This is a genomic window from Gimesia sp. (assembly GCF_040219335.1).
In the GTDB taxonomy this organism is placed as follows: Bacteria; Planctomycetota; Planctomycetia; order Planctomycetales; family Planctomycetaceae; genus Gimesia.
Map to the genome: position 1 here is coordinate 346,028 of NZ_JAVJSQ010000004.1, position 115,343 is coordinate 461,370.

The following is a 115,343-nucleotide window of genomic DNA, read 5'->3' on the forward strand; positions in this document are numbered from 1 at the left end:
CTGCAATTCCCATGACTCCTGAGTGGGTGAAATTCACGTATTGTGCGACTCCTCCGACATCAATTTTGATCGGTGAAGCGTATCCAGCCTGTGGATTGGAGGGCACTGCCGATTTCCAGATCAAACTGCCATCCTGCTTCTTCAGTGCAACCATGGTCGCGCCCTGTCCTCCCGGTGTGCAGATCAGCTTATCGCCATCGATGAGAGGGGATTCACTGATCCCCCAGACGATATTTCTGGCTGAAAACTCCTGCAGAATATTCTTTGACCACTCGAGGTTTCCATCCCGTACGGAGAGGCAGGCAAGATTCCCATTCGCTCCCAGGGCGTAAACCAGGTTGCCATCAATAGTCGGAGTGGAGCGTGGTCCATTCCCCTGATTATTCTGAAAGATCGGTCCATTGGGCTGCGACCAGACAATTTCCCCCGTATTCAGATCGATAGCAAACACTGTCTCTTCGTTGGCTTTGGTTCCCATGGTAAAAACCAGATTGCCACTGAGTGAGACGGAAGAATATCCTTCGCCCAGCCCGCGAGCAGTCCATAGAAGTTTGGGTGGGTTTTGGCTCCAATCCTTCATCAGCCCAGTCTCTGTGGAAATATTAGCTCGGTTCGGACCTCGAAACTGCGTCCATCCCTGATTTCCTGCAGGACTGGCGTCAGAAGCAGCTGCCTTCTGACTGGTTTTCATTTCTTTACGGGGACGTTCCACCGGGGGTTTTGTTTTGGGTTCCAGAGACTCTCGAACTGAAAAACGAGTAATCTTGCCAGAACTGTCAGTAAAAACGGTGGCTCGCTGTCCTGTTTTGAACTGATCAAAGGCGGCATTTTTCCCGTTGAAAGTAATCGGAATCGAAGCAGGGACGGTAAAACTTTTTTCTTTTCCACCCGAAGTTTTGATTACCACCTGTTGTTGATCAGCAGAGATCGACTGGATTTCCCCACTGAAAATCGCTGCAGCAACCCGAGATTCCAGCAACATCAAATTGAACAGACAACACACCAGACTAAACAGACAGATCGATCGCATGAGAAACCTCTTTGAATCGGGAGAAAGCGTCTGACTTCCGTTTGCACTGCTGACCAGCAGGCAGGATCTTGTATCGATTGTACTGAAATTAATTCTCGGTATGAAGCAGGAAAGCAGATTTGTCCATGAATGGCAGCCTTTTCTGACGGCCCTGTAGGGCACAGAACAAATGGTCCCTTTCAGTCAGCAGGTTTACCCGAAGCAGGCGCTATCTGCAGTAAAAGATCAGCAACAACAGGGCGATGATCCGAGTACCAGGTCCAGCGATTTTCAGAAGAACTTACCTGGAAAAACGAATTGACCCAGATCCCATCCAGATCCAGTACAGGCAAGGGCAGAGGCCAGGTCGCATTATAACCCTCACCGGCATCTTCGAATGAGTTTCGACAGAGTTTCCGCAGTGGATTGAAATGGACGGAGTCTGCGGGAGTATTGAAATCTCCCAGTATTAAAACAGGATTTTCTTTCTGCTGGGCAACTTCCTCTGCGAGCTTCTGCAGTGCCTCTTTGCGGGATCTGAGAATATCGCTGTTGATATCCACCAAGTAAACCACAAAAGCTTCTGAAACCGGGGAAGCCCCAGACTGCGACACATCAGCCTTAAGATTAATTTTGAGATAACGCCCCATCCAGCCGAAGTTCCCGGATTCGCTCGCGGTCGTGGGGAGGCGAGACAAGAGCATAAAACCATTTTTTCCAGCTTGAAAACGGTACCCCGGAAATGTGTTTTTCCAGAACTCCTGATCCGTGGATGAATAAGATTCTGCTTCCACTAATGCCACCAGATCTGCATCAATCCGTTTGATCTCCTGAACCATATTTTCAATGCTCCAGAGCTGATCTCCAACATTCCAGAACAGTACACGCAAAGGCATTGAATCCGCTTCCAGCACATGCTTCGGAGTGTGATGCTTCTGAAACTGTTTCTGATAGCACCACGCGCCGGTTAGTGCACCCATCAAGAGCCAGATCAGAGCCAGACGGTACCAACGAATCCAGAGAGTCAGTAGAGAAAGAAAGACCGCCCCTGTGCTTATCAGAATCAGGGGAGAGATATAGAAAATCAGAGTAGAAATCGTCCCCCCCGAGTCCCGGACTGTCAGGCGTACGATCAAGGCTAAAACCCAACAGACTGACATGACAACAGCCAGAGGTTTCATCAGCCATATTCCCCTGCGGGCTGGTCTCCCAGGCTCTGACTGACCTTCACCATCTTGCTCAACGAGCTTTTCTGAGTTCATGTTTACCTGTTATTCCTGACAACACCAATAGATCGGAAAACAAATTCAACTGATTCTGTAATTCTGATTCTGGATGAATTCCCTGGAAATATGTTATTATCACGCAACAGATGACATCATGTAACGTGTCAACTTCGACCTTTTTGTACCAGAGGGATTATTACAAGATGAGCCAAACCCCCGAAGAGCGAATTCAGGAACTGGGCCAGACTCTGCCAACTCCGCCAAAGGCTGTAGGATCATACATTCCCGCCACCCAGTTTGGAAATGTGATTGTCACCAGCGGTCAGCTTCCTTTTATTGGTTCAGATCTGATGTTCAAAGGGAAAATCGGTGGGGACCATCTACATGAAGATGACGGGGCCAATGCTGCCTGCCTGTGCCTGATGAACGCCCTGGCGCAGGTTAAAGCCGTGGCGGGAGAACTCTCCCGAGTCAAACGAATCATTCGCCTGGAAGGCTATGTCCATTCTGCACCGGGTTTTGATCGTCAGCCTTATGTTTTGAATGCCGCCTCTCAGCTTCTGACCGATATTTTCGGTGATCAAGGCAAGCACACACGTGTCGCTCTGGGGATTGCGGAGATGCCCCTGGAAGCTGCGGTGCAACTGGCGCTCTGGGTTGAAATCGAATAATCCCCTCAATCTTTTGACCGCCTGCCCGAATGAAGTTCAGTGCGATTGCTAAATGGAGTGAGCACAATGCCACGAACTGATATCGATTTTTCTTTCCGAAAGTCTGTTCCCACTTACTGGTTCCTGAAGTGGGGAGGGTTGCTGCTGCTCTGGACACTATCTTTGCCGGGGCCCTTGTCTGCACAGTTACCCAAAATCTCGCCAGGCACAGCCAAAAAACAGGATAGTCAGTCTCGAGAGGAGCCAGACAGCCGCGATTCTGCAACTACAGAGCAGGGGAGTTGGACCTCGTTTCTGGGAAATCAGCGAAATGGGATATCCGACGAAACCGGACTGAATGTGAACTGGAATGCGCACAAACCGTCTGTCCTGTGGCGGGAACCGCTGGGAGGTGGATACTCATCCATAGTGATCGCCGACGGGAAACTCTGGACGATGGCGACCCACCTCAATCATGATTACATCATTTGTCTCGATGCCCTGTCTGGTAAGAAGCTCTGGTCAACTCGAGGTGCCCCCACCTACCTGGATCATCAGCGTCAGGCCCGAGGACCGCGGTCTACACCTACCTGGCATGCAGGAAAACTCTACTGCCTGCTGCCTGCCGGTGATCTTCTCTGCCTGACCGCAGACACAGGGCGCATTCTCTGGAAAATCAATATATTTGATATCAGTGGTGCGCCGCGACAGGAGCAGAAAACCATCTATTACTGGGGGATGTCTGCTTCACCTCTGATAGAGGGGGATCTGGTCATCCTTCAGCCGGGCGGATCTGCCAATAATTCGGTGATCGCCGTCCACAAGGACACAGGCAAGCTGGTCTGGTCTGCTGGAACTGACCCGCCGGGCTATGCTTCCCCCATCGTGATTGAAGCCGAAAACCAGCGACAGATTATCGTTCCCACTGGACAATCCATTCTCTCCCTAAATCCGAAAGAAGGTAGCCTGCTGTGGCGGGTTGTTTGGGGAAACAAATACAACTGCAACTGTGCCACTCCCGTCTGGAATGAAGATTCCCTGTTTATCTCTTCCGCGTATGGGACAGGCAGTATGCGGTTTGCTCTGATTCTACAGAACGAGGAACTCCGCCCCATCTCGCGGTGGAAGAACCTGTCCATGCAGAATCAGTTTGCCACCAGCATTATCAAAGATGGGTATATCTATGGTCCCCACGGAGATCTGGCGACAGTCACGTATCGCTGCCTGGATCTGCAGCGAGGGGAGGTGCAGTGGAAATCACGGCGAGTGGGAAAATGCACCCAGATCGCAGCTCAGGGTCATTTAATCTGTCTGACAGAGCAGGGAACCCTGGTGCTGATCGAAGCGAATCCCACCGAATATCGGGAAAAAGGGAAATTGACCGGCTTACTGGAATTCAAAGCCTGGGCTCATCCGGCACTCGCAAATCACAGACTCTATCTGCGTGATGAAAAACGAATTCTATGCCTGGATCTGAAAGAAAAATAGCCGCGAGGAATCAGGCATCCTTCACGGCAATGTAATGTCACGCGGTAAATTTAACTTACTTTTCAGCAGTCTGTGTCTCCAGAGATTTTTGCAGCTGCTGCAGTTTTAACTGCTCCTGAGCTACTCGTTTTTTCTGAGCTTCCACCCGCTGCTTGATGTTGGCGTCATTACGAACACTGTTCTCCTTCGGCAAGGGGCGTTGTTGCCTGGGCAGAACTCTCTGTGGCGGATGTCGTAGTTTTTCCAGCGCCACTCTGTTCTCCGCTTTGACTCGAGACAGGATTTGATCTGCTTCAAAAATCGTTCTGCGGGCTTCCTGGAATACGGCTCGTCTGTCGCCGTCTTTACCGAACAGCGCCTCCTGATCGCGGAGCTCTGCATTGTCCGAGTTATCGATATCGTTTTTGGCGCTCATTAATGCATCGTAAAATGCACGCGTGAGTCCTTCTTTCAGATCGTCCCGATCCAGGTCTGAGTAATCGGTACCCTTTGAATCAGGCGGATTTAACTGAGCATTCCTGTTTTGTACATCAACTTTAGGCTTTTGTTCTGCAGAGCTGAATCCCACCATCGTGACATAAAACAAGCCCATCACAACAGTCAGTATTGCAAGTCGTTTCATCGGTCTGCCTCATCTCTGGTTAAAGTCACAAAACAGCCACAGGCTGTTTATTCATCAAATTTATTATATTCAAACTATTCACTTTATTTCAATCTTTTTACCAATTAAAGCAAATCAATTGAAAAACATGACGTAAAAAAAGCCTGTGTCGGAAACACAGGCTTACTGATATCTCAAAGATCGACTGGATCAGGAGTTAATCGCATTGATCGCATTTGCCAGATCCATCAGCTCATTGATCAGGGCACTTCGTAAAGTTGTCAGGCCAGCAATTGCCCCGATCCCGATGATCGTGAGGAGCAACAGGTATTCAATGAAGATAGAACCACGGACTTTACGTTTCCATCGCTTTGTTTGTGTCCGGATTATTTTTAACACAGGATGCCCTTTCATGAAGTTCAGATAGAAATTCCTCTACCCGTACAAGAGCATACTTTGTACCAAATATCCTAATTTTTACACCTTACCCGGATCACACTTGAAAACGCCTTAAATGGCCCTAAATCAAACAATTTCAGGTGTTTGAATCTGTGAGTTCAAAGCGGTTTTCCCATCAGAGCGTTGAATCGCATTAACAATGATTAGCAATGCAAACCAGAAATGTTAACGTTCAGATACAAAAAGTGCCGGTGAGCAACCAAAGAGGCGTATAGAAGCCTGGTGTAAAGCAGGCGCGGCGAGCACTGACTCAGGAATTTAAGGCACTGAGAGCGGAAGCACGATCAGGGAATGTTTCCCAGAGCTGATCCAGATGAGTGACTTCCAGAACCTCTGTACAGTATTCACTCAGACCGCAGATACAGAATTTGCCGCCCTCTCGATGATTGAGACGATTCCACATCCGGAAGATGACTTCAATGAAAGCGGAACCGAAGAAGGACGTATGAGAGAGGTCGAGAACAACCACTGGAGGGGACGCTGTTTCAGCAACCTGCAATAACACATCGGTTAAGGCATCCAGTCTTGGCTCATCCAGATTTTCGTACTCTGGACCCAAAGCCACAACTGTGACCTGACCTTCTTTGACTATTTCCGGTGGGTAATCTGCAGGCATAATTCAGCTGTCAACAAGATCATCGTTGGAGAAAGCCCGGATTGAGAAACCAATCGAGCATCAAAGTAACCTACACATAGTAATCCAAATCAGTAACGTGTCAACCAAGAAATCCGATTCCGGGAGTAAGAACTATTGACGCAAGTCCATTCCGAGTGAATATTTACCAACACTCCTCGACCATCGCAGCTCTCCCAGTCTCATAGAAGGGAATCGACGGAGTCCTCGCGACCGTTATTGATCATTTTTCCATTCCTGAAGCCGAGCCTTCAGTTTGATTTTTTTATTGTTTCGCAAGACCACTAATTCAACCTCGTCTCCGACTTTATGCATCTCCAGGGCATCCAGCAGGGAATTGGCATCCGTAATCGGAATTTCATCCAGTTGCATGATCAGGTCGCCCAGATGCAGATTACCTGAATCATCGATCCTGATTTCTTTAAGACCAGCTAAGTCTGCAGCGCCCCCCTCCATAATACTCTGAACCATAACACCCGAGACATCTTTGGGCAGAATCTGATTGATTTTGAGTTTACGAATCACGAAGTCATCAACCCCTAGGAAATTTAAACTGGGAGTCTGAATGAAGCCAAAGCGGATCAATTGGGGGACAAAGCGACTGATCAGATCGACGGGGACAGCATATCCAATGCCCGCATAGACATGAGACGAGCTGTAGATCGCGGTATTAACGCCAATCAGCCGTCCTGAACTGTCCAGCAGAGGACCTCCTGAATTACCAGGATTAATGGCTGCGTCTGTCTGGATCACATTGCGGATCGATCTGCCTGTCACTGAGATGATCTCTCGGCCCAGGCCACTGATTATTCCCGTCGTCAGAGTCTGATCCAGACCAAAAGGATTCCCGATGGCAAGCACTGTCTGTCCAACCTGCAAATCGCCGGAATAGCCTATTTTAATCGGTTTGAGCTGATCGCGTGGCGCGTCGATTTTCAGAACAGCCAGATCTTTGGATGGGGCGATGCCGACAAGTTTCGCATTCCAGGTTGTATTATCTGCCAGTGTGACCGAGTACTCATCTGCCTTCTGAATCACATGAAAGTTCGTGACGACATGTCCCTTACGATCCCAGATGAACCCGCTCCCCGACCCCTGCGACGGGGTTTGAGGATTCATACTGAACTGGTCCATCGGCGATGCAAGACCGACAGTGCGAATATGCACTACTGAAGGAGATGACTCCTTAAACAGTTCGATCGTTCTCAACTCAGACTGCGTCAGATCTGTCCGTTCCCGGACTCGAAAATCCGGCTGACCATAATACCGCTTCAGCAATTTGAAGGTCATAAAGACAATCAAAATGGTGAGGATCAGGATCAACCATTTCTGAATCAGCGAAGATTTACCGGAAGACCCCGAGTAGGCAGACGGATGTTCTGAAGGCATGACCTGTTTTTTCAAATGAAAATTAGCAGCAGGATTCCAGGTACAGATAACACATTATATCTATATCCGGATAAAACCTTACAGTGAATTCTGTTCCCGGTTTTCGTTACTGGAGTCGGGCAGCGGCCGAATTGAGTTCACTGATCGCTTTAATAAAACGCTTCTTCAACTTGGGAGACAACTCTGCAAACGAGGATTGTACTTCCGGAGTCAGCATTTTATGACAACGTTCCACCGCAGAACAGATGCGTTTTACGGCTTGTTCCGGAGTAATTTCCGGTTTGGCAACAACTGCAGTCTCTGATCCAGATCCCTTGGGAGCAGGGGAGGCCGCCCCTGAACGGAAGGGGCTGTATTCACCGCCGGAGCCTGAAACATCTCTGGCATGCCCTGCGACTGTCGCTGCTGCATCGGATGGTTCGCGCGATCCCGGTTCCATCCCGGCCCGCTCCATCTGCTCGTATTCGGAGGGATCTCTGACAGAAATTGGCTCATCTGAAACGAAGGTGACTTCTGCGTCTGAGGGATACTCTTCGAACGGCTCTGAAATGGAGAGATCTTCACCGTTCACTGCCCGTCGCCAGGCTTTCAGTTCTGCAACAGTCGCCTGGTTTTCTTCGGCCCACTGGAGACACTCAGGAGCATCATCCCAAGTCAGAGCAACATAGTAATGGGACCATTTCAGATTCGAATACTGATCTTTCACATCGCCGAAGGTCTCCCAGACACGTCGACGCTGATAGATCTGATCGCCACTCAGCCCAACCATTGCTCCAAAATCGGCATCGGTTCTGCCTTTGGCATACTTTTCCGTCCACTGGGCGGCGCATTCGCCAATGACCCAGCTGCTGTCGCTCAATGCCTCACGAGCACGGTCAATCAGTTGTTCTTCTGTCAGTTTTTCGGTGGATTCAGTATGTTCGGTCATTTTACTTCGCTGATTTCTGTGTAGAACTATGATTCGCATCCCGGAAAAAAGTGATCAGATCCTGAACCATTTCCGGCTGAACTGTTTCAAAATGATGAAGCGTTCAAACGCAATCCTGATGCTACACGGAATCTATTGAGAATACCACCAAGCAGACTCACTTCGTTTTCCAGAAGCAATGATCGTCAGGCGGAAATTCCCTAAAGTTTATCAGCTGCTATCTCAACTCCCTGCAATCGAGGAAGTTAATCTGGGTGAGATATAAAAAAAATTCCGATCAGCCCCCGAATGCTTGACCTAACTGCGATTGGTTATTAGGATTCGGTCAAATTCGTCTGAGAAATCGTCGAATAATGATTCTATCGCTTCTGTTGATTAAATCATTAAGACTCTGTAAGCTCCCTTCTGACAAGAGCTTATTGGTCTGAAACAGAACAATAAATAAGGCGCCGTAGCCAAGTGGTCTAAGGCGGCGGATTGCAAATCCGTTATTCCCCGGTTCGAATCCGGGCGGCGCCTCTTGAAAGAGCCTCTCCCTCAATGAGAGGCTCTTTTTTTATGCCTCAAGGCTGATTCGTAGAACCATTTGATCCCGGACACAAAAAAACCTGACAGACGGCGGCCTGTCAGGTTTTAAAAGAGTTCAGTTTCTCTGCTTCAAGCTATTCCGACTTCTGCTTAAGCTGGGCCAGTAATTCTGCATCTTTCAGACAATAGACCAGTGAAATGTCGCTGGCCATGCGACCTCTACGATCCTGGATCTGTCCGGTCAGATTCAACATTTGGTCCAGTCCAGCCTGTAATTCTCGATCAGTCTCACTCGATTTTGATTTCTCAGACTGTTTCAGTTCTGCATCTGCAGAGCGCCACATGATCCAGGCAGATGTCAGTTCATGCAAATCGGAAGTACCTCGGGGGTAGTAATCATTCATTCTTACTTCCCAGGCCTCTTGTGCATGCTTCCGACTCTGTTCGAACTTCATGCGGCTCATCCGCTCATCCTTCTGGTGACGATAGGAATTCCCCTGGACATACGCAAGCTGAGCCTGCGACAGTTCAACAAGGTCTTTTCGTCCCAGACCTGCGCCGCGTTCTGAAAGGAGATTTACATTTTCCTGGATTCTCTCCAGACGACGAATATAATCTGCCAGATTAGAAACGTTGTCTTCCTCACGATTATCAAATGAGTTCGTTTCGAGGTTCGCAACAAAAACGGCCCGGGACGCACGGCGGTATTCATTAAGGTCTGCAGCCCCTACCAAGAGTTCCTGTTTTCGCACTGAATAATACTGGTCAGAAAGACGATTGATCTCCCGCAAGGTAAAACCCATCTGGTCTTTATTTTCAGCCGCGGCTGCAATTTCGTATTGATTTTGAGCCAGAATCAAGCGGGCATGTACCACATCGCCAAACCAGCCCTGGGCCGCGGGCTGATTCATCATCTTCAGTTGTTCCACGGCTTTCTCAAGCAAGGCCTGTTTTTCTGTGAGTATTCTGACCCTGACATTCTTAGCGTCACGAAGATCAGCCACATTAATTCTCGTCTGATAGGCCACATTTAGTGCCAGTTGATAATCCGAAAGTGTCATCAACCCGCGGGAAAAAGTATCGTAACTCTGATCAATCAGATCACTGGCATTGGACTCGAACTGTCGCAGTTGTCGATTTTCCTGAGAGGAGATCCGTTTAACGACAGGAGCGGAGATTTGCGGCTTTTGGGCTGGAACCGCTGCTGGAGTAGGAGTGGGACCAGGATTCTGCTTTTCCTGCAGGGGGACCACATTCATGGGAATGAATTCCCGCCGGTTCGGCTTAGATGGAAGTCTGACTGTTTTCACTTCTGCCAAATCCAGCTCAGCTGGAGACAGTGATACTGTTGCCAGTCCTTCTTCTATCTCCAGAAAGCGATGAATACTTTCCAGAGATGTCTCCTGTTGGATGGTTGAGTTCTGTGCCGTGACGGGGGATAGAAATTCTGAAGGCTGGGGACGAAGCGCCAGACTGACGACCAGAACCAGGATGCCACAGCTCAGAAAAAAATGAGTTCGATCATTCATCAGTAAAAGAATCGCCAGAAAAGAAGTAAGCAGATCAAATCGATCTACTGTATTTGTTCAGAGCGATCCGTGCTGTAACCGACAAGCTTCTCCTTAATCCTGTCTATCGACCGAACCCAGCCTTTAAGATTCCGAATTCCTCATCCGGTGCTGTAATGAGCATGAGATGTATTTCTGACAGTTACCTGCAAAATGGTACGACTGGAGTAACTGGACCGGTGATGCTCTCAAGACGGTCTCATCACATTGAATTATTTCTTATGAATCCGACCTGATCAAATCATTTTTAGCAGACAGCAGAATAGGCAACATTTCCAAACAACATACCCTTAACACTATAAACACCTACTAAATAACACCTTATGCCACAGGAAGTATAACAACTCTGACATGGCTTTTAATCGATCTCCCACAACCTGAAATAACTCCTATTTCCTCAAGATTACATATTTGATTTTGGTGATAACGTTTGTTATCGTAATCCCAATATCGCAATCACTACATTCCACCCAAACACCGCAAGCCATTCCATCTTAACTATAGAATTGCTTCGTCATATTTTTGATTGCAAATAAAAATTGATTCCGGGCCATCCTCAAACTCACAGCCTGGGTCTATTTCCAAGAGAACAAAGGAGCTGTGATGCCATCTCTGGGGATTATTTATACTTTCGACTCCAAATTAGAAGCCATCCTCAAACCAGGCTTACTGCAGCAAATCCATAGCCAGGTTAGTCTGGCGAAGTCGTTGCCTGAACTAATGGAGCGAATCCAGAATGCTTCGCCGGCAACTGTTTATCTGGATTTGAGACCTCACGACTTACCCTCTGAATCCGATGATCGCAGTTCCGTATTATCGTATCTGAGAGAAATCTGTGAATTCCCAGTCAAGGTCGTGACCATTCTTGATCAGTTTCTACCCGTCGAATACGTAGAAACTGCGAATTTCATCACGGATGCTTTTCTGGAATTTCCTCCAGTGCCTGAAGAGTTAAATCTGCTGGCAGAAGAGCTCTCACAGCTTGAGCCTAAAATCATTCCAGAGAGCCTTCCTGAATCACGCCAAATCTTCGATCATCAGAAGCAGGTGACTACATATACCCCGGAAATGATCCCGATCATCGATCAAATTTCGAAGATCGCCAGACACAACGTAACTTTGCTGCTAATTGGCGAGACCGGTACCGGAAAAACAACACTGGCCTCCATGATCCATGAACTATCGCCCAGAAAGGATGAGCCCTTTCAGAACATTGCCTGCGGTGCGCTTCCTTCTGATCTGATCGAAAGCGAACTGTTTGGTCATTTGCGTGGTTCATTCACAGGTGCAGAGCGATCAAAAATAGGTCGCTTTGAAGCCGCAGGGAAGGGCACACTACTGCTGGATGAAATCGACATCCTGTCTCCCAAGGACCAGGCTAAGCTATTGAAGGTAATAGAAACCGGCCAGTTCGAGCCTGTAGGTTCAACCGAGTCCCGTATTTCTGAAGCGCGATTGATTGTCGCCGCGAATGTGGAGCTTGATGAACTGACCAGAAATAACAAGTTCCGCTCTGACCTGTACTATCGCTTGAATGTTCTTCAATTCCGCTTACCTGCACTGAGAGAACGTCCAAATGATATCATTCCCCTCTCTTTGCTCTTTATCAAGGAATGCTGTCAGCAACATGCGATTTCGGTCACGAAAATCCATCGCAAGGTCCTGGACCTTCTCAAGCAATATAGTTGGCCCGGCAACTTAAGAGAGCTCAAAAATCAGATTCAACGGGCCGTCCTGTTTTCAAGTAACGAAGAGCTGACCACACACGAATTTTCACCAAATCTGTTTCAGGAAGTCCAGCGCGATCCTCAGATTCAGTCAGTCGCTGAAGAGAATCAGACCCTGGCTGATCAGGTTGCACACAATGAGAAGCACCTGCTGCTCAAATCGCTTTCTGAGAACGGATATCGCAAAACAGCGACTGCGAAAGCCCTGGGAATCAGTCGTGTCGGGCTTTATAAGAAGATGCGTAAATATGGGATGCTTGATTCTGGCAAAACCAAGCTTCAAACGGAAAGCTAGATCAGTAACTTGATTTCTCGTGCTTCACCACGGGTAGATTTTACAGCGAGAAGTCTGGTGCAATTTCAGTTCACTCAATCAGACGACTCTACTGATTACCGCCAGTTGAATTCTGTTCCAGAACGCTCTCTGAAGTAGCACTGATGGTCTCACCGTAGGTAGAAGGTTCCAGAATCCCGCCAGGACGATGCTCGCGAATCAGAAAGTTTCGTAATTCAAGCACGGCAGGGGCAAAGAACAGGATATAAATCGGTGGTGCCATGCAGAAGATAACCGGAAACAACAGCTTGATACTTGTCTTGCTGGAATGTTCTTCCGCCCGTTGACGATACTTTCGGCGAATCCCGTCAGCAAAATCAATCAATGCAGTAGATACATTGGTCCCCAGTCTTTCTGTCTGAGAAATCATCAGAGAGAGCGTGTTGACATCAGGTGCATCGATTCGTCGGGCGAACTGCTTCAAAGCATCGGCCATGGAATTGGCATCAGCGTGTCGCCGGATGATGTCAAACTCAACAGCGATATCAGGGTGTGAAAATCGAACTTCCTCGGTAACTCGTTTCAATGCAGTACGCAAGGGCACACCACCGGTCAGACACATCATGACCAGGTCAAGTGCATCCGGAAGACCTTTTTGAATCCGGTTTACTCTACGGCTGGCCTGGTTGTGCAATACCATTCGAGGCAAACCATATCCACTGCCTGCTACCAGTAAGCCTGCTACCAGAATAATCTCGGGGTAATTAGTTCCCGGATCTGCAAGTACACATCCAATACCAGTGCCGATCAATACCATTACGATCAAAATATTTCGGGTCGCCAGATATTCAACCAAGGCGGTCGACCTGTAATAACCGGCCCGTTTCAGGTCGAGTTCAATCTTTTTGATTTCCTGATCCGACTGAGGAATTACCCCAGCCATGGCACGTTTAAACGCACCAACATGCGAGGCTGAATACGTCGAACCTCCAGAACCTTCTCCACGATTTAATTCTTTTTTTCTACCAGCACGATTTCCGGCTGCAATCGCATCCCCTACCAGGAAGAATACAAAGCAGACCAGCAAAAATGTGGCGATTGTGATGAGATCTAAAAACATGTGAGGCTCTTTAATATTTGGATCAGCTTTTCAGCAGATTGAAGTCGTAGTTTAATAGTCCGTTCTCAACAGGGCGGAGACCCAGAAAATACCGATTACTTCCAGCACAAAGGCGATCATCAGCAAAATATTACCGATCGGATCCGTATACAGATTAGAAACATGTTCAGGAAAAGCGACCAGCAGAACGACAAACGCGACTGGAGCAACAACGGTCATTAGAACGGCCGAAGCACGTCCTGCTCCCGTAGAAGCCCGCATCTGACGGCGGTAATTGATACGATCCCGGATGACATCGGCCATTCGCTCCAGGTTAGCGGGTAAATTCCCACCCGTCTTGCGATAAAGCATTAATGTGGATGTCAGAATTTTCAGATCAATGAGTTGAATTCGACTGGAGAGAGATTTCATGACTGCAGGAATCGACATATTCATGTCAAGTTGACGGGCACATCGTCTGAACTCATAGCTGAGAGGACCCCTGGTCTCTTCTCCAACAATAGCGATCGCCTGCTCCAGACTGGCACCAGCGTGCGTTGACCGAGCCAGCAGGTCGATCATTTCAGGTAGTTCTTCCTGAATTCTCTGCATCCGTTTTTTCCGGCGATGATGCAGAACAATCAGGACTGCAACCATGCCTGCACACATCCCGGCAATTCCTGCCAGTGGCAGATCGGTATAAACGAAGATCGTACCACCAATGGCCAGTCCACAGGCGACAATCATCAGGAAGGCAGAGAAGGGGGTAAACTCAGATCCATTTTCCAGAATGAGTCGATCAAAACTCTGGTCGATCTTTCCCAGCAGACTGCGGGCAGGTTCCTGGTCAAAAACGTTCGGAATTCTTCGCAGGCGGGGACGTCCCCCAAATCTACCGGAACCGGACTTGTTGACTCCAGATAAATCCCGGACGATAAGATAGACAGCCAGAACAGCTACTGTCACTGCAACAAAGCATAATAATGCTACCGATGAACTGTTCACTTCCCACTTTCTCCACTACCAGTAAAACTCAAACTCTTGTGTCAGAAACCAGGACAATCAGGCTTTGAACGTTTTTTGCTCAAAAATCTGATCGCTCAGCCTGATCCCGGATGCTTCCATTCGCTTCAGACATGCAGGTCGGTAACCTGTGGAATAAAAATGACCGATAGCGTTCCCCTGATCATCCAGGCCCGTTTGTTCGAAACCAAAGATATCCTCGACCTGGTAATCTCCCCGCTCATTCAATGCGATAATCTCAGAAACACGGGTGATACTGCGTTGCCCCCCTTTCAGGCGGGCCCCATGCAGAACGATGCCGATACCATTTGCGATATACTGGCGGATAACAGGAAGTGGCAAGTCGAAACCACTCATGGCAACCATCATTTCCAGACGAGCCAGGGCATCCCGGGTGTCATTGGCATGGATGGTCGTCATCGAGCCTTCGTGCCCGGTATTCATGGCTTGCAGCATATCCAAGGCTTCCGCGCCACGAACCTCACCGATGATGATCCGGTCTGGACGCATGCGCAGACTGTTTTTGACAAGTTGTCGCTGAGAAATTTCACCGACACCTTCGGTGTTTTCCGTTTTGGTTTCCAGACGAACCACATGCTTGTGCTGCAGCAGTAATTCCGCTGAATCCTCGATGGTAACCAAACGTTCTTCCCGAGGAATGAAGTTGGATAACGCATTCAAGAGAGTGGTTTTACCACTACCCGTTCCCCCCGAAATCAGCATGCTGATCCTGGAATCCACGACAGCTGCCAGAAAATCTACAATCTCTGGAGTTAGAGACTTTTTCTCGATCAGGTCATCAATTTCCAATGGAACAGTACCAAAGCGGCGAATGGACAGTGAAGGACCATTCAGTGCCAGCGGAGGAATGATTGCATTGATACGGGATCCATCAGGCAGACGTGCATCTACCATGGGATTCACTTCATCGATACGTCTGCCAACACGTGAGACAATTCTCTGGATAATCCGCATCAGATGCTGATTGTCAGCAAAGATGACATCTGATTCTTCGAGTTGACCATTCCGTTCGATATGAATTTCGTAGGCGTGATTCACCAGAATATCACTGATGGTCGTATCTGCCATCAGTTGATCAAGTGGTCCCAGCCCGAAGACTTCGCTCAACAGTTCGTCGAGCAACCGTTCCCGGTCGATACCTTCCAGAACAGATGCATGCTCATCACAGATTTCAGTGGCAACGGCTCGCACTTCCCCGGAAAGTTCTTTTTCCGAGATTTGAGCCAGCATTGACAGATCGAGGGAATCTACCAGCTCCTGATGAATCAGAACTTTCTGTTTCTGAAAGTTCAATTCTGCCTCTCTGTTTTCTGGAAGGTAGCTTTCGGGTTCCAGAAAAAGTTTTTTTGTGCGAAGTGATTCCATGTCGTAACCTACAGATATAGTTTCCCAGCACGATCAGTCTGGAGCAGAAACTCCTTCCTGAACGGACTTCAATAACAAACAGACTTCAAAACTGCGCCAATCACCCAGGAATTCTGAGAAATCAGACTATCATCAACTTATCGGTCGACGCTCTGATTCTTTTCTGGGTTTAAAGTCCACTGGCGGGAACAGAAATCTCCGAAGTCTTATTCTCGTCCTGCTTCATCGTTGTTGTTGCTTTGCTTGAGGGAATCACTTCTGAAGCAACAGGAGTTTCGATTGCGTCGATCCAGTTCTGGCTCTTGTAGGCACGGTTGCCTTTAAAGTGCACTGTATTCAATGAGCCCCCCCGATAGATATCCATACTGGAAACTCGCTGATTGGGGATGAATCCCAGAATGTTTGACAATGTCAGGCGATCGCTCGAACGTCCAGCAGAAACCACTTCAGTGTTTTCATTGGGGTTCCGCAGCGCCAGGCTCAGGACGCCATGATCCTCAACGACTTTGAGGACTTTGCCCTGTTCCGGTGAAACCTCAAGTGTCACAGGGTAATCTGCAGATTCTTTACTTCCCATGCCAACTTTATGTCCGGGAACAGAGGTCTGATCTACAGCCAGAACGCGTACTTTTTCGAGCAGGGTAATGGTAGTCTCGGGAATCCCATCTGTTTCGTGTGAGCGGAACAGAACATCAACAATTGCTCCAGGACGTGAGAAACCGGCCACATTCCCAATTTTGTGGATGGAAACAGTGACAGCGCGATTACCAGGCTCAAGAGTATCGGACAGTCCCGGGCCCATTCCTGTTGCATACAGATCAACTGTATGGAACGGCTCTCCGGCTTTGATTTCCGATTTCAGCACCCGGCCCTGAATAAATTCAGTCGCCATGATCCGTTGCAGCCCATTTGGTTTGAATCGCTTATCAACCTGATCGGGAAGCATCTTCAAAATGGAGATATCATCCAGAGACAATGTCTGCCCTGGCACGAGGTCTCGTGAAGCGATGGGAATGAAGACCTGCCGTGGTTTCGCTGGTGGATCTTCTGCTAACACGACAGGGCCCGGTTGCTTATGCAGGAACTGCCTCACTGTATAAGCTGCGCCTAAGCCTAAAAGAATTGCGAAAATCGCTGCCGTCATTGTTCCTGGACTAATTTTTGCCACGTTAACTTCCCTGAAATCTTCGATTTAAAAAAATTTCACTTCATCCGCTGAAGCTGTTATCTCACAGCAGATGACACATTGTTTCGATTAATTTACTGATCGTTCCAGATCAGTTTCTATTTTATTCTCCGGCAGGAGCAATTGTCAGATCCAGATCGGCAGGAGCACCGTTCAGGGGATCCGTTAACGTCCCCGTATCCGAGTCGTGATACTGACTTGTTACACCGTTGACCGTATAACTGTAAGACTGATCGATGCTCTCCAGAGCCACCGCTGTATCACCAAACTTCTGGACGATATGATCGCGTAATGTGGCAACTCCGGGAATGATGCCGATGATGAGAATCGTCAACATCAGAACTGTTGTGAATGCGGAGACATTACCTCCTTCATCCGACCAAAATTGACTTAACAGTTTCATTCCTGCTGCTATCCTGACTTTGAGAGAATGCTGACTCGTGTTTTACAAACACTGCACATATATGTGCATCTTATATGCCAATCCAGTACCAACTTCTCAAATACTGTTTATCAGGGTGTTCCCGAGTGGGCGTCCTCGGGAACCAGCCTGAAAACTCAAACTGTATCAGTACTACTCACCAACGGGAGCAGCGATTGCGACGTTGATACAAGCAGGTTCTAAGCCTGCCGTATCGACGTTGGTATCACAGAAGTCAGTCTGGTCAACGAACTGAGATCCAGATACGCTGGAAGTGTGTCCCGTTACACCAGAAAAACTGTAACTTTGATTAATGTTTGAGATAGCTAAAGCGAGGTCACCCAGTTCCTGTACGACCTGATCACGAACGGTGGCCAATCCAACAACAACCCCTAATACCAGGATCGTACCGATCAACACGAGTTCAGATGAGACAACAAAACCTGCCTCATCATTCCAGAACTTATTAAGCATGTTCATTCTAACTCCTTAAGTATCATCTAAACTGACATTGTCAGTTCTTTTGAACATTGTGATAAAAAATTGAAACAGAATTATCATGAGTCCTCCCTAAATAAACAACGGGAGAACCCTTGGCTGCTGAGCCACATGGGCTCAGATTAACAACTAAGGTGTTTCACCGGTTGTAGCTGCAATCACTGTGATGCAGTGAGCAAAGGTACCTGCGCCACCGTTGTCATCCTGGTCACAGAAATCTGTGTTGTCATCGAACAGCGACCCTGAAGTGCTGGAAGAGTGACCTGTAATACCAGAGTAGGAATAGCTCTGGTTGCTGTTGGACATTGCATTGGCAACGTCTGCGAGTTCTGCGATTACCTGATCACGCAGCGTGGTCAAACCGACAATCATGCCGAGAACCAACACGGTAGCGATCAGCACAAGTTCTGTTGAAACGACGAAACCAGCTTCATCATTCCAAAACTGCTGAAACATCTTCATTCGTACTCCTCACATTAATCAGATGGTTAATGCATACTGAATGCGTCACAAGATCATGTGACTGTAAACAATCCAGTAAATTAACTTGTCTGCATACGCCCGGCGCAGACGTTGCGAAGATACAGCAGACCATGTGCCACTTTTACCACACATGCATATTTTTCTTATTTTCACACCAGGTCGTAATCCGTGCATTTTTCCAATGACCGGTTTTTGAATCACTCCTGCGCAATCCGTTAGTTTCAGCACAATTCTCTTTTCTGTTAGTTTTCCTGATATTTACAGGCAAACGTCACTTGGCAGGTGATACAGCAAATGAAAGTGTTTCCGCTGGTTAACACTTTAAACAGCGATGTAACCAGAGGTGCACAGCACGTGTTAACCATGTTTCTAGCGAAGATTGGGCTAGAGCCTGTGGGAAAGAACAGCGCAGAATGCAATACAGAGATTTGGATGGCCTACCAAAGCGACAAGATTCGTCAATCTTTGGTTAGCGGAGGCAGTGCGACCTGAGCCGGGAATTTACCTCTCCACAAAGCCAGCGCTCTACCAGCATGGGACAGGAAGGTGAAGCTGTTCTTAATCTCGGTTTCCGGCATCTTTTCGATGGTTTCTACCAGCCATTTTCCTGCCTTTTCCAGCGTTTCAGCAGGAGGAAGCACCTCGGCAGGAGCCAGTGCCCACCATTCCATGGCATGACCAGTCGCCAGCACCCGCCGCGCTCGTGGTGTGAATTTCTGCTCCGTCGAGAGATCCAGCTTGGTTCCATCCCAGTTTTTATCCCAGAAGCCTTCTGGTGACTGCGATTTCACCAATCGATCCGTGATACTCTTCAGATAATCTATGATCTTCATTCGTCCTGCGTCTGACAGAATCGGAGTCTGCTCATCCACGCGCAAAATCATAACCAGTGCATGTAGTCTATGATTTCCATAGCAGACTCCCTGAGTCGGCTTTTGCCGCATGATTCGGTCGCTGATTACGTCGAAATTGATCCGCTGACCTTCGCTGGTCACCCAGCTTTGAGGGTGATCCAGAAATAGAGCAAACACCAGTGCCGACCACTCGTATTCCACCTGATTCAGACTGAAGGACTTCAGAGATTCCTGAATCATTTCTGCCAGCGTTGTCTCTCCCTGGGCGAGGACAATTGGATAATCGACGGGGGTCCCCACTTCAGCCAGCGTGGCCAGCGTATGGTCCTCATGGCTTGAGGTTTCCAACCCTTCCTGGACGCGCGCCCGCAAACCATTCTCGTTTCGGACCAGTAGAGGCCTGGTTTTGCCCCCCCAAACCTGACCAAACTGTCGATGATCCAGGAGGATATCGCGCATCTCAATTCCTGACAGGGATTTGGGATCATCAAACACCGCTTCCAGTCCCCAGAATCGCAGCGCATGATCCACATAGTTAATGCGGGGCTGTTTACCGCGAAACTGAGGCCGCAGACGGGAAAGGACCTTCCCGAGGTCTTCATCTGAAACGATTTCGGGACGATCATATTCCGGTTTGACCGTCAAAGGATTAAGTCTTAATGCCGGCAGCTCCTTGGCCCGCTCCCAGTCCTGATAGCGTACGGCTGCCCAGCCAATCACGGCTCCCACGATCAGGATATGCAGACATAAAAATGCTGCGACTTTCAGTTTTTTATTTATTGTTGCTCGCTGTGAACTCATGGCTGATCCTCTTCTTTCGCAGCGGATTTCTGCTCAGATTCATTCTCTTTATCTATAGGTTCTGATGTTTTTGCTGCCTCAATCAGAGCCGGTTCACGCGACATGACTAATGCCAGATCATCCTCATAGACAGGACGAAAACCGTCCAGACGCCGCACCTGTTTTTCCAATGCAACCTGCTTTTCTTTGTGCACGATAAAGGTTGATACGTTGTATCTCTCTGCAACTGATTGCCAACCTCGATTCGCACGCGCTATTCCCAGATAATCTCGCCAGACGCGTGGCGGAGCCAGATGCACAGCGTTGGTTGTCATGAAGACCTTGAGATCTCTGGGGCCATCCCAAACCAGCCAGTCCCCCCACCACTGGGGGTTCCAGACCTGTTCCTGAGGTGGATGAGCCCTGAGAAACTCCGTCAGTTTGCGCGGCGTACCTTCACTGTAGACCTTGTTGATATCGCGTGGTTTTCCACCAAACAGGGGAGTCGCTATATTTGAAAAAGCGAAGCCAAACCAGAGGATCAAGACACACACCGAGGTCATAACCAGTGATCTGCGTGCCCAGAAGGAACCTGTTTTTTTCTCTTTGGAACCGGACTTCAAATACACTGGAGTCGTCCGGGGAATCACGGTTGCCAGATGATTCACCATGGCGTAGACAAAAATGACCGAAAACCAGCCAATCATCCGCACGCCCATAATCACAGACAGTGAGAGCAGACCAATCCTCAGCACATCTGCCGTCCTGACCCGTTCCCGACTATGGCGGTAGAGCCCCAGCATGAGCACCCAGGCCATACAGAACCAGATTCCCTCTGCATCCCGAAACTCCAGTGGCTCCCATTCCAGTACATCTTTGAGGTTGGGATTCCGCGGAAAGAGCAGGGAATTGAGAAACAGATCCATATGGTAAGGATTGAGTAAGGCAGTACAGACTGAAAGCTCAGTCACAATCAGCCAGCGACGAACCCACGGATCCGTGCAGACCTGAATCAGACTCTTCGTCCTCCAAAGTACTTCCAGTGCCCGTCCCAGGAACTGTAGCGCCAGTATGGCCAGACCTACGACAAAGGAACCATGCAAATTTGCCCAGCCCAGGAAAATCAGAGGAATCCCCAGATAGAGACTGCAAAGCAGGGGAGTGGGAGTTTTTCTTGCAGAGACGTCCTCGTCACCGTCAGGGGAAGGAAGCCAGCGGTCATATTTCTCAGCCCAGGCCATGACCACCAGCAGCAACGCCACGCAGAATGTTCCGAAAATTTCTGGTCGGATGATGGCAATCCGACTGGAGGAAATCAGGATCAGCAGGAATGATCCGAGCGTGCTCACCCCGACGCGTCCCGTTTTGATATAGAATGCACACCAGAACAACACGTGTGTCGCAAACACTGTCAAAGCAAAGACATGTGAAAGCCCCCGTACCCCCCAGAATTCGTAGACTTTCGCAAACAGAACCTGAGATAACCATGCCGCGTCAATACTTTTCACGCCCTCTGCCAGCGACAGGAAGGGATCATATTGAGGCAGACCTCGATGGGACAGGATCCAGTCACCGTACGAAACATGTCCCCAGATATCTGAGTAAAAGATGTGTACGTTACCGAAATAGAAGAATAACCATGCAAACCAGAGGCAGGTAATCAGATGCGACCAGCCCATGGAAAAAGTTTCTCGATAGAACTGACCTTTATCGAGTGCCGTTTCAGGCTCCAGAGTGCCAGGGGGAGAGTCGATCGACATATTTGCGTCCACTGATTTAAACAAACTCAACTGCTGAATTGATCGTTCAATTACCGGAACTTCAGAGTACAGTTCCGCAGAAACCAGGTTTATTACGCAAACAATGTTCCAAAGCAGTTAAGAGAAGTGGATCGCGCGTAGCCAGGCTGTCTGTTCACGTCAAATTGATGAACAATCTGTAAAGCCGCTGTATGAGATCAGATACGCGAGAAGTCTCTCACTCCCAGGCAGTCTTTCAGACTTGGATATCCCGGGCCACGAGATGCTGGATCAGAGTCGGTGTGTCTGTAAATACCTCCGCCTGGATCCCCAACTCCCGTGCTACATTGACATAATCTGCGATGTCATCAGTATAAAAGGCTTCTTCAGGAGCACACTGGATCTTTGAGAGTGCTAAATCAAAAATCGGCCGTTCCGGCTTGATGGCGCCCGCCTTGTAGGACGTTGCGAAATCATCAAAACGTTGCAGGACCTCGTATTCATTCCAGATGAATTCAAAATGAGAAATACAGGTATTCGACAGAAGTACCAGCCGATGCCCGCGGTCTTTCAGAGTATCCAGGACGGGAACGATGGACGCATTCAGCTCAAAAATATCTGATGCAGCCCGGACCAGATCGAGATAGGAGACGGATTGGCCTGCGGCCTCTTCAAACCACTGATGAAATTCCTCTGCCGACAACTGCCCCCGTTCAAACTCCCACTGTTTTCCCGAATCGATCAGCAGAGCTTGAATCTCCTCGCGGGTACGCCCACAAAGCGCCCCCATCTGTTCACACATTCGATCATGTGAAAAAAAGGCGAGAACATTTCCCATATCAAACAGAAAGGTACGAATCACGTTTTGACTCCGGATTTCTGGTCAGAATTCAGTTAAACGTGGCAGTTGTATGATCTCAGCCCCAGATGTACAAGACGCAAATCAGCTGCTTTTTCACCTCTGTGCTGGTCGATCTGCTTTCCTGGCACTGAAGCGGGCACCTCTTATTGACGACATCGCATAATTTGCTTAAATTGCCTGAAGATAAGAACTTGATGAGAACGTAACACGACCTGGTTCCTGTCTGTACACAAACTCTGGTTCGAACGCTGTTTCTATGCCGGCATTCGAACTGGCTTTGCAATACGTGGAGAAAATCAGATGGATTATGAAAATCAATCCTCTTACCCTTCGGGGGAACCAGGCAAAGAGTGGCCCTGCCTGCGTCAATTCTGTGTGTTTATGGAAAACCGAGTGGGGTATCTCCATCAGTTGCTGAAGCTTCTGGAAAAATTTGATCTGAGAATCATAGCTTTGAGCACCGTCGATTCGGTAGACGTCGCGATGAGTCGTATCGTTCTCGATAACTACGAGCACGCCAGGGAAATCTTCGAGCTCTCCGGTTATACCTTCTTTGAAAAAGATCTCATCGGTGTCGAATTGCCGGATGACACACAGCCTTACATGCGAATCTGTATCTCATTGCTCCAGGCAGAAGTCAACATCGACTACACTTATCCGCTGCTCTATCGCAGACATGGTAGAGGGGCGATCGCTCTGTGCGTTGATGATATCGATCTGGGAATCAGAACACTGACAGAACAGGGGCATCGCATCATCACCGAAAAAGACCTCAAAGATGATGACGAATACCTGCTCTGATACAGGCAGCATCTGACTTACAAACCGGGTATGCTTTGCCTCTTACCAGTACTGGCTGCCTCGTAACATGCGTAGATCGTCTGAATAATTCGCAAGCTCTCGCGGCTGGTGAGCAGCGGTTCTGATTCACCTGCCGCTGCCAGGACAGCCTTACGCACTGCGGGTGTATAGCCGCGCGGATCCAATGACTTCTCAAAACGATAACGCTTCCCGTTATGATTGACACTCCAATCTAACGGGCGATCGGCAAAGGGGAGCATCTCCAGCCAGCCTTTGCTTCCCCAGATTTTGATCATGGACTGATATCCCTGCTTCAGATAGAAGCCCGCGGTCAACGTCCCGAGAAATCCCGCATCATAACGCAAGGCGAATGCTGCCGAGTCTTCAACATCAAGCGGTTGACCACCGGCATTCGCCGTAAACCCGCTCACCTCGTTAATCGACGCACCTGTCAGATACATCGAAAGGTCCAGCCAGTGAATGGCAAGCCAGGACAGAAAGCCCCCACCGGCCTGATCCTTGTGCGCGTACCAGCTTCCATGATAGGCGGGTCTGGTTAAGCGGGTCTGATCCGCCAGCAGTTGCAGTTCTACACCGTAGATCTTTCCCAGCGTGCCCTCCTGGATCAGTGTGCGTGCATACTGGATCTCCGGGTTCGTCCGATTGGCCAGGGCCAGTGATAAGTTCAGATGCTTACTTTCCGCCTTCTGAACCAGTGGCTCGAACTGAGACACATTCAGACATGCGGGTTTCTCTGAAAGCACATGAGATCCCTGTTCCAGCGCCAGGTCAATCGCAGCAGGCGCCTGTCGGGCCTCCATGGTGACCAAAGCCAGTTCTGGTTTATGATTCTGAAAAAGTACTTCTGCCTGAGCATAGACTTCACTTAACTTGGCCCCCAGTTCCTTTCGCGCCAGATCAACCTGTTTTCCACTCGGGTCCGCCAAATAGACGGACTTGACGGCTTCGGTCGATTTCAACGCAGAGTAATACGCACTCAGGTGTGCCCCGGTCTCATTGGTCAACACGGCCACATCAATCTGTTTACTCATCGCAGAATTCCCTCAGATTCCCCAAGGTTAAGCGGTCCACCTGGGGGCATGACTTTGCATTTGAATCGACATCGTATATTTTATATGAATATATCCTTTCCGCTTTGTTCCTGCCAGAAGCAACTTTGATTCTGGAACAGGAAGCTGTCACATATTTCAGGACCAGTTCTTTGTTAGCAAGTCATCTCGTAGCGCCCGGTCAACTTGAACTCATTGACGTTCCCGAACCCGAATTGCCAGCCTCTCCACCTGCAGACTGTGCGGGGCAGATTATCTTTCAACCTGAGACCACCTGTCTATGTGGTTCCGATCTCCCTTATTTCAATGGCACCGACGAATGGGAAATTGAAATCGGTCACTCTCTACATGAGATGATTGGCACGGTTACCGCGACTAATGGAAACCGCTGGAAAGCAGGGGACCGCGTATTGGCTGTTCCCGTGATGCAACAGGGACTGCAGGAGCGATTTCTGCTGGATGAATCCCGCACCATTTCCATCGCAACCAACATTCCTGAGGAACATGCATTGATGGCCCAACCCCTGGGGACGGCCCTCTTCGCACTCAAAAAACTTCCCAATCTGCTGGACAAGACCGTCGCTGTAGTGGGACAGGGACCGATGGGACAACTTATGAATGCCGCCCTGAACAACATGGGTGCGCGCCAGATCATCGGCATTGATCTACTCGAATCCCGGCTGGAAGTCAGTCCCCGCATGGGCGCCACCGCCACAATTTGTAACAGGAACAACAATCCAGTCACTGCCGTCCGGGAAATATTAAAGGGAGAATTGCCCGACATCGTGATTGAGGCCGTTGGTCACGCCGATCAGCAAATAAATCTCTGCGTTGAACTCTGTCGCCAGGCTGGTCAGATTCTGGTCTTCGGGGTTCCCCCTGAGACGATCGACAATTTTCGAGTACGGGATCTGGTATTTAAAAACATTACCGTTCATTCCAGCATCAATCCGGATTTCAACCGTGACTTTCCGCTAGCGATGCAATGGCTCTCTGAAGGCCGAATTGATGTCGGTCCGATTATCACACATCGCTTCCCTCTCGCTGAAATTCAGCAGGCATTCGAACTTTTCCGCGATCGACGCGAGGGGGCTATCAAAGTCATCGTTGATTTCCCTGCGAAACAACAGGCATAATCGAACTATTCCATCACTGAATCCCCCTGACTCTGAGTTTCATAATAATGATTTCTGACAAGACCTGTCGTGTTCTTTTTTCATTGATCTTCTGTCTGCTCTTTACAACTTCCGATCTATGAGCGGAGGACCGCCCCAACATCATTTATGTGATGGCAGATGACATGGGCTACGGCGACCTGGGCTGCTACGGTCAGAAAATCATCAAGACCCCCAATATCGACCAGCTTGCTCAGCAGGGGATGCGGTTCACCAATCACTATGCGGGGCACACCGTCTGTCGTCCTTCGCGGCTGGTCCTACTCACCGGACAGCATTCGGGACACACTCCGATCAGTCAGAATGAACAGTATTATTTCCCGGAAAACACAACGACCGTCACCTCACTGTTCAAAGAACAGGGTTATGCGACGGGCGGCGTAGGAAAATGGGCCCTGGGTATTCCGGAATCAACGGGTGTTCCCAGCAAGCAGGGCTTTGATTTCTGGTTCGGCTACCTGGACCAGGGCAACGCGCATAACTTTTATCCTGAATTCCTCTGGAGCAACGAACAGGAAGTTTCATTACCGGGAAACAAGGTGGGGCCTCACAAACGGGTCTCGATCTCGCGTGAAACCTACTCGCATGATCTGCTGACCCGCGAAGCATTCAACTTTATCCGGGCGAATGCAGATAAACCTTTCTTCCTGCAGGCACATTACACAATTCCACACGCGAACAATGAAGGGGGCCGCGCTACCGGAGACGGCATGGAAGTCCCTGAATATGGCGACTACCAGGATCGCGAGTGGCCTCAGCCCGAAAAAGGCTTCGCCGCGATGGTAACCCGCCTCGACCGGGACCTGGGCCGGATGGTCGAACTGCTGAAAGAACTCAAACTGGAAAACAAGACCATCATCTTTTTCACTTCGGACAATGGTCCTCATCAGGAGGGCATGCATCAGGTGGAATTCTTCAACTCTAACGGACCGCTGAAAGGATACAAACGTGATCTGTATGAGGGAGGCATCCGGGTGCCGCTAATTGTCAAGTGGCCGGGAAAAATCAAACCGGGTACCACTTCCGATCACATCAGTGCTTTCTGGGACTTCCTGCCGACTGCCTGTGAACTGGCGGGGATCCAGCCACCGAAAAACATTGATGGCATTTCTTACCTGCCGGAACTACTGGGCCAGTCGCAACAGGCGCATGAGACGATGTTCTGGAAATATCGGGGCAAAGTGGCTCTGCGGGCTGGTAAATGGAAAGCCGTCCAGACTGGCCCCGGTAAACCGCTAGAGTTGTATAATCTCGATACGGATATCGGAGAGACTCACAATCTCGCTAAAGAACATCCCGAAATCGCCACACGCATGAAGCGACAGATCACCGCCAGTCAGTCTGCGGACTAGATGATTTCTGAAATCGGCTCGGTATGTTCAACGCCGACCAGTTTCTGATCCAGTCCGCCGTAAAAGTAAGACAGGCGATTCGGATCAAGGCCCATCTGATGCAGGATCGTCGCGTGCAGTCGTTTGACATGGAATGGTTTCTCCACGGCGGCAGCGCCGAGTTCATCGGTTGCCCCCACGGAAGTTCCGCCTTTGATTCCACCGCCCGCAGTCCACATGGTGAATCCGAAGGAGTTATGATCGCGGCCGGTTCCTTTCGCGTATTCTGCAGTGGGCTGACGTCCGAATTCGCCCCCCCATACAATCATAGTCTCATCGAACAGGCCCCGTGCTTTGAGATCCTTGATCAGCGCTGCGATCGGCTGATCGGTATTCCCGGCATGATAGCTGTGATTCTTGACCAGATCCCCATGGGCATCCCAGTTAGCATCATTATGATTTCCGCCTGAGTAGAGCTGAATAAAACGTACTCCGCGTTCGACCAGACGCCGGGCCAGGAGGCAGCGTCTGCCAAAATCAGCAGTCCGGGGATTGTTCAGCCCGTACATATCCTGAGTCTGTTGGGTCTCTGAAGCCAGATCTGCTGCTTCTGGTGCGTGTTGTTGCATCTTGAAAGCCAGTTCATAGCTGGCGATCCGGGCCGCCAGTTCCGAATTCCCGGCCCGGGTTGCTTCATGCTTTTCATTGGCCGTTTTCAGCGCATCCAGCAGTTCTCGCTGAACGGCTCTGCTCATGCCTGCGGGTCGTCGCAGGTCTACCAGTGGTGCTCCCTTGGAACGCATTGTCGTCCCCTGATAAGTGGCCGGCATAAAACCGCTGGACCAGTTCTTGGCGCCGCTGATCGGTCCACCTGTCGGATCGAGCATCACCACGTAGCCGGGCAGATTTTCATTCTCGCTTCCCAGACCATAGTTCAGCCAGGAGCCGAGGCTGGGGAACCCGCTCAAAATGCGTCCTGAATTCATCATCAACATGGCTGAGCCATGGATTGGAGAATCCGCGGTCATTGACTTGAGAAATGCAATATCGTCGACGCAGGTCGCCAGATGCGGAAACAGATCCGAAACCCATTGCCCCGATTGGCCATACTGTTTGAACTTCCATTTGGGACCGACGACGCGTCCTTCGTTCTTTTCGCCGCCGCGTCCCTTGGTTTTGACGGGTATCGTCTTCCCGTCCAAACCATACAACTTAGGCTTATGATCGAACGTATCGACATGGCTCGGGCCACCGTACATGAACAGGAAGATTACGCTCTTCGCTTTGGGTTTGAAGTGGGGATCTTTGGGTGCCAGAGGATTCCGGAACTGACTTACTCCGTCAGCGGCGACCGCCTGAGAATTCAGAAACCCATCCGCGGACAACATCCCGGTTAAGGCGACTGATCCAAATCCGCCTCCCGCTTCCCACAGGAATTCCCGCCGTGTTCGTCGGCAAAACTGGGCATGTCCGGCTGGCTGTTGGGGTTGCTGTTCTAAGCTCATATCCTGATCCTTTATACGCTCTCAGGCTCTCTCAAACCCGTTATATCAATATCGTAATATCAAAATCTTAATCGAGATAAACAAACTCATTACGGTTTAAGATCGTCAGGCAGAAATAGTCCCGGGCCTGTCTCTCTGATAACTGGTGTTTGTCAATCAGGCTCTTAATAAGATGAACTCCCCGATCCACCTCACCGGGCTGGGGTTGACGACCATAGGCGAGGCGAATTGCCCGTGCTACGAATGCCGGGTATTCCGGTCCCGCCTCCTTGAGCAGTCGTTCGGTCAGGTGTTCTGCCTGACTGTTGACAAAGGCACCGTTAATCATCCCCAGTGCCTGTGCCGGCTGGGTCGTCACAAAGCGCACAGCACAGCTGCTGTCGGTATCGGCAAAGTCAAAATTGAAGAGCAGGGGAGTCAGCAGCGAACGTTTGACGAAAATATAGATACTTCGCCGCGCCCGTTCTTCTTCCGACGAATCTCCCCAACCCTGTCCCGGTTTCGACTGCCCCTGCATGACCTCTTTAGAAATCTGTGGATAAAAGCCCGGTCCGTACATTTTTGAATTCAAGCGTCCATTGACCGCCAGGATACTGTCGCGGACTTCCTCAGCACTCAATCGTCGCATATTGAACCGCCAGAACAGATCATTAGCCGGGTCGACGGCAGCCGCTTCTTCCGAGAATTGAGAGGACATCTGATAGGTATTCGACAGCATGATCAGCTTGTGCAAGGCTTTGAACCGCTGTCCCTCATCATTAAATTTCAGCGAGAGCCAGTCCAGCAGCTCCGGATGAGTCGGTGGGACCCCCAGCTGTCCGAAGTTATTGGGTGACTGCACGATTCCCCGACCAAAGTGATGCTGCCAGATCCGGTTCACGATGACCCGCGAAGTCAGCAGATTATCCTGATCGGCGATCCAATCAGCCAGTACGCGTCTGCGACCGGAGGTTTTCTGCTCCGCAGAGGGTTTGGGAATCGTCGCCTGCTCACCCCCGAAGATCTCGGGAAACCCGGGCTGGACCGGATCCCCTTTCACATGCGGATTTCCCCGCAGTAGAACGAACGTTTCTCGGGGTTCTTTGAGGCTGCGACTGACACTCAGCGCCATCTTGCGGGGAGGCAGTTTTTTCCGCTCCGCATTCAGTTCCTGCATTTCGGACTGCATCTTCTGATAGTCCTGCATCTGAGCAGGCTCCAGAAACTGTGCCAGTTTTTCTTCCAGTAACTTTTTGCGTTCCCTGGTCTCAGAACGCCGCTGATCGACGCCCGACATTTTTTTGATGCCTGTCTCTTCAATCGCACGCATTTTCTGCTTCAGCTCGCCCTGTTTTTCGTCCAACTCTGCATAGCGGGTGACCAGCTTCGTCCCCGTGATGTCAGTCTGGTTGTAAGAGAGTTGATCAGAGCGGATCCCGTATGAGTTCAGACCATGAAAAAACGCCATAAAGCGGTAATAGTCTTCATGGGGAATCGGGTCGATTTTATGTTCGTGACAGCGGGCACAGTTCAGTGTCAGTCCCAGAAACACTTGACTCGTCGTGGTGACGATATCATCCAGCTCATTGTAGTAACTCAAGAGTGGGTCAGCCGGCTCATCGTCCCAGAGCCCCAGTCGATAATAGCCGGTGGCGATAATAGAATCATTAGTCACTTGATCCAGTTCGTCCCCTGCCAGTTGTTCTTTAATGAACTGGTCGTAGGGTTTGTCTTCGTTCAGGGAGCGGATGACATAATCCCGGAAACGCCAGGCATTGGGTTTGTTACCATCCCGTTCATAACTGTTGGTATCAGCATAGCGGACCAGGTCCAGCCAGTGCCGCGCCCAGCGTTCTCCATAGTGAGGCGAATCCAGCAGGCGGTCAATTATTTTTTCGTAGGCATCAGGAGCAGGATTGTTGACAAACTGATCGACTTCCTCGGGAGTGGGAGGCAGCCCGGTCAGATCAAAATATGCCCGACGAATCAGTGCGACCCGGTCTGCAGGTGGTGCAGGGGAGAGCCCCTTCTGTTCCAGTTTTCTCAGGATGAACGCATCAATTGGATTTTGAACCCATTCCTGGTTCTGGGTGGCGGGTGGTGCCTGCTTTCGGGGAGGCTCAAAGGCCCAGTGTTTTTTCCATTCTGCGCCCTGGGAGATCCAGTTTTTCAGCAGTTCCACCTGGGCCGGCTTGAGCTGCTCTCCTTCCGGGGGCATCTGCAGTCCATCATCCCGGGGGGAAATCCGGGCAATCAATTCACTCTGTTCCGGATGCCGGGGAACAATCGCCGTTGCTTCCGACTCAAGTTTTTTGAACGCTTCATCGCTTTGATCCAGCCGCAGCCCCCCTTCCTGTACATCAGGACCATGGCAGGAATAACAGTGCTTTGCTAATAGCGGTTGGATCTCCTGGGTAAAATCCACGGGAGGCTGTGAAGAAGACTTTGCAGGGGTGGTCTTCGTCTCTGCATCGACTTCTGCAGTGAACCCCAAAGTGAGACTGAGGAGAATCCCCCAGCAGAGCATCTGAATTAAACATGGTCTGTTTCTCAAGCGACTGGATTCCGGCATTTAGATTTCTCTCTCCCGACATTGTCGTGATCATGGAATGATCTCAGCATTTTCCAGATGTCATAGTAATTCTCAGTTCAATTTATTCTATTCTCAATCATTCCATAAATGAATGTCAATTCAACAATAAACTAACCTAAGTTATTTCCCTCGCAGTGATTTGTGTTCATTTTCTTCCGCAATCTGAGGCGACACCCTTGAAAGTAGTCTGTCTGTAACTCGACGGATTGTGCTATAATGGTGACATCTGTAATCACAGACGCGCTTTGACACTGGCATCTGTTTTTGCCCCCGAGGAGAATTTGCAGGATGAAACGAATCAATCCTCCATTCTCAGGGCGTTCTCCCCTGAAGAGTGTCACTGCCAGACTGCTTCCAGCAGTCGCCCTCCTGTTGATCGGGCCTTGTACGTATCTTCTCTCACAAGATGAACCAGCCCGGCAGCTCCTGCTGGCGTTTCTGGATCCTCCTGAACAGGCCGTTCCTGAACAAAGTGAACCTGATCCCGACGCGATTTCTGAAGATCGGGAAGCCTTGATTCACCGGATCTACCGAAATCGAAGTCTGCGGACACAGTTCGAACGTGCAGAACAGAAATTCAACGAACGGGAATTCACCGAGGGCGCCCTGCAGTTGGAAAAGCTGCTCGACCATCAGGAAGACTATTTTTTCTGGCCCGATAATGCGAAACAGCCATTCAATTTTCGCAAACGGACTCGGGAACTCCTTTCCACTGCCAATCCCCGGGACCTCGCCGATTATGAACGTATCTCAGGTCCTCAGGCTAATGGAATGCTGGAGCAGGCACGAGAGTCAGAGGACCTGCGCCTCTTTGAGCAGGTCATCTTACGCTTTTATCCCCTCCGGGCCGGATTTGAAGCCATCGATTATCTGGGGACCCGGCATCTGGAGCAGGGGAATTTCGAGTTTGCTTCACGCTATTGGGATCTGCTTCTTGAGAGCCGCATCCATCAGTCCCGCATGAAACCAGTTCACTTTCTCAAAGCAGCAGTCGCTTATCAGCAATCTGACCAACAGGAAAAGGTCACTCGGATCCTGTCCCGTAAAAGTAAAGCTGAGGTTACTCTGGGCGGCGTGACATACCGATTACCGCAGGCGATGGAACGACTCGCTCTGAACCTGCAAAACAGCCCACGTAGACCCGCCGATCGTGGCTGGTTGATCTCCCAGGGTAACTCGCAACGAAACCAGTCTGTTGAATCGAGCGTTCCTTACTTTAAGGCCGACTGGAGCCAGCCGATTGCGCGTACTGAAAAATATCGTGCCCTCGAGTATCTGATTAATTGGGAGCGAAAGCAGCAGCGCGAGAATCAGTCGACTGCTGTCGCGAATGTTCCGATTGCAGTCGATAATCTGATTATCTATCGTGATTTTAAAGGGGTTAGAGCCGTTGATATCGATTCGGGTGAGACTGCCTGGTTGTTTCAGAGTGCCGGCAGCCTCAATCAGTTGATCGATCAGGTCGACGAACGCACTCCCGGTCATGCCGCCTATTCCCAGAACCTGTCACTGGAGAAATTCTACACCTGTAACTCGATTTACGGCACGCTTTCCAGTAACGGCCACGCAGTTTTTGCCGTGGACTACATTCCCGATCAGCTCCCCCCAGCCGAGAGAAACATCGGCCTGCGTCGCAATACAACTCATTTCCCTCTAGTCTCACAAAAAGGCAACCGGCTGGTAGCGCTTCCCGTCAAACGAAAGCCAACTGCAGCCGACGGGTTAACCGCGATTCGAGCTCCTTCACAGGATCCTCAACCAGAAACCACGTTTCCGGTGAAACCACTGTGGAGTATTTCCGGCTATTATTTCCTGGGTGCGCCGCTACCGGTTGGAAACTACCTGTATGCGATCGCCGAGCATAACAGCCAGCTTTCTGTGCTCTGTATTAACCCACACAACGGCTCGATTTTCTGGAAACAGGGGCTGGCTTACGTCGATCAGCCGATTTATTCAGATCGCGAGCGATCATGGCAGCAGGCACCGCTGGCCTCTAGTGAGGGGATCATTGTCTGTACAACACAGATCGACACCGTAGTCGCCTTGGATGCTACAAACGGCGACCTGCTCTGGAGCTATTATTACGGTGAAGGGGATAACTCCCGTCGGATCGCTCAGAAACGCTATTATCGCCCGGTGAGTTTCGGACATCCCGGACTCACGAGTGCCCCAGTGATCTCCGGCAACCGCGTCTTCTACCTTCCCAGTGGCTCCCCCTACATTCACTGTATTGACCTGCAAACAGGACTCCCCCTGTGGGAAGAAGTCAATCGAGAGGATGGCGAACTGATCGCTGCCGTAGTCGATGAGACCGTGCTGGTGCTCGGGTCTGACTACTGCCGCGGTCGGCATATCGAGGATGGTCGAGAGCTCTGGCATCTGCAGGTAGGACCAGTTTCCGGCATCGGTTTTCTTTCTCAGGAGAACTATCTGCTGCCGACCAGAGCAGGGCATGTGCTCAAAATCCATGTTCCCACCGGAAAGGAAGCGGGCTTCTCCCTCAGCAATACGAATCAGATTTCAAGTATCTTGAACCACGAGTTTAAACAGGACCTGCAAGAGGGTGCAGCCTATGCTTATGAGGTCGTCAAGCGGAATGGGGAGCCATCTCCTTCAGAGCAGAAACAGCATGACTGGGCTCCCGGAAATATCATTGCCCATCGTGGGCGGATTATTTCGCTGGGTCTCTGGCAGATCGATGCGTTTCCCCAGGCCGAATCGATGCTGGCCAGCCTGCCTGACAATCAGCAGTCGTTATCCCCTCAACAGAAACAGATCGACCAACTGCTCAAAGCCGAACTCGAACTCGCCCTGGGTAACCTGACCGGTGCCCAGCGTCGCCTGGAGTCTCTCTTATCCAACCAGTCAGTCCCAGACATTCAGGATCGTTCCACCGCTCTGCTGCGGGAACTGCTCTATGCCGAACTCAATCGTAGTGGTCAGAGTGAGGCGGAACTTCTAAGCAAGCTGGAATCGCTGGCCCAGACACCTCTGGAGCGGGGACGCTTCCTGTCTCGTAAATCGAAGTATCTGCTGGACCAGGAAGACTACCATGGGCTGATGCAGGTCGCTGAGGACTTCAAAAAAATTGAGGTCAATCAGCCGCTGGCCATGGCGGGAGACACACATCATCTGGTCACCGTACAAAGCCTGATCGCCGGGCTGATGCAGCGGATCGCAGACAAAGCAGATCAGAATGACCAGGCAACGCTGAACTCCATTATTATCGAAGATCAACAGTCGGCCTTGCAGGGAGCGACCACCGCAGAACTTCAGGCTTTTCTGGACACCTACGGCAGCTGGTCACAGGCAGTAGCAGTACGGAGTACACTGGCCCAAAAAATGATGCAGTCCGGACAGATTCAACAGGCGGAATTTCTACTGATGCAGAACCACGCCGATGCGAATCCCCATGTTGCCGCAGAAGCGGCCCGGCAGTTGCTTGAGCTTTGGGAAGCAGTTGGCCTACCTCATGAGGCGGCGGGACTCCTGAAAGAGCTCAATGAGAAGTATGCGAACATCCCGCTGGAGAATGGACTCACCGGAGCAGAATACGTCGCACGTTATGACCGAGGGTCTGCCGCCTGGTCGATCTATCAGGCCATGCAGCCTTTGCGAGATAACGTAACCCGGGTTAATATTCGTCAAAGCGACGTCGCTGCTCCCGCACCGCAAATCGCGGCTACCTACCGAAACTATGAACGAAAGTTTCTGCCGCCACCAGAGATCTCACAGTTGTTACTGAAACAGGGCTCTCTGCTCACTGTGGTTAATCGTCACGCTGGTCAATCGATCGGCCAGGTGAAAGTCTCGGACCGGATTTCCTATCCCTATCATTCGCGAAATACGCGCGTGGGTCATTTTATTCCCCTGGGAAGCAGTCATAAAATTCATGGTGTTTCACTGCTACAGTTGGAGGATGATGTTTCAGAGCCTCTCTGGACCACCGAATTCGATGATCTGAATAACTCACAATCGCTGTTTTATGTCGGTCCCTCCGGACCTCGCGTCTGTGTCTTTCAGTGGGGCAACCGTCTGTTCGGTTTGAATCCTGCCAATGGAAAAGTGCTCTGGGAGCGGAAGAACATCCCTTCCAAATCCGGTTTCCTCAGTGATTCCAGCAAGGGACTTGTCGGTGATCAGGAAGCGATTGTCGCTTTCAGCATCAATCGTACGAATTACGATGTTTACAGCGCCATCACTGGAGAACGGATTCGCCAGGGAGAACTTGAGCTCAACAGCCGCATTCGACACGTATTTGGTCGCAAGCTGTTTTATGAAACCACTTCCACAACCGAAAAGCGAGTCCGCCTCTGGGATCCGCTGACTGATCGACTGCTTCTCGATGAGCCGGTGGACAACTCCGGTTTCTCTACACAGATCTCCGATACCGAGCTGGCGATTCTGCTGCCTCCGAACCGGCTGCGAGTTCTGAATGTGGAATCAGGCGAGACCATGATCGAGACCGACATCCCTGATGAATATCTCAAAAACCTCAACAAGTTCATCGGCTTTTCCGACCATGGCCGCTATTACTTTAATTTCTCTTACACCACGCCGCGCCGTCGCACTCCGCAGAATGATTTCTTCATCAGTGACTCATTCCTGAATGTCGTGCACATCGATAATGACCTGCTGAGCATTGATAAGCAGTCCGGCAAAATCCTCTGGAACCGCAATCTGCCTAAACGCTCCTGGATCGACACATCCCAGTACCAGTTGCCTTTCCTGATCTTCATGAGCAAGATCCGTACGGAATCCCGGACCCGGAGTTATTCGTTCCTGTTCGAAATTCTTGACACCCGGACAGGCAAGACCATCGGCTTCAAGGATAACATCCTCAAGGACACGATTTTGCAGATGCAGATCGACCCCCGCTTGCGGAAGATTATCCTGCAGGGGATGCACAGTGCAGTGGAAATTGATTACCAGAACCCAACCCGGGGACTGGAGAATCTGCTGGACTCTCCGTTGTAATAGTGCCTTAGTGCAGGCTGCCGTCAAAAGCCCTGTTTTCGGAACCAGTGGCCGTGAAATTCAGGAATACCGGAGCCTCGATCATCCGGATGCTTGACCCGAACCTCACTCCAGTTTAGTCTGTCATAATCTTGAATTCGCGGCTGTCGTATAATGGTATTACCCCAGCTTCCCAAGCTGGTGACGAGGGTTCGATTCCCTTCAGCCGCTTTTTTCTCTAACAGACTCAGGTGGTCTAAAAAAGCTCGACTAACTTCTAGCTTTTTACCTGCCGCTGATCTTCCCCGCGGATCTGTGCCAGCTGTTTGGAAACGGCAGAGAAGGGGACTTCGTGAGGCATTTTGTCTGAAGTCGCCGCCACAGCTGATGCGACTCCGGCTGCTTCTCCCATCGCGACTGCATTCCCGGTGACCCGGTAACTACTGTGCGCGATGAAGTCACCGCTGATACAGCGTCCAGCCATCATCAGGCCGTTCACATCCCGGGCGATCAGAGCCCTCAGCGGAATGTCATAGGGTTTCGATTTGAATGGTTTCTTTTCAATCGCCTTGGTTTTACCCGGGTTGGTGGAATGCACGTCGATTCCAAATCGGACATGACAGATTCCGTCATCAAAACGGGCACCGTTTTTCAGATCCTCACTCGAAACGTAATAACGCCCCAGAATGCGACGTCCTTCACGCGTTCCGATCTGTTCTGCGGTCGCGATAATTTCGAGATTGGTCCAGGGATCCCCCAGTTTCTTGAGGCTGTTGACCAGCTTGTGTACTTCTCGACGTGCCTGCAGGGTTGCGTCGGTAACGTGAGCAGCATCGATCGAAAGTGTTCCATATTCATGGTTGGCCATCATCGCAAACAGTCCATCCCGCACACGGAAGATTGTCGGTCCACCGTAAGAGGGATCCACACCGGCACGCTGAAATTCTGCCAGCAGGTTCTTCTTGGGATTCCCCAGCTTGCGGGGCTCGGCATCGCCACGAACGAACTGGGCGATCCCATCTGTCGTTACGCCGGTCAGCAATACCATCAGACTCATCGGCTGGGTGAGCCCGGTACCGGGCTGGCCGAACTCATAGCCACAGCCGGCCTGTGCCGCCATGTCGCCGTCACCGGTACAGTCAATGAATGACTTCGCCCGCCAGGCCTGTCGACCCGACTTCGATTCAGTGACAATTAGCGACAGACGATTGTTGATGTCTGTCACAGCCCCGACCACGCGGGTATGCAGCTGAATCTTGACTCCCGCTTCCAGCAGCATGTCTTCGAGCAGGAGCTTGGTTTTTTCGGTGTCGTAGGCAACCGACCCGTTATTCAAGACATTGCTGGCATCACGTTCTTCGAGTTTTTCCAGAATCTCGTGCATGATGCCCGGCTTCTTCTGCGCATCGATAATCAGTGTCAACGCACCAGCAGTCCAGACACCTCCCACACAGCCATTCACTTCCAGCAGACGGGTTTTGGCTCCGCTGCGTGCTGCTGCCAGGGCTGCGGCAAAACCGGCCGGGCCACCACCACAGACAATCACATCGTCTTCTTCCTGGATGGGAATATTCCGGGCGGCTTCGTGAAAGATCTTCCCGTCAGGGGAAACCCAACCGCGGGTACGAACATGTTGTGCGGTGGAGTTCCAGACCGATTGCCCGCCTCCATCCAGAATCAGCGTATTCGAGGGACGCGTCACGCCATCAACCAGGGGTTGTTTGTCAGCCGCACTGGCTGCCCCCGTCAGAAAGGCGGCAGTTCCACCGGCCAGATATTTTCCAAAATTGCGGCGGTCTATCTTCTTGTCTGCCATGTCAGGCTCCTCATATATACTGATGTCTGGATGCAGTTGAAACGGGGCTGGCTCTTAGCCGTGAATGCGCCGTTGAACTTCCGCCACGATATCATCGATGGGAATTCGCTCCTGTTTCAGCGAATCACGATCACGCATGGTCACACAGTTATCCTGTTCGGTATCCCCATCCACTGTCAAGCAGAAAGGTGTTCCGATCTCGTCCTGACGCCGATAACGACGCCCGATTGCTCCCTGCTGATCGTAGACGGCCTGGATTCCAGCCTTTTTCAACTTCCCGTAAATGTCGGCAGCAACTTCCGGCATGCCCGCTTTTTTGATCAGTGGGAATACGGCTGCTTTCACCGGTGCCAGTTTGGGATGGAACTGCATGACAGTACGAGACTGCATCTCCCCCTTATCATCGGGTTGTTCGTCTTCATAGTACGCTTCACACAGGAACGCCAGAGTGGCCCGGTCGGCCCCAGCAGCGGGTTCAATCACGTGGGGAATGAACCGTTCGCGCGTCTGATCGTCAAAGTAGGTCAGATCTTTTCCACTTCCTTTGTACTTAGGCTGACCATGCTCGTTCTTTTCAACCACCAGCTGATCGCCTTCACGGACCAGTTTTCCTTCCATGTGAGAACGCAGGTCAAAATCACCACGGTGGGCAATCCCTTCCAGTTCTCCGTATTCGTTTTCTTCCATGAAGGGGAAGGCGTATTCGACATCCGCCGTCCCGACGGAGTAGTGCGCCAGCTCTTCCTGCGTATGGTCGCGGAGAATCAGATTCTCAGGGTTAATCCCGTGCTGAATATACCAGTTGTATCTGCGGTCGCGCCAGTACTGATACCATTCGAAGGATTCATCCGGATGACAGAAGAACTCCATTTCCATCTGTTCGAATTCGCGCGAACGGAAGGTGTAGTTCCGCGGCGTGATTTCGTTACGGAAACTCTTTCCGATCTGGGCGATCCCGAACGGCACCTTCACGCGACCACTGTCGACGACATTCTTGAAGTTCACGAACATCCCCTGTGCGGTTTCCGGACGAAGAAAGGCGGTTCCTTCTTCGCCCGAGAGGGCACCGATGATTGTTTTGAACATCAGGTTGAACTCACGGGGCTCAGTCAATTCGCCTCCGGTATCCGGACAGCGGGCTTCCAGTTTTCCGGTCGCGGGAATGCCAGCATTTCCCAGCATTTTCGCGTATTCCATCAGGTTACAAACCGAAATCTGCGGCTCTTCGCTGTTAGAAAGATTATTGTCTTTCTCATATTCAGCAATTGCTTTTTCCAGCCGCTTGCGTTTGGTTTTAGAGAGACCTTCCTCACCGATGTCCGCCATATAAGTTTCACAGGCGACCGGTTTCTGATCGGAAGCATAAGCGACTGCAACCGAAACATGGTCTACGCGGAAGCGAGTCTTGGACTCTTTGGAATCCACCATGAAGTCGTGGAACAGATCGAAGTGCCCCGAACTTTTCCAGACGCTGGGATGCATGATAATTGTGGTTTCGACCCCGGTCATGCCGAATGGTTTAGGAGCACCTTCCGGCGCAATCAGTTCGTTGTGTGTCGTGATCATATCGGACCACCAGGCTTCACGGACATTCCGCTTGAGTTCGACTCCCAATGGGCCGTAATCCCAGAATCCCTGCAATCCGCCATAGATCTCAGAAGACTGAAAAACAAACCCGCGTCGTTTACACAACGCTACAATCTTTTCCATCTCTTTTTTCATTGATTTGGTCTTTCCATACTGTCTTATACAGACATACTCAACTTCAGATTAAACAGAAATCGGTTTGAAAATCATATTAGTTCAGCCGGCTGAAAACGTAATCAGGCCGGTCTGGTGATCAAATTCAGGGACTTGTGAAATCAGTCCACGCTGGCAACATAGTTGAATATCCTCTTCAAAGCCACGCCGAATCAGGTTGCGGCCTCCCAGGCTGGCGCGCACTCCCTGTAACAGGCCGTCTGGCTGCTGGATCTGTGTCTGGTAATGATCGATCACGATCCGTGTGGAATCGTCCAATACCAGATCCTGCTCGCACTGCTCGACCAGCTCGGATGCAATCGCACCGGCACAGAGACAGTCCTCTCCCGTGACGACACCATCCGTTCCGGCACAGACCAGATAGATCAGCCCGTCACTCGCTTTGAGAATTTTCAGCAATGCGTCCAGATTAAGAAACGCCCCAATCAGGATTCGTCGCGCCTGGATGGCCCGTTTCAGTGCCCGTGTGCCGTTACTGGTCGTGAAGACAATCTTTCTGTCCTGTACCACGTCAGCAGGATAGCGGGCCGGGGAATTATCCAGATCGAAGCCTTCAATCTGAATCCCTTTGCGTTCGCCTCCGAGCAGAACCTGCTCGCCTGCAGACCGGAGTTGCGCTGCCAGTTCACGGGCCTCGTCGATTTCCTGACACGGAATGATCGCCTCGGCTCCGGAATTCAGCGCGTAGGTCATCGTGGACGAAGCACGCAGAATATCCAGAATTACAGCGACACTCCCTGAAAACTCTTCAGGTTGTGACAAGACAGGTAAAAAGCAGGTTCGTATCTCGGCAGGCATGGCTCGTACTGTCGGTTGCGCTTTCCTTCAGATGAACAACAGGACTCAGCGAGCCTTGTCGGAAATATCCTTGCGGCACCAGGCACCATCCCAGCGGATGCACTTCACAGCCTGGTAGGCTTTCAACTTGGCATCGCTGATCGAATCACCAATCGCGGTGACTCCCAACACACGCCCGCCATCGGTGACAACCTGCTCATCCTGCATGGTTGTCCCTGCATGAAAGACTTTCGTATCTGCCAATGCTGCCGCTTCATCCAGGCCGCGAATGACTTTCCCTTTTTGGTAATCGCCGGGATAACCTTCAGCGGCCATCACCACACAAACGGTTGGACGTTCGTCCCACTCCAGTGGCTCGATATCGTCCAGACGCTCTTCCGCGGCTGCGAGCAGGAGTTCTCCCAGATCGGTCTTGAGCCGCATCAGAACCGGCTGTGCTTCGGGATCACCAAATCGCACGTTGAATTCCAGCACCTTCGGTCCCTGGTTGGTGATCATCAGACCGGCGTAGAGAATCCCGTTAAAGGGACGATCTTCAATTTTCATGACGTTGACCATCGGCACCAGAATCTTTTCGATGATCTCGCTCATCAATGAATCAGTAACCAGTGGTGCAGGGCTGTAAGCTCCCATGCCTCCCGTATTGGGGCCTTTGTCTCCATCGTAGGCTGCTTTGTGATCCTGAGAAGTTTCAAGGGGAATAATCGTCGAACCGCTGACGATTGCCAGAATACTGACTTCCTGGCCAATCAGTTTCTCTTCGATGATGACGGTTTTGCCTGCATCGCCGAACTCTCTGATTTTCATCAGCGACCTGATGGCACCCAGTGCTTCCTGTTTTGTGTCACAGATCAGCACACCTTTGCCCGCAGCCAGACCGTCTGCCTTAATCACCAGCGGCTGTTCTTCGCGGTCTTCAACAAAGGCCTCGGCCGCCTCAAAGTTATTGAATGTTTCTGATTTCGCTGTGGGAACATTCGCCTTCCACATCATCTGCTTGGCGAACGATTTACTGCCTTCCAGCTCTGCAGCCGCCTTGGAAGGACCAAACACCGGAATGCCTTCCTTCCGCAGGGCATCTGCCAGACCTGCGACCAGTGGCACTTCGGGGCCGATAATCGCCAGGTCGATGGCTTCTTCTTTTGCAAACGCGACCATACGGGGGATATCCGAAACACTGATATCCACATTCGTTCCATCCAGACAGGTGCCAGCATTACCCGGAGCACAAAAGACCTGGGAGACGGATTCGGACTGAGCCAGTTTCCAGACCAGAGCATGTTCCCGACCACCCTGACCAACCACTAACACTTTCATCGTTCTCAATACCTGCTTGTTATTCAACGTCTAAAAAATAATCAGGGCTCCAGTCCTGCTCCGACTGTTTCCTGCTGAAAGTCGCATCCCGGGATCCTCAAGTCCACCTCTCAAAGATGAGATGATGACTCTGGTGCCATTGTCAAGATGCGCTCAAAATGAGGGTTTTAACAGCAGTGGAGTATATCAGCACTGTTTTGCCCCTAGTAGCATCGCTTCCCCAAATTTAGATTTTGCTCCTAAAAAGCTGCATTTCTTCAAGAAGAGGACTGAGAATCCAATTCCATTCCGCATTAACTTTCTTCAGAAACCGTTTCTCTACTATGTGTACTCAGCCAGCCGTTGGACGAATGCCCCTTCAGTCTCTATAATGGTCCATCCGAAACAGATTCCCTGTTGCGGGCTTCAACCGATCAACGGTCGATGAACCCACGCAACCTGCTGCCTGTCACAGCTGAGGGAGTCATGGTATAACGTACGCAAGCTGAAATTACTCTTATCGTACGATTCCTGCTGAGTATTGACTTAAAGTGAATCAGCAAAAAGACTTTTAACCTTTTTATTCTCTGGAGATTAAAGTGTTTGATACTGTCGCCATCATTGGTGCCACCGGTGCCGTCGGGCACATCATGCGGAAACTGCTGGAAGATCGGAACTTCCAGGCGAAACAATTTCGATTTCTGGCTTCGGCCCGCTCCGCAGGCAAAACACTCGAATTTCAGGGAAAAACATACACTCTGGAAGAACTGACCAAAGATTCTTTTAAGGGAGTCGAGCTGGTCATCGCGTCTACTCCGGATGATGTTGCCGCCGAATTTCTGCCCGCTGCAGTCGAAGCCGGCGCGATCGTCATCGATGAATCGGGTTACTGGCGGATGAAGCCGGAAGTGGCACTTGTCGTTCCGGAAATCAATCCCGAAGCCGCCCTGGAAGCAAAAGGCATTATCGCCAGCCCTAACTGTTCGACCACTCAGATGGTCATGGCCCTGAAGCCGCTGCACGATGCTTCTCCTGTGAAACGGGTAATCGTCAGCACTTACCAGGCAACCAGTGGAGCAGGGGTTGCCGGCACCAGCGATCTACTGGAAGGTTCACGAGCCTATCTGGACGAGAAAGACTACGACTATCAGGTATTTCCTCACCCGATCGCCTTTAATGCGATCCCTCAGATCGGTAGCGAAAAGGAAGACGGATACACCAGCGAAGAAATGAAGATGGTGTACGAAACCCGTAAAATCCTTGGTGATGAATCCATCCAGGTCAATCCAACCTGTGTCCGGATTCCCGTTGCCAACTGTCACAGCGAAACCATTACGGTCGAAACCGAACGCCCGATTTCACCAGAAGAAGCCCGCAAGCTCTTCTCTGAATTCCCCGGAATCACCGTAGTAGACGACCTGCAGAAACTGGAATACCCGCTCCCCTCGAACTGTGATGGAAGCGATGAAGTCTTTATCGGACGGATCCGCCGTGATATTTCGAATCCGAACGGGCTCTCATTCTGGTGCGTCAGCGATAACCTGCGTAAAGGGGCCGCCACCAATGCGGTTCAAATCGCAGAACTGCTGGCGAAACACAAAGCCTGCACCTAAGCAGGCTTTCGCCACCTGTTTCGTCTTCGCTGCTTCGCGCGTTGATTTTCTTTCTGTTAACGATGATTTTAGCCTCGTGAAAGTTACGCAATGACCGCCTTTCATTACCAAAACGATGAACTGTTCTGTGAAAATGTCCCTGTTGCCCAACTGGCAGAAGAATTTGGAACTCCGCTCTGGATCTACTCCAAATCAGCTTTCCTGGGACGGTTAAAAGAGATTCAGGATGCGTTCGCCGAAGTCGATCCGGTCATCTGCTACTCGGTCAAAGCGAATGGCAACCTGAGCATTCTCAAGACCATGAACGACGCCGGCAGTAGTTTCGACGTCGTTTCCGGTGGAGAACTGTTCCGAGTAAAACAGGCTGGTGCAGACACCACACGTGTGGTCTTCGCGGGAGTTGGTAAGACGGACGAAGAAATCCGCCAGGCGCTCCAGGCCGACATTCTGATGTTCGACGTTGAGAGTGAAGCCGAACTGGACGCGATCGCTGCCATCGCGGGAGAGTTGGGCTGCGTCGGTCGGGTCGCACTGCGTCTCAACCCGGATATCGATGCGAAAACACACCACAAAACCACGACCGGTAAAAAGGGCAACAAGTTCGGTATGGACATCGAACGGGCCACCGAACTGGCAGATAAGGTTCTCAAAGATGATCGTCTCGAGCTGACCGGCATCCATATGCACCTTGGTTCGCCGATCCTTTCGACCGATCCGTATGCCAAAGCGGTTAAAAAGGGAGCTGAAGTCATTCAGCAGCTGCGAGATAAAGGCCATAACACCAACTGGATGAATCTGGGTGGTGGTTTTGGGATCAGCTACAAAACGGATGAAGGCCCCTCCGCACAGACTTATGCCGACGTGATCGTTCCTACAATCAAGGAGATCGGCTGTCGTCTGGCTCTGGAACCCGGACGTTTCATCGCCGGAAACTCAGGCATCCTGGTCAGCCAGATCGTCTTCACCAAACGGGAAGGGGGCAAGCTGTTCTATATCCAGGATGGCGGCATGACCGATCTCGTCCGTCCCGCGATGTACGATTCCTATCATCGCGTCTGGCCCGTCAAACCCAAGGTCCCCATGCCCTTTGACTGTGAAGGGGAAATCGCAGGCTGCGAGCCTGCAGACGTCGTGGGTCCAGTTTGCGAGTCCTGCGATTATTTCGCCAAGGACCGCTATCTGCCTCACATGGAACGGGGCGACTATCTCTGCATGTTTAGTGCGGGTGCCTATGGTTCTGTGATGAGCAGCAACTACAACGCCCGCCCCCGTAGTGCAGAAATTCTGGTGGATGGCAGCGAGTATCAGGTCATTCGCCGTCGCGAAACCTACGAAGAGCTGATCGCACTCGAGCAGGCTTAAGCTTCAACGCGGCTCCTCGACTCAACTTCCCAATCTGTTCAGAAGACCAGATTCCGGTGGTCAGGTTATAACAGTTATCGGGTTCATGCCTGCTTTGCTGCGCTGAGAGCAGGAAAGCAGGGTAGCTCCGCTTCCTTCGATTGAACCGTTATCGCCGTTAGAAACGATGATACTTGATACAGAAGCTGCCGTGGAGAATATGTCCATACGAATACCAGACAACAGATTTCTGTGAAGAGTCTATTGAAATAATTGAATTATGTTGTTTTGGGTAAGGTGATAAGAATAGTATATTAAAACTGTTACTATCATCTCGCTGAGAGATATTCTATCTATCAGTCCGACAGTGCCTGCTCAGGCTCTGTCTCGATAGCCGCCATGAATAGCCGACAACCACGACGACACGGAGTCGACTGAATGTCTTTAAATAACCGGATCCTGGCATTAATTGCTCTGGTATTTCTCTGCGCTTTGAGTACGCCTTCTTCCGTCTGGTCTCAAGAACCACCACCGGCCACAACTCCTGAAACAACAACGGCTACCGGCCTGACTGCCGATGATCTGCTGCTCTCCAAGCCTGAGACCCCCGAACAGCTGATGCAGGCTGTGGTCCAGCTGACAGACCTGGGGCATGCGGCTTCCGCCAAAGCGTATCTGGACCAGTTGCTGAAAGGCAATCCAGACGATGAACTGATCCTGAAGCTCCGTGACAAGTACGGTCCCGCTGCTTTCCTCCGCCTGGCTAATAACAAGAAACTGCAACCCGAGTCGATCACCCTATTGAAGAAAATGGAATCCGCCTTCCGGGCGTATGCCACAGATCCCTCCCGGATTAACTCCCTGATCGATGCACTTTCGGGAACACCTACGGAACGAGACATTGCCATCATTCAGCTCAAATCGGCAGGCGAGATTGTCGCCCCTCCGATCCTCAAACAACTGAGCCAGAGCGAAGACCCGGCACGAAATGACGAACTGACATTCGCCCTGACACAACTCGGTGATCCTGTTGTTCCGCCACTGATCGCTGCCCTGCGGGCACCGCAGGAGAAAATTCGTAAAATCGCAGCAGACGTTCTCGGCGATCTCGCCCGACCGGCTGATGCTCTCTACCTCTGGAATCCCGCATTTTCCCAGAGCCAGCCACAAAACGTTCAAGTGGCTGCCCGCTTGGCACTGGCCAAGATCCTGGGTAAAAACCCCCGCAAGACCTATGAGCTGAATCGCCATGAAGCGCAGCTTGTACTGAAAAATGCGGCCCTCAACCTGTACCAGAAACATGAAGCGAAATCAGAAACTCAGTCCATCTGGGTCTGGGACAATGCGGCTCAAACGGTTGTCAAGAAGGAACTCCCCGCCCAGGAAGTCAACCTGATTGAAGGACTCCGACTGGCCAAAGAAGCTCTGGAAATGTCTCCGGACAAACAAGACGTACAAACACTCTATCTGGCAATGGCGCTCGCCCTTGAAGCATACCAGGTTGGCTGGAATCAGCCATTACCCGAAGGCCCCGGCACGACCTTCAACCTGGCCCTGCTTTCTGGTCCCTCTGCAGTCAGCCGTGTGCTGGCCCTGGCGATGAAACAGGGGCATACTCCCAGTGCTCTCGCCGCCCTCAAGGCGCTGGGGCAGATCGGTTCGCGCACACTGCTGCACGAACAGCTCGACAAGCACTCGTCTCTGATCGCCGCCCTGAATTACCCCGATCGACGGGTACAGTTCGCCGCCGCTGCAGCGATTCTGCAGCTTGACCCGGCAAAACCCTTTCCAGGCGCCAACCGCGTGATCAGCATCCTGACCCGCGCTCTGCGGGGCGAGGGGACACAGGCTGCGATCGTGGTCGACAGCAGCATTCCCCGGGGACAGACCATGGCGGGTGTGTTCCACGAACTGGGATATGAAACCACGCCGGTCCAAACAGGCATGGCCGGTTTCAAAGCCGCCACCGATCGTATGGATGTCGAATTCATCGCGCTGGAACATAACATTGCACGCTGGGGACTCTCTCAAACCATCGCCAACTTGAGAGCCGATTCCCGGACCGCAAATATCCCAATCATCATCTATGGCCCACTGCGTCTACAGAATAAGATTGAATACTCGACGCGGTACTATCCGCTGGTCAAGTATATGGTCGAATCAGAAAACACAGACGACATCGGATCGCAACTCAAGCCGTTTCTGGAGGGACTGAAAACTCCTGAACTTACCGGCGAACTTCGTTCCGAATACCGGGCAGCAGCCTTGTACTGGCTTTCGCATATCGCTTCCAGTCAGCGAACGAATATCTATGATCTGAAACAGGCAGAGCAACCTCTACTGGACCTGGTTTCCGACCGCAGCCTGGCATCGAACGCCCTGATCACCCTGGGTGGGATTCCAACCCGCACTGCTCAGGAGGACCTCGTTCAGGTCATTACGACTCCGACCTATGAGGCTGATGTACGTGAAATCGCTGCCTTACAGCTGGCGTTCCATATCCAGAAGTTTGGACTGATGATCGATACCATGCAGATCTCGGCACTGCAGAAAGCCTATCAGGCAGCCAAAGATCCCAAGTTGAATACTGCACTGGCTTCCGTGATGGGAACCCTCATGCCGGACAGCAAAGTGGTCGGCGAACGGCTTCAGAAGTTCCAGCCAGCTGGTGCACTGCCTTAAGTGGGGCTTTTGAAACATCCATAAAAAAACTCCGCAGACTTTAACGAGCCTGCGGAGTTTTGATTTTTTAATAAGCTTGAAAGACGCTACTGGGCACTCGCCTGAGTTTTCTTTCGCAGCAGTGATCGCACAGGTTCCTCCAGCTGCTTCACATCGGAAGTAACCACTTCGGTAACCCCTGTGTGATCCACGAGCATCATCATCGGCACGCTACGTACGCCGTAATGAAGTGCGGCCGGGTTGTTCCAGCCCCGCTTGTCACGAGCTGAGTAGAAGATCTGACGCCAGTCGAGTGGTGACTTCTCCTGGAAAGCATCGATGGCTGGTTCTTCCAGGTCCAGGTTGACGCCTACGATTTCAAAACCGTATTTGCGGTACTTCTTGGAGAGAGCCTGAATCTCAGGCAGCTGCTCAATAAAGGGTTTGGCAGTTGTCGCCCAGAAGACAACCAGCACCACGCTCCCTTTATAATCGTCGATGGAGACATAACCACCTTCAATGGTCTCTCCGGCCAGCTGAATCGGTTGTCCTTTCAGCTTCAGACGACGAGACAGTCCAGCGACCTGTGCGGTCTCATTACTTTTGGGAAACTTAGTTTCCAGATCGAGACAGCAGTCCAGGGCTGACTGATTCAAACCGTACAGCTGACAGGTTTCTGCAGCGGCCTGCAACATCTGTGGTGCCCGGATATTTTCCTGGGGAAAACGCGTGGCGAACAGACGAGCCTGTTTGACGAACTCTTCAATCCAGCGCGGGTCCTGCTGAGCAAAACGCTGTGCACTGGTATTCGCAAATTTCGCGACAGTGAAGCCAGCTTCCGCAGCGGAAGGAGAATTCGGATCGCGTTTATAAAGAGACTCGGAATGATCGTACAGAGCGTCGATACTTTCCTGATCTCCCTGCAATGCCATCTGTAAATGAGCATCCAGCAGATGACGGATACAGACGGTAAACAACCGCTGTTTTTCTTTGTCAGCGTGTGTCTGCTTTACAGCTTCCATCGCCAGTTGAATGATTTTCTGATTGCGGGCAGCACGGGCCTGCTTCAGTTCTTCAACGTTATCAGTTTTAGGAAGGGCCAGTACACGCAGACGCGTGATCTCGCGTACGTTCCATTCGGCCGAACCTTCCTTCAGCTCGGAAATCTTGACTTCCTCATCGGCCAGTGATTCATCGTCACCGTCCAGATCATCCATATCGCGTTTATCACGTTCCAGGCCTGCCGTCTGAATTGCGTTCGCATTTGGCTTGAGTGCAGGACCGGTTTGTGAAACCTGAGTAATTTTGGCACTCGGCGTTTTCTGGAGAGGCTTCGCATCGGCGGGGGCCGCTTCCAGCTTGCCGTCCAGTTTATTGTCCGCCGTCTGTGGAGCAGGGGATTCTCCGCCACCACAACCGAATTGAGTCAGCGATAACAGGCCCGCTGCTATCATCATGATACCGTGTCGATGCCTCATGATCTGGGGCTCTCCTTCCTTTGAGAGTCGGTAGTATCTGTCGAACCGGGGACGGGGGTATTTCGGATTCAGAACTGAGCCGTTCCCTCGGCATTATCGAAAGTCAAAACACTGAATGGGGCGTGTTTTACGACAAAATCCACTTTGAAGGCAAGACGAAGCTGGAAAAAATTACAATCCGCGTCCGTTTTAAAGCAGGTTTCCTGTCAGCAACCCATTTCCACAGAGCAGCTGTCAAACTCGCCTTCCTGCGCAGACTGCCTTAGAGCTCACCATGATACTGCTTGAATGCTTCAATCGCAAAGTATTCGGGCAGGCCCAGCTGATTGTAAATCTTGGCAGTATTTCGGGTTCGGTCCTCGGCACGCACCCAGAATTCACGTTTATCGCTTCCCGGGTAAAAAGCACTGTCCTTCTGCGACTCATGCTTGAAGATCGCTTCCCGCTTTCGCAACACCACTTCAGGGCTCAGAGGAACAGCCCGCTCAATTTCGTGCGGTTCGTACTCTTCCCAGGCACCACGGTACATCCAGAATTCGGGAGTGATCTCCTCAGACTTGACCACATCCACCGCATTGATCACCGCTTCGGCACAGACGCGGTGCGTACCATGCGGATCGGACAGGTCACCGGCTACATAAATCTGATGCGGCTGTACCTCTCGCAACAGATCGGCGACGATCGCGATGTCATCTTCGCCAATCGGCTTCTTCGAAACCTGTCCCGTGTTGTAGAAGGGAAGATCCAGGAACCGCAGATGTTCTTCCGGCACTCCCGCTGCCTGGGCTCCCGCAGTCGCTTCTGTTTTGCGGATCAGCCCTTTGATTCCCAGCATCTCGGCATTGTCCAAATCACCCGCATTCTTGCTGGCAATGCTCTCTTTCAAGGCTTCGATGTGGGACAGAACTTTGGTGTCGTCGGCATGGAACAGTTTGTGAAATTCATGCACGAAATCCAGATGTCGCAAGGCATCGTGATCGAATACAGCGATATTTCCACTGGTCATGTAGGCGATGTAAACTTCATGCCCCTGTTCAGCCAGCGTGATCAGAGTCCCGCCCATCGAAATTACATCATCATCCGGATGAGGGCTGAAGACGATGACCCGCTGCGGGTCGGTTCCCGCAGGACGGGTGCAGATGCCTTCCAGGAGTCCGTCAAATACCCGCTGACGAATTTGTGCGACGGATCCATACTTGTGAATCAACTGGTGCAGGTGATTGTGCAGGAAATCGTCAGTTTCCAGCTTCAGAAGAGGCTTGCCAACTTCGTTGGAGAGCCAAATGACGGCTTTCTTCTCCAATTGGGAGTTCCATTCAATGTTTCCGACGATCCAGGGGGTTTTCACCGCAGTCAATTCGGCAGCTGCGGCACTATCGACCGCGAATAGAGAATTCGCATGGGTTTGCAGGAAGCTGGCGGAAACCTCATCAGTGACTTCCATTTCCGCGGCCCGCTTGACCACCGGCGCCTTATGTTCCCCCAGCGCCATGATGATAATCTTCTTGGCCGAGAGAATACTTCCGACCCCCATCGTAATCGCATGATGGGGCACGTTGTCTTCGCCAAAGAAACCGCTGGCTGCGTCACGACGGGTAATTGGATCGAGGTTGACCAGTCGCGTCAGACTGTTTCGCGCGCTTCCCGGCTCGTTGAAGCCGATGTGACCGGAGCGACCAATGCCCAATAACTGCAGGTCCAGACCACCGTAACTCTCGATCAGACGCTCATACTCTTCGCAGAAAATGTCTACGTCTTCAGCGGCAATATCACCACGGGGGATATGAATATTTTCCGGCTTCACGTTCACATGGTCGAAGAAATTCTCATGCATGAACTTGTGATAGCTGTGGATCGAGCCCGGATCCATGGGCCAGTATTCATCCAGGTTGAACGTGATCACGTTCGAGAAATCCAGGCCTTCTTCGTTATGCATCCGAATCAGTTCGCGATAGACGCCCAGCGGAGTCGAACCGGTTGGTAGCCCCAGGACCGCTGGAATATTCTGTTCATTCTTCTTGCGAACCAGATCCGCAACAACAGAGGCTACAAACTTTGCCAGATCGGAAGAGGTCTCGAAAATCTGCGTGGGGACTTTCGTGTGCCTGACAAATTTGGATTTCGGTGTAATGCGTGCAGAGCGTGAGATATCAGTGGCCATCAGACAATTTTGATCCGTTAAGAAAAGAACTCCAGATGCAAGTCGCCAGCCAAATCACGATAAAACTTCGCGCCAGCCGAGACAACTCAAAAAATATAGTCACACGAACACTAGCCCCGTATACGTGCTTTTTTAATCAATGTTTATTATAACTATCTCCACGAAAAGCTCACTACCAATTGTTAGACCTAAATACAGAGAGAAAGAAATTTTCATGGCAAATCAGGCAGAATCTCTGCGAATTCTTGCGATTCACGCCCATCCAGACGATATCGAAATCCAGTGCGCGGGTACTTTGGCCCGGCTGAAAAACCTGGGATGTCATATTACCATGGCCACCATGACCGCCGGCGATTGTGGCAGTGCGGAAATGGGACCGGTTGAAATTGCCAACGTCCGTCGCGCCGAAGCGCAGAAAGCAGCCGATATGCTGGGGGCAGACTACATGTGCCTCGAATTTCGGGACCTCGCGATCATCGTCGACAACGAATCCCGTCGGCGGGTTACCGAAGCAGTGCGCAAAGCTCGGCCGGACATCGTCTTAACGGCTCCACCAGTCGACTACATGAGCGATCACGAAATGACCAGTCGTCTCGTGCGAGATGCCTGTTTTGGTGCGTCAGCGCCCAACTACACTACTCACGAAATTCAGCCTGCTCCGCCCACAGAAAAAATTCCGCACCTGTATTACGTTGATCCGATCGAAGGTTGCGATTATTTTGGAAACCCGATCGAACCACAGTTTATCATCGATATTTCCGAAACCTTTGATCTGAAGATTAAAATGCTGGCCTGTCACGAAAGCCAGCGGGCCTGGTTAAGAAAACAGCACGGCCTGGACGAATACCTTGATGGTACCGAACGCTGGTCCGCTTCCCGTGGCGAACAGATCGGTGTAAAATACGGCGAAGCCTTCGTACAACACTGCGGCCATCCATACCCTCACAGCAACCTGCTCAAGGAACTGCTGGAGAGTAAATAACCAACCTCACTCATTCCATTCAACAGTAAAGCTGACAAGATGAACGAACCCGCTAAACAGGAACTGCCTTACACCGAGTCAGAAATCGAAACCATGGCTTCGGAAGACGCCAAAGCAGGGCGTTTTCTCACCAAGATGATGGTCTTCACCTTCTGCTATACCATCTTCGTCGGTGCCTATGTCATCTACTGGAGTCTGCAGAACTGACTGGCAGATGCCTCCGCAGATAAACCAACTCGCTCTGATCGGTGTTGCCGGTCAGAGTTTTTTTACGTCTGGGCTGCTTCCCGTTTTTCCTTGAAAACGGTTCCGTTCGGATTGAGCAGCATCCAGCACAACGCGGCACTCACATAAATGCCCGCCATCAGAATCAGCACTGATTCATACCGACCCGCATCGAACATCGACCCCACCACAACCGGGAGTAGGGCGGCTCCCAGGTTGCCCATCATATTCATCATCCCGAAGATCGGCGCCACATGCTGGCCCCCTTTATCGATCGTCACTGTGTAACCACAAGCCCCTCCCAGACCCGCGAAGAACATGCTGATCGAAATCAACGTCATCGCCAGATTCATCTCTTTCACAAAATAGGCACACAGCGTACACAGCCCGCAGCCCAGCATGGCGACAATCGCAACTCCCTGTCGACTCCAGCGACGGCTCCCGGTTCGTTGCAGTACCAGATCCACCACGATTCCCCCCAGAAAGTTCCCCACCACGAACGTCAGCAGCGGAAGACTGGTCAGGATGCCGGAAGAGGCCAGGCTGATATCCCGCGCCTTCTGCAGATACACGGGAAACCACGTCATATAGAAAATATTCCCCGCCGCCCGGAAAAACTGCTGACCACAGATCATCCACATCGAAAAGCTGGTCAGGATCTGCCCCCACGGTGTCGGCTCGGCGTGTGTTTCTTTTGGAACATCTTTGCTCTCTTCTACAGGCGTCTCCGACTCGCCCCCGCGAATGAGATGCAACTCGGCCGGATTCACCGCTGGATGATCTTCAGGACGATCACGGAACCAGTAATAAAACACGACCGCCCACATAAAACTCGGCACCGCGCAGAGATACATGATCGTCCGCCAGGAAACCCCAGGTATATCAATACCCCCAATATGAATTCCCGCCAGCAGTAAACCGATGCTGAACGCTCCAAAAGCACTGCCAATCGACATGAAACTGCCCAGCAGACCACTGGCCAGACCGCGTCGGGCATGGGGTAACCACTTCGAAATCGTACTCGCACAACAGGGGAAGATTCCCGCCTGCGAAATACCAAAGATCAACCGCACGCCAATCAGCATCCAGAACCCGGTTACCATCCCGGTCAGCGCCGTCGCGATTGACCACAGGACGGCAAACGCGGTCAGCGATCGTCGCGTACCCCACACATGGGCAACCCAGCCACTCGGAATCTGTGACAGGGCGTAGCTCCAGAAAAAGGCGCTCATCACCCAGCCCATCTGCGTCTGAGTGATATCAAGCTCTTCCTGGATCAGTTTGGCGGGCACCGAAATCGCATTCCGGCTGATGTAAGCCACCGCTGCCACCAGACACAACAGTGTCAGTACCATAAAGCGGGCACGCGTCGGTGTTCCATACGAAGTCAGTTTCGGCTCGTCCTGATCAGTCACAGAGATCGTCCCTCTCGGCTGGAGTGTCTTACTCGTCTGCTAACGCCTGCATCAATAGATCAAACAGTCGATCCACTTCCGCTTGTGTTTCTTCATCCAGATCCCACGCATGCGGCGTGCAGCGCTGCGCCGAAGTAAAGATTCCCCGCTTCACCAGCAGGTATTTCTCAATCGCCAGAAATCCATCGAGCCCCGCCTGTAACTGCAGCGCCACCAGCGCACTGATCGGAAACGAAATCCGATACGTCGCCCGGTCGTCACCGGCCCGCAGCGCATTCCACAGTGCCACGATTCCATCCAGCAGGTCCACGCCCGGCATCGTCCCTGTGATTCCCCGCCGATACGCGTCCACCAGCAGAATCCCACCCGAACCGTCATAGATCAGTGCCTGTCCCTCCGTCGCATCGCGGAGTGCCGACAGGTTCGGACCGATGGGAGACGCTTCCGGCTTGAACCGGATTTTTTCCGCTCCGAACTCATCCAGCAGTCGACGATAAAAATCGATGGATATCGCGTTCCCAACGTAAGAAGACGCATCCTGTACAATCAGGGGCAGGGCACACTCGCGTGCGATCGTCGCGAAATAATCCCACAGCGCCGCTTCAGGAATCGCCGTCGTCACCGGGGGGATCGCCATCACCGCATCGCAGCCCGCCTCTTCAGCCTGTCGTGCATAGACCAGTGCCTGACGCGTGCTCTCCGCTCCCACGCTGGAGACGACCACGCCGCGGCCTTTTGACAATTCTGCCATCAGCCGCGTGAGTTCCCCGCGTTCCTCGTAGGTCAGTCTCAGTACCTCCGAAACCATCGCCCCACAGACACCGTCTGCTCCCACTTCATAACACCAGTCGATCTCCCGCGCCAAAGCGTCCCGATCGATCGTCTCATCCTCCAGGAGCGGCGTATGCAGTACCGGCAGCACTCCTCGAATCATTCCGGCCATGGATCTGTTCTTTCTGCTTAGTCTGTCAGTTTCAAAATTTCAGGTCGCGTCTCTTTCGGCCGCTCAGTCCTGGATGATCTCTTCAATCGCCTCGGTCATCCCCGCGATCAACTTTTCCAACCCGCCCCGGGCAAACGGCGTCTGCCACACCTGGTACAGATCCAGGTCATACAGTTCCTCCGGCGTCAGGTAACCGGTCGTTCCGTTGATCAGGTTCAGACAGACAATCGTCCGCTCGGGAAACCGCTCTCGCAACGTTCGTTGCAGAATCGAATACGCTTCGGTCGGGCTTCCTACCAATATCGTATCCCCCATTCGCCAGACCCAGATCGGCAGCTCTAAAGTATCGCCGTCTCCGATCCCGCGACGAATATTCCGCCTGCGTCGCAGTCGTTCCTCCAGCGCCCGATCCGTACACGCCTGTCGCTGCTGCTCCAGTTCGTCCGCGGTCGGCCAGTCTTTGATCTGCATCTCCACGGTGACTTTCTTCCGTTTCAACAGACTCACCGGCGTCACCAGGGCGTGCTTCCAAACCGCCAGCGGTGCGCCTGATTCCATCACTCCCTTGTAAGCCAGACGCGTGCCCGGAGGATCCATGTTCTCCAGCGTTGCCAGCGCCGCATACGCGAGTTGTCTCCCGTGACGATCTGCCACCGTAGGATCGCCCACGTACTGATACCGCGGCGCGAGCTCTCCCGATGCCCCCTGCATGAACAGGGCAGGGACCCCCAAAGTCTTCTGAATCGTCTCGCGCATCGCTCCCGGATAGTCGGGCGAGATCGCCGTATTCTCCCACGCCAGCGTCGTCGGATGACAGGCGTAATTCACGATCACCGCCTGCAACGCCCCCTCCAGATCGCTGATTCGTCCGACCACCAGCGTATCGTCAGCGGGCTCGTCCGGATTCCAGCCGCAGATCAATCGCTCCCCATCCGGGTCGGGCAGATCTCGCATCCCCGCCAGTTCGCAACGCCCGGTCTTCCATTCCACCACTGCCTCGGTCGCGTTTTTCATCGCCTGCAGTGTGACCTTGACCGACGCTTCGTAGACCTGCTCCAGGAACTCCGCCAGCATGTCGCTCGCCGGCAGATCTGGATCAGGGTCCGTCAGCGGAGGCGACGCATGCGTGTGCGTGACTCCGAAGATCAGCGACGACTCATCCAGTTTGAGCGCCTCCAGCAACCTTGACTGAAACCGGCGAAACGTCGGCAGCGAACGCCACCATCCCAGGTCGCCGTCCAGAAACACGGCCGGCTGCTGGGAATCGGTTTCGCAAAGCACCAGTGCGTTCAATGTCAGTTTACGATGGATCCAGTCCGCCACGTCGTGTTTCGCGGCTCCCCAGTTACGGGCATAGATCCCCACCGGCGGGGTGATGTCCACCGTCGCCACTCCGATCCGTCCCCGAAAGAATGCCTCTGTTTTCGCTGCTAAAGCTCGTTCACTCATCTTCGCCTCCGCTTTCCGATGGAGCGCTGCTGCCAGTTTGAATCGTCCGCTGTGTTGACCTGCTTCGGCTTACCAGTCGCCGATGGCCCCGTCCTGGTAGAAGACCCGTTGCACCGTCTCCTGTTCGAACGGATGCTTCTTGACCTCGTCCTCGTTGATCGAAATCCCCAGGCCCGGCTTCGTGTTCGGCTTCACTGTTCGCGTCGCAGGATCGATTTCGAAACCTTCCTCGACCACATCATGACGCCAGGGCACATCCTCGTGTACCGACTCACAGATGATGTAGCTCGGCTGCGAAAATCCAAACTCCAGCGACGCCGCCGTACTCACCGGCCCCTGTGGATTATGTGGCGCCAACGCAATTCGGTGCGCGTCTGCCAGCGCTGCGATCCGCCGTGCTTCCGTGAACCCACCACAATGAGTCAGGTCCAGCTGACAGATCTCGCAGCCCCGTTTTTCAAACAGATCCCGAAACGCGGCCAGATGCGTCAGACGCTCTCCCGTCGCGATCGGCGTCGTCACCGCCGCGTTGATCCGCGCCAGGCTCTCGATCGATTCCGGCCAGCACGGCTCTTCGAAGAAATACAGTCCATACGGATCCAGTGCCTGCGCGAACTGCAGCCCCATCGCCGGTGAAGGGCGGGCATGACAGTCCACCATGATGTCGATCTCGTCTCCCACCGCTTCCCGCATCGCTGCGACGCAGTCATCAGCCGCTTTGACAGGCTTCAAACCTTCAATCGGCATCGTGGGAGGCACCGCCATCGACTTGAACGCTGTGAACCCGTCCGCCACGGCCTGTTGCGCCAGCTCTGCGAACTGAGCCGCATTGTCGGTCGACGTCTGGTAGAACGACTCCATATTGCCGCCACCCAGATGACAGTATAGCCGGATGTAATCCCGCACCGGGCCGCCCCACAACTGATGACAGGGCACGCCGTGAATCTTCCCCAGGATGTCCCACAGCGCCAGATCGATACCGGCAATCGCCGTCGACCGCGTGACACCACTTCCGTGCCAGAAGTGCTGGCGCCACATCATCTGCCACAGATATTCCACCCGCCGGGGGTCTTCGCCGATCAACAGCTGGGACAGATCCTCGATCGTCCCCACGATCCCCCGCGTGTGCCACTCCAGTGTCGCTTCACCCCAGCCGAACAGTCCAGGCTGATCGGTGATCACTTTCACAAACACCCAGTTTCTCATCCGGGCGTGACACACCAGTGTCTCGATGCGTTCGATTTTCATCCGGTTCGGTTTCCCATCTGCAGAAGTTTTATTTTGGCGTCAAAATAACAACATACTCTGCGGGCGACCGGGAAGCAAGCCAGAGGACTCCCGAACCAGACACGATTTTCCCGATCGGCGCAGCAGCGACAAGTCCAGTCTGTACTGTCGTTTCGCTATCGCAGCCGCGTCAGGGGAACGTCAGATCCTCATCGTCGTCTTCGAATTCCTCCAGCCGCTGCCGTGCCATATCCGCCCAGGGGCCCATTTCGTCGAATTCGAGATAAATCTTCCAGTGGGGCACCGCTTCTTCCACGCGGTTCAACTGGTGCAAAACTTCCGCGGTATGCAGATGCGCATCCGGATAATCGGGGTGAACCTGCAGCGCGATCTCAAACGCCTGCAGCGCCGCTTCCGGATCGCCCAGCTCGTTATGCAGACACCCCAGCTGCGTCCACGCTTCGATGTAATCGTGATCCCATTCCACCGCCGCGTAATATCGCTCGAGCGCGCCCTCCGTATTTCCCTTCAGATACAGCGCCTCGGCCAGATGCAGATGCGTTTCCGGCACATCGGGTTGCCCCAGCAGTGACAGTCGGAACGCCTCGATCGCAGGCTTCGCTTCCCCCGCGTCCAGGTACTGGCAGCCCTCCTGGAACCATTCTTCTGCGCTCCGGTCTTTCACCTCGGGCGTCTTCAGGTGCTCGGTGAACTCAATCGTCCCCTCGAACTCCTCTTCGCCCGCCAGTTCGGGAACTTCGGTCTCTTCCGTACCAAAGTCGAACACCCGCTGTCCCTGTTTCGGATCGATCAGACCCCGCTCATCTTTCAGCAGCAGCTGTGCGTCCTGTGACAGCAGCGTCAGCTGCGAGAGCGGGGCATCTATCTCATTGAAGACCTTCCCCAGGTGTTGCAGGCTTTCTTCCAGTTCCCGCGGATGCACGCCCGATTCCAGCAGTTGAGACAGTCTCCGCACACTCGCGACTTCCTGGAAGGAAAAGTAGGGGAGTCGGAAAATCTTCCGCACCGGCTTGATCAGTCCCTGGCGTTCCCATCTGCGGATGGTCCCCACCGGGATATTCAGCATCTGCGTCAGCATCGCGGGCGTATAAAGCTGATCCATATTCACGCCGGGATCGCGGAGTTCAATCAGGGCCAGCCAGTCCGATTCCTTGATGATCCGAATCGGCGTCCCTTCCTGAATCAGTTCCTGGGCCTGACTCAGATTGACGGAAGGCGAACCGTCGGCTTCCAGCGGCCAGCCTTCTTCACCCACCACCAGCAGCGTCGTCTGACGACTCACATGCTGGGCCGCCTGACCGCCGTGCTGCTCGACGAACTCCCACGCCTTATGGTGTGTCATGGAGGCGAGCGTCCCGGTAAAAACCACGCGCTCTCCCTGTAGCGCCGGCGAGCCCTGCAGCAGTTGATCAGGTTGTTCTTCTTCTGTCTCAGCCATAGTCTCTGTAATACAGAATTTCTTCATAAATATCGAGAAAAAAGGGGGTTATCAGATGCGAGTTTCAAAATATCATACCCCTGGGAGGTAAACTTTCCTTGAGGATACTGATACGCGAATCCGTTGGGTAGCTTTCAGGCCGATCCTTCATTATAAGGGAGCAAAATAAGTCTTTTTCCTGCTCAGGGTACTGTTTGTACCCCGAATTTTGACCATACATCCATGGGAGTTGATTGGAATGTCCGTGCTCGAGTCGAATGACCCCGAAATCTGGAACCTGATTCAGGCTGAAGCCAAACGTCAGAAAGACGGTCTGGAACTCATCGCCTCTGAAAATTACACCAGTGCTTCGATCATGGAAGCAGCCGGCTCGATCCTGACGAACAAATACGCCGAAGGCCTCCCCGGACGCCGTTACTACGGCGGTTGTGAAAACGTCGACGTCATCGAAAACATCGCCCGCGATCGGGCCTGCAGCCTCTTCGGAGCCGAATACGCCAACGTCCAGCCGCACTCCGGTTCCCAGGCCAACATGTCCGTCTACTTCACTGTCCTCAAACCAGGCGACACCTTCCTGGCGATGGACCTCGCACACGGCGGTCACCTCACCCACGGCATGAAACTCAACTTCTCGGGCAATCTTTATAACCCCGTCCCTTACGGCGTACGGGAAGACAATCACCAGATCGACTACGATCAGGTCGCCAAACTGGCCCGCGAACACAAACCTAAAATGATCATCGCTGGTGCCTCCGCGTACCCCCGTGAAATCGATCACCCCAAGTTCGCGGAAATCGCCGCTGAAGTTGGAGCCGTCCTGATGGTCGACATGGCTCACTATTCCGGCCTCGTTGCTGGTGGCGTGCACAACAACCCCGTTGAAGTCGCCGACTTCGTCACCTCCACCACCCACAAAACACTCCGTGGTCCCCGGTCCGGCTTCGTCCTCATGAAGAAGAAGTACGCCAAAGACCTCAACCGCGAAGTCTTCCCGGGCATCCAAGGGGGACCGCTGGAACACGTCATCGCCGGTAAAGCCGTCTGCTTCAAAGAAGCCGCTACCGACGACTTCAAAGCCTACGCCCGGCAGATCGTCGCCAACGCGAAGACCCTCGCCGATGCCCTGATGGCTGGCGGCATCAAGCTCGCGTCCGGCGGAACCGACAACCACCTGATGCTCTGCGACGTCACCGCCATCGGCCTCGCCGGTAAAATCGCCGAAGAAGCCCTCGACAAGGCCGGCATCACCGTCAACAAAAACATGATCCCCTACGATCAGCGCAAGCCCCTCGATCCCAGCGGGATTCGCATCGGGACCGCCGCACTCACCACGCGCGGCATGAAAGAAGACGAGATGAAGAAGGTCGGTGCCTGGATTCTCAAAGTCCTCGGCGCCCCCGAAGACGAAGCGACCATCAGTGCCGTCAAAGGGGAAATCGAGGAATTCGCTCAGAACTTCCCCGTGCCCGGCATCGCGTAACAGACAGAACTCTGACTCATGACACAGCACAGCGATCTTGATATCACGACCATCGACTGCACCCGCGACGATGCCACCGCGCTCTTCAGCGAACTCCGTGAGAAGCTGAGCCCCCGCGGCAATGTCGTCTCCGAAGCCGGTCGTCAGCGGACCATCGAACTGTTCGGCGAACCTCTCTCTCCGCAGGAGGTCGTCGAACGGATCTGTAACGATGTCCGCGACAAAGGCCTTGACGCACTCCTCGATTACTCGGAAAAGCTCGATCGCAAGCAGCTCACCCCCGAGACCATGCGTGTCTCGGCTGAGGAACTCCAGGAAGCCCACGCCAAGGCCGACCCCGAGTATCTCGCCACGCTGCGTCGTATTCGTGATAACATCATCGAGTTCCAGTCGGCTCTGCTGCCGGACGACGTCAAAGTCCTCCGCGAAGCAGGAGAGTCCCGCGTCGAACTCCGTCAGCGGTACCTCCCCCTCAAACGGGTCGGTGTCTGCATTCCCGGCGGCGCAGCCGCGTATCCTTCGACCCTGCTGATGACCGCGGTCCCCGCACAGACCGCAGGCGTAAAAGAGATCGTTGTCGTCGTGCCTCCCACCGATTTCGGAGGCTACAACACCGACATCCTCGCCGCCTGTCAGGAACTCGGCATCACCGAAATCTACCGTGTCGGCGGCGCCCAGGCGGTAGCCGCCCTCGCGTACGGCGTCGAAGGCATTGAACGCGTCGACAAAATCGTCGGCCCCGGCAACCTGTTCGTGGCCCTCGCCAAGCGTCACGTCTTTGGTGAAGTCGATATCGACAGCATCGCCGGCCCCAGTGAAGTCATCGTCCTCGCCGACGAAACCGCCAACCCCGAGTTTGTCGCCAGCGATCTCATCTCGCAGGCCGAGCACAGCCCCGGGTCCGGCGTCCTCATCACCTGGCACGCACCGCTGATCGAAGCCGTCCGCACCGCGCTGATCAACCAGCTGGGCGAACTCCCCCGCGGCGACCTCGCCCGCCAGAGTCTGCTCGACTACGGCGCGCTGATTCTCGCCCGTGATGAAGACGAAGCCGCCCGCTATACCGACCTGCTGGCCCCCGAGCACCTGCACATCTCGACCGCAGACCCCGATCAGCAGCTCGCCAAAATCCAGAACGCCGGCGCCATCTTCATGGGACATTATACTCCCGTCGCGACCGGCGACTACTACGCCGGCCCGTCGCACGTGCTTCCCACCGGAGGCACCGCCCGCTTCGCCAACGGCCTCTGTTCGATCGACTTCCTCAAACGCTCCTCGGTGATCTACTACAACCAGGAGGGTCTGCAAGGCGACGCCCCCGGCATCACGCTGCTCGCCGAAAAGGAAGGCCTCACCGCCCACGCCGCCAGCGTCACGATCCGCCTCAAGGACTGAAGCATTTTCACCTGAAGACCCGGAACTGAAAACCGCTGCGCACTGCACAAACTGGACTGGAACCGCTCCCGCCGATCCGTATGTTGTTCCAAATCTGGCTCGCGCGCGAGACACCTGCCTGAGCACCGGCACAAGCTTCACCAGTGCCTTAACCCCACCTGAACAGCCACCGGTTTTCACCACGTCTGCACCTGACCGCAACGCACCAGTGCCCGATGTTCCCCGGACACAGGCGGACAGATTCCGGCCGGACCGGGACAAATTCCAGGCCACACCAGGACAAAATCCGGCCACATCGGGACAAAATTTTGTCTTGACTCCCCCACGCCCATCCAGAAGATAAGCCCCATCAACGGAACCCCCAAAGATAATGAGATCCGCATGGGCAACCCTATGTGGTTGCCCGTTCCAGCCATCCACACAATCAAACCAACCCATGAGCAACAAAGCACCAGCCGCCGACAACAACCAAAACATCAGTAACAATTCCCATCCATGAAAACCAACCAATCCCCAATACGCTCCAACCCCAGCGCATCAAACCGCGGGGGTGCCACAGTTGGCTCGCCCAACTGTACCCCAACAATCCAGCAAGCAAAAAGATCGGGTAGGCCCGAATACAATTCGGGCCGAGCGCAGCGAGCAGGAAACCAACAGTGCAGACAAGAGATCCAAAACCCGCCCCCAATTCAACGTAGGGGCAACCCTGTGTGGTTGCCCGCCGCGCGACACCCCACCAGTTCATCCCCCCAATGGCACAACAGAGCCCACACCAACTCTGAGCAGCAAGGCCCCAGCCGCCGGTAAAAACCAACCCAGCCATCATACAGATCGGCACAGAGCAGGGGAGCTGAAAACAAACCACCAGCCAGCATCCATCCACCTGCAAAAACCACAACCAGCCCAGGTCGCTCCCAAAACCAACCCCAGCCAGCGAACCAGAATTCTGACACAACAACACCAGAACAGAAATGAGCCGCAGGGCATTAGCCCCGGTTGTAACGACAGAGGTCTGCACCGCCCAAATCAAGATCCCCCACCCAGACCCCAATGCAACGTAGGGGCAACCCTGTGTGGTTGCCCGCCGCGCGACATCCCACCAGTTCCCGCCCCCAATGGCACAACAGAAGCCGCACACCAACCCTGAGCGGCAACGCCCCAGCCGCCGGTAACAACCAAACCACCAGCCAACGAACAAAAATTCTGACACCCCGACCGCAGTAGAGATCAAAGTAGGGGCAACCCTGTGTGGTTGCCCGCCGCGCGACACCCCACCAGTTCCCGCCCCAATGGCACAACAGGGCCCCCACCAACCCTGAGCGGCAACGCACCAGCCGCCGGTAACAACCAAAACACCCCACCACGCAAAACCCGTCACCCAGAACAAAATCAGCCCCAACCAAACCGGGCCGGTCCCCCAGAAACCCAAACCCCGGCACAATCCCTCACTCAACGATTCAAAAACACCAGCGGTGCTGTTACATTGAAGCAAGCAGGCAAAGCACAAGACAACAGCAGGAGCAGAACCATGTCACAACACAGGCCCTTTGAGATCTGGGTAGAACTGGAAGCCATTACAGACGGCACCTGGAAAGAGGACGTGGAAGATCAATACTGCAACGCGATCATCGAATTTGAAAACGGCGACCGCATCGGCCTCAATATCTGGAGCGAAGCCCTGTTCAACCGCTGCCCCACAGAACTGTTCTGGTATGACAACAAGATTGCTGATGGCCCCGACTTGATCATCAAAGACTTTTCTATCGAGTCCATCAAAGCGACCCTCAGCCAGCTCATCACAGAAGATAACTGGCTCATCGGCCGCGGCTTTCCAGCTAATGATGAATCAGATAATTTCACTCACGAAACGCAAGTCGCTGGCTGAACACAAGACAACAGCAGGAGCAGAACCATGTCACAACACGGGCCCTTTGAGATCTGGGTAGAACTGGAAGCCATCACAGACGGCACCTGGAAAGAGGACGTGGAAGATCAGTTCTGCAACGCGATCATCAAATTCGAAAACGGCGATCGCATCGGCCTCAACATCTGGAGCGAAGCCCGTTTCAACCGCCGCCCCACGGAGCTGTTCTGGTTCAACAACAAAGTCGCCCACGGCCCGGACCTGATCGTCAAAGAGTTCACCATCGACTCCATCAAAGCCACCCTCCGCCAGCTCATCACAGAAAACAACTGGCTCACTGGGAGAGGCTTCCCGGCCAAGGAGGATTGAAACCGTTTAAATTAAGATTTTAAAATTACATGTCAAGAAAATGAAACAGTAGTGGGCAACTAGCGAGCCAGCATTTGCCTAAACATCTTGAGTAAAAAACAGTTCAACCACTGCCCCACAGAACTATACTGGCACAACAACAAAATCGCCCACGGCCTCAACTTAATCTTCAAGCCATCTCTAATAACTGACCATAGAAGACAATTCGAATCATGTGATGCAGTTCATTTTTCACATTACAGTTCCTTTTTAAGTTCTACTATTTTCGCGACGATATCTTCCCATTCAGTAAATACATATAAACGACCTGCTTCAATATACTTGTTTAAATGAGATCGTTCATGGTTCCACGGTTGAGAAAACAAGATGGCTATCCCATCACTTTTAGTAAGATACTTTTCAATATTTCCAAGGTAATCGTCAATTAAAATCTCATAATCTATATCAGTATTATGCTTATTTCCTTCTCGCATATTCACATAAGCATCGAATGGAATCCCATGCTTATCCAACCATTTTTTGGTCCAATTATCGGACTCCGAACTGCGAGAAGTTACAATTACTATTTTAAAGTGACACATCAAATCTTTGACAGCTTGAACAGCCCCTGGAATAGCTTGCATCGAGAGTACATATTTTTTATGTAGCTGCTCTTCTTTTATCACCTCTGCCACATCAGTATCTGTTCCAGTAATTTTCAAATCCCACTCTTTAATATCCTCGTAATTCAAATCGACGTTGTATTTATCCTTAATAATTGGAAGAAGATTAGTAATCTGATCTGCCAGTACGCCATCTACATCTACCGCGATGCCATTCTTGCGATGAGCATATTTCATCCTTAACACGCGATAAAGAATTGTTGTAAATATAGCCAGAATAATAAATACAACATTCAACAATTCCTTCCTCGGATAAACAGAGTAACAATAGTCATAAGCATATGCTAAAAAACCAAAAATGAGCCAAAATGCTATGATAATTTTTATTCGACTGGCATGTCGTCCATACCTAAAGCGTCGAAGCAAGCCCGACAAAAAATAAAACAAGAATATAAGGGAAAAACAAAACAAAAGTGACTCGATATTTGCTTCCTTGTTCTCTTGAAGTTTTTCAAGCGAAAACAACAAAAAGGCGTAAGCAATAACTATCAATAGATCGACGAAAAAACGAATTTTTTCAAAGTACTTTCCACGACTAAAATCATACGGCGAAACAATAGTTGAAAAACTATAATCAATCCAACTCCAAAGAGCAGTTCCATAAACAAGAGCAAGCCCTAGTGTCGTGAGATAGTAATCAGAAGAAAAAGGATCAAGAATACATACTTTGTATTGAACAAGAGATTTAGCAAGCAGGAGACTAAAGACTGTTTGAATGACCCAAAAGATACGTTTGGATTGTTCTTCATTGATAGCTTCAAAATTTTTCATTCGTATTGATCTTCTCAAGTTAAATTTTTCAGCTCGGTGACTTTATATAGAATGCTCATGATAACTCTGCAAAAGATACTCAACCGTTATCCACAATCCCTCCAGTAGACTTCCCTTCCTCAACCTCAGCCTTCCCACCCTCATACTCCCCAATCACAGCCTTCAGCCGTTCTGAGTGTTTGAAGATATCATCCACGCAATCAATCTCGACTTTGTCTTCGTTCTTGTTTGTGAACAGGCCCAGGTATTTCTGTGAGTGGTTGAACCGCAGGCGGCAGATCGGCTTGCGGTTGTTGTCGTCCAGCAGGATGCCGCAATAACTTTTCGTGTCGCGCATCGTCACTCGGGCCACGTCGACCACTTCCCGCAGGATCGCCTTAACGACGTTGAAGCCGTCCAGTTCTTCCTGCGTGGTTTCGATGCCGTCGCGGGCTGAGGCGTCGTCGCCGTTCTCTTCGTCGTCGAACAGATCCTCACCACCGCCTTCTCCCGAGTTCGCAGACAGGGCTGTCTTCAGTCGCTCGTTGATCCGTTCGTTAATGAACTGCGAGCGCGCGTCTTTCACGATCTTCGTGAACTGCTCAATCACCTGCTGCGTCAACCGGCCGTCATACACCTGTGAGGCGAAGAACCGTACGAACTCTTCGGACGGTGCCTTGAGTTCTTCCTCCAGAATCTTCTTAATCGCCCCCGCGTACTTGAGCGTACTGGCCGTCGTCAGAATGTCGTCCAGCGAAAACGCCGACTTCGTGAACTTTTTGAGTTCGTTGATCTGGTGATCTTCGAAGTGCAGCATGTTGAAGACGAAGAAGGGCTTCGAATCCATTTTGTTCGGCTCGTCGATGTCCGAGTAAAACTGGTATTCGATGCCGTTGGTCAGAATCGCAAACCGGGCCGACGTCACCGAGAAATACCGGAAGAGCTGTGAAGCGTGCACCTTGTCCAGGTCGGCCCCCGACCATTTGCATTCGACCAGGATAATGATCTGCTCATCCTTCTTGATCGCGTAATCGACTTTCTCCCCCTTTTTGATGCCCACGTCTGACGTAAACTCCGGGATCACCTCCAGCGGGTTGAACACGTCGTATCCCAACGCACTGATGAAGGGCATGACGAACGCGTTCTTCGTCGCCTCCTCGGTCTGGGTGTATTCCAGTTGTTTGGGAATCCGGGCAGCAATTTCTTTCATCCGATCGATCAGATCCATCAAATCCTCCATTCAGCGCACAAAAAGAACCGGGATAACCTGCCTGCAGAAAGGGGGGCACTCCGGCCCGAAATCGAACCGGAGTGCCAGAAGAGGGGTTACTCGTGCGTGCCGGGAGTGCTCGCACCTAATCACTTCCACGAACACTCCCAGGCAGGCCCGCACATCTAAACATTATGCCAGACATGATCAACACGTCAACTATATTCAGAAAGACAGACCTGATTTTCGACTGAACAGACCACAAAACCCACGCCAAACAGAGGGCAGGGCGTCTCTCAGGCAGGCTGACGTTGATAATAAAACCGCCACCAGAGGGCGCTGATACAGGCGCCGACACTGTACCAGAGAATATCCAGCGGATCGCCGGTGACTCCCGGTGATGTGGAGGCGAACTGCGGGAACAGGATTTCGTACTGGATCGACCAGACCAAGAGCGGCAACAGAATCTCATACAGTTCCGGCGGCCCGTTATGCGGACGGGCTTTGCAGAAACGGGCGATCAACACCACGATCGGCACCAGCAGCGGCACGCAGAGCAGGTCATTAAAATGATTGTGCACGAACCCGCCCGTCACCAGCGGCTTGAGCAACCAGCGGTTCACCAGAAACAGCACCAGGGCCGTCAGAAATAACGGATCACGCAAATACAGAAACCGCATCCGTCAGTGCCCATTCGGAATATGTAACGGCAGCAGCATCAGTCCCATGCCGGTCGCAATCACCAGCACCACCAGGGTAAACCAGACATACCGCCAAGCCGTCATCGGGTGTCCGGTGCTCGTCGTCCCCTTTAATGTCATCAGCGTGAAACAGAACACGAGAAAGGCTGCTTCCGCACCAGCAACCAGAAAACCGTCCCGCGCCACCTCGTCTTTGTCGTTCGTCAGAAAGAACTGCCGGAACGTGGGGAGCGCCCGTTCCCGGTTCCGCCTGTCAACGTAGAGATCTGCATCGAGGCCCACGCCCCCCGGCTGCCCGTCGCGACCATAAGAGAACAGCTCGTAAGTTTCTCCCTCCCGCTGATACTGAAACGGGTTCCCCCAGCTGTCCAGCAGCGGCTCGCCCGGCAGTTCCAGCATGGCATGCACGTCGGGGATCTCCGCCAGAGTATCGGGCAGCACGCCATGCTTTTCCCGATAGTCGGCAATCTGCATTCCTAAAACCCGTAGCCCATAAAAACGCGTGAAGTCCTGATTGCGACACATATTTCGCTGCCCGCGTAAATTATACCAGGCAGCCACATTCAGAATCACAAAGATCAACGCGCCGCAGAGCAGGGCAATCAGCACGTGGCGTATCAGTCGTCGAATCATCAAATCCGCTCAGGCGAAAGAAAACAAAGTCGCAGCCACACGCCCCTACAGTATCGCCTGCTCCCGGCCTGTCAATCGGAATCTGTAGAGCCAGACAGACATATGTGCGCGGACCGGCAGGTAAGAATTACGCTCACTTCTCTGAAGAGTCTGAGGGAATCGGAACAGGGGCATTTCGTTGTGTGACAGTTCTGCCCGGATATTTTGTGGTGACTTGACCATCCTGCTCGAAAGTTGAACTGTAGTCAAAGCTGGTCCAGGCGACATTTCTGACAGGCAGATCTGTATTGATCTGCAGACCGTCCGGAAATATGAGCTGGACTGCAGCAGTACCCGGTGTAGACGGACGTGGAATGATGATCTGCCCGTCCTGATTGGTCGTCAGCGTTTTTCCATCCAACGCTTTTGAACTGGCAATCACGACGTCCATCTTCAAACCGGCGACCGGCTGACCATCTTCAAGAAACGTCAAAGTCAGCTTCCAGGGCCAGAGCGCCCACACCAGCAGCCCGGCCAGGATCAGCAGGCAGCCGATGCCAGTCAGATATCGTCGGCGCTGGTTTCCCATTCGCAGGGAAGTTTTTACTTCAGTTGACATAACTGCTTCCTCACCGCATTGGACGTCCGGCGATCAGTGTGGTCTACCGTGGTAGACTCCCCGCAACCAGGACCATTTTCTGATCGTACCAGTTGATCGCCTTTCCGCCTGCAACCAGCTCGGGATGACTACTTCGGAACAAAAGCTGTCGCTTTCCATTGTAGATATAGTAATACCAGTAAAACGTCGTCCAGTAATCGGGCTGGTACCGCGGGGAATTAACACGATTGTTGTTGTACAGCACGAACTCCTTATTCTCACTCGTCCGATAGACGGCCTGTCGTTGCACGCGGGTAAACTGCAGCTGCCAGTACTTTCGATTGACCGGCTTTCCTTTCCCGGTCAATATGTTGTCCTTCCTCTCCATGAAGGTGATCTTACCGAATTGCGGGTCAACGAACTGCAGGTCAACACCTCGTCCATCAAACTTGTAAGTCGCGATCACCCGATCCCCGTCCATGACGAGATTGTTTGGCGTGAAGTCGCAGGTCAGCCTGATAAAATTGTTGGTTCCGGGCAGTACCGCCACGAACTCCCATAAGTCGACAATCGAGTCCTTTAGAGCCCTCGTCGGTCGGGTCCCCAGCATTGTCTCCCCAGCATTGTCTCCCCAGCATTTGGAGGCATTGCAACGGGAGTGGCTGTTTTGGTCTTCAGCGAGACTCCATTCATCAGAACTCGTGCATGCAGATTCCAGCCGCCAACCCAGTTCCCTTTGTAATACGCGCCGCCCACTTGCCGCTCCGCTTTGCCTTCTCGGCCGAAGTCGACAGTCTCTCCTTGCAAAGTCCAGGGAAGCCCCTTACTGGTTTTGCCATCCGACATCAGAGTGAGCCTGCCATCGCCATCCAATGGATTGCGATAGGTGGTAACCACTTCCCACACCGAAACAGGCTCAGCCGCCTGCGCCGAAACCACAGCCAGGCAGATCAGAACCCCTGCTATGAAAGCCCGGTGAGTCCAACGAAAAACCGTTCCTGCCCCGTACATCTTCTTACCCCGTCTCAAACTGATTCGCGTATTGTGTGTTGTGTCCAAACAGAACGTTGTGAACAGACCACTATATCAGCCCGACGAGGCAAACGCAACGCGCGTACAGTACACCGACAATTATTCCTCAGGCTTCGGTCGGGATGTTCCTTTGGCGTCGACGCGATCGGAGAAATCCGGTTTCGAACTGAGCTGGACCGGCAGATTGTTTTCCACAACCAGTTCGATGACCCGCATCGCATTCTCGTGTGGTTCGGCAGCCGGAGCGTCCCGACCGTAGTAGACGACTCCCTGCTGCTTCTGCAGCTCGGCGAATCGGGTGCGGACCGCTTCCAGTCCCGCGGGCTCCCCATCCATTTCGATGGTACCATCCTCGAAGACCCAGATCTTGACAACCGGTCCTTCCGGCATAGCGGGCGCGGTCTGTTGGGGCGGACTCGCGGTTTCCTCTGTGGGCGCTGCTTCCTGCTGACAGCCGGCCAGCCCCATTCCCAGGCTGCTCACCAGCAGCAGTATGACTGATCTCATTGTTTCTCACTTTCTGATTCGAAATTCAGGCCCGCGTTCATTTCACTATCGTGCCTGGCCGCGCCGCTGTCCAGTCACCCGACGGCCACGTCTCAGTCGAGCCCATGCTGCCGGGCCAGCAACTCATCCCGGGCCGTGTATTCGTCCTGTAGCGATTCCAGAAAACTCGCTGGCGAGGAGAGGATCGTTTCACTCTGACCGGACTCCAAGATCGACACATACAGAGCCGCGGAGTACGCCTGGCAGTTGATCGACTTCTTCGGGTTGAACTCGATATCAGTAAAACCCCGGTAGCCGACCAGCGTCTCCCGAAGTCCGGACTGCTGCTCCAGGGCACTCAGGTAGAGCCAGTCATAGAAGTAAGTGCGGGGCTTCAAGGGCCAGGCAGCCCCCTGAAACTCGAACCGGAGCAGGCGTCCCGAACTCTGCAACCGCTCGTCTTGCTTGGCCTCCCGCGAGGTTCCATTGAGCAGGTCGAGAAACGGGCCGCCCCGCTCAAAGACTTTGCTCCCCTGGAAGGCGGTCTCCACGGAGCAGGACCTGCTCCCGTCCGCGTCGGCCAACGAAAGGTGAAAGGCACTCAACGACACTCCCAGTTCCTCGGGGGACTTGCTGGAGATCTCCAGCACCGGTTCGATACCTGCCTCCTCGGCGGCGGCATGCAGGGAGTGAATCGAGCGCTGCTTCTGTGCCGTCGAGAAGCCGGGGAACCATTCGAAGTCGAGCGAACGTACCACGACTCCCGGACGGTCATCGCGGGGAACATAGACGGGGCGGACAGCCATTCAACGTGTCTCCATTCAAGTAGAGCAGGGGGCGACTTCAGAGAAGCCATCATAGACCACAGTCCCCGACACTGCCACAAACAGTCTGTTTTTCAGGCACTTTTCGTATGTGTCCGCAACAAACGGGTGCCACCGTCGGCTCGTCCGACAGTGACTGGCAACAGACCACAGCCGGCAGGTGCGCTCACCTCAAGAACCGTAAAGTGCGTGCGAAAGAACTCACCTCAGACGACGCGCAAGAGCGCTGCGACAACCAGTTGGCGCGGTCTTCAGAAGCGCCTCGCGACACCTTCCACGACGCGCGCGAACCATCGCCGAAAATTATTTCCTCAGAAAATTTCAAAATTGTGAACTCTGATATTTCAAATTTCCAAAAGATTGGTAACTTACGCGTCGATATGAATATCTTAGTTCATATCTGTTTCTTTAACTCCTTTTTCTGGAGATACCGAGATGGCCAAATCTACTTCTAAGATTGGGCAAACTGCCAAAAAGCAAACTGGCAAAACCACAGCTGCTGCTCCTAAAACTGCCAAAGGCAAAACCAGCAAGAAGAAGTAATCTTCTCGCCTGATTCTGGCAGAATGACAGCCCCCTGTTCGAAGAGTTCCTGGAACTCGAAAAACAGGGGGATTTATTTTTTGGTAGACAGAGAAGTTTCAAGCACTACGCTTTCAACCGTCCCCATCCTGAAACCCAACCCAGGTCTCTCCGGGACAACGTCAGGGCTGCCAGCCCTCCCACCACCGTGCTCCCCGGGAAACGAATTTTTCCCAATACTCGCGGGCCTCTGTTGAGTATACTGAGGGAAACAGGCATTTCCCCCGACCGGTAACAGGAGCTCAGACGATGACCGACAAACAGCCCCACCAGATCACTGAAGTCTTTCCCTACCTCCGCACCCGGGATGCCAGTGCCGCCATCGATTTCTATCAGCGGGCGTTTGGAGCCGTCGAAGACTTTCGGCTGACCGAACCCGGCGGGCGGATTGGTCACGCGGAACTCAAGTTCGGGGCAACGACGATCATGGTCTCAGACGAGTATCCCGAGTACGGCATTCACGCGCCCCGGGAATCCACGCCGACCGGATCGGCAATCCATCTGCATGTGCAGGATGTCGACGCCATGACACAACAGGCCGTCTACGCGGGAGCCACACTGATCATGGAGCCGGCCGACCAGTTCTACGGCGAACGGGCCGCAAAGGTTCAGGATCCCTTCGGGCACGAGTGGCTGCTCGGCAGTCAGATTGAAGAGGTGTCTCCCGAGGAGATGCAGCGCCGCTTTACTGCGATGTTCGAGGCAGGCGAAGAGGAGTGCTGAAGCGCCCGGTACTCGCGAGTTCTCTCACCGGGATCAGAAAAGGAGCAGGGGCCTCCCGAGAGAAATTTTTCATTTCCCGGCAGCCAGCGGGAGCCCCTGGTTTAAGAATCGTCTTTCAGTCTGCGCCGCAGCAACACTCGGTCAGACGCTGAATGGAACCGACAGCCGCAAGCATTCGATTACGGGCAGGCGGGTTCGCGGTGTGCACTTTGATCTCTGGTGGATCGAAGTCCCGCGTGGCGACGGCTTCTTCAATCCAGAGCAGCACGTCATAGCCGGTGCCGCGTTCGTCATCGCCCAGATCGTGGTCGAGACTGATCGAGCGGACTTCACCCGTTTTTAAAAATTGAATTGCTTCATCCGGCCAGCGAACCTGTCGCCAGCCCGGCGGTGCCGGTCGTTCGTCATCCAGATAGACGTTCATGAATTTTCCTTGTATTCCACATTAAGAACAGATGAATTCATAGAAAAACAATGTGAGGCCTGTATCACAGACCTTCTGCGTAATGTGACACAAAAAATGCCTCACAGGTTCGCTATTTTCGGAGATCACATCAGCAAACGTGAATAAAAAACGCCGAATTATTAACTGAAAATTAACTTGCAGAAATCGGATCTGATCGACTCGTGTTTTATGAAGCTAACACGTTCTTCACACACCCTTCACAAATGCGGACTAGACTGCCCGCAACTTCAACAGAGACTATTTTCCATTCACAACATCTCTGACTGTTTCATTCAAGCTGAATTCATCAGCAGCAGATAAGTTCAAATCCGCCAGTCTGTTTCCCACAGGGAAGACGAATAAACCAGTCAGATTTAATTCATTCTCAGTTGTTACTGGTCCTGCTCTCAGACTCAAAAAGGAGAAGTGATGAAGCATCGAAAAGCGTTTACCCTCATCGAGCTACTGGTGGTGATTGCCATTATCGCAATCCTGATCGCCCTGTTGCTGCCGGCGGTACAACAGGCACGCGAAGCTGCACGACGTAACAGCTGCAAAAACAATCTGAAACAGATCGGGCTGGCTTTGCACAACTATCATGAAACATTCAGCGCGCTGCCCCCGGGTAGTATCGTCTACTTCAATGGTACCAAATACTATGGACACGGCTGGACCTGGCACGCCAGCATCCTGCCTTATCTCGATCAGGTTCCGATGTACAACCAGATCCAGGGACCAGACTCCAGCGGCATGGGAGCCGAATCAGGTGGCACGACCAGTGCCAAACAGCAACTGGCCGGACAGACTGTGCTTTCCGTATTCTGGTGTCCCTCTCAGCCCGACGTAACCAAAGGTGTGCAGAAAGGGGGTTACTCGCCTTCCAACTATAACGGCAACATGGGCACGCTGATCGGTAACTCGGGCGACAACTGCTACGGCGGTTCAATTACCACTCCCGCTCAGATGGCAGCCACCGGGGGTTGCATGGGAGCCGACGGGATCTTCTTCATCAGCAGCAGCGTCCGTTTTCGGGACGTCACCGACGGCCTGTCAAACACCATCTTCGTCAGCGAAGTCATCGATTCCGGCGGAGACGCCAACATGCTGGGCGGCGGGGGCAGTGACCGCAAGCACTGTTTCTCTGGGGGTGCAGACAGCAACCCGCCTACCGAAATGTCTGAATACCTGATCGCCGCCGAGAGCAATGACCCGATCAACGGTTATGCCGAAGAAGCAGCCGGCAGCTACCACACCGGCGGAGCCCAGTTCGTCTTCGGTGATGGTCGTGTCCGCTTCCTCTCGGAAAACATCGACATGACTCTATACCGTGCTATCAGCACTCGTGCCAAACGGGAAACCCTCGGCGAGTTCTAAAACGCTATTACGTATCGATCAATAAAGCCCTTCCAGTCACGTCGGCGGGAAGGGCATCAGTTAAAAATGAATCAGAGGACCGTATCCTCGCTACTAAGAAATGTATCAAAGTGAGTTTCAACAATGACCAGTTTTAAACAGAACAAAATCCAAAACATCTTCAAAGTAACTCTGCTGACCCTGTCCCTGGCAATCACCGGCTGCGGTGGGGGAGCCGGCGATCAACCTGACCTCGGCCTGGTCAAGGGGACCGTCACCTTCGAAGGCTCGCCCCTGGCTGGTGCCTCAGTCACCTTCATGCCCGACAGCGGACGTCCCGCCAGCGCCACCACCGATGCCTCCGGAAACTACGAACTGGTTTACATTCGTGATACCAAAGGCTGCAAAATCGGTCACAACAAAGTCATGATTACCTCCGTTGTCGAAGGCGGAAATGAAATGGAAGCCGAAGGCGACGATGCCGCGCCAGCTGAAGCCACCAAAGAAAAACTGCCAGCGAAATACAACACCAACACCGAACTGGAAGCTGATGTTAAAGCCGGCGAAAACACCTTCGACTTTGAACTGAAGAAATCCTGATTCTACAGTCAACGCTGGAGCAGCCGCTCCAGCGTGACATGTTGATCCATAACCACAAGAGTTTCAAATTTGAGTTAAACCAGGGATAGATTATTTCATCTGATTACCGAGCGTTTGTATTTTTCGGAACTCGCAACAACTGAGACCGCGCTGAACTCAACAGCCTCTCAGCCAGGATAACCGGCGATCCTCTTTCGCCATTGCCAGAATCCGTACTTTTTTTGTCCTTTCATCCCTCTAACCCACAAGGAAAACTCATGCAGAATCGAAAAGCCTTTACACTGATCGAACTACTTGTGGTGATCGCGATTATCGCTATCCTGATTGCCCTGTTGCTCCCTGCTGTCCAGCAGGCACGCGAAGCAGCACGCCGCTCACAGTGCAAGAACAACATGAAACAGATTGGATTATCTCTGCACAACTACCACGAAGCACATAGCGTATTGCCGCCGGGCAGTGTGGTTTACTACAACGGTTCGAAATACAACGGACACGGCTGGACCTGGCACGCCAGCATCCTTCCATATCTCGACCAGGCGCCCCTCTATGATCAGATCCAGGGACCGTCTTCCAGCGGACTGGGCGCTGAATCCGGTGGTGTCAACGATGCGAAACAGCAACTCTGTGGTCAGGCCCGACTCTCTGTCTTCTGGTGTCCCTCCCAGCCGGATGTGACCAAAGGGGCTCAGAAAAACGGCTATGCCCCTTCCAACTATAACGGCAACATGGGCACCCTGATCGGCAGCTCTGGTGACAACTGCTACAGTGGACCGATCACGACTCCTGCCCAGATGGCTGCCACCGGTGGTTGCATGGGTGCAGATGGCATCTTCTATATCAGCAGTTCCGTGGCTTTCCGTGACATCACCGACGGCCTCTCCAACACGATCATGGTCAGTGAAGTCATTGACTCAGGTGGGGACGCCGACATGCTGGGTGGAGGTGGCAGTGACCGCAAGCACTGTTTCTCCAACGGAGCAGACAGCAATCCCCCGACTGAAATGACAGAGTACCTGATCGCAGCCGAAAACAACGATCCAATCAACTCCTACGGGGAAGAGGCAGCCGGCAGCTATCACACCGGCGGTGCTCACTTTGTACTCTGTGACGGTAGCGTGCGATTCCTCTCTGAGAACATCGCGATGACGCTCTACCGTGCTCTCAGCACCCGCGCGAAACGGGAAACCCTGGGGGAATTCTAATAACCCGCTGATTACCACTACTCTTATCTGAGACAGACCCGAACAACCTCTCTGCCAGCTGCATTGATCAACAATCGCAGGCAGGGAGGTTCTTTTTTTACAGCCTGTTCATCAATCGAAGTGACAGACAAAGCCCACTCTCATCACAGGTGATTTATATATCCATGCTCTGCCCGGGATCTTCATCAACCGCGCGAAAAGATAACGACTTCTTCATCATTTATTCACACATCAAGTATAAAATTCTCACACTTTTAACAGGCTCTTTCACATATCAGACGTGGTAAACAACATCCGTCGTGCTGGTTCTCACAGCAACTACCTGAATTCCGATTTGCGATTCTGTTTCCGTCACCGTCGAAGAGCACATCATTCGTTAACTCTTTTTTCATTTCATATTCGTTTTTGAAATGCAAGGAAACCACATGAAAAATCGGAAAGCCTTTACACTGATCGAATTGCTGGTCGTCATCGCGATCATTGCCATTCTGATCGCTCTGCTGTTACCCGCAGTACAACAGGCACGCGAAGCAGCCCGTCGTTCACAGTGCAAAAACAACCTGAAACAGATCGGTCTGGCACTGCACAACTACCACGAAGCACACAGCGTACTCCCGCCGGGTAGTATCGTTTACTACAACGGTTCGGTATACAACGGCCACGGCTGGACCTGGCACGCCAGCATCCTGCCTTACCTCGATCAGGCGCCCCTCTACGATCAGATCCAGGGACCTTCTTCCAGCGGCATGGGTTCTGAATCCGGCGGTGTGAATGATCCCAAGCAGCAGCTCGCCGGCCAGACCGTGCTTTCGGTCTTCTGGTGTCCCTCACAACCAGACGTAACCAAAGGGGCTCAGAAAAACGGATACTCTCCCTCTAACTACAACGGTAACATGGGAACTCTGATCGGCAGTTCGGGCGACGACTGCTACAGCGGTTCGATCACGACGCCCGCCCAGATGGCAGCTACCGGTGGTTGTATGGGTGCGGACGGCATCTTCTACATCAGCAGTTCCGTCGCTTTCCGAGACATCACCGACGGCCTCTCCAACACCATCATGGTCAGTGAAGTGATTGACTCCGGCGGAGATGCCGACATGCTGGGTGGCGGCGGTAGTGACCGCAAGCACTGTTTCTCCAACGGAGCAGACAGCAATCCCCCCACCGAAATGACCGAGTACCTGATTGCCGCTGAAAGCAACGACCCGATCAACTCCTACGGGGAAGAAGCAGCCGGCAGCTATCACACCGGCGGTGCTCACTTTGTTCTATGTGACGGTAGCGTACGATTCCTCTCTGAGAACATCGACATGACGCTCTACCGGGCACTCAGCACCCGTGCGAAACGGGAAACGATTGGCGAGTTCTAAGCCTTCGGATGACATCGATACGCTGAAAAGGCGTCGCTCCCCAGCGACGCCTTTTTTGCATTGAATCGTATTTCGACTATAATGTATTGTAGTGAATTCACTGAACGCAGAGCTTCCCGCAATCGTGCGTGAGCTACTCTACGATTGCGGGGATGCTCTGACATTCAGGTAATTTAACTGAGTAGACGCAGCCGATATCAGCTGTTGCGCTCCACTCAGCTTCAGACAGTTTGTCCGGAATGGATTCCTTCCGCAAACTCTTCGACCATCTTCGCGCAAAACGCGGGCAGGTCATCTGGCTTGCGACTGGTCACCAGTCCGTTGTCACATACGCACTCCTGGTTAACCCAGTTAGCGCCGGCATTGATCAGATCTGTTTTCACACTGGGCCACGACGTCACCATTCGCTCGTCGACCACATCAGCTTCCACCAGCATCCAGGGACCATGGCAGATCGCAGCGACCGGAATACCCTCTTTGAAGAATTCGCGGACAAAATTGACGGCGTTCACACTGAGCCGCAGGGCATCGGGATTGAATACGCCCCCGGGCAGCACCAGTCCCTGGAAGTCGGTCGCATTCACTTCATCGACCGTCTGGTCAACGCTGAATTTATCGCCCTTTTCATCGTGGTGCACTCCCTGTATTTTGCCGCTCTCCAATGAGATCAGCCGGGGCTCGCCCCCCGCGGTCTGCACCGCCTGCCAGGGTTCCGTCAGTTCGACCTGCTCGAATCCATCGGTCGCCAGAAATGCAATTGTTTTCCCCTGTAGCTGTTTCCCTGACATTCCATTCTCCTTCCATATTTCCTGTTCGACTGCACTCACGAACGGTCTCAGAACTCCAGGATCAGTTGCTGACACGCTTGCTTGATATTCGTTTTTTCGTTCCTGAAAATAACCACCGGAGACGACACTTCGGTCGCCCCCGGTGGAAATGGCGTTTCAGTCCGAATACGTCTGAGGGCCTTGCAGACGAATTCCTGAACTGGTTTTGCTGACCTACGCAAGCAACGTGCCAGTCGGTACAAAAATGAGAGAGTCTAAAAAACAGCCTGATTTTCTGCTCCTCAGAATCGAGCTGTCAGCCTGTCGTACCACAACCGCTGGTCGCTCAACAGACACCCTGATCGCTGGCAAGTCAGCACCCGGAACGCAGATCCCTCAAAACACGATCGAGCAGGAGACAGAGAATGCCCTCAATGTTCCCGAGCTCCATTCCGTTAAAGGTAAACCAGCGATTGACCACGTCGTTTCTAGAGCAACTTTTCCCAGTTGCGAGCACTGTGCAGTACACGAATAATCTGAATCCCGTCTTCAATCGGGAAATAAAATATCAGGTACCGTCCGAGGGGAAAACAGCGTAAGCCTTCGCGAAAACGATCCTGTCGGGATCCAATCCCAGGATGATTTGCCAGCTTTTGAAAGAGTTGATCGAACTGTCTTACCAGTCTGTCTGCTGCGGAAGAATCCTCTGCAGAAATATAGGTCCAGATTTCCAGAATATCTTCTTTCGCCTGTCGCGTCTGTATTATTCGCGACATCTATTCCGGCTCGACGATTTGTCGTGCGCGGGCTTCCTTGAGAAGGGCCTCAACATCCCAGTCGGTCACATCGCCTGCATCGGCCTGATCAAATCCAACCTGGAGCTCACGGCGTAATTCTGCATCCATCCAATGTTGAAAATCTTCCTGCGGAACCAGTAGATATACTTTCTGCGTTTGGTCGTCTTCAATTTGGAGAGGGCGATCAGGCGACTCCCGGAGAGCCTGTCGCATTTCATCGGTCAGTTTAGGAGCCATCTAATTCCTCTTGCAGATAACAACGAGAGAGCAGGGTTTCCTCTGATAGCGATTATACACTTCGGTGCACGTCGTATCCACAATGAATCCAACAGATCTCTGACGCTCAGCTGCGGCGTTCCTGCTGTCGGAGGAATGCCAGCACATCCCGGCAACCGCGCTGGATCTGGGCGCTCATCACTTCGCGGGCCAGGGGGCCATCGCCGGCCCGCAACGCAGCCAGCAGTTTTTCTTTATCGCTGCAGGTTCGCTCTGCCAGTTCCACGGTCAGCAGTCGAGAGCTGTTCCGCTGTGATTCAAACACCAGTGTGACCGCACTGTGTTCGCGGATCACTTTCGCGATCAAACGGTTGCGAGAAGCCTCAATTACAATCTGGTGAAACACCGCTTCACAATCCAGCCAGCGATGAAACTGCGCCGCTGTGGCATATCCTTCATTCCGCTGCTGAACCAGTTCGCGGATCTCATGAAACTCAACCATCAGGGCATCCAGATCATCCAGTTGATGCGGCGTAATGTAGCGGGCCGCTTCCGCAGCCGCACAACTCTCCAGCGCATCCCGCAGAACATACAGCTCTTCCAGATCCTCACGATTCGGGTTCCGCACAAAGGCTCCCGCGCCAGGCACATGCTCTACCAGACCTTCCGAGACGAGTCGGTGAATCGCCTCACGCACGGGAATCACACTCACGCCAATCCGCTCGGCCAGCTTGCGATTAACCAGCTGCGTACCGGGAGTCAGATTCCCTTCCTGCAGTTCCTGCCTGATGTAACGATAAGCACGATCGGCCAGATTTTCGGTGGCTTCATACATTTTTCATTTTCTGGTTGACAAGCGTTTTGGTTTTACCGACAATATGTAACATCATGTTATAACATGTTATTCCATAATGTCAATTTTTTCTTTTTTACAAATTTTTGTGCCGGTTTCCCAGTCGGTGAAGTGCAAATCTGGGGCACAGGCACAGCAGACCAGGTCTGTACCGGGAGTCTTAACGCCCCTCAATTTATCTGTTTCATCTGGAGAGAATCATGAAAATCAAGCGCGGATTTACACTGATTGAATTACTGGTCGTGATCGCCATTATCGCCATTCTGATTGCATTGCTGCTGCCTGCTGTCCAACAGGCACGTGAATCTGCCCGACGCTCCACCTGTAAAAACAACCTGAAACAGATCGGTCTGGCTCTCCACAACTACCACGAAACTCACAAGGTCTTCCCGTATGGAATCGATCACCGCAACGGCGGCTGTTCGGGCTCTCCCGGACTAACCTACCGCTTCGGCTGGGGCACTCTGATCCTCCCCTTTATCGATCAGGCCAACGTCTACAACAAATACAACTTCTCCAAAAACTACAATGACTCTCCCAACAAGGCCATTGATGTGGTCGGCTTCAAGGTCCCCAGCTATCAGTGCCCCAGTGACCCCCAGAGCGACGACCGCGTGAATATGACCGGTGCCATCAACAACGGCGGACCGGGAAACAAAGACGACCTCGGCAAAACCAATTACTCGGGCGTCGCAGATTCCGTCGACTGGACCTGCTCCGACAATACCTGGCCTGCCAGTGTCGGGAATGGCATCTTCTACAATCGCAGTCGGACCAAAATCAGCGATATCCTCGATGGTGCCAGCAACACTCTGATGGTCGGTGAATGTACCGGCGGACTGACCGGCTCGTTTGACGGCAATCCTTATCCGGTCTGGAATATTCTTGACACAGCCGGCGGTATCAACGGACCTCACACCACGCCTGGCGGTGGCACCTGGAATCTGCGAACCCAGGAATTCTCCAGCTGGCACACCGGCGGCTGCCACTTCGTGCTGGGCGATGGTTCAGTCCGGTTCCTTTCTGAAAATATCGACCAGGGAACACTCTCCGATCTCACGACCCGTCAGGGCGGGGAAGTCGTCGGCGAATTCTAAACGCTGCTTTTCAGGTTCGACACCTGAGATCAGGAACCGCCATGGACCAGAGGGAACAGCCTGCATTCCTCTGGTCTGGCACTCCTGGATCTGACAATGGGAACTCCTGCCGAACGGATCGCCGGGAAGCTGCTCACTCCATTCCTCACCCCTGCAGAGATATAATCAATGAACGCCTCGCTTCTGAATCAAGTTGTCTGCTGTGCCTGTTTGTGTCTCAGTCTCCTCTCCGCCGGTTGTGGCGCCAGTGATGCACCGGAGCGACGACCGGTCAAAGGCATCGTTAAGTACGCCGGTGATCCGCTGGATGCTGCAGAAATCCGTTTTATCCCCGATTCCGGACCTGTCTCGCTGGCCACGATTCGCGCCGGCATCTATCAGCTCGACAATAAAGGGGGCGTCCCTCTGGGAAACTGCAAAGTCCAGATCGTCTCCAGCACACCTCAGCTGGATGAGAGTGTCGCCCCGGGTGATGTCGGCACCAGTGGGGAACAGATCCCCGAGGTCACGGAAATCCCGGCGAAGTATAACTCCCAGACCACACTCACCGCCACGATCGAAAAAGGAGAGGGTGCCCAGACGCTCGACTTCGAACTCGAAAAGTAATTCTCACGATTCCGTCACAACACCAGACATTCCCTATCCATCGCTTTATAATCAGACCAGGGTCTGAAACACGCCGCACAACACACCTGCCTGAAGCTCACAGAAAGATCGCATGATGAATCACCCGTTCTCACTCACACCACTGCTGTTGACCGCTGTTCTGCTCAGCACCTCACAGAATGCTGCTTTACAAGCCGCCGACCAGTTGCCGCTCATCGATCTTTCCAAACAGACCGAGCGACAGACGGTCATCGCCGCCGGTACTCCCAAAGTCTACCAGGGACACCCGACTACACTGCTGATGCCCGATCAGAAAACCATTTACGCCGTCTGGTGCATCAATCACGGCGGTTCCGCCGGCCCCATGGCCCGCAGCACCGATGGAGGCAAAACCTGGGAGCGAATCGACGAACGACTGCCCGCCGGTTACTCTACCCATCAGAACTGTCCCAGTATCTATCGGATGATCGGTCCCGATGGCACCGCACGTCTCTGGGTCTTCTCAGCAGCACTGGGAAAACGGGGCGGGCCGGGCATGCCGAGCATCATGAGTGAAGACGACGGCAAAACCTGGAAAGAAATGCCGCCCCTTGGTTTCCCCTGTGTCATGACCTTCAGCAGCATGGTCCGACTCAAAGATGGACGTTACCTCGGCCTCTACCATCGCGGTCCGGATGGCAAAGACCGCTCCCCGCTGGTCGTCCTGCAGACCATCTCCGCGGACGGCGGCTTCACCTGGTCCAAGCCGCGGATCGTCGCCGAAGTCGAGGGTAATAATCCCTGTGAGCCCTGCGTCTTCCGCAGTCCCGACGGCAAACAGCTCTGCTGCCTGATGCGGGAAAATACACACAAAGGCCGCAGCCTGATGATGTTCAGCAACGATGAAGGCCAGACCTGGACGAAGCCCGTCGATACTCCCTGGGGCCTGACAGGCGACCGTCACAAAGAAGTCTTCACGAAAGACGGACAGCTGGTGATCTGCTTCCGCGACCAGGCTCCCGGCAGTTCAACACGCGGTGACTTTGTTGCCTGGGTTGGCACTTACGACGATATCGTCCAGGGACGGGATGGGAAGTACCGCATCAAGCTGCTGCATCAGTATGGACGCAAAGGCGATTGTGGCTACCCCGGTGTCGAACTCCTGCCCGATGGCACCATCGTCGCGACGACTTACGTCAAATACCGCGACAACGCCAATCAGAACTCCGTGGTCTCCGTCCGTTTCAAACTGGATGAACTTCCTAAAGCGAAGGAATAGTTCATCTTCGTTGCGCAGTAATGGCAAAGCAGGGGGTTGGCTTTCAAACGCCTCAATAGCGGGGCGTCTCCACGAAACCTTCCCCCACCTTTTCCATTACGAAGCCCAGGCCCAACGCGCCGGCCTCCAGTACAGCAAACAGAATGATCAGCCATAGCCGTTCCGAGAACGTGAAGGCGATCACCGCCAGGCAATTGGGAAGCTGTTTAAACGCGTTTCCGATGAAATCCATCAAGGCACGTGCCGCGGTTTTGATCATCGCACTGCGGGCCCCCCGCCGGGACAACCGGGAACTTGACTCCAGTTCTTCGCCATGTTCCTCAGCGAAACGTTCCACTTCGTTGGACCGCCAGCCCTCTTTCGCATGCGCATACGCGGCGGCAGCACAGGCCCAGCCGAACATCGCAATGCCGATCATCACCAGCGTGATCACCTGCTTGGTCGACCAGCCCTCATCGTGGTCTTTTCGTTTCTTTTTCTTCTTGCGCCCGGATTTCGTCGCCTTCTTTTTCGGTACCGGCGGCGCATCCTCTTCGGCACGTGCGACTTTTCGGCTGGCAGGCCGGCGTCGGGGTTTGCGACTGACAGAGTCTCCCGCACTCTCGGGAGGACGCCTGCGTTTACGACGGGGACGGGGTTCTTCGGTCATCTTGTCTGAGTTCCTTACGTCAGCAGAAATCTTGTGGAAATCACATCAGTCTATTTTGCTCATCGCATAACCCAGCCCCAGTGCGCCCACTTCCAGGCAGGCAATCAGAATGACCAGCCACAGCCGGTGCTGAAATGAAAACGCCAGTACTCCAAACAGATTGGGAAGCTGGCGGAACGCATTGCCGATAAAGTCCCACAGTGAAGAACCGGACTGCTGGCGAATGCCTCCCCCATCTTCAAATCGCTGATCGTACTGAATTCCATCAGCATCAGGTTCCGTCAGATTGGTCGACTCCTGTCGCCAGCCTTGTTTTTCATGTGCATAAGCGGCCGCCATAAATGCCCAGCCAAACCCTGCGATCGCCAGCATCAGCATCCCGACGACTTTTGTAGTGGAAGCCTCGTCTCCCTGGCTCCCGCCTCTTCTCGTTGCAGACATCCCTGTAATTACCTTTCGCTTAATTTTCTCAAGCCCACAGTTGTTGGACTCTCAGTTCAAATCACGTTTGTGCCTGCAATTCGATTCGTCACATTATGACAGCATGTATCCCCCTGTCAACCAGCCACAAATTTTCACAAACCGTTTTCATCTCTGCTGCATATCACACTATCCATAAAAAATGGGGACAGCCCACGATGGACTGCCCCCGGCGGAAAATGAGTTCTTTAGTGCTGAATCAAATCATTTCAGATTCGTTCCTTAAGCGGTTTATCTTTGACAAGTTGAGGAGCAACGAATTCTTTCTGGTATTTATCCCAGGCTCGATCACTTTTCAGTTCAGGATTTCCAGCCCGCAACCGTTCCAGCGTTGCACCATCATATTTCTCGGTTAAATCAGTCATGGCTTTCCACTCTTCCAGGGTGAGTGGTGGCTGCGCGGCGAGAACGGCTGGCTTACCGATTTCAATATCTGACTCAGAGGATCCGCACCCAGTCAGCACCACCGGAAACAGAATCAGGCTCAGACAGACGACACGTAACATTGCTACTAACTCCTGTTAATTCTATTTCAAACGAGCTTACGGAAACGAAACCACTTCGCTGCCAGAGCGGGTCGACAATGCCTGGTATAAACCGAAGTCAATATTCTCAGACAGAAAATGCACCGAGCCATCCACCATTGCGAAATGAGCCCCTCCGGGATGCTGACTGCGGAACACGCCATAACTGGTTGAACCATCTTTCGTATTGAGTCTGGCATTCGTCGTACCCCAGGTATAGCCGGCATACCCATAAGCCCAGACACTACCATAAGTATCAGAGGGAACCCCTGCGGGGGCAAAATCGGTTTCTCCCAACAGAAACGTATTCGTTGTCCCATCTGTGATGTCACGCATTTTGGTGGACTTTTCATAACTCGGGCTGCTGGATTTGCTCGGGTCCAGAATGCGGGGAATGATTGCACCATTATATTCAGGCTCAGGTACGCCATACCAGGTAGCATAATGTAGTAGATTGGTTTCCGGTGTGCCCGCACTGAAGATATAGCTGCAGGGGGCTCGGTTGTCGGTCAGTGGTGCAGTCGGCATCGTCATGGAGGGACAGATAAACGTCGGCACAATCATCTGCACCAGCATCGCATTCGTAAATCCATCGCCATCTGCATCATTGGTGCTATTACGTGTCTCTTCCTTATCCCAGCGCTGGGCCACCGCATCCTGCTCCAGGTAGGGCATGATCTGAATATGTCCCGTGGTCCAGGTTGTCGTTAAAGGCGAGACAGTCAGATCAACAGTTTCCTCTACGTCAGTCACTGCATAGGGAAATTCATTAAACGTATCATGAAACATATGCGTTGCCAGCGAGATCTGTTTCAGATTGTTTTTACACTGCGAACGACGAGCGGCTTCGCGGGCCTGCTGAACTGCAGGGAGCAGCAGGGCAATCAGTATCGCAATAATCGCGATCACAACCAGCAGTTCGATCAGCGTAAAGCCGGATCGTTCTGGGAGGCGGGAAACAGGGCGGGACAGACGTGTTGCGCGAGACAACATGGTGGGTATCTCCTTCAATCAGTAACCAAACGGGAATCAAAATCGCTTCGACATTGAAACGATCTCTCTCCGGAGGAATCTGGCTGGCTACTGAAAGAAGTCTGTCTCTGGAGACAGCCGGGCAGGAACACGAATCAGGTCGCTCCCACGACACAGGCCCTCCAGACACAACCTCATCTCTCGCGGGTTGGGTCCGGACTGGATAAACAAATCAGCACTTATCACTCAGCACTAAACATGACACTGAGATTCAGTCTCAAAACAATATAGCCACTCTTTTCGAGAACCGTCAAGGGAATTGGCTCCGTTTTCAAAAAGAAAACCGTAGGTGATAAGATGACAATCTTAGAGTCTAAGACATTATAATATTGTCACTTACGTCATAACTGCAAACACAGCCACGAGTATCTGAAGTGAGGAGCACAGACGACAAACCCGATGTTCAGCCTGGCAAACAAGCTCAGCAGCCTGCGATGATTTCAGGACTGCAGGATTATTGAGAAGCTTCGTCTACTGCTTCGGCTTCCGCTCGCAAGTCATCCTTGACCGTCACATACCCCAGCCACAACAGGCCGACTTCGATCAGAAAGAAGAAGATCACCACGACCGGGTGATTATCATAGAATTCAATGAAAAAGAACCGGACATCGGGCAGAAAGCGAATGGAGTTCACAATCACTTCTCCCACCGAGGATCGGAATCGCGGACTGTGAAACAGGTCCCCCTGTTCCCGACGGAGTTCATCCTCAATACCTCCGGAACCGCGGGGAATCATGATTCGCTCATCCCAATAGCGGTCGTGTTGAATCACCGACTCCACCGCGATTCCCCAGCCCAGCACCAGGACCGCCAGCATAATACCACCAAACACGATTTTCGTTCTGGTACTCTGTTTCATCTTCTGAGGTCGACTGGTTTCCGACACGCAAGACTCCCTTCTCTCAGCACATCGATCAAGTAAATTGTTCAGATCTGCAGTCGGGAAGGGCTGGCTGCATCAATGTCTTCTGAGTGCGTCAAAGCTGCTTCAATGCCCATCCGCACTCCCTCGGTCGACGTTTCCGCCGACATGCTGGGCTCGCCCAGGTTCTCCACGCGTGCCGCCACCTCGGGGAGATAGGGGAGATGAATCCAGCCCGCCCGGATCGACGATTCACTCTGGGACAGATAATGCAGAATCCCATACATCAGATGATTACAGCAGAATGTTCCCGCGGCATCCGAAATATCAGCCGGAATTCCCGCATCCCGCATCGCCTGGACCATCGCCCGGATCGGCAGCGTCGTATAATACGCGGCCGGACCGTCGGCAGCTGTCAGCCCTCCCTGCAGGGAACGGCCCGCATTATCCACCAGACCATAGCGTGTCCCGTCATTCAGATTCTGTGCGATCCGCTCGACGGTAATCATCGACCGGCCTCCGTACTCGCCCATCATCACCACGAGTTCCGGCTGGATCTGCTCGATCTCTGCCTTCACGAAATCGATACACTTGAAAAACGTGTTGGGCACAATCCGCGAGACAATCTCAGCCCCACCCACGACAGCCCCGTCCAGCGCCCGCGCCACCGATTCCGCAGGATTGACCGGAGTATAGCCATAGGCCTCAAAACCGGTGAGTAAGACTTTCGTCATCGCAGGCTCCCTTATTCGTTACAGACTGACGGACACAACCGTAGACAGACCTATCTTAAAACAGAACGGCCGTATAATGCCATAACGAAAAACAGAGCAGGGGGGCTACCGGGAAAGAGAAGATGCGGAGGAAGATTCAGCACCCTGGATCCCTTCCGCCGCCCGGGCGATATTCTTCAGCATCCCCGCAAATACGAAATAATGCAGCGGACAGACCGCATACCAGTACAGCCGCCCCCACAGTCCCACCGGATCAAACATTGCCGTCTGCGAGATCGTTGAACCCTGCGCATCTCCTTTGACTTCGAATTCCAGCCAGGCGCGACCCGGCAGCTTCATCTCGGCCGCCAGTCGCAGGCGACGGTTCGGCTCAAACGCTTCCACCCGCCAGAAATCGACGGTATCCCCCACGCGCAATCGCACTGGATGCGCACGACCACGCCGTACACCAATACCGCCCACCAGCAGATCCAGCCCGCCACGCAAATGCCAGAGCCAGTTACAGGCATACCAGCCCGTCTTACCCCCAATCCGCTGGATCGGCTGAAACGCGATCTCGGGAGGACACGCCACCGTGATACTTCGAGCGTCAACCAGCCGGTTACCAAATCGCACGCCACTCCAGGAACGCACTTGTCCCGACGACGAAACCGCATCCGACCAGCGTGTCTCCGCGAATTCACGTTCCTCGTTATTCAACGCCCGCTGAATCGCGGATTCGATTCCCATCGGCTCGATCGAAAAGGTATCCCGCGCACGCTCATCCTGGACCACCGTGGAATGCACAATACTCTCGATCAGCTTGCGACCAATCCGTGCATACAGGGGTGTCACCAGCCCCAGCCAGAGGCTCGACAGATAAGGCGTCAACACCGGCACCGAAATCATCCGCAACCGCATCCCCCGGCATCGGGCATACACCCGCATGATCTCCGCATACGAAACCTGGTCGGCACCGCCAATCTCAAACGTCTGACTTTCCGGCAACGGAATTTCGAGGGCCTCAGTCAGATAGGCGATCAAGTCTTCAATCGCGATGGGTTGTGCAGCCCGCATCACCCACTTCGGCGTCACCATCACAGGCAAGCGTTCGACCAGCGACCGAATCATTTCAAACGACAGACTCCCCGAGCCGATCACGATTGACGCCCGGAATTCAATCACCGGCACTCCTGACGACCGTAGAATTTGCCCCACTTCCTGTCGACTTCGCAGGTGAGGGGAGAGCGTCTCCGTTTCATCGCCCAGGCCTCCCAGGTAGATGATCCGTTCCACGCCCGCTTCCCGGGCAGCCCGCGCGAAATGTTCCGCAGCCCGCCGGTCATTCTCCTCAAACGAACCGGCCTCACCCATCGAGTGAATCAGGTAATACGCCACCTTCACCCCCTTCAATGCCGGCAGCAGTGTCTCCGGTTCCAGCACATCCCCGTAAACCACCTCCGTGGTCTCAGCGACCCGCTCCCGCAGCACCTCTGGTCGCCGCGCCAGGCATCGTAGCCGGGCACCCCGCGATTCCAGCACCTGCAGCAACCGTCCCCCCACATAGCCGGTAGCTCCGGTCAACAGGATCATCTCAGATGCGTCAGCAGCAGACAGTTCAGGCATGAAATCAGCATTTCTTTAGCATGGAACAGAACACGATCAGAGCTTCCAGCAGCTCCATTCAGTTTTATAGTCCTGCCCGCACTGATGTTGAGGGCCGAAAATCGATTTTTCGCTTAAAACAATTCCTGTATTGAAATTCTCAACGAACCACCTGCTGTCCCTCATCGTAGGCAATCGCCTGCTGACGGCGAATCACCGCCTGCCAGTCCATCCGATGCGGCGGATCCAGGTAATGCTGATACGCCACCGCCATCTGCCGAGCCACTTCCCGATAGGGTACGCATCCAAAACCAGCCCCCATCGCAGGAAAAGCCACCGTTTTAATTTTGGTAGCTTCGTCCTGCTGGCTGATATTATGCTGATACACGGCCAGCAGGGACGCCCAGGTCGCCGCATACACTTTATCCGTCCCGGAGATCGAACCGGGGACGCGCATCGTCGGGCTGTGTGCCACATAGGGATAATCGGGATTTCCCGTCGGTTCAATAAACGAGGTTCCCAGCGGCTGTTCTCCCAGATACAGATCCAGAATCCGATGCTGAATCCGTTTCATCAGGTCATAACCATGAAAATTGACCACCGCGGCATCAATGCCGGCATTCATGATGCCAAACGAATTCGCCGCCGTTACAAAACAGTCGTGCGGGGGCAAGTCTTCAAAACGGCATTCCATTACCGTCACATGGGGGAGTTCCTGAAAACGATCCCGAAACGCATCACACATTTCCGCTTCGGGATGAATCAGCCAGAGATCAAGGGGCAAAGACATAAGGGGAAAGGATCCTTTCTTGGAATAGAACCCTATTTTATCTGAGAAAGCCGGCACTGGTCAAGCGATTACCTGCCGGCCTGTTTGTTGTTTAACAGTGTTCTTCAATGGACAGGAAAGCGCTTGATCCCCCCGTTCAATCTGATAGCTTGGAAGCTGAAAAACATACCCCACCTGCCGCGTTGAGGAGTAACCGCCATGTGCTCGCGCTATCATCTTCCCACCCCGCTCCCGCGTCTCTCTCTGCTGTCCCTGGCCTGTCTGCTGATACTCTGCGCACATCCCAGAACACTACCAGCGGACACACTGTCCGTTCCCGAAAAGTTTCCGACGATTCAATCCGCCATCGATGCCGCCCAACCGGGAGACACCATCCTGGTCACTGCAGGAACCTACTATGAACGCCTGCGTCTGAAACCGGGCATCACACTCAAAAGCGCCGGCGATGAGAGCAGGGGAGAACGGGGCCTGAAAAGAGCCGAAACCACAATCATTGACGGCAGCAGACAGAAAGAGGGTGCGGGTGTCCTGCTGGCAGAGAACGCCGTGCTGGATGGATTCACCGTCACGGGTGTCGGCGTCTACGACGAACAGAAATGGAACCACCATCACGCCATGCGGGGCGAACAGCAGTCGCACGAACACATCGGTGCTCCCGGCACCCCGGGTATTGCCATCATGGGCGTCACCTGCACGGTTCAGAACAACATCGTCCATCACATCGGCTATACCGGCATCGCTGCCCAGGCGACCGAAGGCAAACGCTGTACCCCACACATTTATCGTAATGTCTGTTACCGCAACATGGGTGGCGGCATCGGCTCCATGCATGACTCACAGGCAGTTATCGAAGAGAATACCTGCTTCGAAAACTTCTACGCCGGCATCGGACACGACGACGCCAGCCCGACCGTCATCAATAATACCTGTTTTGAAAACATCCGCGCCGGGATCGGCATCAGTGAAGGTTCCTGTCCCCTCGTGCGTGGCAACAAATGCTATCGCAACCGTCGCGCCGGCATTGGCTCTCGTACCGGTGCCAATACGCGTCCCCTGATTGAAGACAACGACTGCTATGACAACGGCATGGCCGGTATCGGCGCCAGCGAGTCTGCCGCACCGCTGATCCGTAATAATCGCTGCTACCAGAACCGCCTGGCGGGCATCGGCTCTCAGTCACACGCCTCTCCTACCATCATCGGCAATGAATGTTATCAGAATGGACAGTCCGGCATCGGTCAGCAAGGCGATGCTGTCACCACACTCATCAACAATTATTGTCATCACAACAAAACCGCAGGTCTCGGTTTCGCTGACTGTAAATCGGGTCGATCCACAGTAGTCAACAACCGCATCATCGACAACGCGCAAGTCGCCGCCGGCGTCCACTCAGGCTGGACCGTCCTGTTCCTGGGAAATGAATTCGCTCGCCAGGGAGGTCTGCCGCCCATCCTCATGATCTTCGCCGGCGCCGATGTCACCCTCACTGGCAATACCATTCGCGGCGGGGGAGTCGCCGGCATTCGCGTCGCTGGAAAACTGCGGGCGGAAAACAATGAATTCGCGGGGACGTCGCTCCGCAAAGTCGGTCCCCCCAACTTTGGGGTCTGGGCACTGCCCGGTGCGGATATCACGCTCACAGGCAATCGCTTCCATCACTGGCGCCACGCGCTCAGTGCCAGTGAAGCGACCGTACTGGCCTCCCACAACCACATCACAGACTTCCACCGCACGGCACTGCTGATTCAAAATCCCCAAGCCCCGGCCCACGTTTTCAACAATGTGGCAGTCTCCAGCGACCCCAAAGTAGAAGTCCTCACGCTGACAGGCCAGGCAGGTACCGTGAAAGGAAATGCATTACGCAAACCGGATACAGCCCCTGATAAAAATCAATCCCCATAAAAGAAGAGCACCCGCTGCGCTGTATTTGCGGCCCGGGTCAGCTCCACGAGTCCGTTTAATTTCTGCAGCAGCCCTGACCGAAAGAGTGTCGTGTAGATCTTCACTTCCTGCGGGTGATACTGCAACTCCGTGAATTCTTCCCACTGTTCCGGCCTGGATTCCACGACACGCATTGTCTCCAGCAGCAGCCGTTCGAAGATCTTCAGGTCTTCACCCGAAATTCGGGTATCTTCGTACGGCTCAATAACCAGTCCGGTCTTTGCAAAGAATGTCTGAAAGGGATCATACAAAAACGCCATTTCCCCAGCTTCCAGACTGACTATCAGCGTCCGGTCAAGCGGATCCGTCCCCCCTTCAATCGACTCCAGCCCAATATCCAGCGCCAATGCTTCACTCCCGGTTTTCATCTAGTCTGAAATCTACGTTTGGAAAACACTTACAGCTCGCGTATATCCGCTCGTTTGACCAGTGCAATCGGCTGCTGATTCTTCCAGTCGTACTGTTTGCCATCCACCGTCAGGCTGTTCAACATCAGATCAAAGTGATGTCCTTCCCATTCAAACGTCACGCGTCCGGGCAGAATGGTCGTTTATTCAAACGTCAGTTTGTTACCTCGCATCTGTTCCGCCTGTTCGGGGAGTGTAAACGTTCCCGCCGGATGAGCGTTAGCTGCCTGATCGGAAAACACCACCTGCCGACGCAGCATGCGGTCTTCGCGGCCCGCCAGTCTGAGCGTCAGCGCAAGTTGCTGCTCCGCCTGACCAATCTCGGCCTCCCAGTGCCCCTGCGCGCCGTTGAACGAGTCCAGCGACCAGAATAACAGAATCACACAGCAGAGCGCTCCGCCACAATACAACACGACGTTTTTCAGAATGTCTTTTTTCATGGGAATGCCTCATTTAAAAATAATGCCGAACGGATCGACAGGTGATGACAGATACCAGTCAGGAAAAACAAATGGAATCCACAGTCATCGCATCCGCTGTATGCCAGTTTCCGCTCCCGTTGACCTGTGGATCATAAATCAATCTCTCATCTCTGAGAAAGGCAATTTTGAATCGTCAAATCAACGAATTCCATTTCTGCAGCATGTCACCGGCTTACACTGCAGCATCCTGCACAACTCATGCAAAACCTTTCCGTACCGGCCGGATTCTGCATTCTGCTCAAGATGTCATGCAGGAAACACACAGTCGAGAAGAACCAACAGTCAATCCAGACTGCAACTCTCTGTTTCCGTTTCAGCATTCCATACGAGATGAGCATGCAGAAGAGGAGTTGCAAGATTCATGCCGACCACGAACAGCAACATTTTTGAACGTCGTTCCCACGCCTTGCCTGTCGCTTGCGTAGAATCAACGCGTGACCTTGTCTCGATCCTGGGAACAGGAGAGACGGCGCACCCTCAAGCGCTCATTTATTCTGGAACTGCTGCAGATGGGTTTCCAGTTCATTCCATTCGCGGATCACATGCTGCTGCATCTCCGGATCGGAATAATAAGGGTGTCCGCTGTCGACATAGGCTTCGATCGACTCTTTGACCTGCGCGACCAGGGGAAATACGCGGGGCACCAGCTCTCGCACTTCCGGCAGACAGTTATCGGAAAACTGAAACTGGATCGTGGCTCCCAGTCCATACACCTGGCACCACTCGGCTTCCTCATCTGCCCCCCAGACCGGCGTAACCAGCAGATAACGCTCCAGTACCGGGAAATAATAAGCAAACGCTTTCCCGCCCATCCACATGAAATCTTCCTGGTAAACAAAGGGATTTTCCTGAAATCTCTGATAGGCTTCCTTCAACGTCAACCCACCAAAATTCTCCCAGGCCACCAGCGCGTCCAGATCGCCTTCGTGCGGATCAAAATCCCGCTCGACGGGCAGGGGACCATTAACATCCCTGAATGGTTGTCCTGTCATACGTGTTCACACTTCTATTCAACACACACTCACTCTGACCTTCCAAGCGCCAGCCAGAGTTTTCGTCACCATACTCGACATCACCCGATCATCAACAGCGCCAGATAAGGCACCAGGTTAAATACCAGAAACAGCAGCTTGAACGCGCCTACGAAAACATACATTACCACATCAAAGGTCTCCCTGGGGAGAGGAAACCAGCGTTTCTGGGTTCGGTACACCAGATCCGGCATCAAAAGAAAACAGAGCGTCCACAATATCAGCAGACCGCCGTTGAAAATGGAACACCACATGAAGAAGCTGGTCAACGTTGTCAGATCCATGTCGCTCACCTCTGATGTTTGAGTTTCTGCTTGAGAATATTTCGTACCCGCGCCTTGATCGACGCCGCCTCGTCTTCCAGTGCCCGCTCCAGCAGACGATCAACCTCCGCCTGGAATTGCGCATGTTGCAGCGCCAGTTCATGAAACCCGTGATAGGCCCAGGCACGCACAAACTTGTTCTCACTCTCCAGGCAATCTCTTAAGAAGGCCTCCAGCGGTTTGACCTCCCGCTTTCCGATCGGCAGGTAAGACAGACTCTGCAACACCTGCAGGCGCGTCTCCCAGTCCTGCAATCCCGACAGAGCCCGAAACAGCAGCTTCGCCTGGGAGACACTCAATGTGTGTCCCGCTTCCAGATGCCGCCTCAACAGCCAGCTGGCCGGCTTCTGCAATTGAGGATCAGCCAGCAACGAGACCAGTTCTGTTCCCAGCGCCGGCTCTTCCGAACGTCGATCATAGACCGCCTGCAGGTCAGCAACCGGTTGACCTGCGACTGCTTCCAGATCCCGTTTCAGATCTTCCATCGCCATCCACAAGTTCCTCTAATGCTGTTCCAGATACAGAAAAATCCACCAGAGCACTCCCGCTACGATCAACATGACCAGCATGATATTTAACGCCACCTGCTCAATCAGTTCTGAAAGTGTATCGTACCAGGCCAGCATATGTTGAATCACCATCGCCACGCCTGCAAACAGAAACAACCCCATGCCCAATGGTACAAACGAGGCATAAGGATTAAACCCCGTCACCGGATACCATAAAACAGTCAACCCGAGCAGAAAAGCAGAGAAGACCATGGGCGCATCGGCTAAAGTCAACCACGCCAGTTTGATCTGAATCTTCCGCTTTCTTTCGTCCCTCTGTGGATCATTTTCTGGAATGTCAGCAATTCTCTGTCTTGCATATAAGCGGATCCCGGACAGATAGGCCGACAATGCAATCGCAAGACCCAGAATCGCCAGCAGCTCATCCGTTGTGCTACGTAAACCGACAGCGAACAGACTCATCAGACACCTCTCACCAGTCAAAGGTTTCGACAACTGCCTGACTAAGAGCCCGCATGCAGTTGTCGGATTCATCAGAGAATCGGCGGGAGATTCTCCTCAAGTGTGCCTGCTGCGCATGAGTCTAGCAGATTTAGAATTCGATCGCAGTTATTAATTGTTAGATCGATGTCAGAAAAACAATTCTCGCGGCGGTTCGGAATCGGACGAATCCGTCTCAGTCGAATCGTCTTTCTGTATTGTTGAATCTTCCGCTTCTGGTTCCTCCGGAGAGACCGACTTCCAGATACCGTGAAGCCACCATCCGGGAAGCGTGGTACTCCCGCTGACCAGAGCCACAAAGCCCGCGCAGAACGAAATAAAACCCAGGATCGCCACAGGCATCTGCTCCAGTCCGCATAACTGGTATCTCGCATAAACGGTCTGCTGATATCCCGCAAGTGCCGATGCTGGCTGATCAACGGTAATTGTCGCGGAATACTTTCCTGCTGCAAAGGTCGGTAGATTTACCAGCATGATCTCACCACCAGGCCGTCCCCGATATACGATCGGTTCGCCAGGCAGCACTCCACCATCATTCATCAGTGATCTGCGTACGATTTCCTCGCCCGCTGCATTTGTGATTACCAACTTCCCTGAAAGCCCCTTAAGCAATTCTTCGGGGACCTGTCCCGTGTCATCTCGGAGATCACAATCAAGATACACAGCTTCCCCATGCGAAACCGAACAGGACTGATCAAAGGGAACCGTGACCGCTCCCGTTCGTGACAAATCAATCGCTGTCTCCATCGGCCGGGCGATGTCCCAGTCGTGAACAGTCTGATTGAACCTCCAGGATTCATACCCTGACAGAACAGCGATGCCCAGTGACAGCACTGTCAGCAGCAAACCAACGATTCTGCCCAGGGCCAGTTTCCGCATGCTGGTCATTTACCTTCAGTCAGTTGATTAACAAAGTCTCTGACAACACTGTTGAACGCTTTCGGATTCTCCAGGTACATGAAGTGACTGCCTCCCACATCCGCAGCGATCATCTCGACCTGGCCGCGGGGAATCTGCTCCGCAATCCAGGGCATGACCTCAGGTCCCAGGTGGCTGGCTGCGCCGCCGATACAGAGGGTTGGCAGTGAAATCCGGGGTAGCAGATCACGATAGTCGGCGGCACTCACACTCAGCAGCAGTTCCGCAGCATAAGGGCGGGGAAACTTCAGGCTCTCCTGAATCACCTGCAACAGATCCGCTTCAGAGAAACTTTCGGTAAACATGCTCGCCAGGAATTCACCCGTCTTGGCCGGCCCCTCTTTGCTGCCGATCAGCTCTGCCTGCGCGAGGACTTCGTCACCGCCTACCTCGGCCCCATACTGGCGGCATTCGGTTTCCGACCATTCCGGCCGACGGATGCGGGCAATCATCTGATCACAGAGTACCAGGCCACTCAAACCCGCCTCGCCGAACAGATCCAGGTAATTCCAGATCACAGCACAGCCCGCGGAATGACCGAGCAGAATCACATCCTGCAGATCCAACGCCTGCAGTAACTCGCGCAAATCCATCGCCAGGCGGGAGACGCGATATCCATAATCCGGTTTGGACGACTCTCCGTGCCCGCGCTGATCCAGGACCAGGCAGCGGCACCTGTCACTCAAGTCATCCAGCTGCCGCTGAAACAGCGCCGCTGACTGCGACCAGCCGGGCAGGATCACCAGCGGCGGTCCCGCACCGGCAGTCAGGTAATGCAGATTCACCCCGTCCGAGGTTGTGAACGTTCCGGATTCGCTTCTCGCCATTGCTTAACCTGCCTTCCGTTCTGGTTTCCTCCACTTGTAAACCATCTCAGTCGGAAATCAACAGCTTTCGAGTTAATTCCCCAGGCACCGGATAAACTTTTTCGCCCGGCAGCTCCCGTTTCAGACTGCGGCTGCTCCCGACACGAATCGCATTCCACTTACGAACCCGTGGTGTCAGATCCTCAATTCCGACAATCCACTCCTCGACAAATTCGCGAATGATGTGACGACTCAGCCCCACCTGAATACTGAAGCAGGGGAGAGCCGCTCCGCGGGAACTCCGTTCCGTGTCCCATTGAATATGCACGGGCGCGGTCTGGAATTTCCGCTCCCACTCGGCTGCAGAGCGATAGACGCCCCGTTCGGGAGATGTCAGCTCCCCCAGTGAAAGCGCACGTTCCCAGCCGGCACGATTGATGCGGACCGCCAGAATTCGCGTCTGTCCCGTTTTCTGTCCCCAGTGACTGCGATGCATCAGCCATAAAAACGAAGGCTTGATCCACGTCATCCGCTTAAACGAAAAGGGACGCACAAACGTCTGTGCCTCAAGCGACGCGTCCGCAATCGGATCTGCATAGGCCTGGTACACAACGATCGTCTCGCGATCATAGTCTGCTCGTATTTCATAAAGACGGGCCATTGGGTTTCTCACACCTACTGCAGACCAGGATCAGGAGAGCACCACCTTCCTGCCATCCGGGTCTTGTACGACATACACCGAATACTTGGGATGATGAGTGAAATCACAAATTTCTATCCCGGCCCGATCCAGTCTCTCCTTCAAAGCTCCCGCTACCGACAATCGGAACCCTAACCGAGTCTGATCAACGGCTGCTCCCGGTTTGAGTGGATACAGCTCAAATACCATCTCTTCCAGCTGCGCAGCATAGTGTACCGGTCCGGTCCGATGCTGCTCTTTGTGGAACTGAAATCCCAGTTGCTCATAAAACTTTTTTGAGGCAGACAGATCCTGGCAGCGCAGCACCAGCAGATTCAGTTTGGCAGACATGGTCTCTCCAGTAAGGCTCAAAGCAGAATAGACGCCAGTTGTGACACCACCATCGGTCAGACGTTCGCCGGAATTCAGTTTTGTGAGCAAAGCCGCTCAGTCGAAATTGGTATACAGGACTAAACAGAGCAGGGCCAGGATCAGCAGCTGAATCACCAGCGATAAAATCCCGATCAGATAACCGGGCAGGCTCCCAAAGCGAATGCCTCCCACACTCAGCCCGATCCCCAGCCCCAGAATCACGAACAACATCCAGGGGATCTGTGATTCCCGGGTCAGAGAGCCGGGCGGGGAGCAGAACAGAAAGAGCGAAACCAGGCAGACCAGTGACAGGACCGCTTCACCATTGCCAACCCACTGCTTGCGGATCGGGGGGAGTCCTTCCCATCTCCAGGCATTATTGTTCGGCTTCAAATCATTCATCGCTACCACACTTCCCGATCCGCTCATGGATCACGCTATCGTCGTCTCCTGCGGGGCGGGCCATCTACCGCTTCGCTGGCCATCTGGTACAGCTTGAAGCAGCCAAACGCCATCAATCCGCAACATGTCAGAAAGACCCAGACAGCCGTGCTGCTGGAATGTCCCTCCAGTCGCGATGAGTCCTCCACGCCCGACAGATACTGCACCGTCACTTTCGGCCCCGGTTTCGGCCAGCTGCGTGGCACATCGTCACGCTCACTGTGATGCTGACCTTCCTCATCCGTAAATGTATACTCGACCGCCAGCAATGGTTTTCGCCGCTCAGATGTCTCAAATACATTCGTTACCGTGGCCTCTGCAGTCTGGCCCCAGATCATGAATTTGAGCTCCTGAAACGCATAATAACCGGAGGAAATAAAGACCACTAAACCAATCAAAACCCATTTCGCCATCGATTTCAACTGGCGCATCTCTTCATCTGTATCCATTATCTCGGGCAGCTTTCATCTGGAGGTGTCATCTGAAGTTGTTAATCCATAAGCAGGCCCAGAATAAACAACCCCACAACACCTGTACAGAAGCAGTCAAGCAATTATCCCGGTTTCAGGGAAATTAAGCATACCCTTGAACAGATACAGGCATTGATGCCCTACCGGGAAGGAATCGATAACACAAAGCGGCTGCCTTCACCGAGCCGGCTCTCACAATGTAATTCGAGACTCAGCGCCGTCGCGATATGCTGTGCCAGCGCCAATCCCAGCCCTGTTCCCGGGGAAGCCTGTTGCCGCGCCTGGCGGGTACGGAAAAAGGGTTCGAAAATCGATTCCCGATCTTCCTCCGCGATCCCCATTCCCTGATCCTGCACCGCCAACTCGACTCGATCGCCTTGCCGCTTCGCGTGCACCGTGACCGGCGTTCCCGGTTCGCTGTACTTAAAGGCATTCGACACGAGGATCTCCAGGATCTGCCCCAGCAGTGCAGGGGAGGTCTCACAAATTAACCCTGATTCACTCTCGCAGACCAGATCGTCTCCGCGGTCATTCTGCTGCCAGCGATTCAGCTCATCAAGCAACCAGGCCGACAAATCGACCTGCTGTAGATCAGGAATCGGTTCATCCCCCGCCGGTCGCGCCAGGAAGAGCAGGGCATCGACGGTCCGGTTCAGAGAACGACTCGCAGAACTGACTGAAGCCAGCGTCTCCTGGTATTCTTCAACACTCCGCGGACGTCGCAAAGCCACATCCACCTGTCCCTGCATCACCGTCAGCGGCGTACGCAACTGGTGCGCCGTGTTTCCCGCGAACCGTCTTTGATGTTCGTATTCCTGAAACAGCTGATCCAGCAGTTCGTTAAAAGCCCCTCCCAGTTCTTCCAGTTCATCCGCTGTGGCAGGTACATCCAGTCGGGCCCGGGGGTCCCGCACATCGAGTTGACGCACCTCATCGGCCAGCTGGCGAATGGGCTTCAAGGCCTGCCCACAAAAGCGTCTACCCAGTAACGCCGCGATCAGCCAGCAGAACGCCGGCAGTACAATCAAAACCACGGCCAGCCAGAACAGGGTACTTTGTAACGGCGACAGCCTGCGGGCAGCGATCACCGTCAACTCAGCATGCTCCAGCGACGAGCGCTCTTCGACCGGCTTCGGATCGGGAGCCGCCAGATGATGGGTCACAATCCGCCAGCCAGACTGTTGATACGCTTCCGGATCAGCAATCAGCGGCTGTTCGGAATGCCCCTGAGGAGCCGTTCCCGTCGCAGCGTGATAATTCTCCGAATGCGCAATCACGCGACCGTCTCCGGATACAATCAGCCAGAATGCATTGCCGGAGGAAGTTTCATCGGCCACGTAGTGATCGGTCGCTTCGAATTTAACATCGTCACTCTCCACCTCCGCCGCTGCCACCAGTACGTGCAGTAAGGCGTCGAGCTGTTCATCGAAATGATGTTCCAGATAGGTCCGCGCCACGCCATATAAGATCAGGGAATTACCCACCAGGATGACAGCCAGCGCGATCAGAAAGAACCGGGAAACCCGCGTGGTCAGCTTCATCGCAGTCCCTCCTCAACGGAAGCTGCTTCCAGAATGTAACCCCGCCCCCGCAAGGTCTGGATCACACGGGGGCCGCAGGCTTCAAGCTTGTGCCTGAGTTCCTTGATATGCACCTCCAGCGTATTTGACAGCCCGTCGTAAGCATCGTCCCAGACGGTATCGTAGATCCGTGTCCGCGAGAGTACCTTGCCCGGGTTCCTCAGAAAGAACAGCAGCAGTGAAAACTCTTTAGTCGTGAGCTCCAGCGGCTGACCGGCCCGCGTGACTCTTTGTGTCTCCAGGTCGGCCCGGATATCTTCGAACTCAATCACCACCGAGCTGGACTGCCCCGGACGTCGTAACAACGCCCGGACCCGCGCCAGCAGTTCCTCGAACGCAAAGGGTTTGGTGAGATAATCGTCGGCTCCCGCATCCAGCCCCGTGACCCGTTCGGTCACCGCGTCTCGGGCCGTCAGGAAGAGCACCGGCGTCGTGCGATTTTTCTGACGAAAGCGACGCAGCAGTTGAATCCCGTCTTCCACCGGCAGCCACCAGTCGAGAATCACCAGGTCCCAGGTCTCATTATTCAACAGCAGCCAGCCCACACGTCCATCTTCCGCATGATCAACCGCATATCCCTCTTCGGCCAGTCCCCGCACCAGGAAATCGGCAATCTTTTCTTCGTCTTCCACTATCAAAATCCGGCTGCTCATCTCAAATGCCTTTGACTCAAATCGTATGTATCTCTCGCGTTAACAGGTCTCCTGCACAGGCATTATACGCACTCCCTTCCCAACGCCATGAAAGATGAAGTGGATTTTATCTTTCCTTCAGCGTGGCTTTAAGTCCTGTGACGATAATGCTTTTGAATCGCACGGCTCCTGCCGTTTTACCCGACCTTTTGAAAAGGAACGCCGCATGTCTGCTACATCTTCAGCATTCTCCAGGAGAACTGACTCCGAGAGCAGTCACCCACAGCCGATCATTTCCCACTGTCTATTAACTGTTGAAGCGGTGCCGCTTCTGGCTCGCCATATGGAACAGAAATTCCCTGCAGGAATCAAGTTAGCCGATTCGCAGCATCGCCAGTCCGGTGATTCGTCACCGGAATCGCACTCACCCCAGACCGAATTTTAGTCTGCCCCCCTGAATTACCGATACTACTACTATTCCGCATCGAAAAGGAAAAAGAGATGACTACGCTCACCAGTTTTATCAATGACATGTTCTCGACACCGAATCCGTCTGCTGCGTCAGACCGGCAGTATCGGATCGACCGCGCACACGCTCTGGAAATCAGTGCCACCCGCGAATTAAACGATTCAATCCACCTCTGGTCGGCCCGGGAAGCCTCTCAGGTGGAAATCCATCGCTACGCTTCATCTGAAGAACTGGCCGCGATCCTGCATCGTTTTGATAAGGCCAACGGGCAGGGGATCGCGGATGTCGTCCTGCTCCTGGATGAATCACTGACTGTTCAAATCGAAGACCTGCTGCACCGCCAGAACCCGGGCCGTCGCCTGACTCTGATTCCCCGCCAGTCCGCTGCCACGGATGTCTGCAACCCACTGGGGATGGCTGGCTCCCACTTCCGTCTCGACTGGGAAGCCGTCGAAGTCAGTTACTACCTGAAAGACGTCCTGACCAGCGGCGTGATCCGCCTCAACAGCAGCGAAAAACTAGCCGTCCTTCTCCCAGCGAGTGAAGTCTGCACCGAACTCCTGCGAAACGAAGAGCGCCTGATGTAACGCTCCGCAGATCAGGCGCAGCTCACTCATGCACGTAGGCCCAATTGCCCACGCGTTCCAGACTGCCTCCGTAGCCGTGCTCCGGGTAATTCTGTAGCGGGAAATACAGCATCTGGTCCCAGTTGAAGCCTCCGCTTCCAGTTGGAACAACCAGAGCCCAGGCATTGCCCTGATACCGTTCCCGGGATTGAGCACCCGCATAATAGTGGTATGTTGGATAAGCCATCATGCCCGTCCCGGGAACATGCGGCAGATAATCGGGCACCAGTTGCTCCAGCGTTTCAGGTGGCGTTCCGTGATCGTCCGTGTAACGCGCAATCGCCTGAACTAGTGGCTTACTCCGTTCTGCAAATGTCGCCATCCGCTGCATACGCACCTGCCAGCCCAATGGAATCGCCGCAAATGTTAAGGGAAGATAAATCAGTGACAGAATCAGCACCCACAGGGCATCTCGTCGCGTTCTTCTGAAACAGAGCGCCACGAGAGACACAGGGATCGCCAGCACCGCTACCAGTAGTGCCAGCCCATAGAAGATGAGCAGCCAGAGAAACAGCGTTGTTCCCACTGGTGTCGTCGAAACCCAATGAGCAAACGGAAAATAGACGATCACCGACAGGACAAACAGCGTTAAGTAGATTTTATGTTTCGTCTCCAGGTTCCTATGCTTTCTGTAATGTATGCCGGGAATGTGCTGCATCACTTTCATCATACTCGTTCGAATTAATGATACTGAGTATCCATCGGATAACCAGAAAACTAAAGACCACATACCGGTGACTCCCCAAACCGCCTCTGAAGCATTTTTACCGTCAATGGAAGAGATAACCTGTTATGATCCCTTACTCTCCGCCGACCCCCTGTTCCTCCTGTTCGACTTCCTTCGCTTCTTCCACATGTGCCCCCGCAGGATTCACGATCCGGGCCAGCACTCCCAGTGCGCCGATGACGCCGCCTCCCGATCCGGAGCCCGAGTCCTTCCTCTGGGAAGGATTCGCCAGATCTTTCACAAAACTGGCCAGCAGCACGATCACTAAGCAGAGAAACAAAATAATTCCCGCCAGCACAATCCAGTCAATCTGCTGCATCATTCACCTCCGGATCCCGCTCCAGCCAGCATCGGGGACAACTTCGATCGCATGCCGGCACGTAACCGAAACACCGCAACCACAAACAAAAGTTTCCCCAGCAATGACAGCCCCCCCAGGACGAATGAGGCCTGCCAGAGGTACTGATAATCATCGGGCCCCATGATCATCTCCGGTCCAAACTGACGCATCATCAGCTGCACCACAATCGAGCCCAGTTCTGCCGATAGAGTCACCAGCAGTGCCCCCACCAGCCAGCCTTTGCCTCTGATACCGGGCCAGCTCAGCACTCCCCAGAGTGCAATCACCATCGCCAGCATGGTCACATACTGGTAAAGGTCTACGAATATTTTTGTCAGTTGTTCCACGCACTCACTCCTGCCCGTTGATTTCTACTCGTTACGATGCGCATGTTGTACAGGCGATTCCTCTGCAGAAATCGCCAGTTGCCTCCGGTTACAATAATGAATGGCTGCGATCAGGCCGATCCCGTAAGGAATCCAGATCAGTCGATTCCACGGTTCAGATAGAAAATACAACAACAGAAGAAACAGCGAAATACTCACCCACATGACCACCGCCGTTCGAACCATAAACGCTTTCTCACGTGGGCCATTCGTATTTTTGATACTCATCCAGGTGCCGATTCCGCCTCCCAGGATCCCCAACAGGCATCCTACAATACTTCCAATCCAAATGAGACTGTTCTGCCCCATATCTGGTTTCCCCCGAGCAAGTAAAAAATCGATGTGGCTGGCTTTACTACAAATAGAAACGCAGCTGCAGGCTCTCTGGTTCAGACATTGTGCCTTAAAAATTCGGAAAAATTCGCGTCGACCAGTCTTTGATCAACAGCTCCACTTCCGGTTCCAGATTCTGGTTCGTGCACTGGATCTGATACATTTTGTTTTCTGTATGACTGCACCAGGTCAAAAGGGGTAAGGACAACAGCCAGGTTCCCAGCACGATGAAACCCTGGAGGAATTCTTTCTCGATGAAGATCCCCAGCCCCGTCCCCAGCGAGTTTCCCGTCATGAGCAGTGCGAGTACGCCGAGATACATGTGAGTCCGTAAGATCGGCTTCAGGCGTTCCATACCCTCACGATCTCCCAGAACCGGATAGTCCCGCAAAAATCGATCCATGCGCTGTTCGTTATACAGCATGCAGAACAGCATCCCGCCCATATTCAGGCAAAACACGAGAAACAGATTCTGCCTGACAACCGCAAACGGTCCCCAACGGCTTTGATGCAGGAAATACAGAAAAACAATCGTGTAAGCCAGGAGCACAACCTGTACCATCAACACCCTGATAACATGATACTTCCGCCGGCGTTTTGTTTTGATGATTCCCGTCGAACTCATCCTCAACGTCCTCCCGATTGCAACCGCTGGTCTTTCTCTTTTAATGAGGTTGCCCGCTCAGGCATATTATAGAGCCGCCACGCCGCCAACGCATCCTGTATTCCGGAAATCAGCACCAGTACCGCCATGACGACCAGAACGCCACGTAACAGAGCAGGCACGTCAGCTGGCTGATAGTAAAAGTGGGTTGGCAGAGATCGCCAGGCTCCCGCTTCCAGGCAAACCGCAGTCACCAGCGCCCCAAACAACATCGCCAGCATGATATGTAGCACATACTCACCGCTGGGCAGTCCCCCCAGCAGCCTGCGGCTCTCGCGCTCCAGCGCAAAGTCCACAATCGAGATCAACAGGTCAAACACAAACAACAGTAGCAGACACCAGAAGAAAACTCCCTGCATCACAAAATTAGGAATCACAACAAACAGCACTGCATAAGTCGGGCCGCGCAGGCTGTGTACGATCAGCTCCGCCCGCGAATCGGGGTGCTGGCGGATCCCATGCGAAAAGCTGTGGTACAGAGCGATATCGGTCGCCCCCAGACAGCCCAATACAAACAGGATGTAAGTCGCCACCGCCATTTCCACTTCCTTCACTCAGTCCTCGAATCGGAATCCGGTTCTATTTTTATTCGACACCAGTTCTCGTAAAGAACGCTGGCGAAAATCAAACGCAGAGTTGAGCGCATTCGCAACCAGATGCTGCGTCGCGAAACGACCACCATACTGCCATGACAGCTGCACCTCCAGTATGTCCCGGACCACGGTTCCCTCTGTTGTCTCGTCGAATTCATGCAAATGCGTAAACCGGTCAAACGGTCCATGAATCAGCGTCTCGCCAAATCGACAGTCGGGCTCATAAACCGTATGGCGAAATCCCATTACTACCGGCAGAAAACCTCCGACTCGCTGCTCAAACCAGGTTTCCGCTCCAGGCTGAATATGACCGGCATGACGTAGCAGTCGAAATCCGGGCCACTCCGCCAGTAACAGCCCGAGATGCGCAGGATCCTCATGAAATCGAAACAGTACGTCTCTGGAAACGCGCAGGGTCTGTTCAAAACAAAATTCCATACCAGGTGTATTCCGTTGCTGAATGACCGTAAAAGTACAGTCGCGACAGGTTACGTTGAACTCGCGAGCTCCACCTCAACCAGTTCCTCAGTTTCCCGGGGTAGTACGACACAGGGATAGAAATAGAGAAACGACATCCCGGTGTAATACATATAATGGATTTCAGCTCGGCCCACAGGCTCCGCCCGCTTGCGTACGACACAGGTACCAGCGAACCGGTCGGTCAGTGACTGGCGATCCCGGTCCACTCCCACCCACAACAGATCATACACGAGATTGAGAGGAGAGTAAAAATTCAGCAGCGCGCGATACGTCATCCGCCACACAGAAGGCTTTGTGCCCCGCAGTGTAATTATCCGGGCTCCCATCACCCAGTAGCCCACCGTCCGCAATCGCGAAGCTTTGATGACGGTCAGATAGAACCAGATGCAAGCGAACCAGATCCAGGACAGTCCCTTACCTGATTCCTCGTCTACATAGTCCTCAGAGAAAAACAGAGAGAAAAAAACCAAAGCAAACAGCACTCCCAGCAATACTGTTGCATCAACCAGAAATATGACCACTCGCTGCCTGAGTCCGATGTAATCCTCGGGCGCAAAATAAACGCCATCCCCCAGGGAACGATCACGTGAGACTCCCGCCATGCTGCACGATTCCTGACTGTGGCAGAGAAAGAAAACGGCCTGACCACCAGACTGCCATCAGGCCTGTATTCTACAAGCCAGCAGCCACATGTGCAAACATTCAGTCACGCCAGTCAGCCAACCTGACATTTCACAAACAGAAATCCGGGGGACGTCGACAACCTCTGGTAACTGTCCGGATCGCTCTGACGCATCCGCTCGTCCGGTTGTCCTTCGCTCAGAGCGGTGATCTGAAACCCGGCAGCAATCAACGGCTGGATGATCTCTGACAACGGTCGCCGGTAATACTCCACGCGCACCGGTGGTCCCACCGTATTCCACTCGTCGATGATTTTCTCCGTCAGAAAATAATTCCCACTCGGGGAAAACCCATAATCGACGAACGGATGATGAGTGGAAAAGACAAACAGCCCGCCCGGTTTGAGCACACGACGGATCTCTGCGAGCAGGGGAGAGAAATCTTCCAGGTAATGCAGCATCAGCGGGCAGATCACCACGTTATAAGCCGCGTCCGCTTCCCGCGGGAGTCCCTGCGCCAGATCCTGGGTGTAACACCGGACCGCGTCGCCCAGGCTCTGTTCGACCAGGGCCACCATCTCCGCCGATTGATCGACGGCAGTCACTTCCGCGCCGCGGCTGAGCAGAATTTCTGCATACACGCCCGGACCGCAGCCCAGATCGAGTACTTTCATTCCATTGAGCTCCGGCAGCAGTGCCAGCAGAGAAGGGCGGTCGTAACTCGCGTTATAGCTGTTATCGCGAATCGCCTGAGCATAGGCGGCGGCATGTTCAGAATACATCGGATTGGACATCAGACAGGACTCCCTGCAGAAGTGAGCTGAATCACCGGGCACACGTCAATGCTGTCTTATAACAAGGCTCCGCCCCCGCGACAATCATCGCAGGGACGGAGTCCGTACCAGTCCCGAATCCGGAAGCATTGTTTTAATAACTGGCGACAGCGTTCAGATACAGCTCTTTGGCCAGTTCCCGCAGCGCCTCGTCCGCCTGGATGCCGCCGATGTTGGTCATCATCACAATCGCGATGTCTTTCTCTTTGTCGATCCAGATCTGGGCCAGGTTCTTGCCATTCGAACCGGCATGATAGAGCAGGGGATAGGGAGCCCAGTCCACCGTCAGCCAGCCCCAGCCGTGCGCGTATTTTCCATTGGGTGGCGTTCCGGGACGCGCCGGTTTATCCCCTTTGATCGTAAATACAGGGGTGTGAATTTTCTCGACCATTTCCGGCTTCACAATATTACAGGGGGGCCGCATCCCGTTCCCGGCATTCCAGCCAGCCCAGTTCGCCAGATCCAGAATCGACAGGTGCAGACAGCCCGCTGGCGCGAGGATCAGCGAGTTATCCGCATTCGGTCCCGCCATGTACGCTTTGACTTTACCGTCTTTCTGAATGACATGTCCCAGCGGTGCATCGATTTTGCCCAGGGTCGACTGTGTTCCCAGACCGGCGGTCGTCAGCTGAAATGGCTCAAAAATGCGCTCGACGATCAGCTCGTCCCAGGCTTTGCCGCTCACACGTTCTATCATCGCGCCGGCAATCGTATACCCGCGATTGTTGTATTTCCATGCAGTGGAAGGCTTTGTTTCGAGGGGCAGTTTGACCGATTCTTTCAGCAGCCAGTACCGCATATCATTCAGATCGCCATCCACATCGAATGAATCTTTCAGCAGCTGCATCAGATTTTCATCGTCGGCACGCATCCCACTGGTATGGGACAGCAGCTCTTCCAGTGTCACTTTGCCCACGCCGGGAGCCATTGAGTCTTTCAGTTCGGGAAAGACTTCTTCCAGCGTCGAATCCCACTTGAGCTTCCCTTCTTCGATCATCATCGCAGCAATCGTGGCGGTCATCGCTTTGCCGTCAGACCCCAGGTGAAACTTATCGTGAATCGTGACCGGAATGTCCACTCCCATCTTTCGGGTGCCTACCACGCCGAATTCCGTCACCGTGCCTCGCACGACAACCGCTGCAGACAATGCCGGCAGATTACCGGACTTCAGATACGGCTCCAGCTTGTGATTGATATTCTGTCCCTTGACGGGCGTCTGCATAATCAGCAGAGTCGCTGCCACCAGTAGTAATCCCGTCCGGCCATGTCCTAATCTCATTGTGTGCTCCCGATTCGCGTCTATAAAACTTCTGCCGTCAGTCCAACTCAATCATGCCCGCCTACTCTTTATCGTGCATCGGTGCAGAGAGCTGTGGAAGCATCGGTTAAAAAGTGCAGACATCAGACAATCAGCATGCGTCGATCCGCCCAGGCTTTATAACTGCTCCGCCGCGTCCGCAACCCGATAACCCTCATAACCTGTGCCTGCTTCACGCTGCTCCTGCACAAGTCGCTCCGGATTCGTCAAACTCCACATATCAGGACGTTCAAACGGCGTTGATTTCAGATGCAGCGCCCGCGTCGCCAGTTGCACACTCATTAACGCATCCGCCAGGTTCGCCGTCACATACAGAATGATTCCCGCCAGGTACTTGCCTTCAAAAAAAGCAGCGATGGTAAATCCGATGATAAACGTAAAACCGAGCAGTTCCATCAGTGCCAGGGTGGTGTGCTTCATCACGAAATCGCCCCATGAAGGGAAGATGAAGCTCCGCATCCCGACCTCGATCGGCCTCCAGTACTGCGCGCCACAACTGTCACATTCATAGACTCCCGGGGGAATCACATCGAAGCAGTGACCGCACACCTGCTCCCGTGACTGTGAAACAGAAGGCTCAAAGCCCTGCTTTCGGAATGTCTTACAGTTTTCCCAGACGATGAACTGCAATCGCCGCTGATCCTCCGGCACGATCCCGGAATACTTCAACTTGCGGCCATCTTTCAGATAAAACAACGTGTCACCAAACAGCGACTGGTCCACCTCTTTGATCTGACTGTAATAGATCTGCCAGAACGACTGCTGAGGCACGCCGGTATCGTTGACGCGAATGCAATAGATCCGCAGGTTGGTCAACACCAGCACGGCACAGGTTGAGGTTCCGACCCACAGTGACCCCATCAGAAAGACATCGGAAAGCGTTGACTGGTTACACGGCAAAACGAGTTGTACCTCTTCGCGATCCAGCAGAATCTCAGCCAGCAGCGGTTCGAGCCGCTTGAGCAGTTTGAATTGATCCTTGATCTTTCCTTTGACAAACCAGCCCTCGATCCGCGGAAACAGCGTCTCCAGTCGATAGGGAATCTCCGGGGACAATTCGAGATTTAACTCCCACAACTTGGCGGCCACTTCATCATGGGTCAGGTTCTGCATGGCTCATCCTTCCTTAACTCGAGCATCAAAGAAGATAAACTCATTTTACCTGAAGATCGAAAGCGGTTCTAAGAAAATCTGGCCGACTCATCAGGAATTCATGATCCGGCAAAATGTCAATTGACAGCCTGTTTCTCCAGCGGGATTTCTTTCAGCAACAGCCCCCCTTTCGCCTGCTTATACATCCAATCCCCGTAGCTGCTATTCATCAGCACGAACATCAGGATCGCAAAAGTCAGGTTCCCCTGCGCCTGCAAAAAAATGACATAAGACAGGAACAGGAAGTAGAGCGCCATATCGATCAGTGCGGCACGTCGCGTCCTGACCACCAGGCTGCCTGCGGGAGGGAAAATAAAGCCACGGAGACACAAAGAAAAGGGTGTCCAGAAAGTCGCTCCACAGGCTTCACATTCGTAAGTCTCTTTCGGCACCGTGGCGAAGCAGTTGGAACACAGATTTTCCCGCGACTGCGAGACAGGCGGATCCAGGCCTTCTTCCTCAACTTTTTTGGCAGCTTCAGAGTATACCGGCTGGAAGTTCTGGCGATCCTGCCAGGGAAAATAATTGAACTTCAGTTTGCTGCCATCTTTCAGCAAGATTTTGTACTGTTCCATAAACACCGACTGCAGTTCTGAAATCTGGCTATAATAGATCGCCCAGTAAGGCTGCCAGGGAACCTGCTTCCGGTCGGTCGAAAACAGCAGCATCCGCAGATTGGTGAGCACGACAATTGTTTTCTGAAAACGCAGTTCCCCCAGGCAGACAAACAAAACCTGCTCCCGTTCGAATAGCGCTTTCAACAGAACCGGTTCACACGCTTTGACGAGGGGATACTTCTGACTGATTGCCTGCTCGAGACTCATCGAGTCTGTACGAGAAAATACCGTTCCCAGCCGGTAATGAATCTCAGGCGACAGCGCCAGATTCAGCTCTGCCAGCTTTTCGGCAATCGGTTCAGCAGCTACCTCGGTCATCGTCAGTCTCCCGACAGGGCAGGGGATCGATCTAAACGAAACTCACAAGCGTCCCTTCCAGGCTGCCACATCCAGAACTTCGCTCAGCAGCATCTGTTGTGCACACAGGATCGACCGCTGCAACTCTTCCGCGGTCACTTCACCGGCACTGTTTGACAGTGGCAGTGTTCCCGTGGCGTCATTCAGAAATTCGACGGTGAACCCGCGATGCACGGCTTCGCGGGCCGTCGTGTCGCAGCACATATGCGTCATATAACCGGCGATGGTCACGGTATCGATATCGCGTTCCCGCAGCCACGCTTCCAGCTGCGTCCCCGTAAAGCTCCCCGGCATCGTTTTCTCCAGCAGCAGATCGTGTGGACGACGGGCGACTTCGGGATGCAGTTCCCAGCCGGGAGTCCCTTTCTGAAAGAACGGCTGATTCGGATCGGTCATATGGTGCTGCACCACAACCACAGGTACTTTCTGTTCCGCAGCGGCATCCATCGCCTCCAGAATCCGTTCCAGGTGCCCCGCCGGATGCGTGATCGGCAGCGCCCCCGTGAAATACTCATTCTGCACATCAATCACCAGCAATGCCCGACTCATAAAAAACTCCTTACACTTGGATTAGACCTGAAAGCATCTGTGCAATCCAGATTAGACAGCCAGACCCCAGCTTGCTATCCCCTGCAGACGAACTAACCCCTCAACCAAGTCTTTCGTGCTTTTCGTGTCTTTCGTGGTTTAAATTCACATTTATAGTAACGACGGTTTTAAGTCGCATCCATGTCGGCCAGTTTTCGAGGCTGCGGAACCACGCCCGCGCACACCTCGGCGATCCGCTGCTGTAGATTCACATTGATCGGGTCATCGGGCGCGCCGTTCACTGCAATCTCGATCACCTCGGCTGCTTCTTCAAGTTCGCCGCCGATCAACAGCGCCAGCGCCAGGTTCGCCACCAGGCCCATATCGTCCGGCTTGAGTTCTATCGCATGCCGCGCCGCCGAGATCGCCTGCGCCGCCCGTCCCAGTTTCAGGCACTCGTACATATATTCCCGCGCCGTGTCAGCGTTCTCGCTCTTCAGTCGATACGCGTGCCCGAACGCATCGCAGGCCACCTCCGTATTGTCCAGTGCCTGTTCCGCCTTGCCAATGATCCACCACGCCGATCCATTACCGGGATTGATATCCAGCACCCACTTGAGCAGTTCGATACCCCGTTTCAATTCTTCCTGTGCTGTCTCCGTATCCGCAGGTTGCGTCTCGCGGCCCACAATCTGCATGTAAGGATTGATCAGATCCAGGCCCGCCCGATACAGGCGATCGTGTTCCTGCGAAGCGGGTGTCTCTCCAACTCCCGAAACATCCATAATCACCTGAATATCACAGCCGGTCAGGGCCAGATTCTTGTGCTGTGCCTCATCGTTGGGATCAAGCTTACGAAAGGTGGCACCACCTCCCTGCAGAGAAACAATGCGTCCCCCCAGATTGACCAGACCATTCACCACTTCCATGCCAATCGACTGCAGTCCCTCTTCGGGATCAACCCGCACCCCGATACGAAACTCGCGCAGATCTGACTCACCCTGTTCCTGATTCTCATCCTCAGCAGACATCCGTATTCACATCCTTTCATTGTATTTTCAGACTTCGTGTCTTTTTAACTCATGATAGTCGAATCAGGCAGTCATTACTATCAACGAATTCCCGATCCTCCAGAGAAGAACTTTCCTTTTCTCTGGAGGGAACCGACCGGCAGGATGAAAGGCATCAGCACAGGCGCGAGCATAAGCATAAATGACATGGAGATCCATTTACGATATTTCAACAGACGATGGCGTCTCTGTAACTGACAGCGAACTGATCTGTGTCATCTTCGCAGAAAATTTGACCAGTTGCGGTGCACAATTGTGAAAATAAAACTCCCTGTTCTATTTGCCAATGGTGCCAACTTGCCAATGGTGCCAACACAAGAACCAAAGAACCTGCCAGGTCATCACCAATTTCGTGCTTTTCGTGCTTTTCGTGTATTTCGTGGTAGGAACCCAAGCCTGCGCACTTTAGAAATCACCACAGAATGCGATGCGTCCAGCATCACAGTCACGATCACAGTCACGATCACATTTTCGCTGCTTTCGCACACCCAAAGCATTCTGCGAAAGCCCCATAGATCGGCAGTCCTTCGGCCCGGTCCAGTACCGAGAACCGTACCAGTTCAAACCGTCCATGGTAAGGACCGCCGGGCTTCAGGAACTCCGCAAAACTCGCAGCGACCATCGCGGGGCAGTTGCGGAACACACCACAGCCCCAAGCCCCCAACACAAGGGTTGCACAGCCTTTGCTGGCGAACAATGCGAGTACCTTATCCATCCGTGCCTGCAGAGTTCCGGGAATCTCCGCGACCATCAACGGACGATTTTTCTGAATCGCCCCCGCATTCGGTGCCGGACTCGTCAGAAAATCCACCTGGTAACTCGCGTCCAGAAACGCGCCCGCATCGTCCCGGAAGACTGGACAGTCGGGTGAGTAAATCATCCGGTCCGAATAAAACGCATCTTTCTGGTTCCGATGAGCCTCGTAGTATTCGCTATGAAACAGGTTCAGTGAGCCATACAGGCCGGAACTCCGTGCCAGGCTCTCTTCCTGAGCCTGGCTGCCTCCCAGAAATCCACCGCCCGGATTCTTCGCGGACGCAAAATTCAACACACCGATCCGGCCTGCATTTCCCCTGAGTGCCAGCGCATGCGCCCCTTCCAGGGTCGTCTCATTCTCCAGCTCAAACCGGGTCTCAGCATAAGGGCAGAGGGCAGATACCACTTCTGCCCGCAACCGCTCCAGTTCTGTAGGAGCAAAATATTCGGAAGCCGCGTTACAGGTTTCCATCTCCTCGGCAATCGATACCGATTCCCCCTGCGGATTCACATACCGTCCTACATCCATCACCTGCAATGTCGTCTTCGCCAGATTGGCACGTCCAGTTCGACTACTCATAGTCACAACCCTTTCTCATTATTGTTTTCATTCTTTTATTCGTCACTCCCACCCTACCTTAGTGTATATTATACGACATAATATTCTCCAACAGGTTCACACCTTTTTAACCAAATCACCACCGCCCCATTTTCCTTTCGTGTTTTTCGTGACTTTCATGGTAGAAAAAATTCTTTTGAGTTCCTTCGTGGTCCCCCGCAGAAATTCTAGCTAGAATAAAAGAGCTCATACATACTCCAGCACAGGATCAACATCATGCCACGCATCGCCCGCCTCGTCTTCTTCATCTGTATCACCCTGAGCCTGCTCACCACGGCTGCCAGTTTCGCAGCAGAGCCCATCAACATCGGCTCCCGGCTTGAACTGCTCGTCGACGACACCCTGATCGACTCTCGCAGTGAAGATGTCCGCTTCGAACTGCATCATCCCACACCCCGCGAAGTGGTCTTCACTTATGACAAACCCTGGGAGGGGAGTGGCTGCGGTTATCAGAGCATTTTCAAGGATGGCGACAAATACCGCATGTACTACAAAGCCTGGCACCTCAACGTTCAGGAGAAGAAATTCGGCCCTGCTAACAGCAACTTCACCTGTTACGCAGAGAGTGACGACGGCATTCACTGGAAACGCCCCGACTTGGGACTCTTTTCCTTTCCACCGGGCAGCGGCAATAAAGATAACAACATCGTCATCGGCAAGGCCCACCGCGACTGGATGAAGTCCGCCAAGCCCGATCCCGTGCACCCCGCGGTCTTCAAAGACGAAAACCCCGCCTGTCCTCCCGACGCGAAATACAAAGCCATCCTCCGCTCCCGTGGACCGCACGGACTGCTCGCCCTCAAATCACCCGACGGCATTCACTGGTCGCTGATGTCCGATAAGCCGGTCATCACCAAGGGAGCCTTCGATTCCGAAAACCTCGCCTTCTGGGACCCGGCCACAAAACAGTACCGCGCCTACTGGCGTTACTTCACGGGCGGCACCACCGATGAAAAGAACTGGAAACCCTCCGGCCTCCGCGACATCCGCACCGCCACGTCAGACGACTTCATCCACTGGAGCGAACCCCAGGACCTGAAATACGGCGACGCGCCCCCCGAGCAGCTCTACACCAACCAGATCAAACCCTACTACCGCGCACCACACATCCTCGTCGGCTTTCCCACCCGCTATGTGGAACGGGGCTGGTCGAAATCCATGGAACAGCTGCCCGAGTATAAACACCGCAAAATGCGATCATCCATCTCCAACCGTTACGGCATGGCGATCACCGAAGGCCTTTTCATGACCAGTCGTGACGGCGTCAATTTCAAACGCTGGCCCGAAGCCTTCCTGCGTCCCGGCATCGAACGTAAAGACACCTGGAACTACGGTCATCAGTACATCGCCTGGCAGCTGGTCGAAACCAAGTCCGACATTGAAGGCGCCCCCGATGAACTCTCCCTCTACGCCACCGAAGGCTACTGGACAGGCGAGGGCAGCAAGCTCCGCCGCTACACCATGCGGATCGACGGTTTCGTCTCCCTCAACGCCCCACTCAAGGGGGGAGAGATCACCACGAAACCGATCACCTTCACCGGCAAAGAGCTCAAACTGAACTTCTCCACCTCCGCCGCCGGCGGCATCACGGTCGAGCTCCAGACCTCCGAGGGCAAACCAATCGAAGGTTTCACAGCAGCTGACTGCATCGAACTCTTCGGCGACACCATTGCCCGCCCGGTCAGCTGGAAGAAGGGAACCGACGTCAGCAGCCTCGCCGGCAAACCAGTGAGATTAAAAATCAAACTCAAAGACGCCGACTTGTATTCGTTTAAGTTTGAGTAAACAAATTGTTGGGAGCAGGACAACCTCGAACACGTTTCGGGGTTGTCTCAATCAACAGAATTGAAAAGAGCAGGCAGCAAGAACCAGCGACCATCTGTTCCCAATTCATCAGCGACGTTTCGCATATTGTTGATGGAAAAACGGCCCATCAAAATAGAAGCCATACGTTCCATTGGAATTCATATACCTGACGATTGTTCCTGAGAAAGCCTGCTCATTCTCTCGCCTGGTGACAAGTCGCAGCCCCTTCACATCCTGCCCCAGGTCCAGATCCGGATCTTCCTGATCACGATTCTGAAAGTCCAGACAGGCCTCGAATCCGTCGACTTCGTTCCCTGTCAGACTAAACCGTAAAATGACACTCGACAGGGGAACCTGCTGATGACGAACCCCCACTGATTTCATCACCCGCAAGGTTTCCATTTCCAGCGTGATAAACGTGGGCTCTTCAGGATTGTCAGGCTCAGCCAACTCCGCATCATGTACATCCTCGCTTTTCTTCCACCCCAGCATTTTGAGCAGCCTCTGGAACAGGCGTTGAACAAAGGAAGAGTTCGCGCTGGTATCGCTGGTCATTATTGAATCCTGAATTAGCCCAAATCAAAACAACTATACTTTTACTGA

General features: G+C 53.0%; 113 protein-coding genes and 2 tRNA genes (1 of these 115 cut by a window edge). 30 read left to right on the top strand and 85 right to left on the bottom strand.

Annotated features, from left to right (window positions below; translation table 11 throughout):
- On the bottom strand, positions 1 to 1,030 hold the 5' portion of the coding sequence (locus tag RID21_RS02390) for a PQQ-binding-like beta-propeller repeat protein (protein ID WP_350187009.1). Its footprint begins 539 nt before the window's first position; only the first 1,030 of its 1,569 coding nucleotides appear in the window; the start codon lies at positions 1,028 to 1,030; its stop codon lies beyond the left edge, outside the window.
- 179 nt (positions 1,031 to 1,209) lie between these two features.
- Positions 1,210 to 2,190 carry an endonuclease/exonuclease/phosphatase family protein gene (locus RID21_RS02395; RefSeq protein WP_350187010.1) on the bottom strand — a complete coding sequence of 327 codons (981 nt, stop codon included), beginning with the start codon at positions 2,188 to 2,190 and terminating at the stop codon, positions 1,210 to 1,212.
- 248 nt (positions 2,191 to 2,438) lie between these two features.
- Between RID21_RS02395 and RID21_RS02400 the strand changes: the two genes are divergently transcribed.
- Together RID21_RS02400 and RID21_RS02405 are read left to right on the top strand one after the other, a co-directional pair.
- The gene (locus tag RID21_RS02400) at positions 2,439 to 2,906 is read left to right on the top strand and encodes a RidA family protein (protein WP_145440497.1); all 468 of its coding nucleotides are present in this window, start codon (positions 2,439 to 2,441) and stop codon (positions 2,904 to 2,906) included.
- A 66-nt stretch (positions 2,907 to 2,972) separates the two neighbouring features.
- On the top strand, positions 2,973 to 4,373 hold the full coding sequence (locus tag RID21_RS02405; protein WP_350187011.1) for a PQQ-binding-like beta-propeller repeat protein: 1,401 nt from the start codon (positions 2,973 to 2,975) through the stop codon (positions 4,371 to 4,373).
- 55 nt (positions 4,374 to 4,428) lie between these two features.
- Here the strand turns inward: RID21_RS02405 and RID21_RS02410 are convergent, their stop codons facing one another.
- From RID21_RS02410 to RID21_RS02430, 5 genes are all read right to left on the bottom strand, one after another.
- Positions 4,429 to 4,995, bottom strand: a complete 567-nt coding sequence (locus tag RID21_RS02410; RefSeq protein WP_350187012.1) for a hypothetical protein — start codon at positions 4,993 to 4,995, stop codon at positions 4,429 to 4,431.
- 189 nt (positions 4,996 to 5,184) lie between these two features.
- Entirely contained in the window at positions 5,185 to 5,373 is a 189-nt protein-coding gene (locus RID21_RS02415; protein WP_149345658.1) for a hypothetical protein, read from the bottom strand.
- A 310-nt stretch (positions 5,374 to 5,683) separates the two neighbouring features.
- Positions 5,684 to 5,998 (bottom strand): STAS domain-containing protein, encoded by a 315-nt coding sequence (locus tag RID21_RS02420; protein ID WP_187782252.1) that lies wholly within the window; start codon positions 5,996 to 5,998, stop codon positions 5,684 to 5,686.
- 285 nt (positions 5,999 to 6,283) lie between these two features.
- A complete protein-coding gene (locus tag RID21_RS02425; protein WP_350187013.1) occupies positions 6,284 to 7,456 on the bottom strand; it encodes a S1C family serine protease in 1,173 nt (390 codons plus the stop codon).
- A gap of 106 nt (positions 7,457 to 7,562) precedes the next feature.
- Positions 7,563 to 8,384, bottom strand: coding sequence for a hypothetical protein (locus RID21_RS02430; RefSeq protein WP_350187014.1), 822 nt, complete (start codon positions 8,382 to 8,384; stop codon positions 7,563 to 7,565).
- A 445-nt stretch (positions 8,385 to 8,829) separates the two neighbouring features.
- Between RID21_RS02430 and RID21_RS02435 the strand changes: the two genes are divergently transcribed.
- Positions 8,830 to 8,903 (top strand) — tRNA-Cys (locus RID21_RS02435).
- Positions 8,904 to 9,046: 143 nt separating this feature from the next.
- Here RID21_RS02435 and RID21_RS02440 read toward each other — a convergent pair.
- The gene (locus RID21_RS02440) at positions 9,047 to 10,441 is read right to left on the bottom strand and encodes a hypothetical protein (RefSeq protein ID WP_350187015.1); all 1,395 of its coding nucleotides are present in this window, start codon (positions 10,439 to 10,441) and stop codon (positions 9,047 to 9,049) included.
- A 642-nt stretch (positions 10,442 to 11,083) separates the two neighbouring features.
- On the opposite strand from RID21_RS02440, the gene RID21_RS02445 reads away from it, so the two are divergent.
- Positions 11,084 to 12,502 carry a sigma-54 interaction domain-containing protein gene (locus RID21_RS02445; RefSeq protein WP_350187016.1) on the top strand — a complete coding sequence of 473 codons (1,419 nt, stop codon included), beginning with the start codon at positions 11,084 to 11,086 and terminating at the stop codon, positions 12,500 to 12,502.
- Between the two features lie 88 nt (positions 12,503 to 12,590).
- On the opposite strand, the gene RID21_RS02450 is transcribed toward RID21_RS02445, so the two are convergent.
- The 10 genes from RID21_RS02450 to RID21_RS02495 form a co-directional block, all read right to left on the bottom strand.
- Positions 12,591 to 13,601, bottom strand: coding sequence for a type II secretion system F family protein (locus RID21_RS02450; protein WP_149345654.1), 1,011 nt, complete (start codon positions 13,599 to 13,601; stop codon positions 12,591 to 12,593).
- Positions 13,602 to 13,652: 51 nt separating this feature from the next.
- Complete coding sequence (locus RID21_RS02455; RefSeq protein ID WP_350187017.1) at positions 13,653 to 14,585, bottom strand: type II secretion system F family protein; 933 nt, start codon at positions 14,583 to 14,585, stop codon at positions 13,653 to 13,655.
- Positions 14,586 to 14,642: 57 nt separating this feature from the next.
- Positions 14,643 to 15,989: a TadA family conjugal transfer-associated ATPase gene (locus RID21_RS02460; RefSeq protein WP_502892602.1), complete on the bottom strand. Its 1,347-nt coding sequence runs from the start codon at positions 15,987 to 15,989 to the stop codon at positions 14,643 to 14,645.
- A gap of 169 nt (positions 15,990 to 16,158) precedes the next feature.
- Entirely contained in the window at positions 16,159 to 17,133 is a 975-nt protein-coding gene (gene cpaB, locus RID21_RS02465) for a Flp pilus assembly protein CpaB (protein ID WP_232102275.1), read from the bottom strand.
- A 145-nt stretch (positions 17,134 to 17,278) separates the two neighbouring features.
- Positions 17,279 to 17,578 (bottom strand): hypothetical protein, encoded by a 300-nt coding sequence (locus RID21_RS02470; RefSeq protein WP_149345650.1) that lies wholly within the window; start codon positions 17,576 to 17,578, stop codon positions 17,279 to 17,281.
- 171 nt (positions 17,579 to 17,749) lie between these two features.
- On the bottom strand, positions 17,750 to 18,076 hold the full coding sequence (locus RID21_RS02475) for a hypothetical protein (protein ID WP_350187019.1): 327 nt from the start codon (positions 18,074 to 18,076) through the stop codon (positions 17,750 to 17,752).
- A gap of 147 nt (positions 18,077 to 18,223) precedes the next feature.
- Positions 18,224 to 18,556 (bottom strand): Flp family type IVb pilin, encoded by a 333-nt coding sequence (locus RID21_RS02480; protein WP_350187020.1) that lies wholly within the window; start codon positions 18,554 to 18,556, stop codon positions 18,224 to 18,226.
- Positions 18,557 to 19,035: 479 nt separating this feature from the next.
- Complete coding sequence (locus tag RID21_RS02485) at positions 19,036 to 20,232, bottom strand: hypothetical protein (protein WP_350187021.1); 1,197 nt, start codon at positions 20,230 to 20,232, stop codon at positions 19,036 to 19,038.
- Positions 20,229 to 21,971 carry a hypothetical protein gene (locus RID21_RS02490; RefSeq protein ID WP_350187022.1) on the bottom strand — a complete coding sequence of 581 codons (1,743 nt, stop codon included), beginning with the start codon at positions 21,969 to 21,971 and terminating at the stop codon, positions 20,229 to 20,231. Before RID21_RS02490 ends, RID21_RS02485 begins: the two co-directional genes overlap by 4 nt.
- Positions 21,972 to 22,206: 235 nt before the next feature.
- Positions 22,207 to 22,812, bottom strand: a complete 606-nt coding sequence (locus RID21_RS02495; RefSeq protein ID WP_350187023.1) for an HAD family hydrolase — start codon at positions 22,810 to 22,812, stop codon at positions 22,207 to 22,209.
- Between the two features lie 300 nt (positions 22,813 to 23,112).
- On the opposite strand from RID21_RS02495, the gene RID21_RS02500 reads away from it, so the two are divergent.
- Entirely contained in the window at positions 23,113 to 23,613 is a 501-nt protein-coding gene (locus RID21_RS02500) for an ACT domain-containing protein (protein ID WP_350187024.1), read from the top strand.
- A 17-nt stretch (positions 23,614 to 23,630) separates the two neighbouring features.
- Here RID21_RS02500 and RID21_RS02505 read toward each other — a convergent pair whose 3' ends face one another.
- A complete protein-coding gene (locus RID21_RS02505) occupies positions 23,631 to 24,665 on the bottom strand; it encodes a Gfo/Idh/MocA family protein (protein WP_350187025.1) in 1,035 nt (344 codons plus the stop codon).
- 170 nt (positions 24,666 to 24,835) lie between these two features.
- On the opposite strand from RID21_RS02505, the gene RID21_RS02510 reads away from it, so the two are divergent.
- Both RID21_RS02510 and RID21_RS02515 read left to right on the top strand, forming a co-directional pair.
- Complete coding sequence (locus RID21_RS02510) at positions 24,836 to 25,819, top strand: zinc-dependent alcohol dehydrogenase (protein WP_350187026.1); 984 nt, start codon at positions 24,836 to 24,838, stop codon at positions 25,817 to 25,819.
- A gap of 143 nt (positions 25,820 to 25,962) precedes the next feature.
- A complete protein-coding gene (locus tag RID21_RS02515) occupies positions 25,963 to 27,210 on the top strand; it encodes an arylsulfatase (protein WP_350187289.1) in 1,248 nt (415 codons plus the stop codon).
- On the opposite strand, the gene RID21_RS02520 is transcribed toward RID21_RS02515, so the two are convergent.
- Together RID21_RS02520 and RID21_RS02525 are read right to left on the bottom strand one after the other, a co-directional pair.
- Positions 27,207 to 28,694: a DUF1501 domain-containing protein gene (locus RID21_RS02520; protein ID WP_149345642.1), complete on the bottom strand. Its 1,488-nt coding sequence runs from the start codon at positions 28,692 to 28,694 to the stop codon at positions 27,207 to 27,209. The genes RID21_RS02515 and RID21_RS02520 overlap by 4 nt on opposite strands.
- Before the next feature lie 67 nt (positions 28,695 to 28,761).
- On the bottom strand, positions 28,762 to 31,200 hold the full coding sequence (locus RID21_RS02525) for a PSD1 and planctomycete cytochrome C domain-containing protein (protein WP_350187027.1): 2,439 nt from the start codon (positions 31,198 to 31,200) through the stop codon (positions 28,762 to 28,764).
- A gap of 354 nt (positions 31,201 to 31,554) precedes the next feature.
- Here RID21_RS02525 and RID21_RS02530 point away from each other — a divergent pair, with 354 nt between their 5' ends.
- Complete coding sequence (locus RID21_RS02530) at positions 31,555 to 36,243, top strand: outer membrane protein assembly factor BamB family protein (protein ID WP_350187028.1); 4,689 nt, start codon at positions 31,555 to 31,557, stop codon at positions 36,241 to 36,243.
- Positions 36,244 to 36,382: 139 nt separating this feature from the next.
- Positions 36,383 to 36,453 (top strand) — tRNA-Gly (locus RID21_RS02535).
- Between the two features lie 46 nt (positions 36,454 to 36,499).
- Here RID21_RS02535 and RID21_RS02540 read toward each other — a convergent pair.
- From RID21_RS02540 to purD, 4 genes are all read right to left on the bottom strand, one after another.
- Complete coding sequence (locus tag RID21_RS02540; RefSeq protein ID WP_350187029.1) at positions 36,500 to 38,038, bottom strand: FAD-dependent oxidoreductase; 1,539 nt, start codon at positions 38,036 to 38,038, stop codon at positions 36,500 to 36,502.
- 54 nt (positions 38,039 to 38,092) lie between these two features.
- Positions 38,093 to 39,748, bottom strand: a complete 1,656-nt coding sequence (locus RID21_RS02545; RefSeq protein WP_350187030.1) for a glycine--tRNA ligase — start codon at positions 39,746 to 39,748, stop codon at positions 38,093 to 38,095.
- A gap of 93 nt (positions 39,749 to 39,841) precedes the next feature.
- Complete coding sequence (locus RID21_RS02550) at positions 39,842 to 40,597, bottom strand: 2-phosphosulfolactate phosphatase (protein WP_350187031.1); 756 nt, start codon at positions 40,595 to 40,597, stop codon at positions 39,842 to 39,844.
- A gap of 45 nt (positions 40,598 to 40,642) precedes the next feature.
- On the bottom strand, positions 40,643 to 41,923 hold the full coding sequence (gene purD, locus RID21_RS02555) for a phosphoribosylamine--glycine ligase (protein WP_502892603.1): 1,281 nt from the start codon (positions 41,921 to 41,923) through the stop codon (positions 40,643 to 40,645).
- Between the two features lie 569 nt (positions 41,924 to 42,492).
- Here purD and RID21_RS02560 point away from each other — a divergent pair.
- The 3 genes from RID21_RS02560 (at position 42,493) to RID21_RS02570 (ending at position 47,529) form a co-directional block, all read left to right on the top strand.
- Complete coding sequence (locus RID21_RS02560; RefSeq protein WP_350187033.1) at positions 42,493 to 43,506, top strand: aspartate-semialdehyde dehydrogenase; 1,014 nt, start codon at positions 42,493 to 42,495, stop codon at positions 43,504 to 43,506.
- 90 nt (positions 43,507 to 43,596) lie between these two features.
- Complete coding sequence (gene lysA, locus RID21_RS02565; protein WP_350187034.1) at positions 43,597 to 44,868, top strand: diaminopimelate decarboxylase; 1,272 nt, start codon at positions 43,597 to 43,599, stop codon at positions 44,866 to 44,868.
- A gap of 417 nt (positions 44,869 to 45,285) precedes the next feature.
- Positions 45,286 to 47,529: a HEAT repeat domain-containing protein gene (locus RID21_RS02570; RefSeq protein WP_350187035.1), complete on the top strand. Its 2,244-nt coding sequence runs from the start codon at positions 45,286 to 45,288 to the stop codon at positions 47,527 to 47,529.
- An 86-nt stretch (positions 47,530 to 47,615) separates the two neighbouring features.
- Here RID21_RS02570 and RID21_RS02575 read toward each other — a convergent pair whose 3' ends face one another.
- Together RID21_RS02575 and nagB are read right to left on the bottom strand one after the other, a co-directional pair.
- The gene (locus RID21_RS02575; protein ID WP_350187036.1) at positions 47,616 to 48,986 is read right to left on the bottom strand and encodes a TlpA disulfide reductase family protein; all 1,371 of its coding nucleotides are present in this window, start codon (positions 48,984 to 48,986) and stop codon (positions 47,616 to 47,618) included.
- 262 nt (positions 48,987 to 49,248) lie between these two features.
- Positions 49,249 to 51,147, bottom strand: a complete 1,899-nt coding sequence (nagB, locus tag RID21_RS02580) for a glucosamine-6-phosphate deaminase (RefSeq protein WP_350187037.1) — start codon at positions 51,145 to 51,147, stop codon at positions 49,249 to 49,251.
- 214 nt (positions 51,148 to 51,361) lie between these two features.
- Between nagB and RID21_RS02585 the strand changes: the two genes are divergently transcribed.
- Entirely contained in the window at positions 51,362 to 52,129 is a 768-nt protein-coding gene (locus RID21_RS02585; RefSeq protein WP_145039822.1) for a PIG-L deacetylase family protein, read from the top strand.
- 39 nt (positions 52,130 to 52,168) lie between these two features.
- Positions 52,169 to 52,336 (top strand): hypothetical protein, encoded by a 168-nt coding sequence (locus RID21_RS02590; RefSeq protein WP_155362858.1) that lies wholly within the window; start codon positions 52,169 to 52,171, stop codon positions 52,334 to 52,336.
- 62 nt (positions 52,337 to 52,398) lie between these two features.
- On the opposite strand, the gene RID21_RS02595 is transcribed toward RID21_RS02590, so the two are convergent.
- The 5 genes from RID21_RS02595 to RID21_RS02615 form a co-directional block, all read right to left on the bottom strand.
- Positions 52,399 to 53,769 carry an MFS transporter gene (locus RID21_RS02595; RefSeq protein WP_350187038.1) on the bottom strand — a complete coding sequence of 457 codons (1,371 nt, stop codon included), beginning with the start codon at positions 53,767 to 53,769 and terminating at the stop codon, positions 52,399 to 52,401.
- A gap of 28 nt (positions 53,770 to 53,797) precedes the next feature.
- Positions 53,798 to 54,712, bottom strand: a complete 915-nt coding sequence (locus tag RID21_RS02600; protein WP_350187039.1) for a dihydrodipicolinate synthase family protein — start codon at positions 54,710 to 54,712, stop codon at positions 53,798 to 53,800.
- Positions 54,713 to 54,775: 63 nt separating this feature from the next.
- A complete protein-coding gene (locus RID21_RS02605) occupies positions 54,776 to 56,161 on the bottom strand; it encodes an alkaline ceramidase (protein ID WP_350187040.1) in 1,386 nt (461 codons plus the stop codon).
- Positions 56,162 to 56,230: 69 nt separating this feature from the next.
- Positions 56,231 to 57,409, bottom strand: coding sequence for an enolase C-terminal domain-like protein (locus tag RID21_RS02610; RefSeq protein ID WP_350187041.1), 1,179 nt, complete (start codon positions 57,407 to 57,409; stop codon positions 56,231 to 56,233).
- Between the two features lie 169 nt (positions 57,410 to 57,578).
- Entirely contained in the window at positions 57,579 to 58,847 is a 1,269-nt protein-coding gene (locus tag RID21_RS02615) for a tetratricopeptide repeat protein (protein WP_155362863.1), read from the bottom strand.
- Between the two features lie 238 nt (positions 58,848 to 59,085).
- On the opposite strand from RID21_RS02615, the gene glyA reads away from it, so the two are divergent.
- Positions 59,086 to 60,327 (top strand): serine hydroxymethyltransferase, encoded by a 1,242-nt coding sequence (gene glyA, locus RID21_RS02620; RefSeq protein WP_145183485.1) that lies wholly within the window; start codon positions 59,086 to 59,088, stop codon positions 60,325 to 60,327.
- An 18-nt stretch (positions 60,328 to 60,345) separates the two neighbouring features.
- Positions 60,346 to 61,722, top strand: coding sequence for a histidinol dehydrogenase (gene hisD / locus RID21_RS02625; RefSeq protein ID WP_350187042.1), 1,377 nt, complete (start codon positions 60,346 to 60,348; stop codon positions 61,720 to 61,722).
- A 424-nt stretch (positions 61,723 to 62,146) separates the two neighbouring features.
- Here hisD and RID21_RS02630 read toward each other — a convergent pair whose 3' ends face one another.
- The gene (locus tag RID21_RS02630; RefSeq protein WP_350187043.1) at positions 62,147 to 62,740 is read right to left on the bottom strand and encodes a hypothetical protein; all 594 of its coding nucleotides are present in this window, start codon (positions 62,738 to 62,740) and stop codon (positions 62,147 to 62,149) included.
- A gap of 510 nt (positions 62,741 to 63,250) precedes the next feature.
- Here RID21_RS02630 and RID21_RS02635 point away from each other — a divergent pair.
- Together RID21_RS02635 and RID21_RS02640 are read left to right on the top strand one after the other, a co-directional pair.
- The gene (locus RID21_RS02635) at positions 63,251 to 63,607 is read left to right on the top strand and encodes a hypothetical protein (protein ID WP_350187044.1); all 357 of its coding nucleotides are present in this window, start codon (positions 63,251 to 63,253) and stop codon (positions 63,605 to 63,607) included.
- 27 nt (positions 63,608 to 63,634) lie between these two features.
- Positions 63,635 to 63,955, top strand: coding sequence for a hypothetical protein (locus RID21_RS02640; protein ID WP_145183479.1), 321 nt, complete (start codon positions 63,635 to 63,637; stop codon positions 63,953 to 63,955).
- Positions 63,956 to 64,191: 236 nt separating this feature from the next.
- On the opposite strand, the gene RID21_RS02645 is transcribed toward RID21_RS02640, so the two are convergent.
- The 9 genes from RID21_RS02645 to RID21_RS02685 all read right to left on the bottom strand — a co-directional run bounded on the left by RID21_RS02645 (position 64,192) and on the right by RID21_RS02685 (position 70,812).
- Positions 64,192 to 65,388: a 5' nucleotidase, NT5C type gene (locus RID21_RS02645; RefSeq protein WP_350187045.1), complete on the bottom strand. Its 1,197-nt coding sequence runs from the start codon at positions 65,386 to 65,388 to the stop codon at positions 64,192 to 64,194.
- A 79-nt stretch (positions 65,389 to 65,467) separates the two neighbouring features.
- Complete coding sequence (locus RID21_RS02650; RefSeq protein ID WP_350187046.1) at positions 65,468 to 66,595, bottom strand: type I restriction endonuclease; 1,128 nt, start codon at positions 66,593 to 66,595, stop codon at positions 65,468 to 65,470.
- 278 nt (positions 66,596 to 66,873) lie between these two features.
- Positions 66,874 to 67,257 carry a hypothetical protein gene (locus RID21_RS02655; protein ID WP_350187047.1) on the bottom strand — a complete coding sequence of 128 codons (384 nt, stop codon included), beginning with the start codon at positions 67,255 to 67,257 and terminating at the stop codon, positions 66,874 to 66,876.
- Between the two features lie 3 nt (positions 67,258 to 67,260).
- Positions 67,261 to 67,911, bottom strand: a complete 651-nt coding sequence (locus tag RID21_RS02660) for a type II secretion system protein GspG (protein ID WP_350187048.1) — start codon at positions 67,909 to 67,911, stop codon at positions 67,261 to 67,263.
- Positions 67,912 to 68,044: 133 nt separating this feature from the next.
- A complete protein-coding gene (locus RID21_RS02665) occupies positions 68,045 to 68,509 on the bottom strand; it encodes a hypothetical protein (RefSeq protein ID WP_350187049.1) in 465 nt (154 codons plus the stop codon).
- Between the two features lie 43 nt (positions 68,510 to 68,552).
- Positions 68,553 to 69,098, bottom strand: a complete 546-nt coding sequence (locus RID21_RS02670; protein ID WP_350187050.1) for a hypothetical protein — start codon at positions 69,096 to 69,098, stop codon at positions 68,553 to 68,555.
- Positions 69,068 to 69,499: a hypothetical protein gene (locus tag RID21_RS02675; RefSeq protein WP_350187051.1), complete on the bottom strand. Its 432-nt coding sequence runs from the start codon at positions 69,497 to 69,499 to the stop codon at positions 69,068 to 69,070. Before RID21_RS02675 ends, RID21_RS02670 begins: the two co-directional genes overlap by 31 nt.
- A gap of 120 nt (positions 69,500 to 69,619) precedes the next feature.
- Positions 69,620 to 70,027 carry a hypothetical protein gene (locus RID21_RS02680; protein WP_350187052.1) on the bottom strand — a complete coding sequence of 136 codons (408 nt, stop codon included), beginning with the start codon at positions 70,025 to 70,027 and terminating at the stop codon, positions 69,620 to 69,622.
- Positions 70,028 to 70,119: 92 nt separating this feature from the next.
- Complete coding sequence (locus RID21_RS02685) at positions 70,120 to 70,812, bottom strand: DarT1-associated NADAR antitoxin family protein (RefSeq protein WP_350187053.1); 693 nt, start codon at positions 70,810 to 70,812, stop codon at positions 70,120 to 70,122.
- 107 nt (positions 70,813 to 70,919) lie between these two features.
- Between RID21_RS02685 and RID21_RS02690 the strand changes: the two genes are divergently transcribed.
- On the top strand, positions 70,920 to 71,285 hold the full coding sequence (locus tag RID21_RS02690; protein WP_350187054.1) for a hypothetical protein: 366 nt from the start codon (positions 70,920 to 70,922) through the stop codon (positions 71,283 to 71,285).
- A 376-nt stretch (positions 71,286 to 71,661) separates the two neighbouring features.
- Entirely contained in the window at positions 71,662 to 72,135 is a 474-nt protein-coding gene (locus tag RID21_RS02695) for a VOC family protein (RefSeq protein WP_350187055.1), read from the top strand.
- 115 nt (positions 72,136 to 72,250) lie between these two features.
- Here RID21_RS02695 and RID21_RS02700 read toward each other — a convergent pair whose 3' ends face one another.
- Entirely contained in the window at positions 72,251 to 72,559 is a 309-nt protein-coding gene (locus RID21_RS02700) for a cyclic-phosphate processing receiver domain-containing protein (protein ID WP_145440536.1), read from the bottom strand.
- 450 nt (positions 72,560 to 73,009) lie between these two features.
- Between RID21_RS02700 and RID21_RS02705 the strand changes: the two genes are divergently transcribed.
- The 4 genes from RID21_RS02705 (at position 73,010) to RID21_RS02720 (ending at position 77,105) form a co-directional block, all read left to right on the top strand.
- Positions 73,010 to 73,954: a DUF1559 domain-containing protein gene (locus RID21_RS02705; RefSeq protein WP_350187056.1), complete on the top strand. Its 945-nt coding sequence runs from the start codon at positions 73,010 to 73,012 to the stop codon at positions 73,952 to 73,954.
- A gap of 123 nt (positions 73,955 to 74,077) precedes the next feature.
- On the top strand, positions 74,078 to 74,533 hold the full coding sequence (locus RID21_RS02710) for a transthyretin-like family protein (protein ID WP_350187057.1): 456 nt from the start codon (positions 74,078 to 74,080) through the stop codon (positions 74,531 to 74,533).
- Between the two features lie 257 nt (positions 74,534 to 74,790).
- Positions 74,791 to 75,735 carry a DUF1559 domain-containing protein gene (locus RID21_RS02715; protein ID WP_350187058.1) on the top strand — a complete coding sequence of 315 codons (945 nt, stop codon included), beginning with the start codon at positions 74,791 to 74,793 and terminating at the stop codon, positions 75,733 to 75,735.
- A gap of 425 nt (positions 75,736 to 76,160) precedes the next feature.
- The gene (locus RID21_RS02720) at positions 76,161 to 77,105 is read left to right on the top strand and encodes a DUF1559 domain-containing protein (RefSeq protein WP_145183437.1); all 945 of its coding nucleotides are present in this window, start codon (positions 76,161 to 76,163) and stop codon (positions 77,103 to 77,105) included.
- 221 nt (positions 77,106 to 77,326) lie between these two features.
- Here the strand turns inward: RID21_RS02720 and RID21_RS02725 are convergent, their stop codons facing one another.
- From RID21_RS02725 to RID21_RS02740, 4 genes are all read right to left on the bottom strand, one after another.
- On the bottom strand, positions 77,327 to 77,893 hold the full coding sequence (locus tag RID21_RS02725) for a type 1 glutamine amidotransferase domain-containing protein (RefSeq protein ID WP_350187059.1): 567 nt from the start codon (positions 77,891 to 77,893) through the stop codon (positions 77,327 to 77,329).
- Positions 77,894 to 78,360: 467 nt separating this feature from the next.
- On the bottom strand, positions 78,361 to 78,648 hold the full coding sequence (locus tag RID21_RS02730) for a type II toxin-antitoxin system RelE/ParE family toxin (protein WP_350187060.1): 288 nt from the start codon (positions 78,646 to 78,648) through the stop codon (positions 78,361 to 78,363).
- A complete protein-coding gene (locus tag RID21_RS02735; RefSeq protein WP_350187061.1) occupies positions 78,649 to 78,906 on the bottom strand; it encodes a hypothetical protein in 258 nt (85 codons plus the stop codon).
- Positions 78,907 to 79,012: 106 nt separating this feature from the next.
- Entirely contained in the window at positions 79,013 to 79,720 is a 708-nt protein-coding gene (locus tag RID21_RS02740; protein WP_145183429.1) for a GntR family transcriptional regulator, read from the bottom strand.
- 218 nt (positions 79,721 to 79,938) lie between these two features.
- On the opposite strand from RID21_RS02740, the gene RID21_RS02745 reads away from it, so the two are divergent.
- The 3 genes from RID21_RS02745 (at position 79,939) to RID21_RS02755 (ending at position 82,699) form a co-directional block, all read left to right on the top strand.
- A complete protein-coding gene (locus RID21_RS02745; protein ID WP_145183426.1) occupies positions 79,939 to 80,835 on the top strand; it encodes a DUF1559 domain-containing protein in 897 nt (298 codons plus the stop codon).
- A gap of 168 nt (positions 80,836 to 81,003) precedes the next feature.
- A complete protein-coding gene (locus RID21_RS02750) occupies positions 81,004 to 81,441 on the top strand; it encodes a hypothetical protein (protein ID WP_350187062.1) in 438 nt (145 codons plus the stop codon).
- Positions 81,442 to 81,553: 112 nt separating this feature from the next.
- Positions 81,554 to 82,699 carry a sialidase family protein gene (locus RID21_RS02755; RefSeq protein WP_350187063.1) on the top strand — a complete coding sequence of 382 codons (1,146 nt, stop codon included), beginning with the start codon at positions 81,554 to 81,556 and terminating at the stop codon, positions 82,697 to 82,699.
- A gap of 52 nt (positions 82,700 to 82,751) precedes the next feature.
- On the opposite strand, the gene RID21_RS02760 is transcribed toward RID21_RS02755, so the two are convergent.
- The 8 genes from RID21_RS02760 to RID21_RS02795 form a co-directional block, all read right to left on the bottom strand.
- On the bottom strand, positions 82,752 to 83,348 hold the full coding sequence (locus tag RID21_RS02760) for a hypothetical protein (protein ID WP_350187064.1): 597 nt from the start codon (positions 83,346 to 83,348) through the stop codon (positions 82,752 to 82,754).
- Between the two features lie 45 nt (positions 83,349 to 83,393).
- On the bottom strand, positions 83,394 to 83,789 hold the full coding sequence (locus tag RID21_RS02765) for a hypothetical protein (protein WP_350187065.1): 396 nt from the start codon (positions 83,787 to 83,789) through the stop codon (positions 83,394 to 83,396).
- 248 nt (positions 83,790 to 84,037) lie between these two features.
- Positions 84,038 to 84,334 carry a hypothetical protein gene (locus RID21_RS02770; RefSeq protein WP_350187066.1) on the bottom strand — a complete coding sequence of 99 codons (297 nt, stop codon included), beginning with the start codon at positions 84,332 to 84,334 and terminating at the stop codon, positions 84,038 to 84,040.
- 36 nt (positions 84,335 to 84,370) lie between these two features.
- Entirely contained in the window at positions 84,371 to 85,345 is a 975-nt protein-coding gene (locus RID21_RS02775) for a DUF1559 domain-containing protein (RefSeq protein WP_145440543.1), read from the bottom strand.
- Positions 85,346 to 85,838: 493 nt separating this feature from the next.
- Positions 85,839 to 86,270 (bottom strand): hypothetical protein, encoded by a 432-nt coding sequence (locus RID21_RS02780; protein WP_350187067.1) that lies wholly within the window; start codon positions 86,268 to 86,270, stop codon positions 85,839 to 85,841.
- A 41-nt stretch (positions 86,271 to 86,311) separates the two neighbouring features.
- Positions 86,312 to 86,980 carry a pyroglutamyl-peptidase I gene (gene pcp / locus RID21_RS02785; protein WP_350187068.1) on the bottom strand — a complete coding sequence of 223 codons (669 nt, stop codon included), beginning with the start codon at positions 86,978 to 86,980 and terminating at the stop codon, positions 86,312 to 86,314.
- Positions 86,981 to 87,085: 105 nt separating this feature from the next.
- Positions 87,086 to 88,585: an SDR family oxidoreductase gene (locus RID21_RS02790; RefSeq protein ID WP_350187069.1), complete on the bottom strand. Its 1,500-nt coding sequence runs from the start codon at positions 88,583 to 88,585 to the stop codon at positions 87,086 to 87,088.
- Between the two features lie 139 nt (positions 88,586 to 88,724).
- The gene (locus RID21_RS02795; RefSeq protein WP_350187070.1) at positions 88,725 to 89,354 is read right to left on the bottom strand and encodes a macro domain-containing protein; all 630 of its coding nucleotides are present in this window, start codon (positions 89,352 to 89,354) and stop codon (positions 88,725 to 88,727) included.
- 198 nt (positions 89,355 to 89,552) lie between these two features.
- On the opposite strand from RID21_RS02795, the gene RID21_RS02800 reads away from it, so the two are divergent.
- Positions 89,553 to 91,256, top strand: coding sequence for a right-handed parallel beta-helix repeat-containing protein (locus tag RID21_RS02800; protein ID WP_350187071.1), 1,704 nt, complete (start codon positions 89,553 to 89,555; stop codon positions 91,254 to 91,256).
- Here RID21_RS02800 and RID21_RS02805 read toward each other — a convergent pair.
- The 14 genes from RID21_RS02805 to RID21_RS02870 form a co-directional block, all read right to left on the bottom strand.
- The gene (locus RID21_RS02805) at positions 91,244 to 91,663 is read right to left on the bottom strand and encodes a hypothetical protein (RefSeq protein WP_145183390.1); all 420 of its coding nucleotides are present in this window, start codon (positions 91,661 to 91,663) and stop codon (positions 91,244 to 91,246) included. The two genes, RID21_RS02800 and RID21_RS02805, sit on opposite strands and share 13 nt — an antisense overlap.
- 182 nt (positions 91,664 to 91,845) lie before the next feature.
- On the bottom strand, positions 91,846 to 92,142 hold the full coding sequence (locus RID21_RS02810) for a hypothetical protein (protein ID WP_350187072.1): 297 nt from the start codon (positions 92,140 to 92,142) through the stop codon (positions 91,846 to 91,848).
- 527 nt (positions 92,143 to 92,669) lie between these two features.
- The gene (locus RID21_RS02815) at positions 92,670 to 93,176 is read right to left on the bottom strand and encodes a hypothetical protein (RefSeq protein WP_350187073.1); all 507 of its coding nucleotides are present in this window, start codon (positions 93,174 to 93,176) and stop codon (positions 92,670 to 92,672) included.
- An 80-nt stretch (positions 93,177 to 93,256) separates the two neighbouring features.
- The gene (locus RID21_RS02820; protein WP_145039690.1) at positions 93,257 to 93,499 is read right to left on the bottom strand and encodes a DUF6868 family protein; all 243 of its coding nucleotides are present in this window, start codon (positions 93,497 to 93,499) and stop codon (positions 93,257 to 93,259) included.
- A 5-nt stretch (positions 93,500 to 93,504) separates the two neighbouring features.
- Positions 93,505 to 94,029, bottom strand: coding sequence for a hypothetical protein (locus RID21_RS02825; protein WP_350187074.1), 525 nt, complete (start codon positions 94,027 to 94,029; stop codon positions 93,505 to 93,507).
- Between the two features lie 12 nt (positions 94,030 to 94,041).
- The gene (locus RID21_RS02830; protein WP_350187075.1) at positions 94,042 to 94,509 is read right to left on the bottom strand and encodes a hypothetical protein; all 468 of its coding nucleotides are present in this window, start codon (positions 94,507 to 94,509) and stop codon (positions 94,042 to 94,044) included.
- Between the two features lie 168 nt (positions 94,510 to 94,677).
- Positions 94,678 to 95,427, bottom strand: a complete 750-nt coding sequence (locus RID21_RS02835) for a hypothetical protein (protein ID WP_350187076.1) — start codon at positions 95,425 to 95,427, stop codon at positions 94,678 to 94,680.
- A 5-nt stretch (positions 95,428 to 95,432) separates the two neighbouring features.
- Complete coding sequence (locus tag RID21_RS02840) at positions 95,433 to 96,293, bottom strand: alpha/beta fold hydrolase (protein ID WP_350187077.1); 861 nt, start codon at positions 96,291 to 96,293, stop codon at positions 95,433 to 95,435.
- Positions 96,294 to 96,339: 46 nt separating this feature from the next.
- Complete coding sequence (locus tag RID21_RS02845) at positions 96,340 to 96,933, bottom strand: DUF4291 domain-containing protein (RefSeq protein ID WP_350187078.1); 594 nt, start codon at positions 96,931 to 96,933, stop codon at positions 96,340 to 96,342.
- Between the two features lie 30 nt (positions 96,934 to 96,963).
- Positions 96,964 to 97,392 carry a VOC family protein gene (locus RID21_RS02850; RefSeq protein ID WP_350187079.1) on the bottom strand — a complete coding sequence of 143 codons (429 nt, stop codon included), beginning with the start codon at positions 97,390 to 97,392 and terminating at the stop codon, positions 96,964 to 96,966.
- Between the two features lie 6 nt (positions 97,393 to 97,398).
- Positions 97,399 to 97,725: a hypothetical protein gene (locus RID21_RS02855; RefSeq protein ID WP_350187080.1), complete on the bottom strand. Its 327-nt coding sequence runs from the start codon at positions 97,723 to 97,725 to the stop codon at positions 97,399 to 97,401.
- A 35-nt stretch (positions 97,726 to 97,760) separates the two neighbouring features.
- Entirely contained in the window at positions 97,761 to 98,213 is a 453-nt protein-coding gene (locus RID21_RS02860; RefSeq protein WP_145183349.1) for a DUF3592 domain-containing protein, read from the bottom strand.
- A gap of 161 nt (positions 98,214 to 98,374) precedes the next feature.
- Complete coding sequence (locus RID21_RS02865) at positions 98,375 to 99,775, bottom strand: sensor histidine kinase (protein ID WP_350187081.1); 1,401 nt, start codon at positions 99,773 to 99,775, stop codon at positions 98,375 to 98,377.
- Entirely contained in the window at positions 99,772 to 100,467 is a 696-nt protein-coding gene (locus tag RID21_RS02870; protein ID WP_350187082.1) for a response regulator transcription factor, read from the bottom strand. Before RID21_RS02870 ends, RID21_RS02865 begins: the two co-directional genes overlap by 4 nt.
- 480 nt (positions 100,468 to 100,947) lie before the next feature.
- Here RID21_RS02870 and RID21_RS02875 point away from each other — a divergent pair, with 480 nt between their 5' ends.
- On the top strand, positions 100,948 to 101,502 hold the full coding sequence (locus tag RID21_RS02875; RefSeq protein WP_350187083.1) for a hypothetical protein: 555 nt from the start codon (positions 100,948 to 100,950) through the stop codon (positions 101,500 to 101,502).
- A gap of 22 nt (positions 101,503 to 101,524) precedes the next feature.
- Here the strand turns inward: RID21_RS02875 and RID21_RS02880 are convergent, their stop codons facing one another.
- From RID21_RS02880 to RID21_RS02950, 15 genes are all read right to left on the bottom strand, one after another.
- Positions 101,525 to 102,271, bottom strand: coding sequence for a hypothetical protein (locus RID21_RS02880; RefSeq protein ID WP_350187084.1), 747 nt, complete (start codon positions 102,269 to 102,271; stop codon positions 101,525 to 101,527).
- A gap of 70 nt (positions 102,272 to 102,341) precedes the next feature.
- Positions 102,342 to 102,590, bottom strand: a complete 249-nt coding sequence (locus tag RID21_RS02885) for a hypothetical protein (RefSeq protein WP_350187085.1) — start codon at positions 102,588 to 102,590, stop codon at positions 102,342 to 102,344.
- Positions 102,587 to 102,955, bottom strand: a complete 369-nt coding sequence (locus tag RID21_RS02890) for a hypothetical protein (protein ID WP_350187086.1) — start codon at positions 102,953 to 102,955, stop codon at positions 102,587 to 102,589. Before RID21_RS02890 ends, RID21_RS02885 begins: the two co-directional genes overlap by 4 nt.
- A 24-nt stretch (positions 102,956 to 102,979) precedes the next feature.
- Positions 102,980 to 103,303, bottom strand: a complete 324-nt coding sequence (locus tag RID21_RS02895; protein ID WP_350187087.1) for a hypothetical protein — start codon at positions 103,301 to 103,303, stop codon at positions 102,980 to 102,982.
- A 94-nt stretch (positions 103,304 to 103,397) separates the two neighbouring features.
- Positions 103,398 to 103,952, bottom strand: coding sequence for a hypothetical protein (locus RID21_RS02900; RefSeq protein ID WP_350187088.1), 555 nt, complete (start codon positions 103,950 to 103,952; stop codon positions 103,398 to 103,400).
- 2 nt (positions 103,953 to 103,954) lie between these two features.
- A complete protein-coding gene (locus tag RID21_RS02905; protein WP_350187089.1) occupies positions 103,955 to 104,530 on the bottom strand; it encodes a hypothetical protein in 576 nt (191 codons plus the stop codon).
- A 15-nt stretch (positions 104,531 to 104,545) separates the two neighbouring features.
- Positions 104,546 to 105,022: an SRPBCC family protein gene (locus tag RID21_RS02910; protein WP_350187090.1), complete on the bottom strand. Its 477-nt coding sequence runs from the start codon at positions 105,020 to 105,022 to the stop codon at positions 104,546 to 104,548.
- A 50-nt stretch (positions 105,023 to 105,072) separates the two neighbouring features.
- Positions 105,073 to 105,666 carry an RDD family protein gene (locus tag RID21_RS02915; protein WP_350187091.1) on the bottom strand — a complete coding sequence of 198 codons (594 nt, stop codon included), beginning with the start codon at positions 105,664 to 105,666 and terminating at the stop codon, positions 105,073 to 105,075.
- Between the two features lie 113 nt (positions 105,667 to 105,779).
- Positions 105,780 to 106,478 carry a class I SAM-dependent methyltransferase gene (locus RID21_RS02920; RefSeq protein ID WP_350187092.1) on the bottom strand — a complete coding sequence of 233 codons (699 nt, stop codon included), beginning with the start codon at positions 106,476 to 106,478 and terminating at the stop codon, positions 105,780 to 105,782.
- Positions 106,479 to 106,611: 133 nt separating this feature from the next.
- A complete protein-coding gene (locus RID21_RS02925; RefSeq protein WP_350187093.1) occupies positions 106,612 to 107,796 on the bottom strand; it encodes a serine hydrolase domain-containing protein in 1,185 nt (394 codons plus the stop codon).
- A gap of 156 nt (positions 107,797 to 107,952) precedes the next feature.
- On the bottom strand, positions 107,953 to 108,948 hold the full coding sequence (locus RID21_RS02930) for a hypothetical protein (protein WP_350187094.1): 996 nt from the start codon (positions 108,946 to 108,948) through the stop codon (positions 107,953 to 107,955).
- A 116-nt stretch (positions 108,949 to 109,064) separates the two neighbouring features.
- Entirely contained in the window at positions 109,065 to 109,922 is an 858-nt protein-coding gene (locus RID21_RS02935; RefSeq protein ID WP_350187095.1) for a hypothetical protein, read from the bottom strand.
- Between the two features lie 42 nt (positions 109,923 to 109,964).
- Positions 109,965 to 110,510 (bottom strand): cysteine hydrolase family protein, encoded by a 546-nt coding sequence (locus RID21_RS02940; protein WP_350187096.1) that lies wholly within the window; start codon positions 110,508 to 110,510, stop codon positions 109,965 to 109,967.
- Positions 110,511 to 110,677: 167 nt separating this feature from the next.
- Positions 110,678 to 111,520: a tetratricopeptide repeat protein gene (locus RID21_RS02945; RefSeq protein WP_350187097.1), complete on the bottom strand. Its 843-nt coding sequence runs from the start codon at positions 111,518 to 111,520 to the stop codon at positions 110,678 to 110,680.
- 502 nt (positions 111,521 to 112,022) lie between these two features.
- Positions 112,023 to 112,895 (bottom strand): TIGR02452 family protein, encoded by an 873-nt coding sequence (locus RID21_RS02950; protein ID WP_350187098.1) that lies wholly within the window; start codon positions 112,893 to 112,895, stop codon positions 112,023 to 112,025.
- 255 nt (positions 112,896 to 113,150) lie between these two features.
- Here RID21_RS02950 and RID21_RS02955 point away from each other — a divergent pair, with 255 nt between their 5' ends.
- On the top strand, positions 113,151 to 114,719 hold the full coding sequence (locus RID21_RS02955) for a hypothetical protein (protein WP_350187099.1): 1,569 nt from the start codon (positions 113,151 to 113,153) through the stop codon (positions 114,717 to 114,719).
- A 108-nt stretch (positions 114,720 to 114,827) separates the two neighbouring features.
- Here the strand turns inward: RID21_RS02955 and RID21_RS02960 are convergent, their stop codons facing one another.
- Entirely contained in the window at positions 114,828 to 115,295 is a 468-nt protein-coding gene (locus tag RID21_RS02960; RefSeq protein WP_350187100.1) for a hypothetical protein, read from the bottom strand.
- Between the last annotated feature and the right edge of the window lie 48 nt (positions 115,296 to 115,343).

Excerpts from the sequence above, each read along its gene's own strand:
- RID21_RS02790 (WP_350187069.1), bottom strand. The coding sequence starts at position 88,585 with ATGCCTGAACTGTCTGCTGCTGACGCATCTGAGATGATCCTGTTGACC.
- RID21_RS02655 (WP_350187047.1), bottom strand. The coding sequence starts at position 67,257 with ATGCGGTTTCTGTATTTGCGTGATCCGTTATTTCTGACGGCCCTGGTG.
- RID21_RS02600 (WP_350187039.1), bottom strand. The coding sequence starts at position 54,712 with ATGGCCGGAATGATTCGAGGAGTGCTGCCGGTACTGCATACGCCGCTC.
- RID21_RS02730 (WP_350187060.1), bottom strand. The coding sequence starts at position 78,648 with ATGTCGCGAATAATACAGACGCGACAGGCGAAAGAAGATATTCTGGAA.
- RID21_RS02570 (WP_350187035.1), top strand. The coding sequence starts at position 45,286 with ATGTCTTTAAATAACCGGATCCTGGCATTAATTGCTCTGGTATTTCTC.
- RID21_RS02795 (WP_350187070.1), bottom strand. The coding sequence starts at position 89,354 with ATGTCTTTGCCCCTTGATCTCTGGCTGATTCATCCCGAAGCGGAAATG.
- cpaB (WP_232102275.1), bottom strand. The coding sequence starts at position 17,133 with ATGACGGCAGCGATTTTCGCAATTCTTTTAGGCTTAGGCGCAGCTTAT.
- RID21_RS02735 (WP_350187061.1), bottom strand. The coding sequence starts at position 78,906 with ATGGCTCCTAAACTGACCGATGAAATGCGACAGGCTCTCCGGGAGTCG.
- RID21_RS02930 (WP_350187094.1), bottom strand. The coding sequence starts at position 108,948 with ATGCAGAACCTGACCCATGATGAAGTGGCCGCCAAGTTGTGGGAGTTA.
- RID21_RS02855 (WP_350187080.1), bottom strand. The coding sequence starts at position 97,725 with ATGAATGATTTGAAGCCGAACAATAATGCCTGGAGATGGGAAGGACTC.
- RID21_RS02920 (WP_350187092.1), bottom strand. The coding sequence starts at position 106,478 with ATGTCCAATCCGATGTATTCTGAACATGCCGCCGCCTATGCTCAGGCG.
- RID21_RS02815 (WP_350187073.1), bottom strand. The coding sequence starts at position 93,176 with ATGACAGGACAACCATTCAGGGATGTTAATGGTCCCCTGCCCGTCGAG.
- RID21_RS02475 (WP_350187019.1), bottom strand. The coding sequence starts at position 18,076 with ATGAACATGCTTAATAAGTTCTGGAATGATGAGGCAGGTTTTGTTGTC.
- RID21_RS02640 (WP_145183479.1), top strand. The coding sequence starts at position 63,635 with ATGTCACAACACGGGCCCTTTGAGATCTGGGTAGAACTGGAAGCCATC.
- RID21_RS02945 (WP_350187097.1), bottom strand. The coding sequence starts at position 111,520 with ATGTCTGCTGAGGATGAGAATCAGGAACAGGGTGAGTCAGATCTGCGC.
- nagB (WP_350187037.1), bottom strand. The coding sequence starts at position 51,147 with ATGGCCACTGATATCTCACGCTCTGCACGCATTACACCGAAATCCAAA.
- RID21_RS02605 (WP_350187040.1), bottom strand. The coding sequence starts at position 56,161 with ATGAGTGAACGAGCTTTAGCAGCGAAAACAGAGGCATTCTTTCGGGGA.
- RID21_RS02410 (WP_350187012.1), bottom strand. The coding sequence starts at position 4,995 with ATGAAACGACTTGCAATACTGACTGTTGTGATGGGCTTGTTTTATGTC.
- RID21_RS02880 (WP_350187084.1), bottom strand. The coding sequence starts at position 102,271 with ATGTGGTCTTTAGTTTTCTGGTTATCCGATGGATACTCAGTATCATTA.
- RID21_RS02725 (WP_350187059.1), bottom strand. The coding sequence starts at position 77,893 with ATGTCAGGGAAACAGCTACAGGGGAAAACAATTGCATTTCTGGCGACC.
- RID21_RS02955 (WP_350187099.1), top strand. The coding sequence starts at position 113,151 with ATGCCACGCATCGCCCGCCTCGTCTTCTTCATCTGTATCACCCTGAGC.
- RID21_RS02540 (WP_350187029.1), bottom strand. The coding sequence starts at position 38,038 with ATGGCAGACAAGAAGATAGACCGCCGCAATTTTGGAAAATATCTGGCC.
- RID21_RS02530 (WP_350187028.1), top strand. The coding sequence starts at position 31,555 with ATGAAACGAATCAATCCTCCATTCTCAGGGCGTTCTCCCCTGAAGAGT.
- RID21_RS02875 (WP_350187083.1), top strand. The coding sequence starts at position 100,948 with ATGACTACGCTCACCAGTTTTATCAATGACATGTTCTCGACACCGAAT.
- RID21_RS02895 (WP_350187087.1), bottom strand. The coding sequence starts at position 103,303 with ATGGGGCAGAACAGTCTCATTTGGATTGGAAGTATTGTAGGATGCCTG.
- RID21_RS02405 (WP_350187011.1), top strand. The coding sequence starts at position 2,973 with ATGCCACGAACTGATATCGATTTTTCTTTCCGAAAGTCTGTTCCCACT.
- RID21_RS02400 (WP_145440497.1), top strand. The coding sequence starts at position 2,439 with ATGAGCCAAACCCCCGAAGAGCGAATTCAGGAACTGGGCCAGACTCTG.
- RID21_RS02885 (WP_350187085.1), bottom strand. The coding sequence starts at position 102,590 with ATGATGCAGCAGATTGACTGGATTGTGCTGGCGGGAATTATTTTGTTT.
- RID21_RS02765 (WP_350187065.1), bottom strand. The coding sequence starts at position 83,789 with ATGTCTGCAACGAGAAGAGGCGGGAGCCAGGGAGACGAGGCTTCCACT.
- RID21_RS02860 (WP_145183349.1), bottom strand. The coding sequence starts at position 98,213 with ATGGATACAGATGAAGAGATGCGCCAGTTGAAATCGATGGCGAAATGG.
- RID21_RS02900 (WP_350187088.1), bottom strand. The coding sequence starts at position 103,952 with ATGAGTTCGACGGGAATCATCAAAACAAAACGCCGGCGGAAGTATCAT.
- RID21_RS02870 (WP_350187082.1), bottom strand. The coding sequence starts at position 100,467 with ATGAGCAGCCGGATTTTGATAGTGGAAGACGAAGAAAAGATTGCCGAT.
- RID21_RS02695 (WP_350187055.1), top strand. The coding sequence starts at position 71,662 with ATGACCGACAAACAGCCCCACCAGATCACTGAAGTCTTTCCCTACCTC.
- RID21_RS02590 (WP_155362858.1), top strand. The coding sequence starts at position 52,169 with ATGAACGAACCCGCTAAACAGGAACTGCCTTACACCGAGTCAGAAATC.
- RID21_RS02800 (WP_350187071.1), top strand. The coding sequence starts at position 89,553 with ATGTGCTCGCGCTATCATCTTCCCACCCCGCTCCCGCGTCTCTCTCTG.
- RID21_RS02750 (WP_350187062.1), top strand. The coding sequence starts at position 81,004 with ATGAACGCCTCGCTTCTGAATCAAGTTGTCTGCTGTGCCTGTTTGTGT.
- RID21_RS02865 (WP_350187081.1), bottom strand. The coding sequence starts at position 99,775 with ATGAAGCTGACCACGCGGGTTTCCCGGTTCTTTCTGATCGCGCTGGCT.
- RID21_RS02830 (WP_350187075.1), bottom strand. The coding sequence starts at position 94,509 with ATGAGTCTGTTCGCTGTCGGTTTACGTAGCACAACGGATGAGCTGCTG.
- RID21_RS02550 (WP_350187031.1), bottom strand. The coding sequence starts at position 40,597 with ATGCCTGCCGAGATACGAACCTGCTTTTTACCTGTCTTGTCACAACCT.
- RID21_RS02445 (WP_350187016.1), top strand. The coding sequence starts at position 11,084 with ATGCCATCTCTGGGGATTATTTATACTTTCGACTCCAAATTAGAAGCC.
- RID21_RS02450 (WP_149345654.1), bottom strand. The coding sequence starts at position 13,601 with ATGTTTTTAGATCTCATCACAATCGCCACATTTTTGCTGGTCTGCTTT.
- RID21_RS02430 (WP_350187014.1), bottom strand. The coding sequence starts at position 8,384 with ATGACCGAACATACTGAATCCACCGAAAAACTGACAGAAGAACAACTG.
- RID21_RS02500 (WP_350187024.1), top strand. The coding sequence starts at position 23,113 with ATGGATTATGAAAATCAATCCTCTTACCCTTCGGGGGAACCAGGCAAA.
- RID21_RS02610 (WP_350187041.1), bottom strand. The coding sequence starts at position 57,409 with ATGAAAATCGAACGCATCGAGACACTGGTGTGTCACGCCCGGATGAGA.
- RID21_RS02575 (WP_350187036.1), bottom strand. The coding sequence starts at position 48,986 with ATGAGGCATCGACACGGTATCATGATGATAGCAGCGGGCCTGTTATCG.
- hisD (WP_350187042.1), top strand. The coding sequence starts at position 60,346 with ATGACACAGCACAGCGATCTTGATATCACGACCATCGACTGCACCCGC.
- RID21_RS02645 (WP_350187045.1), bottom strand. The coding sequence starts at position 65,388 with ATGAAAAATTTTGAAGCTATCAATGAAGAACAATCCAAACGTATCTTT.
- RID21_RS02635 (WP_350187044.1), top strand. The coding sequence starts at position 63,251 with ATGTCACAACACAGGCCCTTTGAGATCTGGGTAGAACTGGAAGCCATT.
- RID21_RS02810 (WP_350187072.1), bottom strand. The coding sequence starts at position 92,142 with ATGAAAAAAGACATTCTGAAAAACGTCGTGTTGTATTGTGGCGGAGCG.
- RID21_RS02705 (WP_350187056.1), top strand. The coding sequence starts at position 73,010 with ATGAAGCATCGAAAAGCGTTTACCCTCATCGAGCTACTGGTGGTGATT.
- RID21_RS02770 (WP_350187066.1), bottom strand. The coding sequence starts at position 84,334 with ATGTTACGTGTCGTCTGTCTGAGCCTGATTCTGTTTCCGGTGGTGCTG.
- RID21_RS02775 (WP_145440543.1), bottom strand. The coding sequence starts at position 85,345 with ATGTTGTCTCGCGCAACACGTCTGTCCCGCCCTGTTTCCCGCCTCCCA.
- RID21_RS02680 (WP_350187052.1), bottom strand. The coding sequence starts at position 70,027 with ATGAGATCAGTCATACTGCTGCTGGTGAGCAGCCTGGGAATGGGGCTG.
- pcp (WP_350187068.1), bottom strand. The coding sequence starts at position 86,980 with ATGACGAAAGTCTTACTCACCGGTTTTGAGGCCTATGGCTATACTCCG.
- RID21_RS02525 (WP_350187027.1), bottom strand. The coding sequence starts at position 31,200 with ATGCTCTGCTGGGGGATTCTCCTCAGTCTCACTTTGGGGTTCACTGCA.
- RID21_RS02670 (WP_350187050.1), bottom strand. The coding sequence starts at position 69,098 with ATGCTGGGGACCCGACCGACGAGGGCTCTAAAGGACTCGATTGTCGAC.
- RID21_RS02740 (WP_145183429.1), bottom strand. The coding sequence starts at position 79,720 with ATGTATGAAGCCACCGAAAATCTGGCCGATCGTGCTTATCGTTACATC.
- lysA (WP_350187034.1), top strand. The coding sequence starts at position 43,597 with ATGACCGCCTTTCATTACCAAAACGATGAACTGTTCTGTGAAAATGTC.
- RID21_RS02675 (WP_350187051.1), bottom strand. The coding sequence starts at position 69,499 with ATGTACGGGGCAGGAACGGTTTTTCGTTGGACTCACCGGGCTTTCATA.
- RID21_RS02760 (WP_350187064.1), bottom strand. The coding sequence starts at position 83,348 with ATGACCGAAGAACCCCGTCCCCGTCGTAAACGCAGGCGTCCTCCCGAG.
- RID21_RS02755 (WP_350187063.1), top strand. The coding sequence starts at position 81,554 with ATGATGAATCACCCGTTCTCACTCACACCACTGCTGTTGACCGCTGTT.
- RID21_RS02835 (WP_350187076.1), bottom strand. The coding sequence starts at position 95,427 with ATGCGGAAACTGGCCCTGGGCAGAATCGTTGGTTTGCTGCTGACAGTG.
- RID21_RS02805 (WP_145183390.1), bottom strand. The coding sequence starts at position 91,663 with ATGAAAACCGGGAGTGAAGCATTGGCGCTGGATATTGGGCTGGAGTCG.
- RID21_RS02660 (WP_350187048.1), bottom strand. The coding sequence starts at position 67,911 with ATGATTCGACGACTGATACGCCACGTGCTGATTGCCCTGCTCTGCGGC.
- RID21_RS02505 (WP_350187025.1), bottom strand. The coding sequence starts at position 24,665 with ATGAGTAAACAGATTGATGTGGCCGTGTTGACCAATGAGACCGGGGCA.
- RID21_RS02585 (WP_145039822.1), top strand. The coding sequence starts at position 51,362 with ATGGCAAATCAGGCAGAATCTCTGCGAATTCTTGCGATTCACGCCCAT.
- RID21_RS02940 (WP_350187096.1), bottom strand. The coding sequence starts at position 110,510 with ATGAGTCGGGCATTGCTGGTGATTGATGTGCAGAATGAGTATTTCACG.
- RID21_RS02470 (WP_149345650.1), bottom strand. The coding sequence starts at position 17,578 with ATGAAACTGTTAAGTCAATTTTGGTCGGATGAAGGAGGTAATGTCTCC.
- RID21_RS02915 (WP_350187091.1), bottom strand. The coding sequence starts at position 105,666 with ATGGCGGGAGTCTCACGTGATCGTTCCCTGGGGGATGGCGTTTATTTT.
- glyA (WP_145183485.1), top strand. The coding sequence starts at position 59,086 with ATGTCCGTGCTCGAGTCGAATGACCCCGAAATCTGGAACCTGATTCAG.
- RID21_RS02685 (WP_350187053.1), bottom strand. The coding sequence starts at position 70,812 with ATGGCTGTCCGCCCCGTCTATGTTCCCCGCGATGACCGTCCGGGAGTC.
- RID21_RS02425 (WP_350187013.1), bottom strand. The coding sequence starts at position 7,456 with ATGCCTTCAGAACATCCGTCTGCCTACTCGGGGTCTTCCGGTAAATCT.
- RID21_RS02910 (WP_350187090.1), bottom strand. The coding sequence starts at position 105,022 with ATGGAATTTTGTTTTGAACAGACCCTGCGCGTTTCCAGAGACGTACTG.
- RID21_RS02700 (WP_145440536.1), bottom strand. The coding sequence starts at position 72,559 with ATGAACGTCTATCTGGATGACGAACGACCGGCACCGCCGGGCTGGCGA.
- RID21_RS02665 (WP_350187049.1), bottom strand. The coding sequence starts at position 68,509 with ATGTCAACTGAAGTAAAAACTTCCCTGCGAATGGGAAACCAGCGCCGA.
- RID21_RS02825 (WP_350187074.1), bottom strand. The coding sequence starts at position 94,029 with ATGGCGATGGAAGATCTGAAACGGGATCTGGAAGCAGTCGCAGGTCAA.
- RID21_RS02905 (WP_350187089.1), bottom strand. The coding sequence starts at position 104,530 with ATGGCGGTGGCGACTTACATCCTGTTTGTATTGGGCTGTCTGGGGGCG.
- RID21_RS02690 (WP_350187054.1), top strand. The coding sequence starts at position 70,920 with ATGTGTCCGCAACAAACGGGTGCCACCGTCGGCTCGTCCGACAGTGAC.
- RID21_RS02480 (WP_350187020.1), bottom strand. The coding sequence starts at position 18,556 with ATGAAGATGTTTCAGCAGTTTTGGAATGATGAAGCTGGTTTCGTCGTT.
- RID21_RS02720 (WP_145183437.1), top strand. The coding sequence starts at position 76,161 with ATGAAAAATCGGAAAGCCTTTACACTGATCGAATTGCTGGTCGTCATC.
- RID21_RS02460 (WP_502892602.1), bottom strand. The coding sequence starts at position 15,989 with ATGGAATCACTTCGCACAAAAAAACTTTTTCTGGAACCCGAAAGCTAC.
- RID21_RS02395 (WP_350187010.1), bottom strand. The coding sequence starts at position 2,190 with ATGAAACCTCTGGCTGTTGTCATGTCAGTCTGTTGGGTTTTAGCCTTG.
- RID21_RS02715 (WP_350187058.1), top strand. The coding sequence starts at position 74,791 with ATGCAGAATCGAAAAGCCTTTACACTGATCGAACTACTTGTGGTGATC.
- RID21_RS02745 (WP_145183426.1), top strand. The coding sequence starts at position 79,939 with ATGAAAATCAAGCGCGGATTTACACTGATTGAATTACTGGTCGTGATC.
- RID21_RS02925 (WP_350187093.1), bottom strand. The coding sequence starts at position 107,796 with ATGAGATTAGGACATGGCCGGACGGGATTACTACTGGTGGCAGCGACT.
- RID21_RS02520 (WP_149345642.1), bottom strand. The coding sequence starts at position 28,694 with ATGAGCTTAGAACAGCAACCCCAACAGCCAGCCGGACATGCCCAGTTT.
- RID21_RS02440 (WP_350187015.1), bottom strand. The coding sequence starts at position 10,441 with ATGAATGATCGAACTCATTTTTTTCTGAGCTGTGGCATCCTGGTTCTG.
- RID21_RS02650 (WP_350187046.1), bottom strand. The coding sequence starts at position 66,595 with ATGGATCTGATCGATCGGATGAAAGAAATTGCTGCCCGGATTCCCAAA.
- RID21_RS02935 (WP_350187095.1), bottom strand. The coding sequence starts at position 109,922 with ATGACCGAGGTAGCTGCTGAACCGATTGCCGAAAAGCTGGCAGAGCTG.
- RID21_RS02820 (WP_145039690.1), bottom strand. The coding sequence starts at position 93,499 with ATGGATCTGACAACGTTGACCAGCTTCTTCATGTGGTGTTCCATTTTC.
- RID21_RS02960 (WP_350187100.1), bottom strand. The coding sequence starts at position 115,295 with ATGACCAGCGATACCAGCGCGAACTCTTCCTTTGTTCAACGCCTGTTC.
- RID21_RS02615 (WP_155362863.1), bottom strand. The coding sequence starts at position 58,847 with ATGGCTGAGACAGAAGAAGAACAACCTGATCAACTGCTGCAGGGCTCG.
- RID21_RS02485 (WP_350187021.1), bottom strand. The coding sequence starts at position 20,232 with ATGAGTTCACAGCGAGCAACAATAAATAAAAAACTGAAAGTCGCAGCA.
- RID21_RS02545 (WP_350187030.1), bottom strand. The coding sequence starts at position 39,748 with ATGGAAAAGATTGTAGCGTTGTGTAAACGACGCGGGTTTGTTTTTCAG.
- RID21_RS02710 (WP_350187057.1), top strand. The coding sequence starts at position 74,078 with ATGACCAGTTTTAAACAGAACAAAATCCAAAACATCTTCAAAGTAACT.
- RID21_RS02840 (WP_350187077.1), bottom strand. The coding sequence starts at position 96,293 with ATGGCGAGAAGCGAATCCGGAACGTTCACAACCTCGGACGGGGTGAAT.
- RID21_RS02490 (WP_350187022.1), bottom strand. The coding sequence starts at position 21,971 with ATGTCGATCGACTCTCCCCCTGGCACTCTGGAGCCTGAAACGGCACTC.
- RID21_RS02950 (WP_350187098.1), bottom strand. The coding sequence starts at position 112,895 with ATGAGTAGTCGAACTGGACGTGCCAATCTGGCGAAGACGACATTGCAG.
- RID21_RS02845 (WP_350187078.1), bottom strand. The coding sequence starts at position 96,933 with ATGGCCCGTCTTTATGAAATACGAGCAGACTATGATCGCGAGACGATC.